The sequence below is a fragment of the Methylophilus sp. 13 genome (assembly GCF_015354335.1).
GTDB lineage: Bacteria > Pseudomonadota > Gammaproteobacteria > Burkholderiales > Methylophilaceae > Methylophilus > Methylophilus glucosoxydans.
This window is the reverse complement of record NZ_JADKYR010000004.1, coordinates 57,672-173,014: the sequence shown is the minus strand read 5'-3', so window position 1 is coordinate 173,014 and position 115,343 is coordinate 57,672. Positions and strand designations below refer to the sequence as shown.

Annotated in this window: 110 protein-coding genes and 1 other RNA gene (2 of these 111 cut by a window edge); 45 read left to right on the top strand and 66 right to left on the bottom strand. The window is 51.7% G+C overall.

Annotation, left to right across the window (positions count from 1 at the left end; genetic code table 11):
• Together INP77_RS11905 and INP77_RS11900 are read left to right on the top strand one after the other, a co-directional pair.
• Positions 1–1,411 carry the 3' portion of a U32 family peptidase gene (locus tag INP77_RS11905; RefSeq protein ID WP_194749272.1) on the top strand. It extends 524 nt beyond the left edge of the window, so the window shows 1,411 of its 1,935 coding nt (coding positions 525–1,935); its start codon lies beyond the left edge, outside the window; it ends in the stop codon at positions 1,409–1,411.
• Between the two features lie 45 nt (positions 1,412–1,456).
• Positions 1,457–2,092, top strand: coding sequence for a YchE family NAAT transporter (locus INP77_RS11900; RefSeq protein ID WP_194749271.1), 636 nt, complete (start codon positions 1,457–1,459; stop codon positions 2,090–2,092).
• Positions 2,093–2,125: 33 nt separating this feature from the next.
• On the opposite strand, the gene INP77_RS11895 is transcribed toward INP77_RS11900, so the two are convergent.
• From INP77_RS11895 to INP77_RS11885, 3 genes are all read right to left on the bottom strand, one after another.
• Positions 2,126–2,710: a hypothetical protein gene (locus INP77_RS11895; RefSeq protein WP_194749270.1), complete on the bottom strand. Its 585-nt coding sequence runs from the start codon at positions 2,708–2,710 to the stop codon at positions 2,126–2,128.
• Between the two features lie 140 nt (positions 2,711–2,850).
• Positions 2,851–3,150, bottom strand: a complete 300-nt coding sequence (locus INP77_RS11890) for a type II toxin-antitoxin system RelE/ParE family toxin (RefSeq protein ID WP_194749269.1) — start codon at positions 3,148–3,150, stop codon at positions 2,851–2,853.
• 2 nt (positions 3,151–3,152) lie between these two features.
• Positions 3,153–3,437, bottom strand: a complete 285-nt coding sequence (locus tag INP77_RS11885; protein WP_194749268.1) for a ribbon-helix-helix protein, CopG family — start codon at positions 3,435–3,437, stop codon at positions 3,153–3,155.
• 234 nt (positions 3,438–3,671) lie between these two features.
• Between INP77_RS11885 and INP77_RS11880 the strand changes: the two genes are divergently transcribed.
• The 4 genes from INP77_RS11880 (at position 3,672) to INP77_RS11865 (ending at position 6,347) form a co-directional block, all read left to right on the top strand.
• On the top strand, positions 3,672–4,193 hold the full coding sequence (locus INP77_RS11880) for a hypothetical protein (protein ID WP_194749267.1): 522 nt from the start codon (positions 3,672–3,674) through the stop codon (positions 4,191–4,193).
• 147 nt (positions 4,194–4,340) lie between these two features.
• A complete protein-coding gene (locus tag INP77_RS11875; protein WP_228518908.1) occupies positions 4,341–4,832 on the top strand; it encodes an NUDIX hydrolase in 492 nt (163 codons plus the stop codon).
• Positions 4,829–5,923, top strand: a complete 1,095-nt coding sequence (gene mnmA / locus INP77_RS11870; protein ID WP_194749266.1) for a tRNA 2-thiouridine(34) synthase MnmA — start codon at positions 4,829–4,831, stop codon at positions 5,921–5,923. The genes INP77_RS11875 and mnmA overlap by 4 nt, the downstream gene beginning before the upstream one ends.
• Positions 5,924–6,017: 94 nt before the next feature.
• Positions 6,018–6,347 carry a hypothetical protein gene (locus tag INP77_RS11865; protein WP_194749265.1) on the top strand — a complete coding sequence of 110 codons (330 nt, stop codon included), beginning with the start codon at positions 6,018–6,020 and terminating at the stop codon, positions 6,345–6,347.
• Between the two features lie 33 nt (positions 6,348–6,380).
• On the opposite strand, the gene INP77_RS11860 is transcribed toward INP77_RS11865, so the two are convergent.
• The 4 genes from INP77_RS11860 to INP77_RS11845 all read right to left on the bottom strand — a co-directional run bounded on the left by INP77_RS11860 (position 6,381) and on the right by INP77_RS11845 (position 10,728).
• Positions 6,381–8,579 (bottom strand): TonB-dependent receptor, encoded by a 2,199-nt coding sequence (locus tag INP77_RS11860; protein ID WP_368667941.1) that lies wholly within the window; start codon positions 8,577–8,579, stop codon positions 6,381–6,383.
• A 250-nt stretch (positions 8,580–8,829) separates the two neighbouring features.
• Entirely contained in the window at positions 8,830–9,486 is a 657-nt protein-coding gene (locus INP77_RS11855) for a PEP-CTERM sorting domain-containing protein (protein ID WP_194749263.1), read from the bottom strand.
• 176 nt (positions 9,487–9,662) lie between these two features.
• Entirely contained in the window at positions 9,663–9,860 is a 198-nt protein-coding gene (locus tag INP77_RS11850) for a hypothetical protein (RefSeq protein ID WP_194749262.1), read from the bottom strand.
• A gap of 244 nt (positions 9,861–10,104) precedes the next feature.
• Complete coding sequence (locus tag INP77_RS11845; RefSeq protein WP_194749261.1) at positions 10,105–10,728, bottom strand: glutathione S-transferase family protein; 624 nt, start codon at positions 10,726–10,728, stop codon at positions 10,105–10,107.
• Between the two features lie 164 nt (positions 10,729–10,892).
• Here INP77_RS11845 and nadC point away from each other — a divergent pair, with 164 nt between their 5' ends.
• Both nadC and INP77_RS11835 read left to right on the top strand, forming a co-directional pair.
• Positions 10,893–11,783, top strand: a complete 891-nt coding sequence (gene nadC, locus INP77_RS11840) for a carboxylating nicotinate-nucleotide diphosphorylase (protein ID WP_194749260.1) — start codon at positions 10,893–10,895, stop codon at positions 11,781–11,783.
• A 400-nt stretch (positions 11,784–12,183) separates the two neighbouring features.
• Positions 12,184–13,113: a helix-turn-helix domain-containing protein gene (locus INP77_RS11835; protein ID WP_194749259.1), complete on the top strand. Its 930-nt coding sequence runs from the start codon at positions 12,184–12,186 to the stop codon at positions 13,111–13,113.
• A 108-nt stretch (positions 13,114–13,221) separates the two neighbouring features.
• Here the strand turns inward: INP77_RS11835 and INP77_RS11830 are convergent, their stop codons facing one another.
• Genes INP77_RS11830 through INP77_RS11820 form a run of 3 tightly spaced genes read right to left on the bottom strand, consistent with a single transcriptional unit; the run spans position 13,222 to position 17,390 of the window.
• Positions 13,222–14,541: an ammonium transporter gene (locus INP77_RS11830; RefSeq protein ID WP_194749258.1), complete on the bottom strand. Its 1,320-nt coding sequence runs from the start codon at positions 14,539–14,541 to the stop codon at positions 13,222–13,224.
• A gap of 22 nt (positions 14,542–14,563) precedes the next feature.
• Entirely contained in the window at positions 14,564–15,331 is a 768-nt protein-coding gene (locus INP77_RS11825) for a cytochrome c oxidase assembly protein (protein WP_194749257.1), read from the bottom strand.
• A gap of 52 nt (positions 15,332–15,383) precedes the next feature.
• Positions 15,384–17,390, bottom strand: coding sequence for a primary-amine oxidase (locus tag INP77_RS11820; RefSeq protein WP_228518906.1), 2,007 nt, complete (start codon positions 17,388–17,390; stop codon positions 15,384–15,386).
• Between the two features lie 1,094 nt (positions 17,391–18,484).
• Here INP77_RS11820 and INP77_RS11815 point away from each other — a divergent pair.
• Positions 18,485–20,275 carry a GspE/PulE family protein gene (locus INP77_RS11815; protein WP_194749256.1) on the top strand — a complete coding sequence of 597 codons (1,791 nt, stop codon included), beginning with the start codon at positions 18,485–18,487 and terminating at the stop codon, positions 20,273–20,275.
• 15 nt (positions 20,276–20,290) lie between these two features.
• Here INP77_RS11815 and INP77_RS11810 read toward each other — a convergent pair whose 3' ends face one another.
• From INP77_RS11810 to INP77_RS11705, 22 genes are all read right to left on the bottom strand, one after another.
• A complete protein-coding gene (locus INP77_RS11810) occupies positions 20,291–20,824 on the bottom strand; it encodes a cytochrome b/b6 domain-containing protein (protein ID WP_194749255.1) in 534 nt (177 codons plus the stop codon).
• A gap of 8 nt (positions 20,825–20,832) precedes the next feature.
• Complete coding sequence (locus INP77_RS11805; protein ID WP_194749254.1) at positions 20,833–21,111, bottom strand: PepSY domain-containing protein; 279 nt, start codon at positions 21,109–21,111, stop codon at positions 20,833–20,835.
• Between the two features lie 13 nt (positions 21,112–21,124).
• On the bottom strand, positions 21,125–22,171 hold the full coding sequence (locus INP77_RS11800; protein ID WP_194749253.1) for an alpha-hydroxy acid oxidase: 1,047 nt from the start codon (positions 22,169–22,171) through the stop codon (positions 21,125–21,127).
• Positions 22,172–22,175: 4 nt separating this feature from the next.
• A complete protein-coding gene (locus INP77_RS11795; protein WP_194749252.1) occupies positions 22,176–22,856 on the bottom strand; it encodes a Fe2+-dependent dioxygenase in 681 nt (226 codons plus the stop codon).
• An 8-nt stretch (positions 22,857–22,864) separates the two neighbouring features.
• Positions 22,865–25,087: a TonB-dependent siderophore receptor gene (locus INP77_RS11790; RefSeq protein WP_194749251.1), complete on the bottom strand. Its 2,223-nt coding sequence runs from the start codon at positions 25,085–25,087 to the stop codon at positions 22,865–22,867.
• A 302-nt stretch (positions 25,088–25,389) separates the two neighbouring features.
• Entirely contained in the window at positions 25,390–27,546 is a 2,157-nt protein-coding gene (locus tag INP77_RS11785; protein WP_368667940.1) for a TonB-dependent siderophore receptor, read from the bottom strand.
• Positions 27,547–27,730: 184 nt separating this feature from the next.
• A complete protein-coding gene (locus INP77_RS11780) occupies positions 27,731–28,993 on the bottom strand; it encodes a PepSY domain-containing protein (protein WP_228518922.1) in 1,263 nt (420 codons plus the stop codon).
• Between the two features lie 35 nt (positions 28,994–29,028).
• Entirely contained in the window at positions 29,029–31,209 is a 2,181-nt protein-coding gene (locus tag INP77_RS11775; protein ID WP_194749249.1) for a TonB-dependent siderophore receptor, read from the bottom strand.
• 70 nt (positions 31,210–31,279) lie between these two features.
• Entirely contained in the window at positions 31,280–33,373 is a 2,094-nt protein-coding gene (locus tag INP77_RS11770) for a TonB-dependent siderophore receptor (RefSeq protein WP_194749248.1), read from the bottom strand.
• Positions 33,374–33,431: 58 nt separating this feature from the next.
• Complete coding sequence (locus tag INP77_RS11765; RefSeq protein ID WP_194749247.1) at positions 33,432–34,265, bottom strand: ATP-binding cassette domain-containing protein; 834 nt, start codon at positions 34,263–34,265, stop codon at positions 33,432–33,434.
• Positions 34,262–35,335: an iron ABC transporter permease gene (locus tag INP77_RS11760; protein ID WP_194749246.1), complete on the bottom strand. Its 1,074-nt coding sequence runs from the start codon at positions 35,333–35,335 to the stop codon at positions 34,262–34,264. Before INP77_RS11760 ends, INP77_RS11765 begins: the two co-directional genes overlap by 4 nt.
• A complete protein-coding gene (locus tag INP77_RS11755) occupies positions 35,332–36,276 on the bottom strand; it encodes a hemin ABC transporter substrate-binding protein (RefSeq protein WP_228518905.1) in 945 nt (314 codons plus the stop codon). Before INP77_RS11755 ends, INP77_RS11760 begins: the two co-directional genes overlap by 4 nt.
• Positions 36,263–36,811, bottom strand: a complete 549-nt coding sequence (locus tag INP77_RS11750; protein ID WP_194749245.1) for a HugZ family protein — start codon at positions 36,809–36,811, stop codon at positions 36,263–36,265. Before INP77_RS11750 ends, INP77_RS11755 begins: the two co-directional genes overlap by 14 nt.
• Positions 36,812–36,950: 139 nt before the next feature.
• Positions 36,951–37,466 (bottom strand): azurin, encoded by a 516-nt coding sequence (gene azu, locus INP77_RS11745; protein WP_194749244.1) that lies wholly within the window; start codon positions 37,464–37,466, stop codon positions 36,951–36,953.
• A 110-nt stretch (positions 37,467–37,576) separates the two neighbouring features.
• Complete coding sequence (locus INP77_RS11740; RefSeq protein WP_194749243.1) at positions 37,577–37,816, bottom strand: hypothetical protein; 240 nt, start codon at positions 37,814–37,816, stop codon at positions 37,577–37,579.
• 103 nt (positions 37,817–37,919) lie between these two features.
• The gene (locus tag INP77_RS11735) at positions 37,920–39,056 is read right to left on the bottom strand and encodes a PepSY domain-containing protein (protein ID WP_194749242.1); all 1,137 of its coding nucleotides are present in this window, start codon (positions 39,054–39,056) and stop codon (positions 37,920–37,922) included.
• A 29-nt stretch (positions 39,057–39,085) separates the two neighbouring features.
• A complete protein-coding gene (locus INP77_RS11730; protein ID WP_194749408.1) occupies positions 39,086–39,502 on the bottom strand; it encodes a biopolymer transporter ExbD in 417 nt (138 codons plus the stop codon).
• Positions 39,502–40,245 (bottom strand): MotA/TolQ/ExbB proton channel family protein, encoded by a 744-nt coding sequence (locus INP77_RS11725; RefSeq protein WP_194749241.1) that lies wholly within the window; start codon positions 40,243–40,245, stop codon positions 39,502–39,504. The genes INP77_RS11730 and INP77_RS11725 overlap by 1 nt, the downstream gene beginning before the upstream one ends.
• Positions 40,246–40,272: 27 nt before the next feature.
• Positions 40,273–41,139 carry an energy transducer TonB gene (locus INP77_RS11720; RefSeq protein ID WP_194749240.1) on the bottom strand — a complete coding sequence of 289 codons (867 nt, stop codon included), beginning with the start codon at positions 41,137–41,139 and terminating at the stop codon, positions 40,273–40,275.
• 103 nt (positions 41,140–41,242) lie between these two features.
• Positions 41,243–41,461, bottom strand: coding sequence for a hemin uptake protein HemP (hemP, locus tag INP77_RS11715; RefSeq protein ID WP_194749239.1), 219 nt, complete (start codon positions 41,459–41,461; stop codon positions 41,243–41,245).
• Between the two features lie 183 nt (positions 41,462–41,644).
• Positions 41,645–42,262, bottom strand: coding sequence for a 30S ribosomal protein S4 (gene rpsD / locus INP77_RS11710; protein ID WP_194749238.1), 618 nt, complete (start codon positions 42,260–42,262; stop codon positions 41,645–41,647).
• 84 nt (positions 42,263–42,346) lie between these two features.
• On the bottom strand, positions 42,347–42,655 hold the full coding sequence (locus tag INP77_RS11705) for a hypothetical protein (protein WP_194749237.1): 309 nt from the start codon (positions 42,653–42,655) through the stop codon (positions 42,347–42,349).
• A gap of 198 nt (positions 42,656–42,853) precedes the next feature.
• Between INP77_RS11705 and ilvB the strand changes: the two genes are divergently transcribed.
• The 4 genes from ilvB (at position 42,854) to asd (ending at position 47,199) form a co-directional block, all read left to right on the top strand.
• Positions 42,854–44,617 carry a biosynthetic-type acetolactate synthase large subunit gene (gene ilvB, locus INP77_RS11700; RefSeq protein ID WP_194749236.1) on the top strand — a complete coding sequence of 588 codons (1,764 nt, stop codon included), beginning with the start codon at positions 42,854–42,856 and terminating at the stop codon, positions 44,615–44,617.
• Positions 44,617–45,108, top strand: a complete 492-nt coding sequence (gene ilvN / locus INP77_RS11695; RefSeq protein ID WP_018987330.1) for an acetolactate synthase small subunit — start codon at positions 44,617–44,619, stop codon at positions 45,106–45,108. Before ilvB ends, ilvN begins: the two co-directional genes overlap by 1 nt.
• A 52-nt stretch (positions 45,109–45,160) precedes the next feature.
• Positions 45,161–46,177, top strand: a complete 1,017-nt coding sequence (gene ilvC / locus INP77_RS11690) for a ketol-acid reductoisomerase (protein ID WP_194749235.1) — start codon at positions 45,161–45,163, stop codon at positions 46,175–46,177.
• 173 nt (positions 46,178–46,350) lie between these two features.
• Positions 46,351–47,199, top strand: a complete 849-nt coding sequence (asd, locus tag INP77_RS11685) for an archaetidylserine decarboxylase (protein ID WP_194749234.1) — start codon at positions 46,351–46,353, stop codon at positions 47,197–47,199.
• Positions 47,200–47,246: 47 nt separating this feature from the next.
• On the opposite strand, the gene pepN is transcribed toward asd, so the two are convergent.
• Entirely contained in the window at positions 47,247–49,853 is a 2,607-nt protein-coding gene (gene pepN, locus INP77_RS11680) for an aminopeptidase N (RefSeq protein ID WP_194749233.1), read from the bottom strand.
• Positions 49,854–50,065: 212 nt separating this feature from the next.
• On the opposite strand from pepN, the gene INP77_RS11675 reads away from it, so the two are divergent.
• The 3 genes from INP77_RS11675 to INP77_RS11665 all read left to right on the top strand — a co-directional run bounded on the left by INP77_RS11675 (position 50,066) and on the right by INP77_RS11665 (position 52,929).
• Positions 50,066–50,551, top strand: a complete 486-nt coding sequence (locus INP77_RS11675) for a DUF6036 family nucleotidyltransferase (protein WP_194749232.1) — start codon at positions 50,066–50,068, stop codon at positions 50,549–50,551.
• A 296-nt stretch (positions 50,552–50,847) separates the two neighbouring features.
• On the top strand, positions 50,848–50,925 hold the full coding sequence (locus INP77_RS15085; RefSeq protein ID WP_368667943.1) for a BrnA antitoxin family protein: 78 nt from the start codon (positions 50,848–50,850) through the stop codon (positions 50,923–50,925).
• Between the two features lie 189 nt (positions 50,926–51,114).
• Positions 51,115–52,929 (top strand): ATP-dependent endonuclease, encoded by a 1,815-nt coding sequence (locus tag INP77_RS11665; protein WP_194749231.1) that lies wholly within the window; start codon positions 51,115–51,117, stop codon positions 52,927–52,929.
• Positions 52,930–53,020: 91 nt separating this feature from the next.
• Here INP77_RS11665 and INP77_RS11660 read toward each other — a convergent pair whose 3' ends face one another.
• Positions 53,021–53,896, bottom strand: coding sequence for a PA4780 family RIO1-like protein kinase (locus tag INP77_RS11660; RefSeq protein ID WP_194749230.1), 876 nt, complete (start codon positions 53,894–53,896; stop codon positions 53,021–53,023).
• A gap of 187 nt (positions 53,897–54,083) precedes the next feature.
• Complete coding sequence (locus INP77_RS11655) at positions 54,084–54,932, bottom strand: SDR family oxidoreductase (protein WP_194749229.1); 849 nt, start codon at positions 54,930–54,932, stop codon at positions 54,084–54,086.
• An 89-nt stretch (positions 54,933–55,021) separates the two neighbouring features.
• Here INP77_RS11655 and INP77_RS11650 point away from each other — a divergent pair, with 89 nt between their 5' ends.
• A complete protein-coding gene (locus INP77_RS11650; protein WP_194749228.1) occupies positions 55,022–55,420 on the top strand; it encodes a helix-turn-helix domain-containing protein in 399 nt (132 codons plus the stop codon).
• 69 nt (positions 55,421–55,489) lie between these two features.
• Here INP77_RS11650 and INP77_RS11645 read toward each other — a convergent pair whose 3' ends face one another.
• On the bottom strand, positions 55,490–55,825 hold the full coding sequence (locus tag INP77_RS11645; protein ID WP_194749227.1) for a zinc ribbon domain-containing protein YjdM: 336 nt from the start codon (positions 55,823–55,825) through the stop codon (positions 55,490–55,492).
• 140 nt (positions 55,826–55,965) lie between these two features.
• On the opposite strand from INP77_RS11645, the gene INP77_RS11640 reads away from it, so the two are divergent.
• Both INP77_RS11640 and INP77_RS11635 read left to right on the top strand, forming a co-directional pair.
• Entirely contained in the window at positions 55,966–56,763 is a 798-nt protein-coding gene (locus tag INP77_RS11640) for a transglutaminase family protein (protein WP_194749226.1), read from the top strand.
• Positions 56,764–56,782: 19 nt separating this feature from the next.
• Positions 56,783–57,643: a transglutaminase family protein gene (locus INP77_RS11635; RefSeq protein ID WP_194749225.1), complete on the top strand. Its 861-nt coding sequence runs from the start codon at positions 56,783–56,785 to the stop codon at positions 57,641–57,643.
• A gap of 100 nt (positions 57,644–57,743) precedes the next feature.
• Here INP77_RS11635 and tkt read toward each other — a convergent pair whose 3' ends face one another.
• Positions 57,744–59,729 carry a transketolase gene (gene tkt / locus INP77_RS11630; protein WP_194749224.1) on the bottom strand — a complete coding sequence of 662 codons (1,986 nt, stop codon included), beginning with the start codon at positions 59,727–59,729 and terminating at the stop codon, positions 57,744–57,746.
• Positions 59,730–60,002: 273 nt separating this feature from the next.
• Here tkt and fae point away from each other — a divergent pair, with 273 nt between their 5' ends.
• On the top strand, positions 60,003–60,554 hold the full coding sequence (gene fae / locus INP77_RS11625; RefSeq protein ID WP_049639931.1) for a formaldehyde-activating enzyme: 552 nt from the start codon (positions 60,003–60,005) through the stop codon (positions 60,552–60,554).
• 94 nt (positions 60,555–60,648) lie between these two features.
• On the opposite strand, the gene INP77_RS11620 is transcribed toward fae, so the two are convergent.
• Together INP77_RS11620 and INP77_RS11615 are read right to left on the bottom strand one after the other, a co-directional pair.
• Positions 60,649–61,662, bottom strand: a complete 1,014-nt coding sequence (locus INP77_RS11620) for a Gfo/Idh/MocA family protein (protein ID WP_194749223.1) — start codon at positions 61,660–61,662, stop codon at positions 60,649–60,651.
• Between the two features lie 112 nt (positions 61,663–61,774).
• Positions 61,775–62,413 carry a response regulator transcription factor gene (locus tag INP77_RS11615; protein ID WP_228518904.1) on the bottom strand — a complete coding sequence of 213 codons (639 nt, stop codon included), beginning with the start codon at positions 62,411–62,413 and terminating at the stop codon, positions 61,775–61,777.
• A 157-nt stretch (positions 62,414–62,570) separates the two neighbouring features.
• On the opposite strand from INP77_RS11615, the gene INP77_RS11610 reads away from it, so the two are divergent.
• The 6 genes from INP77_RS11610 (at position 62,571) to INP77_RS11585 (ending at position 70,334) form a co-directional block, all read left to right on the top strand.
• On the top strand, positions 62,571–63,827 hold the full coding sequence (locus tag INP77_RS11610; RefSeq protein WP_228518903.1) for a hypothetical protein: 1,257 nt from the start codon (positions 62,571–62,573) through the stop codon (positions 63,825–63,827).
• Positions 63,824–65,707 carry an ATP-binding protein gene (locus INP77_RS11605; RefSeq protein ID WP_194749221.1) on the top strand — a complete coding sequence of 628 codons (1,884 nt, stop codon included), beginning with the start codon at positions 63,824–63,826 and terminating at the stop codon, positions 65,705–65,707. The genes INP77_RS11610 and INP77_RS11605 overlap by 4 nt, the downstream gene beginning before the upstream one ends.
• Before the next feature lie 77 nt (positions 65,708–65,784).
• The gene (locus INP77_RS11600; RefSeq protein WP_194749220.1) at positions 65,785–66,468 is read left to right on the top strand and encodes a PEP-CTERM sorting domain-containing protein; all 684 of its coding nucleotides are present in this window, start codon (positions 65,785–65,787) and stop codon (positions 66,466–66,468) included.
• 162 nt (positions 66,469–66,630) lie between these two features.
• Positions 66,631–68,199 carry a hypothetical protein gene (locus INP77_RS11595; RefSeq protein ID WP_194749219.1) on the top strand — a complete coding sequence of 523 codons (1,569 nt, stop codon included), beginning with the start codon at positions 66,631–66,633 and terminating at the stop codon, positions 68,197–68,199.
• 83 nt (positions 68,200–68,282) lie between these two features.
• Complete coding sequence (locus INP77_RS11590; protein ID WP_194749218.1) at positions 68,283–68,966, top strand: PEP-CTERM sorting domain-containing protein; 684 nt, start codon at positions 68,283–68,285, stop codon at positions 68,964–68,966.
• Between the two features lie 156 nt (positions 68,967–69,122).
• Complete coding sequence (locus INP77_RS11585; RefSeq protein ID WP_194749217.1) at positions 69,123–70,334, top strand: NnrS family protein; 1,212 nt, start codon at positions 69,123–69,125, stop codon at positions 70,332–70,334.
• 3 nt (positions 70,335–70,337) lie between these two features.
• On the opposite strand, the gene INP77_RS11580 is transcribed toward INP77_RS11585, so the two are convergent.
• Positions 70,338–70,889 carry a thioredoxin family protein gene (locus INP77_RS11580; protein ID WP_194749216.1) on the bottom strand — a complete coding sequence of 184 codons (552 nt, stop codon included), beginning with the start codon at positions 70,887–70,889 and terminating at the stop codon, positions 70,338–70,340.
• A gap of 111 nt (positions 70,890–71,000) precedes the next feature.
• On the opposite strand from INP77_RS11580, the gene INP77_RS11575 reads away from it, so the two are divergent.
• The 13 genes from INP77_RS11575 (at position 71,001) to INP77_RS11515 (ending at position 82,385) form a co-directional block, all read left to right on the top strand.
• Positions 71,001–71,735 (top strand): 16S rRNA (uracil(1498)-N(3))-methyltransferase, encoded by a 735-nt coding sequence (locus tag INP77_RS11575; RefSeq protein ID WP_194749215.1) that lies wholly within the window; start codon positions 71,001–71,003, stop codon positions 71,733–71,735.
• 41 nt (positions 71,736–71,776) lie between these two features.
• Entirely contained in the window at positions 71,777–72,244 is a 468-nt protein-coding gene (locus INP77_RS11570) for a nuclear transport factor 2 family protein (protein WP_194749214.1), read from the top strand.
• Positions 72,245–72,252: 8 nt separating this feature from the next.
• Positions 72,253–73,182 carry an AEC family transporter gene (locus tag INP77_RS11565; protein ID WP_194749213.1) on the top strand — a complete coding sequence of 310 codons (930 nt, stop codon included), beginning with the start codon at positions 72,253–72,255 and terminating at the stop codon, positions 73,180–73,182.
• 162 nt (positions 73,183–73,344) lie between these two features.
• Entirely contained in the window at positions 73,345–74,517 is a 1,173-nt protein-coding gene (gene cfa, locus INP77_RS11560; RefSeq protein WP_194749212.1) for a cyclopropane fatty acyl phospholipid synthase, read from the top strand.
• Between the two features lie 316 nt (positions 74,518–74,833).
• Positions 74,834–76,402, top strand: a complete 1,569-nt coding sequence (argA, locus tag INP77_RS11555; protein WP_194749211.1) for an amino-acid N-acetyltransferase — start codon at positions 74,834–74,836, stop codon at positions 76,400–76,402.
• A 172-nt stretch (positions 76,403–76,574) separates the two neighbouring features.
• Entirely contained in the window at positions 76,575–77,411 is an 837-nt protein-coding gene (locus INP77_RS11550; protein ID WP_194749210.1) for a Tim44 domain-containing protein, read from the top strand.
• Positions 77,412–77,541: 130 nt separating this feature from the next.
• Positions 77,542–78,426 (top strand): acetylglutamate kinase, encoded by an 885-nt coding sequence (argB, locus tag INP77_RS11545; RefSeq protein ID WP_194749209.1) that lies wholly within the window; start codon positions 77,542–77,544, stop codon positions 78,424–78,426.
• A 33-nt stretch (positions 78,427–78,459) separates the two neighbouring features.
• A complete protein-coding gene (locus tag INP77_RS11540) occupies positions 78,460–79,077 on the top strand; it encodes a glutathione S-transferase family protein (RefSeq protein ID WP_194749208.1) in 618 nt (205 codons plus the stop codon).
• A gap of 15 nt (positions 79,078–79,092) precedes the next feature.
• A complete protein-coding gene (locus INP77_RS11535; RefSeq protein WP_194749207.1) occupies positions 79,093–79,758 on the top strand; it encodes a pyrimidine 5'-nucleotidase in 666 nt (221 codons plus the stop codon).
• Positions 79,759–79,816: 58 nt separating this feature from the next.
• On the top strand, positions 79,817–80,410 hold the full coding sequence (gene slmA / locus INP77_RS11530) for a nucleoid occlusion factor SlmA (RefSeq protein WP_194749206.1): 594 nt from the start codon (positions 79,817–79,819) through the stop codon (positions 80,408–80,410).
• 22 nt (positions 80,411–80,432) lie between these two features.
• On the top strand, positions 80,433–80,657 hold the full coding sequence (locus tag INP77_RS11525; RefSeq protein WP_194749205.1) for a DUF2788 domain-containing protein: 225 nt from the start codon (positions 80,433–80,435) through the stop codon (positions 80,655–80,657).
• 71 nt (positions 80,658–80,728) lie between these two features.
• A complete protein-coding gene (locus INP77_RS11520) occupies positions 80,729–81,376 on the top strand; it encodes an SGNH/GDSL hydrolase family protein (RefSeq protein WP_194749204.1) in 648 nt (215 codons plus the stop codon).
• A gap of 67 nt (positions 81,377–81,443) precedes the next feature.
• Positions 81,444–82,385: a sensor domain-containing diguanylate cyclase gene (locus INP77_RS11515; protein ID WP_194749203.1), complete on the top strand. Its 942-nt coding sequence runs from the start codon at positions 81,444–81,446 to the stop codon at positions 82,383–82,385.
• A gap of 22 nt (positions 82,386–82,407) precedes the next feature.
• On the opposite strand, the gene INP77_RS11510 is transcribed toward INP77_RS11515, so the two are convergent.
• The 21 genes from INP77_RS11510 to mraZ all read right to left on the bottom strand — a co-directional run bounded on the left by INP77_RS11510 (position 82,408) and on the right by mraZ (position 105,440).
• Complete coding sequence (locus tag INP77_RS11510) at positions 82,408–83,625, bottom strand: multifunctional CCA addition/repair protein (protein ID WP_194749202.1); 1,218 nt, start codon at positions 83,623–83,625, stop codon at positions 82,408–82,410.
• A gap of 21 nt (positions 83,626–83,646) precedes the next feature.
• Entirely contained in the window at positions 83,647–84,606 is a 960-nt protein-coding gene (locus INP77_RS11505) for a complex I NDUFA9 subunit family protein (protein WP_194749201.1), read from the bottom strand.
• A 68-nt stretch (positions 84,607–84,674) separates the two neighbouring features.
• Positions 84,675–86,654 (bottom strand): transglycosylase SLT domain-containing protein, encoded by a 1,980-nt coding sequence (locus tag INP77_RS11500; RefSeq protein WP_194749200.1) that lies wholly within the window; start codon positions 86,652–86,654, stop codon positions 84,675–84,677.
• A gap of 32 nt (positions 86,655–86,686) precedes the next feature.
• Positions 86,687–86,869, bottom strand: coding sequence for a hypothetical protein (locus tag INP77_RS11495; RefSeq protein ID WP_194749199.1), 183 nt, complete (start codon positions 86,867–86,869; stop codon positions 86,687–86,689).
• A gap of 21 nt (positions 86,870–86,890) precedes the next feature.
• The gene (lpxC, locus tag INP77_RS11490) at positions 86,891–87,826 is read right to left on the bottom strand and encodes a UDP-3-O-acyl-N-acetylglucosamine deacetylase (RefSeq protein ID WP_194749198.1); all 936 of its coding nucleotides are present in this window, start codon (positions 87,824–87,826) and stop codon (positions 86,891–86,893) included.
• Positions 87,827–87,933: 107 nt separating this feature from the next.
• Entirely contained in the window at positions 87,934–89,094 is a 1,161-nt protein-coding gene (gene ftsZ, locus INP77_RS11485; protein WP_194749197.1) for a cell division protein FtsZ, read from the bottom strand.
• Between the two features lie 83 nt (positions 89,095–89,177).
• A complete protein-coding gene (gene ftsA / locus INP77_RS11480; RefSeq protein WP_194749196.1) occupies positions 89,178–90,416 on the bottom strand; it encodes a cell division protein FtsA in 1,239 nt (412 codons plus the stop codon).
• A gap of 36 nt (positions 90,417–90,452) precedes the next feature.
• Complete coding sequence (locus INP77_RS11475) at positions 90,453–91,157, bottom strand: cell division protein FtsQ/DivIB (protein WP_194749195.1); 705 nt, start codon at positions 91,155–91,157, stop codon at positions 90,453–90,455.
• A 17-nt stretch (positions 91,158–91,174) separates the two neighbouring features.
• Positions 91,175–92,095, bottom strand: coding sequence for a D-alanine--D-alanine ligase (locus tag INP77_RS11470; protein ID WP_194749194.1), 921 nt, complete (start codon positions 92,093–92,095; stop codon positions 91,175–91,177).
• A complete protein-coding gene (murB, locus tag INP77_RS11465) occupies positions 92,092–92,997 on the bottom strand; it encodes a UDP-N-acetylmuramate dehydrogenase (RefSeq protein ID WP_194749193.1) in 906 nt (301 codons plus the stop codon). Before murB ends, INP77_RS11470 begins: the two co-directional genes overlap by 4 nt.
• Complete coding sequence (gene murC / locus INP77_RS11460; protein ID WP_194749192.1) at positions 92,994–94,403, bottom strand: UDP-N-acetylmuramate--L-alanine ligase; 1,410 nt, start codon at positions 94,401–94,403, stop codon at positions 92,994–92,996. Before murC ends, murB begins: the two co-directional genes overlap by 4 nt.
• Complete coding sequence (murG, locus tag INP77_RS11455) at positions 94,400–95,494, bottom strand: undecaprenyldiphospho-muramoylpentapeptide beta-N-acetylglucosaminyltransferase (protein WP_194749191.1); 1,095 nt, start codon at positions 95,492–95,494, stop codon at positions 94,400–94,402. Before murG ends, murC begins: the two co-directional genes overlap by 4 nt.
• Positions 95,491–96,657: a putative lipid II flippase FtsW gene (ftsW, locus tag INP77_RS11450; RefSeq protein WP_228518902.1), complete on the bottom strand. Its 1,167-nt coding sequence runs from the start codon at positions 96,655–96,657 to the stop codon at positions 95,491–95,493. Before ftsW ends, murG begins: the two co-directional genes overlap by 4 nt.
• Positions 96,642–98,012: a UDP-N-acetylmuramoyl-L-alanine--D-glutamate ligase gene (gene murD / locus INP77_RS11445; protein WP_194749190.1), complete on the bottom strand. Its 1,371-nt coding sequence runs from the start codon at positions 98,010–98,012 to the stop codon at positions 96,642–96,644. Before murD ends, ftsW begins: the two co-directional genes overlap by 16 nt.
• A gap of 28 nt (positions 98,013–98,040) precedes the next feature.
• Positions 98,041–99,144 (bottom strand): phospho-N-acetylmuramoyl-pentapeptide-transferase, encoded by a 1,104-nt coding sequence (mraY, locus tag INP77_RS11440; protein WP_194749189.1) that lies wholly within the window; start codon positions 99,142–99,144, stop codon positions 98,041–98,043.
• 7 nt (positions 99,145–99,151) lie between these two features.
• Positions 99,152–100,516 carry a UDP-N-acetylmuramoyl-tripeptide--D-alanyl-D-alanine ligase gene (gene murF / locus INP77_RS11435; RefSeq protein ID WP_194749188.1) on the bottom strand — a complete coding sequence of 455 codons (1,365 nt, stop codon included), beginning with the start codon at positions 100,514–100,516 and terminating at the stop codon, positions 99,152–99,154.
• Positions 100,513–101,943, bottom strand: coding sequence for a UDP-N-acetylmuramoyl-L-alanyl-D-glutamate--2,6-diaminopimelate ligase (locus INP77_RS11430; protein WP_194749187.1), 1,431 nt, complete (start codon positions 101,941–101,943; stop codon positions 100,513–100,515). Before INP77_RS11430 ends, murF begins: the two co-directional genes overlap by 4 nt.
• Positions 101,940–103,667: a penicillin-binding protein 2 gene (locus INP77_RS11425; RefSeq protein ID WP_194749186.1), complete on the bottom strand. Its 1,728-nt coding sequence runs from the start codon at positions 103,665–103,667 to the stop codon at positions 101,940–101,942. Before INP77_RS11425 ends, INP77_RS11430 begins: the two co-directional genes overlap by 4 nt.
• Before the next feature lie 25 nt (positions 103,668–103,692).
• Positions 103,693–103,971, bottom strand: a complete 279-nt coding sequence (gene ftsL, locus INP77_RS11420; protein WP_194749185.1) for a cell division protein FtsL — start codon at positions 103,969–103,971, stop codon at positions 103,693–103,695.
• Positions 103,972–104,007: 36 nt separating this feature from the next.
• Complete coding sequence (rsmH, locus tag INP77_RS11415) at positions 104,008–104,997, bottom strand: 16S rRNA (cytosine(1402)-N(4))-methyltransferase RsmH (RefSeq protein WP_194749184.1); 990 nt, start codon at positions 104,995–104,997, stop codon at positions 104,008–104,010.
• Positions 104,994–105,440, bottom strand: coding sequence for a division/cell wall cluster transcriptional repressor MraZ (mraZ, locus tag INP77_RS11410; RefSeq protein ID WP_194749183.1), 447 nt, complete (start codon positions 105,438–105,440; stop codon positions 104,994–104,996). The genes rsmH and mraZ overlap by 4 nt, the downstream gene beginning before the upstream one ends.
• Positions 105,441–105,771: 331 nt before the next feature.
• Here mraZ and INP77_RS11405 point away from each other — a divergent pair, with 331 nt between their 5' ends.
• Positions 105,772–106,146, top strand: coding sequence for a glutaredoxin family protein (locus INP77_RS11405; protein WP_228518901.1), 375 nt, complete (start codon positions 105,772–105,774; stop codon positions 106,144–106,146).
• A gap of 332 nt (positions 106,147–106,478) precedes the next feature.
• Positions 106,479–107,675 carry an OmpP1/FadL family transporter gene (locus INP77_RS11400; RefSeq protein ID WP_368667939.1) on the top strand — a complete coding sequence of 399 codons (1,197 nt, stop codon included), beginning with the start codon at positions 106,479–106,481 and terminating at the stop codon, positions 107,673–107,675.
• 69 nt (positions 107,676–107,744) lie between these two features.
• Here the strand turns inward: INP77_RS11400 and INP77_RS11395 are convergent, their stop codons facing one another.
• The 3 genes from INP77_RS11395 to rnpB form a co-directional block, all read right to left on the bottom strand.
• Positions 107,745–108,911, bottom strand: coding sequence for a mechanosensitive ion channel protein MscS (locus tag INP77_RS11395; protein WP_194749182.1), 1,167 nt, complete (start codon positions 108,909–108,911; stop codon positions 107,745–107,747).
• A 105-nt stretch (positions 108,912–109,016) separates the two neighbouring features.
• Positions 109,017–110,627, bottom strand: a complete 1,611-nt coding sequence (locus INP77_RS11390) for a diguanylate cyclase (RefSeq protein ID WP_194749181.1) — start codon at positions 110,625–110,627, stop codon at positions 109,017–109,019.
• 376 nt (positions 110,628–111,003) lie between these two features.
• An RNA gene (gene rnpB, locus INP77_RS11385) (RNase P RNA component class A) lies at positions 111,004–111,346 on the bottom strand.
• Positions 111,347–111,407: 61 nt separating this feature from the next.
• Between rnpB and ung the strand changes: the two genes are divergently transcribed.
• Entirely contained in the window at positions 111,408–112,100 is a 693-nt protein-coding gene (gene ung, locus INP77_RS11380; protein ID WP_194749180.1) for a uracil-DNA glycosylase, read from the top strand.
• Here the strand turns inward: ung and pyrC are convergent.
• Together pyrC and rsmI are read right to left on the bottom strand one after the other, a co-directional pair.
• Positions 112,097–113,131, bottom strand: a complete 1,035-nt coding sequence (gene pyrC / locus INP77_RS11375; protein WP_194749179.1) for a dihydroorotase — start codon at positions 113,129–113,131, stop codon at positions 112,097–112,099. The genes ung and pyrC overlap by 4 nt on opposite strands.
• A 12-nt stretch (positions 113,132–113,143) precedes the next feature.
• Complete coding sequence (gene rsmI, locus INP77_RS11370) at positions 113,144–114,001, bottom strand: 16S rRNA (cytidine(1402)-2'-O)-methyltransferase (RefSeq protein WP_194749178.1); 858 nt, start codon at positions 113,999–114,001, stop codon at positions 113,144–113,146.
• A gap of 92 nt (positions 114,002–114,093) precedes the next feature.
• Between rsmI and INP77_RS11365 the strand changes: the two genes are divergently transcribed.
• The 3 genes from INP77_RS11365 to INP77_RS11355 form a co-directional block, all read left to right on the top strand.
• Positions 114,094–114,450, top strand: coding sequence for a YraN family protein (locus tag INP77_RS11365; RefSeq protein ID WP_194749177.1), 357 nt, complete (start codon positions 114,094–114,096; stop codon positions 114,448–114,450).
• 79 nt (positions 114,451–114,529) lie between these two features.
• Positions 114,530–115,099 (top strand): BON domain-containing protein, encoded by a 570-nt coding sequence (locus INP77_RS11360; protein WP_194749176.1) that lies wholly within the window; start codon positions 114,530–114,532, stop codon positions 115,097–115,099.
• Positions 115,100–115,224: 125 nt separating this feature from the next.
• On the top strand, positions 115,225–115,343 hold the 5' portion of the coding sequence (locus INP77_RS11355; protein WP_194749175.1) for a DUF3579 domain-containing protein. Its footprint extends 169 nt past the window's final position; 119 of the gene's 288 nt are visible here — the first part of the coding sequence; its start codon is at positions 115,225–115,227; its stop codon lies off the right edge, out of view.

The following is a 115,343-nucleotide window of genomic DNA, read 5'->3' as shown; positions in this document are numbered from 1 at the left end:
GTGTTTTATCAGCCATGCGCATACTGGCCGCAGCGCCAACCGGGGTGAGTGCTCGCAAGAGTGCCGCCTGCCCTACACGCTGGAGGACCAGAAAGGCCGCATTATCGGCAAAGATAAACATTATTTGTCGATGAAAGACAACGACCAGAGCGCTAACCTGCGCGCCTTGATTGCAGCAGGCGTCAGCAGCTTTAAAATCGAGGGCCGCTACAAAGACCTGCCTTATGTGAAAAACGCCACCGCGCATTATCGGCAATTGCTGGACGAGATTCTGGAAGAGATGCCGGAATACAGCAAATCTTCGGCCGGACATGCGACGTACACCTTCACCCCGCAACCGGAAAAAACCTTTAACCGCAGCGCCACCGATTATTTTGCCAATGGCAGACAGGCCGATATTGGCGCGTTTGATACGCCCAAATTTGCCGGGGAAGAACTGGGCAAAGTGCGTAAAGTGGGCAAAGACTTTATTGATGTGGCGACCGACATCGCGCTACACAACGGTGACGGCGTGTGCTTTTTTGACGTGCATAAAGAGCTCGTCGGCCTGCGCGTTAATACTGTGCAAAGCCTGGACAAATACACACAACGGTTATTCCCCAATGAAATGCCAGCGGATATCCGCAACAACACGCAGCTATACCGCAACCGCGACCATGCGTTTATGCGACTGCTGGAAAAAGAATCGGCAACACGCAAAATCGCCCTCGATGCTGTGCTGTATGAAACCCGTGACGGTTTTGCACTGACCCTCACCGATGAACAAGGCTTTAGCGCCACTGCGCAATGTGCCGCCGAAAAACAGCCTGCCAACGATGCAGAAAAAGCCGCCGCCTCCCTGCGTGAAAACCTTTCCAAACTGGGCAATACCGACTTCGTCGCCAATGACATTGGCCTGGAATTGACCCAACTCTGGTTTCTGCCCGCCTCAGTCGTCAACCAATTACGCCGTGAAGCCATCGACCAATTACAAGCCGTCCGCACCTTGGGCTATGAGCGCCCGGCATTAAGAGCAGCCGCGGAACCGCCTGCACTTTATCCGCAAGACAGTCTGAGTTATCTGGCTAACGTCTATAACCAGAAAGCACGCGAGTTTTACCACAAGCACGGCGTCAAACTCATCGCCAGTGCGTATGAAGCGAATGAAACGCTAGACGAAGTGCCGGTGATGATCACCAAGCACTGCCTGCGCTTTAGCCATGGCCTGTGCCCCAAAGAAGCCAAAGGTGTCATCGGTGTACAAGGCACGGTGACGGCTGAGCCAATGACACTGATTAGCGGTAACGACAGGTATACACTCAAATTCGACTGCAAACCGTGCGAAATGCATGTGATGGGCAAAGTGCGAAAACATATTTTGCAAATCCCGCCGCCGCAGCCGATCACATTTTTCGATAAACGTCCGGCATAAGCCCCTGCTCAACGCCACCAGCCGCACTTGGGAGTCTGAAAAAGCATGACCGATTACGCATACCTGATTAAAGTGGCCATCGCCCTCATCGCCATCGTCAACCCCATCGGTTGCCTGCCGATTTTCATCAGCGCCACCAGTGGCTGGAGCAAAGCGGAGCGCTCACGCACCGCCCGCACTGTCGCCATCACCGTCATGATTGTGCTGGGTGTCTCAGCCTTTTTTGGTGACCTGATTCTGGACTTTTTTGGCATTACCATCCCCTCCTTTCAGGTCGGTGGCGGTATTTTGCTGTTACTGATCTCCATCTCCATGATGCACGGCAAACAAAGCGCCACACGCCAAACCCCTGAAGAAGCGCAAGACTTAAGCGAACGTGAAGTCATCGCCATCGTCCCACTCAGCATCCCGCTATTGGCTGGCCCCGGCGCCATTTCCAGCATGATTCTCACCGCACAGCAACATCCCGGCTTTTGGGGGCACCTGAGCCTGATGTTACCAATTGCCTTGATCTCATTATTTATCTGGGGATTGTTACAACTGGCTGATGGCATTACCCACTACCTGGGCAAGATCGGGATTAATATCGTCACCCGCTTAATGGGCTTGATTTTGGCGGCGATGTCGGTGGAGTTTATTGCGCATGGGCTGGAGGGGTTGTTTCCTAAATTATTCGGATAAAACGGCAGTGCATAGCCGACTATCCACCCCAACCTAACTTCTATTAAGTTGCACTATTTCAAACGCTTGATTTTCCCATTTGCCTATTGCATCTTTTAAAACAACCAGCGCATCAAACTCTTTTCCTTGGTTAGTCCGGACGGTGGCTAGGATTTGTATTAATTTATTCTCCTCCACATGAAGAACCACTTCTGGACCAGCACAAGAAATTCGAGCGATTGACTCCTTTGGAATATTGAAACCAAAACCTACTAGCTCCGCGAACTCTCCCGAACGACTTTCGCGCAAAGTACCATGCTTTGCACGATTCGCGATATCAGCCACGTATTGCAACGATTTAGATTTATTCGCAACATCCTCGATCTTTTGCATCGATAGCCCTTTTACTTTGCAGTACTCCTTTATGTAGTCCTTTAAACTCCAAGTCCAAACAAAGAGATTAAGAAAGTCATCCTGAAGTTGCTCAGGTGCTTTCACACCAATCACACGGAAGTGAGTCAAGAAGTCAGCTCCTGTGGCCTTATATGAAGTTTCGTAGCTATCGCCTGCCGCATGTTGCACAGCTTGTAATAAGCGGCCGATTCGGTTGCGAACTTCATCTAGGTCAGCTGGGCTCATTGTTTAAACAACCTTAAGCAAATTGTCATTGTCAGGAGCCCTCGCAGATGCTTACTCGTTTATAGCTTATAAGGCGCACCGTAAAGAGATGCCCTACACTCGCTAACCTCCACAAAACCGTTACGGACTCAGGCATAGCTTCAATCGCGCTCAGCATAGCCAGCCTCATTTTGGCTCCTGATGGCTAAAATAAAAACGGTATCAATCTCTGAAATATAGCGATAAAGTGCGACGTATCCATGTGAACGCCGTCCTATGATCAGCTCACGAAGTCCAGAATCGGCAGGACGACCGATCAGTGGGCTGTGGGTGAGGATGTCGATCGCATGGATGATTTGCTGAATGCGTTGCTGTGGTTTTTCAACCTGAAACGCACTCAAGTGTTCCAGTATCCGCTGAAAGTCCTCGCCCACTTCGGGCGCGAGTTCTATCGTTGCCATGACTAGCGCACAAGCTTGCGGCTTTTGGGTAAAGGAGTTTCCTGGTTGGCAATGTTGGCTTTGAGATAGTTTTTCATGTCATCCCAAGCGATGGACTCCCCTGATGCAATCACTTTCGCATAACGCGCTTCAGCTTCTGCTCTAAAGTCTGCACGTCTTTCATCAAGGGCGGTCTTTTCAGCAATCGCTTCTAGAATAAACCCGTGTGTCGTTGTCCCCGCGCGTTTCGCTGCTTCTGACACGCGTGCTTTCAGCTCATCAGGTAATCGAATAGTGGTGGTTGTCATGATGCACCCCAAATATAAAACCAAACCCAAATGTAGCACATTTGTGCTACAAAATAAAACAATCCATTAGTTTGGTGAATGAGGGCTACGCGGGCTGGCGGCCATGGCAGTGGAATTTATTGCACATGGCTTAGAAGGCTTATTCCCACAATTAGCAGGATAAGTAGTATAGAATTTCAAAACTTAGAGCATTAATCACACCAACCAATCAAGTTTGAGAAGACTTAAAAATTTATGATTCATTTAGCACTTTGGATTGTTAGCTTCTTAATTGTTTGCGCGGTGATTAGTGCAATATTCAGTGGATTATCTGAGGCTATATCGCTACCCTTTGTATACATATACAATTCAATCCCTCAGAAATATCGAAAATTTCTTGAAGCATATAGGTATATAATCGCTCTAGCTTTATTGACTACTCTTCTTTTATTTTTTGTCTTGAAGGACCTCCTTACAGAAAAAAAAGAAGTAAAAACATCGTCCAAAACTCAGATTGAATCTGAATATGGAAATCCATGGATAGTTTCAACCATCAAAACCTCTGATACAAAATTACTACTGATTGTAAATTTGGAATCTGATCAGCAGAATACCAACTTATTAGCGAATTCAGATAGTTTGAGTGCCATCAAACCATTCCTTTGTAACGGAGCACTTAAAAATATAGATTTAGAAAAAGTCGAAGTGTCTATTTCACTATATACATCCACAAAGAAAAATAAAAAAATCACTCTTACTCAAGATTTTTGCAGCTAACTACTGCAAAGCAGAACTCATGCTAAAGATAATTAGTCATCACTGCACAAGTCAGATTAATCTTATGATAGCTTCCAAGTCTGAATTAACCCTCCCCCAATCAATCACTTAGCGGTAAAATAGCGTTTTTAACGAAACCCGCCAATCTTGAATTCTTCTGTTCTGCAACCCTCCAAATCGTCGCATCAGTGGAAGCCTAACGTCACCGTTGCGGCCATCATCGAGCAAAATGGCAAGTTTCTGTTAGTGGAAGAAACCACGGACAGAGGCAATCGCTTTAACCAGCCCGCCGGGCATCTGGAAGAAAACGAGACCATTATTGCTGCGGCGGTTCGGGAGACGCTGGAAGAGACGGCTTACGATTTCACGCCAGAAGCGATTGTGGGCATTTATCACTGGCAGCATCCGCTTAATGGCATAACCTATTTGCGTTTTGCCTTTACTGGCAAATTGGGTGCGCATTATCCAGAGCAGGCTTTGGATGATGGTATTCTCCGCACAGTGTGGAAAACCGAAGCCGAGATTGCGGCCGAAGGCGAGTTGATGCGCAGTCCGCAAGTATTGCTGTGTGTGCAAGACTACCTCGCAGGTAAACGTTATTCTTTAGACATTTTGAAGCATTTGGGCCAAGCATTATGAGTAAGCCACATGTGATCGTCGGGTTGTCCGGCGGTGTTGATTCTTCCGTGACCGCTTTGTTGTTAAAACAGCAAGGTTATCAGGTCACCGGTTTATTCATGAAGAACTGGGAAGACGATGATACGGATGAGTATTGCTCTTCTCGCCAGGACCTGATTGATGCGGTTTCTGCGGCCGATAGAATTGGCATTGACATTGAAACCGTGAATTTTAGCGCCGAGTATAAAGAGCGAGTGTTCGCTAACTTTTTACAGGAATACCAAGCTGGCCGTACCCCGAACCCGGATATTCTGTGTAACGCCGAGATCAAGTTCAAGGCGTTTTTGGACCATGCTATGGGTATGGGCGCAGACTTAATCGCCACGGGGCATTATGCTCAAGTGCGTGAAAACCCGATTCAGCCGGGCAATTTTCAACTGCTTAAAGCCGATGATGGCAGCAAAGACCAGAGTTACTTTTTGTCACGCCTGAATCAGGCGCAGTTGTCAAAAACGCTGTTTCCGTTAGGCAAATATCTCAAGCGCGAAGTACGCGAAATCGCGCGTGAATATGGCTTGGCCAATGCCGAGAAAAAGGATTCAACTGGTATCTGCTTTATTGGCGAGCGGCCGTTTCAGGAGTTTTTACAGCGCTACCTGCCGCGTCATCCTGGCGTGATGCGTACGCCCGAAGGCAAAGTGGTGGGCGAGCATGAAGGCTTGATGTATTACACCATTGGTCAGCGCCAGGGGCTCAAGATAGGCGGTAGCCGTGAAAGCAATGGCGAGCCGTGGTTTGTCGCCGCCAAGCATATGGCCGATAACGAGCTGATTGTGGTACAAGGCCATGATCACCCGCTTCTGAAATCCGACGGGCTGAAAGCGGGACAACTGCACTGGATTAGTGGCGAAGAGCCGCGTACCAACTGGGTATATGCGGCCAAAACCCGTTATCGTCAGCCGGATGCGCCTTGCGAGGTCGATGCGGTGAATGCAGAAGAAGCGACAATTCGCTTTGGTCAGCATCAATGGGCCATCACACCGGGGCAAAGTGTGGTCGTTTACGAAAGCAACGTCTGTCTGGGCGGCGGCATCATCACGGGTGCGCTTTAACCCGGGTTGAGATCGCAAGCGCGAGGCATGGTTATTGCTTTTGTTTACACCATTTAATCAAAATACACTGCCAAGTGACAAGGAATGACACCTGATGGCCTACGTCTTAAAAAATAACCAAGGTGCGATTATTGCGGCCAGCCCAGATACGCAAGTGGCTGCGGACTGGGTGGAAATAGATAATACCGACACAGAGTATTTGTGTTTTCTGGATGACGAACTCAAAAGGCACCACACCTTCCGTGAGAGTGACATTCAGCTCGCGCGCGTGCTTGAAGACCTGATTGGCATTTTGATTGAGCGTAACCTGATCAGCTTTACCGACTTCCCGAGCCCCGCACAAAAACGCTTGAACGAGCGTCAAACCTTGCGTCACAAAAACAAGCTGCATTTGCTGGGCGATGACGATTTGGGCCCACTCTAGCAGCAGTCGTCAACCGCCAATGCCCCATCTTGGCTAGTAGGTCAGTTCAACCTGAAATTTCACATTCCGGCCCGGGCCGTACATACCCAGGCCGCCCATGGTGCCATCCAGGCGATACAGCGTATTTTTGAGATTTTCACCGATCAGTCGTAACGTCACATGTTTACTCGCCTGCCAACGGGCACCTGCATTCCAAAGCGCATAGCCGTCCTGTGTCCCAAACCGGTAAGGGCTGGCGGTGGTGCCATCCCCACTTAACAGGATATCCCGGTCAGAAACCTTGCGGTAACTGAGGTTCAGATCGACTGCCTCTGAGAGCACGGCGCCCAGCTGCACATTGAAGGCATTGCCTGGCGCGGTATACAACGGCGCACTGACCAGCCCGGTATTAATCCCACCATTGATTCTGGAATACGCACTACGCAGATACCACCCACGATATTGCAAAAAGCTTTCAACCTCAACCCCGTTTCTGCGCTCCCAACCATCTTGCGCAAGATTGCCATTGGCATCTTCACGCAATGAGGTCAGCAAATGCGAGGTATAGGTGTGATAAAAATTCAGCTTGCCTGAAAACCAGATAGTGCTATTGAACAAGTGCGGTGTTTGATAACTCACCCCGGCCTCGGTGGTTTCAGAGCGCTGCGGCACATACAAATCCCCACAAATCTGCGACTTCGGCCCCTTGGTTGTCATGACTTGCGCACGACAACGGCTGAACGGCCCCTGCGTAAAATATTCATCAATCAGGGGCGGCCTGAAGCCTTGCCCGTAATTGCTGTAAAAGGTTAGTTTGTCGGGGTTTTGTTTGGCGAAGGCATCATAGGCAAGGCCCAGACTCCAGGTCTCTTGTTTGAATTTGATGGTGCTTGCCTGGCCATACGGGGCGAGCAAGGCCAAAGTCCCTCCATCAGTCTCTACTTGATAACGGTCCTGGCGATAGCCCGGGATCACTGAAAATGCGCCGAACTCAAACTTTGGTTGCACATAAACGGCATGAAATGACTTGCGCCCTGGCGGCGCTGAGGCATTAAAGCCATCGGGATAAAGCGCTTGTAACGCGGTCTTCCGATTGTCGAAGAAGCGGGTAATTTCACGTTCGCTGGCGTTGTATTGGTAGCCCGTCAGTAACGAAACAGACCATAGATCTTTCTCAGCAAAGATTGCCCGGTTGCTCAGGTCTACGGTGTTTGTTTTATATTCGTACGTATCCGTCAAATTGCCGCGGCAAGTCGTGGTATCCGCGGGATTTGTCGTATTGATGACACCCTGACACTGCCTTTGCAAGGCATTAAACGTGGAATTGAACGGCGCACCCTGACCAATCACATCTTGCAAATGCGTATGCCCGGCGCCGATAGTGCCCTTAAAGTTGATCCACGGGTGTTGAGGATCGTAGTTCACTGTCTCTGACCAGGTGAGATCATCCACCGAACGCACCACATTGCCAAAGAAACCGGGTTGTCCGCCTGTCGCATCATAGGGTTGTAGCCCGGTATCCTCAAACTTCACCACCGAGGTCACCAACTGCAAGTCTTCGGTTGGAAACACACTGACCTTGAGCAACTGTGAAATAGATTCAATCGCAGAACTTTGTAGCTTGGAGCCATCGCCCAAGGTCAAATTATTGGCCTGCCGATTGGAATAGTTATACAAAATATCCACGCGTTCATCGGGGCGCGCATACAGCAGATAGGAGCGTGAATATTCATCGCTGTTATTGCCATAGCCAAACTTGGCCTTGCCACCATACTTCTGACCGGGCTTTAAAAAGTCTTCGGCATTTTTTGTCGTCGCATTGACAGTGCCTCCCAATGAACCTGAGCCACTCGCAATCTGCGGCCCACGTTGTACTTCTATGCTTTTCAATAACTCAGGCTCGATAAACGTGCCGCCCATGCGGTATTTCTCAAATCCTTTGGGCACGCCATCCACTTTCACCAGCACGTCTTCATTGTCCACGTAGCCGCGAATCCCAAACGTCATGCCACTCGGCCGTGGTCCGCCAGAGATAGACACCCCTGGCACGGCTCTGACCGCATCAAAAATATTGCTGGGCTGGGCACGTTGCAATTGTTCGCTGGTAATGGTGGTAACCGGCAAGGTTGGATTGATCCCAGTCTCGGGCGCTTTTTGTTTTTTTTCCTGGATGGTGACCTCAGGCAGCGTATCCACCTCCTCGGCCCCTGGCTGTTTTATCGTGGGTGCTGGAGACGCAGGGGGCGTTTGCACGTCAGTTGCCTCCACGTCTGGTATGGTCTGCTCAGCCCAGGCGGCGTGAGGCCAAAAAAAACAGGCGAGCCAACACAGCCCCACAAACAAGGTTAACCTTGTGCGAATGAAGCTTTTTTCAGGCAGGCAACTGGAGAGGATCGCAAGAGAGCGAGCCCGCTTTAAACCGGTGATGTTCATTTAAAGAAAATAAGTAGGCGCGCAAGAAAGGGGCTAAACAGCCCCTTTGCCATGGTCAGCCGAATGGGAATCAGGCTTGTTTTTTTGCGTTGCGGCGCGCGACAAATGCCATCAAACCCAGTCCCAAGCCCATCAGACTAAAGGCCTCAGGTTCAGGCACCGGTGTCACAGTAGGCACGGACACGGCGGCCAATGCCAATTGATCCAAACTCATACTGGATGAATTGGCATTGAATTTAAAGGTATACAGGCTGGAAGCGGCGACATTGCTCCATTTCCAATACAACTCTTGTTCAGCAGTTGCCCCTCCCATCACGGTGCCTTGATCTTCGTTAAACTGCAACACGGAAGTCGCTGTAACGCCATTCAAGGTTGCTGAACTGTTGGCCAGGGTGCCCAAGGTTGCAATACGCAGATAGACATCAAACAGGCCTGTGCTGGCACCGCTCAAGGTCGCGGTGAAGGCCGTAGCACCAGAGAAACTATAAATATTGCCCCCGCCAGTGATAAAAGCACCGCCTGTAGTTTCTTGCACAGAAGCGGTGATCCCGGCAGTCACAGCGACATCTGGTGTATTGTCATTGGTGCTGTTAAAGACGTTCCACTCAGCATAACTCGCTGGTGTCAGACTCCCCCAGGGATTGGCGGTGTCCCATACTGCCTGGGTCGCAAACGCGGAACTATTGAACAGCATGCCTAAGGTGAATGCCAAAGCTGAAAATTTCATGATTTATTTCTCCTCAACGAGCGCTTGTGCCCCTTCCTCTCGAAGGCCATCGCGCCATTTTTTTAAAATGAAGTCTCACGGACCCACACCGTTGAGTATTTCAATCGCCACGCTTTGCGCATGGCAATAAAATTGAAATTAAAAAATAAAAGTGATGTTGTTTTAATCACGCATGGTCAGGCGCCTTGCTTCTCCTGCCTGGACTCAAAATCAACCACATAGCGGTACTGCTTGCCGCAATCAATAATAACTTCTTTCTGTCCCCGCTTGAGCAGGCGTATATCCACTTTGATGCTACCAAAGCCATCATGAGCGATGAGCTCATCCAGCAGTTCTAGCAATCTTTTTTTGACGGGTGCATTCATTGCCTGCATAGCATGTATTGATCATGTTTTTGAGTATTCTTAAATGATAACAATTATCATTTAGTTTTGCAACGTAAAAATATGATCTCTGATTAAGCGTAAGTAGATAGATGCAGTGAGGCCAAAAGGCAGAATGAAAGAGAAGGTAGACAAGGGGAAAGCGCCGCATCACAAGGTGAACGGCTGAAGATCAACTGGAGAAAATCAAGACAGCATCCCGACAGCTTAGGACGGAATGCTGAGATAAGGTGCCTTAAGGCTGTGGTATGGTTTGCTTGAAGCTGGGACGCTTTACCAGCACCCCGTAATGTTTGGCCAGATTAGGAAACTTCTCTTGCCAGTATTTGCCTTCCCATTGCACATTTTTAAAACGCAAGTCTATGTAGCCCAGCGCGGTGCCCAGGGCAATGTCTGCCAGACTGAACGTTTCGTTGACACACCACTTTTTCTTTAGCAAGTCATTATCAAGCACGGTCAGGCCAGCCGTCACCTTGGCAAATTGCTTTTCTATCCATGGCGCAGACTGCTGCACCTCTGGCTTGCGTTGTTCCAAGATCACCGCCACGGCAGCATCGCACACACCATCGGCAAGTGACTCCCAGCGACGGACCTTGATTTTGGCTGAGTGGTCTTGCGGAATCAGGTGGGCCACCGGCGTACGATGATCCAGATACTCGACAATCACGCGTGAATCATACAAGGCGTCGCCATCATCCAGCACCAGCACCGGAACCTTACCCAACGGGTTGTGCTGGCTCACGGGACAATCCGGCGCAGACAGCACGACCTCCGTCAAAGTCAGGTCAATATGTTTCTCAATGGCGACGATACGCACTTTACGTGCATAGGGACTGTTAACCGTATATAAAAGCTGCATAGTGTGATGTGAGCCGGATTGAAGAGTACTTTTACCGAAAAAATACCCCATGACGCAATACGATGGTACAAAACTCGCTGGTCTTGGGGTGCTTTTATTATAATAGCTTTTGCCATGGGCTTAGAACGCTCATCTGCATAAATTTTAAATTGACTGAGCTGCTCATGACTACTGCATCACTTTACCAACACTTGCCCGACTACTTAAATGCCGATCTGATAGCGGCGCAAGTGCAATCGGCCCTGGCAGAAGACCTGGGCAAAGGCGACCTGACCGCTGCACTGATCCCTGCCGGCACCCAGGCCAGCGCGACCATCATCAGCCGTGAGGCTGCCATTCTCTGCGGCTGTGCCTGGGCGCAACAGTGCTTTGCGCAGTTGGATCGCAGCATCCAGCTCGAATGGCTGGTAAAAGACGGTGACCGCGTCGTCCCCAATCAAGCGCTGGTCCATATTCATGGCGACGCTCGCGCCATGCTCAGTGCCGAACGCCCGGCCCTCAACTTTTTGCAAACGCTTTCTGCAGTAGCCACTCACACCCGCCGCTATGTGGACGCCATTGTCGGTTTGCCAGCGCAAATTCTCGATACGCGCAAGACCCTGCCTGGCCTGCGCCTGGCACAAAAATATGCCGTGCTCGCTGGCGGTGGCGCCAACCAACGGCTGGCCTTGTACGACGGTATCCTGATCAAGGAAAACCATATCGCCGCCGCAGGCTCGATTGCCGCCGTGCTTGAAGCCGCCTTTGCCATGCGCAGCACGGATAATATTCAGATCGAAGTGGAAACACTGGATGAATTGCAGCAAGCGCTAGATGCCGGCGCCACCAGTATCTTGCTCGATAATTTCACGCTGGAAGACCTGCGTAAAGCTGTCGCAATCAATCAAAAGCAAGCATTACTGGAAGCATCGGGCAATGTGGATTTAACGACGGTGCGGGCGATTGCGGAAACAGGCGTAGACCGGATTTCGATTGGCGCGCTGACTAAAAATATACAGGCGTTGGATTTGAGTATGCGAATTGAAATGCCATTTCAAAAACTTAATAAGACTTAATACTTCACTAAGCAAGCCCTTTTCACCTCCCACAAAATTCGGACAAATCCATCCAGCATTTAAGGCGGCGGGTACATTTTCCGCACGCATGACCCCGAGTGCAACAAAGGATGCATGCGCCCCCTTACGGTGCAATGCATCTGCTTTATGGCATGCGCCATTACTCCTAAGAACCTTCGGAATAATAAAGGAATTCAATAGCGCAATTAACAGGAAACTATTTATGAAACTGCTTAGGCTTTACAACGCAGGTGTTATTCAGCAAGCTCGCTTGAACGTCTCTCTAAAAATAACGATAACGGCTATATTAGCGATGTAAAAAAAATGGTAAAAATGGAATGTTTTTTGCTTGCTCACAAAAGTAAGACTTTAATTCATTTTAAATATAGTCATTAATCACATGCTGTCAGAAACGCAAAAGTTTGATGATATCGTTTTTCACGCAGCAGCCTTAAATGGCTGGTCCCAGCACTACGACCAATTAACGCCAGGTGAATTTAGAGGCTTTTTGCAAGACGTACAATTACCGAGTATGCGAATTTTTCGTGAGTATATGAACTGCAGCGTTGTTCAACATACCATGGCCCCCAAAAATACATTCAATCTTATTATTCCTATTCGTGGCACGCAAGATACTAAGCTTAGCAATCATACATTACGACCCGACTGCTTTACATTAATCCCCTCAAGTGCAGAGTTCTTTCTCTGTACACAAGGAGAAACTGACTATGTAGTTATTTCTCTAGATGAGTCTTTTTTAGAGAAAATGCTTGTCCCAGAAGACTTTGATACCTTTTTGAAATATCCAAAAGGATACTCCCTAAGATGCGATGAATCCGCTTTATGTGCCCTGCAATCATTGTGCAAACATGTTTTAGACGATAGAACGCCTGATCTAGCCGGCAATTTAAAAGGGCGTGTGCAAGCGCTTTTTAGAGATGAAGTGATTAATTACCTTTTACAAGGAATGGATGTAGCAGGTCAACGATCAAGGATCAGAAATTTGGAATCCAACCATCACTATCTTGTCCGATACTGCCATGACAGAATTTTAAATGAGAAAGGTCAAATCAGCATACTGACACTTTGTAATGAATTGCGGATACCAAGACGCACTCTGGCTTATGCATTTGAGAGGGTGACCGGTGTATCACCGAACAACTACCTAAGAGCAGTCAGGCTGAATGCTGCAGATAGAGGCCTTAGAGACTCCCCCGATTGGGCATTAACCGACATCGCACACCATTATGGTTTTACTCATTCCAGCCACTTCGGGCGAGAGTATAGAAAACTATTTGGAAAAAGGCCTTCCGACCATCGTAAATGGTGACGGTTGAGTTAATTTGCAATTCGTCACCTCCTTCAATCCACAAATACCTTGCAATAAAAAACGGGCACCAGAAGACCTGGCACCCGAAAAAATAAACACCTTTAAATTTTAGGGATTGTAAGCACGCTCATTGTGTTGAGAAATATCCAAACCTTGCTCTTCAACTTCATCAGAATCCCTTAGACCTACAGTTAAATCAATCAATTTAAGAATGATCCAGGTAATGATGACGCTATAAAAAATAGTAAACAACACACTTGCAGACTGCGCTAAAAACTGATGGGTAATGTTCATATTCACAATATGCCCTCCCAACTTGTCCGAGGCTAGAATCCCAGTCATCAACGCCCCAACAATCCCCCCCAAACCATGAATTCCAAACACATCCAGCGTATCATCATATCCAAATTTTTGTTTAATCGAAGTCACCCCAATAAAACATACCACCCCTGCAGACATTCCAATCAGTATTGCTCCAAATGTACCAACAAATGCACAGCCAGGAGTAATCCCGACCAAGCCTGCAATTGCCCCTGATATCACCCCTAAAGCACTCACATGTCCAAGTTTGACTCGTTCAATTATTGCCCATGCAATCACCCCTCCGCATGCACCTAATTGCGTATTTAGTAAGGTCGTGCCTACTTTTGCATCCACAGCCATACCTGACCCGACATTGAAAGCAAACCAGCCCACCCAGAGCAGACCACCTCCCACCAATGTCATCACGAGGTTATGGGGCGGCATGGCAGCCTTAAGATAGTATTTACGTTTGCCGACCATGATTGCAGCCACCAATGCAGCCACACCTGTATTGATATGGACGGCAGTACCTCCAGCAAAATCCAACGCGCCCCAATCGGCCAACAATGCACCAGGTCCGGCCCAAACCATGTGAGCCATTGGCAAATAGGCAAATGTGAACCATAAAATGAGGAATAATATTGCTGAAGAAAATTTGATGCGCTCAGCAAAACCCCCAACTACCACAGCGGGAGAAATAATAGCGAACATCATTAAAAACATAATCATTACGCCTTCAGGAATGGCTCCAGCACCAGTATCAATGCCAGCAAGAAATGCTTTATCCAGCCCGCCGATAAAGCTCCTAATCGTAATGTGCCCAGGGCTTGCTCCAGTCATATCAAGCATCAGGCTATATCCATACACGACAAACAATACGCCAATAATGCCAGCAGACAGAATTAACTGCGTGAAGATAGAAAGTACGTTTTTTGAGCGTACCATCCCGCCATAAAACATTGCTAACCCGGGTAAATACATCATAGCAAGTAGCGTGGATGCAGTAAGCATCCACGCAGTTGCTCCAGTATCAATTACCGTAGAGGTATCCGCCAACACCGTTAAAGGGAATTCAAGGGCTATTATCAAAAATGCCCAGAGAAGAGTATGTATTTTTAAATTCATAATAGTAAACTTTCATGATCAATCATCTATGGACAGGATTCGCTGATACACGTAAAAAGTCACAGAATCTGTTTGATAGTACAAAAAAAAGTGTTGCGGAAATTAACAATAAAGCTCCTCCCAATGCTTGGTCAGCCCTAGGGTCCAGAGATTGACCTAACTTAATTAATACGCCAACCAATCCATTCGTCTTTGATAAACACTGCGGCATTGGGTATAGAGGAGCGGCCATCATTAACAATATGCCGACCAAGACCTGAGGCACCGTAATTGCCAAATGAAATACCCAAAATCTAAGCGAGGATATGAAACCCTGCTGATAAAGAATCGCTGCTGCATAACACAACAAAACACCGCTGATCGCCATTGCCCATTTCATTGCTCTGTACAAACTTCCATCATGCATTAACTGGATATGTAGTTCTGGCCAGACCCACATCACACTCATGGCTAAAAAGGAAAGCATGATCAGGGAGCTTGCTAATGGAGACGCTAAAATCTGAGCAAAGGGCTTGTTAAGTTTTGATGGTAACTTTAACTCTGCCATGAGTAGTAGCATCGGCGCTACATGATGAATGAGCGCACTCTGCAAGCAATGAAGCCATACGGAATGTCTAGCCAGAATATCTAATTGAGGCATTAATCCTATAACCATCGTTGTAATGGCCGTAATCATTAAGCCTGGAGAGGCTCTACACGCTTTTCGATTATTAATTAACAATAACGCAAAAACTGCAATTGCCATTAACTCCCAGCTAATCTGATGATTCATCATGATTTGATCACGCATATACGATCCCTGCCCGCTCATGCACTACATGAGCGGATCACAAAACGAGTGGTTAGAGAGGATTATGTTGACAGCATGGCGCCGAATGACCCTCCCCATCAGCAACACTTGCTGTGTCTGCCCCTGCTGGTAAATCCATTGCCGGATTTAGCTCAAAGAAGTTATTTGGCTGTAGTTTGAATCCCACATACATCGTTGGCATAACTGGAAAATCTTCTGGCTTGCAAACATGCGTGTGCCCAAACGTATGCCAGACAACAATGTCGCTGTTGGAAATCGGGCGATTCTGTTTAACCCATACAGGTAAGCCATCGCCATAGTGCTGATTGGGATACTCGCCTGACCCATATCGCTCATCTGGGGAATATGGAGTCACCCATAGATGATTACGCGCAAATCCAGCGCGACGTCCGGTTTGGCTCTCTGGCTGGGCAAGAATGACTGGATTATGCTCTGCGACAAGCTTGTAGCCAGGATGATTGCCGACTGAGTTTTTAATATTTGGATTGATTACCTTCCAAAATCTACCACTTTGCCCATTGGCTTCACGGCAGGCATCTAATTCATTGGCGAAGGTAATCGTCTCGGTATTAAATACATTGCCATATTGATTTCCCTCTCCAATCGGGCGCGGATAAAAATTGGTTTCGGTGACTGAGTTACGCTCCCCATCAACCATCATATGCAACCTCGCACTAAAGAAGTGCTGATGCGTTGGCCCATACAACTCAGGAGTCACCATGCCTCCTGACGGCTTTTCTCCAGGCTTAACAGCACCAGTTTGAATGATGCCAGTTAACTTGGCTTCTAGCTGAATAGTGCCATCCTGATACAAATACCAATAGAATCCATAGTCATAATTCGCCACAGTACAGAAGAAGCTAATAACCAACCTTCTCGAACGACGGATTTCATAAACACCTGAGCGGAATTCATAGTGTTTCCAAAGTGTTCCGTAGTCCTCCTCATGCATACAAATTGCATTCTTCATGACGATGGGTTCGCCCAAGTCATTCACTGTGGGTATATCAAAATAGCGAATGGCGCCTAAGCAGTCACACCCTAGTTCAAGTTGATTTGCCAGACGACCCAAGCCATACTCTCCACCATCAAATGCACATTTCCAATAATGATTTAACGCTTCATCAGAGTAAGGAACCCCCATGTCTGTAATACTGGCTCTGTAGATGATAGGGCGCACTTTACCTTTATCGGCGTATCCTAATTGGTGAAGCACCAACCCCTCACGCGGTGTAAAGCCGACTCTAAACTCCCAGTTTTGCCAAGAGACTTTCCAATCATCATCAACAGTAAAACTAACCCCTTCAGGCTGAATAATATGCAGCGGCTTTAACCCTTCTCTCGGTTTGCCAAGGGATGGCGTGTCGTAGTTGATTACTCTTTGAGGTACCGGAATATCCACACCATCATCAAGCAACTCAATCACTCGACCTTCGTTGAGGTCAATAATTGCAACCAGGCCCTCTATCGGACGCGCATAGCCATTGTCAGTTAACTTGTCTCTCACAAAAGCAACGCCACGCATTAGCCGGCGATGCTTATAGTCTGGTTTATTCTCAAAGAAGTGGCCATAAGACCAAGGATCAATCTGAATATTTTCGATATCCGCATCATTCAGTCCGCGTGCTTTTAGTGCCGCTCGCCAGTCAGGATCATTCTGTACAATTTCTACACAGGTATCGAACTCCTCAAGAATAATAGGTGCATGCCCGCGTGTTTCAATGTCCAATTTTTCCCATGAAATAATCTCTTGAGAACGTAAATCCACCACGGCTTCAAAAGTGTCTCCCGTTGCCTTATCCAAGATTAAAGAAAAGGCTCGACGAGTCATTGGTTGCCCTGGAATGTAATCAATCACTTCGTCTTTACTTGGCTCTTGCAAGTACAAATAGGGAAAGCGACATTGACTCCCTAGACCTTTACTCTGACGAAGGATTTGGCTAGCTAGCGCTATCTCCTTAGTTGATAAAGGATCCAAAGGATGTAACGCTTGGACAGTGTCATTTGATTTCATGATAGTACCTTTGTGAATAATCAATAATGAATCACCTGCCACTCGACAATTCGAAATCGAGAAATTTCTAGAGCAACAGAGTTACACGTAGTTTCTCGCTATCACCCACAAACAACTATCACATTTTTGCAAGTTCTATTTTATGCAGTATTAAGCCTCTCTTTGGCAACCATCCTCTTTATCGATTTTCCTTAAAATATGCAGTAAAAATATCTTGCGGAAAATCAGCGGAAGATCGCTCTATCAATGAGTGGGGAAAATTATTAGGGACAAGTGCTAACAGAATGACTCGTAAATTTAAGTCAGAGGTTGGCTTAAACAACAGGCAACGGAAAAGAAAATTTAAGGCATTTTTCACATTGGGCAAGTTATCAACGAATTACTGTACTACAGAGATATCAATGACTTAGGCTACGCATCTGTTTCAGCTTTTACATGTATGTTCATGGAGGAAATCGGATGTAGCCCATCAGAATGGAGCAATAAAACTTCAAATCAATTTTGCCTGAAAACTTGAGACATATACCTGATCGTCTTGCACTGCAACTTTGGAACCGCGCAGCAAGAAATCTGTTCTTGGATAAAGTTAACACGCTCGTAAAACACTACTGTGTTCGAAATAAATGGCTTTCAGGGAAAGAATGATATTGAGCTAACTCATAATGAAAAAAGGTTATAGGCGTTACCACTGATCATCTTCACCTTTTGCCAATTTGTGATAGCTGACCCTGATGCAAGACCGCAAAATAAATCTACGTTTTTTATAGAAACGATCATCTTTTATGCTCACATCCACTATGCTTGCTTTAGCTGCAAGCAACGCAAGGAAGCCGTAAGGGCGTGATGGCTGAGTATCCTCCTCTTAGATTGCTTTCTGGTAGAAAAGCACCAGAAAGCAACTCGCCTAGAGGCAAAAAATATCTCTTTAAGAAACATCCATCAAGATTTTCCCCAAATCAAAACTTAATAACGCTCAACAATAAGTGACAGATTCAAATTAAAAACCTTTAGACACCCCGGGCTAAACACATTTCAAATCTAACCAATATGACCATTTCTGCCACCTCCTGATGGCATGACTCTTGCATCATTTGCAGCTAGTCTAGCCAGCATGTGACATGAATAGTCCAATCCCTGTTTCCTTACCCAAAACCATAGAGAGCCTGCGGCTCTCGGATTTGTTACGCATGCTGGTTGCTCATGGGCATGCAGATAAAGTCCAGGCTGAAAAGCTTTATAAAGATCGCAAGCGGGACAGCTCCAAAATTCACCCGGTTGTGATTGTGGCCGAGCAAAAATGGCCGGATTTACAAAACCCCAATCAATTATTGACTGTAGAGGCCCTGAGCCGCTTTGTGGCAGAGCAGGCTGCAGTGCCTTATTATCAAATCGACCCCCTAAAACTGGACTTTAGTGCCGCGGCGCAAATTGTGTCGCAAGCCTATGCCGAGCGCCTGCGCATCATGCCGATTACGGTCAAGAATGGGGTGGCCACAATTGCGACGGCCGATCCGTTCCACCAGACCTGGCTGCATGATCTGGAGCGTATGCTGAAGTTGCGCATTGAAGTGGTCATGGTGAATCCGCTGGACTTGCAGCGTTATTTGCCCGAGGTGTATCAGCTTTCTGCAGCGATTCAATCTGCCAATGCCGCCAAGGCCGGGCAAATTGTCGGCGTACAAAACTTTGAACAGTTGATTGAGCTGGGCAAAGACCGCCAACTGGATGCGAATGAACAGCACGTGGTGAGCATTGTCGACTGGTTGTTTAAATATGCGTTTGAACAGCGCGCCAGTGATATCCACCTGGAACCGCGCCGCAATCTGGGCTTGATGCGTTTTCGTATCGACGGCGTCTTGCATCAGGTGTATCAGCTGCCGAGCAATATCATGAATGCGATTACCAGCCGCATCAAGCTACTGGGGCGGATGGACATGGTGGAGAAACGCCGCCCGCAGGATGGTCGTGTCAAAACCGTAGACACTGATGGCAAGGAGGTTGAATTACGCTTATCGACCATGCCGACCGCGTTTGGCGAAAAACTGGTGATGCGGATTTTCAAGCCAGACGTGCTGGTACAGGATTTTCAGTTACTCGGTTTTTCCAAGCGTCAGGGCGAGCAATGGGCGCAGTGGACTCACCAGCCCAACGGCATCATTCTGGTCACCGGGCCAACCGGCTCGGGCAAAACCACCACGCTGTATACCACACTCAAGCAATTGGCGACCGATGAAGTCAATGTATGTACGGTAGAAGACCCGATTGAGATGATAGAGCCGGCCTTTAACCAGATGCAGGTGACACAGAATATCGGCTTGGGTTTTGCCGAAGGCATACGCACGCTGATGCGCCAGGACCCGGACATTATCATGGTCGGCGAGATCCGCGATCAGGAAACTGCCGATATGGCGATTCAGGCCGCACTGACCGGCCACCTGGTACTATCCACGCTGCACACCAACGATGCGCCATCGGCTGTCACACGCTTGCTGGATTTAGGCGTGCCAGCCTACCTGATACATTCCAGCCTGCTGGGGATTATGGCGCAGCGGCTGGTGCGCACCTTGTGCCCGCATTGCAAAACAGAAGCCACCATTTCTGAGGCAGAATGGGCCAGCGTTACGCGCCCGTTCAAGGCCGCCATACCGGCAAAAATCATGAAAGCCGTGGGCTGCAAGGAGTGCCGCAACACGGGTTACCGTGGTCGCACCGGCATTTATGAGATGCTGACACTCACACCGACCTTACGCAAACTGATCACGCCTGAAACCGATTTGATCCAGCTCAGACAAGCCGCCACGCAAGCGGGGATGCAACCTTTGATGTTAAACGGTGCTGAGAAAATTGCGGCAGGCCTGACAACCGTAGACGAAGTGCTCAAGGTTGCCCCACCGATTGAAGTAGATTAAAGGCGCAAGGCCCGCTTATTTGCGTAAGTGAATGCGGCCATGCCACATTTGCCGCACTAAATGCTGCTTGGACAAGCGTCCAATCCAGATCACCGCAACAATATGCAATGCAATCTCGGCCATCAGTAACCAACTCAACAGCGCATGAATCACAACCGGCCCCTCTTCGCCCCAAAAGGCATCGGTGCGGCTTAACCAGCCAGTCAGCGCCAGCAAGGCAATCAGCATCCAGATGACATACACGGCCCATTGGCCTAGCGGATTGTGCCCGGCATGCACAGGCAGGGTTGCTTGACGCACATCTGCAATGTGCAAGCGGATGTCACGCAGGCCGGGCAGATGAAAGCGCGCACTTGGGTATGCGCTAAAACACCCGGCCATGATGCGGATCATAATGATTGCCAGCACAGTGTAGCCAACCATGCGATGCAGCGCATCCGTTTCATACCAGACATGGCTCATCAGCCACAATGCCATCACCCCGGCTGCCACCAGCCAGTGACTCAGACGCACCCACCAGGGCCAAAGCATTGCGGATGGCTGCAACATCTCGCCACTTAGTCTTTCAAGCCGATGGCTTTGACGATCGCCAGGGTTTTCATGTCGAAGTAAATCTCAACCTTCTTACCCTCTTTGTTACGGCCATAAATTTCGTAGCAATTACCGTCTAGTTTAAATTTTTTGATGGTATAGCCTTCTGCTTCCAGTGCTTCTTTAAGGGTATCTTCTGAAGCCCACTCCTCTTTTGGATAGGATTTGCAATCCGCCGCGGCCAACGCAGCTTGTGCATGCAACAGGCCAATTGCCAACAAGAGTGAAAAACCAATTTTTTTCATCAAAACGTCCTTTTCATGATTCAAACAATTCTACCTGGCGCAGCTCTGCCAAATTCGAAACGCCAGTCAACGCCATGGTCATTTCCAGCTCATCGCGCAAAGTGCGGATCACTTTTGCCACGCCCATGGCGCCTTCTGCAGCCAGGCCCCAGATGTAAGGGCGACCAATACAAACGGCATCGGCGCCCATCGCCAGCGCTTTAAACACATCTTGCCCGGAGCGGACACCACTATCCACCAGGATTTTACATTGACTACCCACGGCAGCCACGATCGTTGGCAGCACTGCCGCCACAGACGGAGTGCTATCAAGCACGCGGCCACCGTGATTGGAAATGACCACGCCGTCACAGCCGCATTCCACCGCCCGTTGGGCATCCTCTACATGCATCAGGCCTTTCAGTAACAGGGGGAGTTTCACTTGCTGCCTGAGCCAGGCCACATCGTCCCAGGTCGGCGCCTGCGTCATCCAGCCATCGAACACCGCGCTTTGGCCTGTTTGCAAGGGTCGCATCGCCAATGGCTGCGCCAGGTTGACCGCGGAAATGCCCTCGGGTAAATCGATCAAAGCTTGCTTGACTGGCGCATCGACAGTGAACACGGCTGCGCTAATGCCAGCTGCCACGGCTTTATGCAATAACGCTTGGGTACGTTCACGATCACCTTGCCAATAGAGCTGAAACCAGAGCGGTTGTTGCGCCTGCATCACAATCTCGCTCACGGGTTGACTGGCCAGACTGCTCACCATCATCTGCCCCTGCTGGGCATTGCAAGCGACAGCGGTGCCAATCTCGCCATCGGCATGAAACAAGCGCTGATAAGCCACTGGCGCCAGCAGGATGGGATGCGCCCATTGCTCGCCAAAAATGCTACAACTTGTGTTGGGCTGATGGAGGGGCTGGAGTGGACGTGGGCAAACTTTCTTGCTTTGCCAACCAGCTTCGTTGACCTGCAATTGCAACCCGTTCCCGGCATCTGACTGCAAATAATGCCAGACATCAGCTGGCAATTTGGCTTGCGCTTGCTGTGCAAAATAGGAGAGCAAAGGTAAGGACTGCATTCGCTTAGAGCGCCCACTGGCGCAACAGATTATGGTAAATGCCGGTTAACTGCACCACTTCTGGCGTTTCACCTTGTTGCTGGCGCAAGCGAACCAAGGCCATATCCATATCAAACAGCATGCGCCGTTGCGCGGCGTCGCGCACCATGCTCTGAATAAACATAAAGCTGGCCAAGCGCTCACCACGCGTGACCGGCGTCACCGCATGCACCGAGCTGGAAGGATAAATGACGATAGCACCCGCTTTGAGCTTGATGCGCTGGTCACCAAACACATCCTGCACCACCAGCTCACCGCCTTCATATTCATCCGGGTCGTTAAAAAACAAGGTAGCCGAAACATCTGCCCGTACCCGCGCACTGCCATCCGGCATATGACGCATGGCACTATCGACGTGAAATCCATAGGCATTGGTCTCACCCGCATAACGATTCACAAAAGGCGGCAAGATTTTGTCTGGCAAAGCGGCCGAAAAAAATAAAGGATCGCGCTGCAATGCCTGCAAAACGATCCTGCGGATTTGTGCCAGCAACGGGTCGTCTTCGGCCAGTTGCTGGTTGTTTTTAACGCTGGCTGCCTGAATACCGGCGGTTGTGCGGCCATCCACCCATTGCGCCTGCTTCAGCAAGGAACGGATAGTATGCAGCTCTTCTTCAAGCAAAACCCCCGGTAAACTTAACAGCAAATTAACTCCTAAAACTTGTACTCAGTAGTGACGATAGCCTGACGACGGTTGCCTGGAACCACTAAACCACCGTTATCATAGACTGCATCGTAATATACCTTATCAAGCAGGTTTTTGACATTTAGCCTGACCGCCCATTTTGGTTGTTCATACGTTGCCATAAAATCCACTCTTGCATAGCCAGGGGCAGCGTTTGGTTTAAACACACCATTGACAAAGTTTGTACCCGCATCAGTAGCAGAAGGAACATATGCATAACGCTCACCCTTGGCTTCAACTCCACCACCAATCTTCCAGGCATCGGTCAGCGCATAGGTAGTCCACAAATTAAATGTGCCTATAGGAGTGTTTCTTGCACGTTCTCCAGCAAAGCGCGGATCAGCAACATTAACCTGCCCAACTGTCGAACACCCATTAGCAATTTGCGCACAAATATTAACTGCCGGGTTAATGATCTTGGCATCCAGCAGGGCAATCCCGGCGAAAACATCCCAACGATCGGTCACTTTGCCTGTCACTTCAAACTCAAAACCATTGGTACGGCGACGCTTGGTCAGAATTGGATTATTCACTGCTGTTAACAAATCCGTATTACGTTCCCAATCTTTGGTTGTCGTAAACAACGCAGTTCTAACGGCCAGATCCCCATCCATAAACAACCATTTAGAGCCAAGCTCTAGAGTCCTGGCCCGCTCAGCAGGCTGCCTTACCGTCGTAAACTGATATAGGTCCGCTGTTGGACTAAATGAATCACTAAAAGTGAGGTAGTAATGCCTATCGGTATTTGGCTGCCACGACAAGCCCGTCCGGTAACTGTTCTCGCCAAAATCTAGTTTGGGTGATGTCGCAGCAGAGTAGTTGGCCTTCATTTCATCGCGACGAATACCAGCCAATGCTGTCCAGTTTGGAATAAACTCAACACTATCTTGAAGATAGACAGCATAGTTGTCAGCGTCAAATTTCGTTGGGTTGCTTTTATCATAAGCATGACGGCGATAATAAAACCCTGAAGAGCTATCCAGATCCACCAAGTTCGCACGATAAGAGTTTTCATGCAAATACTCAACGCCAGACAAGAGACTGTGTTTCATGCCCCCTAGCTCAAATTTAGTACTGAAATCCGATTGCAAATTAACTGTTTCATAATTTAAATAGCGCGCTTGATTAGACCCTACGCTACTATTTTCAGTTGGAAAGGCTGGAGTTGCTGTGTTATTAGGAGGTAATTTAGCCCAGTATGCACGCTGGTAACTTGCATGGCGAAGTTGTGTTCTTAGTTGCGTATCATCATCAAACTTGTGAGTAAAAATACCCGTCGTAATGCGTGTATCACTATCATCAAAGTTGTTTTTGGCACCCCAGAATGTTTTATCACTCGCACCATTTGAGGCATCACTTTGAGGACGCTTATTAAAAAAGCGGATACCGAAGTCTGGAACATCTCTTGTTTGTGTGTAGACGTGATTTAAGAAAAACTCATTTTCCGTGCCTATGCCCGCTCCAAAGCTAATTGCAATCCCCTGACGGTCAAATGATGGGCGGTCACCTGTCGTTGGATTCTTACGATACGTTTCTTCGTAACGATCCATCACATTCACGCGAATCGCGGCAGTGTCTGTCAGCTTCTTGTTGAAGTCGCCTGTCGCCTGATGGTAATCATAATTGCCCAAGCTACCTGTCACGGTATTTTTGTCATTTAACTCAGCCATCTTGGTGACCTGGTTAATCACACCACCCGCCTGACCACGCCCAAACAACATCGCCGCAGAACCACGCAGTACATCCACCTGCTCCAGGTTAAATGTCTCGCGGTTGTACTGTGCGGTGTCACGCATGTTATCCAGGTAAATATCGCCAAAGGTATAAAAACCGCGCAGGTTAAAGTTATCGCCAGCACGGCCCCCTTCAGCCGCATTGACTGATAAGCCAACCACATTCCGCAAGGCTTCACGTAGTGAGCCCACTTGCTGATCATGCAGCAATTCTCTGGTTAGCGTAGTGACTGCCTGCGGCACATCTTGCGGATCCTGATAGGTTTTACCGACGCGGGTCTTGGTCGCTTGATAGCCTTTATTAGGCGCATCTTGAATTCGTTGCGTTTTGACCTTCACCTCGGTCATGGTCTGAGTCGCGTCTGCAGTTTTTTTCTCTTCATCTGCCGCGATCGCAATTGCTGGAAGCGCCATCATCAGCGCTATCGTCATTGTTTTTTTATTAAAGCCGGATGGCATAAATAGTTCCCGTCATTGATTGAATGAGTTAATTGCTGGCTACTGGAAACAATGCTCGTTGGCTTGCAAATTGAATAAGCACGAATGATAACAATTCTCATTTTTACAAGCAATGAAAGGTTGTGCGAACATTTATTTGTGCAAATGTAAATACGGGTGGCAACCCAAGCGTCATATTTGCAAACATAATTGAGCGGTGACGTTTAAATGTAATTAGGTGCGGCCTGTGCTCTGGGTACAGACCACATCAGGGCAACCAGCCTGATTCAAATATCAAAGTAGCTGCGTGTGACAGGGGCCAGTTAAAAATCCAGGCGCAGATTGGCCTGCAAGGTTCTTGGTCGGCCGACGCCTAACAGGCTGTTCCCTGCGGTACTCCAGTAGTCTTTATCCGTGACATTGTCGACCACGACCTGAAAAGTGGCTTTTTGCTTGCCCAGCAGGGTCTTGTATCTGGCCCCTACCGACCCAATCGTGTAGCCATCTATGCTAGCTTGATTAAATGCATTCACCTGTTGCTTGCCGCTATAAAACAAGCCCGCGCTCAAAAACAGGCCTGGGACCTGCGCAATCTGGTATTCGCCAAACAGACTGGCAGTTTTCTCTGGCGTATTCTCTGGCATATTGCCATTGCTGGCCGCGTCAGGTGTTTTCAAGGTCGCATCCATCAGCAGGAAAGAGGCGGCAACAGACAGCCTCTCCGTCAACTCGCCAGTAGCAGCAAATTCCAAGCCTTGATAATTTGCGTCACCGTTAATCTTATAGATATTAGTACTCGGATAACCAAATGCGGCGGCACGCTCAATATCAAAATAGGCCAATTGCAGCAAAAAACGATCAAACACTTGCGCCTTTGCACCAATTTCTTTTTGTCTTGATTTCGCAGGATTGAGTAACTCGCCAGCATTTGACCATCTAGTCGGAACTTGCCCACTGTCCTCAAAACCTTCAATGTAGCTGGCGTAGAGAGAAATATTTGGCTGAACTTTGTACATCAGCGCCACGGAGGGAATGACTTTTTTGGCGTTGAAGCGCGTAGTCGTTGCCGTGCCTGCATTGGTGGCAATGGTCTCAGTGTCATAACGACTTTGCCGCGCACCTGCCATGAGGGTCCATTGGTCTGTCAACGCCATTTGATCAAATACATACAGGCCTCGATCCAGAATTGTCTGGTCAGATAAACGGTTATTGGAAACCGCCGCAAGCACAGGAACGACTCTGGGATTAAAATAGTTTTGAGTCAATGTACGAGTTGCAAACATAGGTGTCACGCCCTCACGCTGATTGCTGGTGTATCCCAAGGTGAGCTGATGCTTGATCGGGCCTGTCTCCAGCAAACCAAGCAACTCGGTTCTAAAGTTGGTGTTGGTAAACACTTGATTCCGTGTAAATGAAATTTGCAACTCTCCTTCACCCGTAAGCGGGTTAAAGTTCTGAAACTGTGAAAAGTTACGGTCGCGCTCCGTCTTAGCTCGTCCAGCTTCAAACAACCAACTCCAGTCATCACTCAAGGCATAATCGGTCCTGAACAGAATATTGGTTGCCTCAGCATCATAGTGCTGCCATTTGCCCGCCAGGTTTTGTGTCGCTGCTGGCACAGGCGGCAGCGTGATCTTACCGTTGACAGCATTAGGCACTACAATCGCAGCCTGCTCTGAAACATCTTTGCGGTAATGCTCAAGGTCAAGCTTGAAAGACAATTTATCGTTTGCACGCCAATCCAATGCGGCTGAGACCAGACCACGGCTGCCGTCATAATGGTCAATGCCAATATCTTCACTGCCAGTGACCACGTTAAAGCGTGCACCAAACTGCTGATCAGCGCCAAAGCGCTTGCCATAGTCCACATGGGCGCTACGCGTGCCAAATTCATTGGTAGACAGCGTCAGGCTTTTGTTTTCAACCTGACCAGCCCGCTTGGTCACCAGGTTGATAATGCCAGAGGGCGGCACCAAGCCGTAATACAGAGACGAAGCCCCTTTGAGCACTTCTACCCGCTCTTTGTTTTCTAGCGGCGTATCAATCAGGTTAATAATCGGCAACGAACCATTGAGCCGGTAGTTTCCGCGGTTCTCGACCAGAATGCCGCGGATCGCAATATTGTCATAGGTCGAGCCACTCAATTGCGAGCGCGAAACCCCCGCGGTGTTCCGCAATGCGCCAAACAATGAGTTGGTCGCTTGCGCATCCAACACCTCACGCGTCACCGTGTTCACGGTCAAGGGCACGTCCAGCGGATTCATGTCTCTGAAAGTCCCGACCTGTACCGTGTTTGAGTGAAAACTCTGGCGACGGCTGGTCGATACCTCAACTTCCCCCAGAGTTTGCTGATCGTCATCAGTGTTTGTTGCAGCTGGCGCAGAAGCAGTCTTCTCAGCCTCCCCCTGCGCCCAAACAGCCGACATCGGCAAGGCTAACAACAACGACAAATAAACTGTTTTTAATCGAATCACGGTCACACAACACTCCCATTAAATAAAGCTGGCTACTGGAGTGCGTAACTCGATGGCTGGCAAACAACAAGATCAATCTGATTTTTATTTTCAACACCCTCAGCACCCCTCCCTGCCAGGGGCCAGTAAACATACCGGATTGCTAAGAGGTTGGCGTTTTAATAACGCCACGTAAGTGTGGCTAAAGCGCTCATGAACGATGCGTACGCAACGAATTCATGCGCAGCATTCCCTCAGAAATGCTTCGTGCCTTGCGCTTTTTCCACCATAAATACACGCCCGTTGCAGAAAGCGTGGCCACCACCATTCCCATGACAGAAATCATAATCCTGCCGGGCAGGCCCAAGATACGGCCAGAATGCAGGGGGAATTGGGCTTGCACAATCACATCACCTGCTGTGCCTTCCCAAGGAATACGTTTGCCAACATAATGTGCATCCAAGCTATCGTAATACAAACGTTTATGGCCGGCACCTGCCACACCATGATCGGCATCAGGATAATAAAAATCCACATTAAACAACTGGTATGCCGCGCTATAAGATATGCGTCCTGCTGGCTCATGCCAGCCTTGCCTACGCGCCTCCTTGATCGCCATCGCCAGCACTTTTCCATAATCTACCTGCGGTGGTAATTGTTGTGAGACCGGTAAGCGCGGACGTATATCTGAAGGAGTGGGCGTCAGTGTGAACGCAGACTTCATGACTGGCATAAAGACTTCACGGCGTAAATTAAGGGCAAAGGCAGAAAATGCCAGAATCATCAGCAATATCCATGTCCATAAGCCAAAAGCACGATGCATATCAAAGTAACGTTTGTGCGTACTGCTGTTCCAGCGCATTTTCCATGCAGGCCACCAGCGCTTCCAGAACGAGGCTTGGGTGTTCTGTTGTACTTTGTGCAATTTGGTTTTTGGGGTGTTGGCAAACTTGGGCAAGGTAAGATAAAAACCAACAAAACTATCAATCAGCCAAATCAGCGCAACGCCGCCTAACAACCATAGTCCCCAGCGGTCGATTCCCCACATTTCGGGCAGGTGCAAACTGTAATGCAACTTATACAAAAAAGAGACGACATTGGTCCGATCTACCGGCCACACGGCGCCCCACTCCCGCTTGCCTAGCTCCTGGCCGGTGACGGGGTCAATAAACACCTGGTTAAATTTAACAGGCACCATGCCATCCGGTGGATTAGATAATGGCCTGACGCCAATGGTCAGCGTATGCCCCTCTTCAACACTCAGCGGAATCGAACTGACCTGAACTTGTGGATAGCGCTCTGACACCTGTTTTGCAAGCACTAATGTCGACTGATGCGCACCTTGTGACTTGCTATGCATCCACGCTGGATTCAGTAACGTATCAATCTCGTGATCCCATGAAATAATGGCACCAGTGAGCCCGGTGATCATTAGAAACAAAGCACTAGCCATGCCTAACCACCGATGTACCAATAATAAAGACGAACGCAAAACAAATTACCTCGTATTTAAAAATCAAGCTGGGCGCTGACGGTGATAGTCCGTGGCGCACCCAACACCAGATAGCCGGAATTAGAGGTTAGCCCTGCATAACCACCTGCAGAGGCCCAATAATCACGATCTGTGATGTTATCAATACGGCCACGAACGGTTAATAAATGCCCTTCAATCTCAGTCGCATATCTTGCGCCGATATCTAAACGGGTCCAACCTGGCAGTCTTTGAGTGTTTGTGCCATTACCATACACATGGCCAGTAGTAATCACACGCGCATCAAATGTTAAACCAGGCACCATAAATGCATCCCACTCTAGACCCAGGTTAGCTTGTTGATCTGGAATACCAATCGTTTGCTTATCTTCCGTCGAGGCATTGCCCGTATTCTTCTGTTTGGCATCCAACCAGGTAATCCCCCCCAACACCCGCAAACTGGGCGAAATCTGACCATAAGTCATCAGTTCAACCCCTTGGTGTTCTTCTTTCCCTTGCGAAGTAAATACATTCGCCGCATTGATAAAACCGCGTGGTTTCTCAGTGGTAAAGTAAGCAGTAGTCACCCGAACCTTACCAAAATCAAACTTGGCTCCCACTTCTTTCTGTTTTGAGACATAGGGGGCAAGCGTCTCACCTCGATTAGCGGTGGTTCCTGGAGCTGTTGCCCCTTGTGACAAGCCTTCAATGTAATTAGCATAGAGAGAGATGCCGTCCCAGGGTTTTACTACCGCACCCAACACAGGGCTCAGCTTCGTCTTGTCGTACGCACTACTAAACACGCCATTGTAATCATAGGTTGTCGCAGCTATTTGCTGACTTCTCACCCCTAGCGTCAACAACAACTGATTATCTAACATGGCCAGTGTGTCACCTATGGCAAGGCTACGTAAAATCGTTCTACCTGTCGTATTCGGATTATCCAACACACCACCTGAACCTGCGCCTGCAGTAAATGCAGGCAGGGCATAATAAGTTGGGGCATATAAGTTGGTATTGAGCTGATTACCAGAATCAAACGTATACGCTGCTTTTTTCTCAAAATGATATAAGTTTGCATTTAATACAACGTCATGGCTGATAGAACCCGTTTCAAACTTACCTTTTAGGCCAACTTCACCGGTTCTTACCGAGTCTTCTCTGGTATTGTCAAAACGATAGAAAGTACCCGTGCCAGTCGCAGAGTTGTTGACTGTCAAATTTGCTAACGAGTTAGCTTCATGTGACTCACGGAAGCCTCCGGCAAAGTAAGCTGTCACTTTGTCAGTTAAATCGTATTCACCACGCAAAGTCCCGAAGGTGTCCCGCTCATTAGAGTAAGACCATGGCTGCGCCCAGTTTGAATCACTACTAGGCGCTCGCGGTACACCTGTCGACGCAGCAAGCGTGACGTTTGTGCGCGTTTGCTTCAGATGATTATCCTGATACCCGATATCCCCAGACAACCGCAAATTCTCGCCGCGCCAATCTAATGCCAGCGAAATCAGATCAACTTCAGCATGTTCTTTATCAACTGCAGTACCGCCATCACGCCTAGACACATTCAACCGAATACCGGCACTGTCATCCGGGCCAAAACGTCTTGCCACATCTGCAGAAATAAGTTGTTGGTTACCAGAACTCCAGCCAGCATTTACTACGCTCAATGGCTCATTTGGTGCTCGCTTTGGCAGTAAAGAAATCGAGCCTCCAATGGCATCCCCATTCGGGCTTGTCCCATTTAAGAATGCGGAGGCACCACGCAGAACCTCAACACGCTCAAAGAGCTCGGCCGCAATATACTGTCTTGGAAGTATTCCATACAACCCGTTATATGCAACACTATCGGAATACAGTTGAAAACCACGAATAAAATATGACTCCTGAAAGTTGCCAAAGCCACGGGCAACGCGTACGGAAGGATCATTTAGTAACACATCCCCTACACTTTTTGCCTGTTGGTTCTGGATCAACTCATTGGTATATGCGTTGATTGAAAATGGGGTATCCATGGCATCTTTATTGCCAAGCACGCCAACCCGCCCGCCTTTCGCAACCTGTCCGCCAGCATAAGGCTTCATCAGGCCTTTAGCATTCGCATCAGCAGAAGCTTTCACTTTCACCTCGCCCAAAGTGTCTAATTCAGACTCTTCAGCGGAAGCATCCATAAAAACCGTTGCATACATGACTGCAATCAGGACTTTTTTATAAGCGTTCATGTTTGATAACCTCAAAAAGTTAAAAACCAAGCACGTAAGCGGTGCTTGGTTGTATATATAAAAGTTGGTGTTAAAAGGTATAGTTTGCAGAGAGGACAGCATTCTGGCGTTCGCCATATCCACAATCTTGACCATTGCCGCGACACCAGGAAATAAACTCCTTATCAGCGATATTTCTAATCGTGGCGCGCAAGTCCCATTTCCCATAGTTAAATCCAACCATGGCATCGAACAAGGTAACTGATGGCACTGTGGGCAAACCACCAAACCCGACGTTGTCACCTAAATAACGCACCCCCACCCCAGCGCGCCAATTTGAGTTGATTTTGTATTGTGCCCAGGCTGAACCCAATTTTTCTGCGACATATGGCAACCTAATTTTGGTGGTGTCGTTAAACGCATTCATGCGACTGTAGTTGCCAAGCAGCTCCCAATCACCCATTCGATGCTTGGCCTCGACCTCCCAACCTCTGGTTAATGCACCGGTTTGTTGCAAACCACCCGGGGTGTTCCCTTGAATAACTCTATTGAGTTGCTCAATCTCAAACCAAGCAAACGCTGCTGATGTGTTGCCATCTGGAGAGTAATATTTCATCCCAGCTTCGCGTTGTTCTCCTTCAGTAGGTTTTAGCACACCATTATTCCCATCAGTACCCAAATTCGGCACAAATGCTTCAGAGTAGTTAACATAAGGTGAGACTCCACTCTCGAACCGATACATCAGACCCAAGCGTCCCGTGGTTACTGAATTACGCGCATCAACATCTGGCGTAGCACCAACCTTGAGCAAGGTATTTGTCGCATGATCTCGACGCAGAGCTCCAGAAACAACCCAGGGGCCCCATTCCATATGTTCGGTCAAGTAAAAGCCCGTCTGCACGATTTTGTTATTGTCCCGTTCAGCGCCGACTAATGCACCATAATCGACATTGCCATATACCGGGTTATAAACATTGATGCCAAATGCAGAGGTTGTAGAGGTGTAATTACGCTCTGTCCATAATGCATCTTGGTAATCCATTCCTAAAGACACCAAATGCTTGGTCGGTCCTAACGCAAAATTGCCCTGCAAGCGTGTATCGCTTGAAAATACATTGGTACTGCGGTCAGCAGCGTGAATGGTACGCTGTATATTGCCTGTGCTATCAGGGTTAGCTCCAACTCGAGTCCAGTGTTCCCGTGTGATCGTATCTGAGTTAACTTTTCTCAAATTTGCCACAAGTTTAATTTGGTCAGTAATCGCCTGATCTACGAACAATGACACTTCGTCTTTTTTGGTGTCGTAGCGATCCCAGCCAGGCTCCCCGACAAAGGTCCGGCTGGATATTCGACCTAATGGTCCTGGAAGGATCGTTCCTCGAGAAGGCAAAAACTGTGCTGAAACCGTACTATCAGTTTCCTGATGCACATACTGCATAGTGATACTGGTTTTATCACTTGGCTGCCAAGTCACCGAGGGCATAAACACCACGGCATCATCTTTCACATAATCAACCTGTGTACCACTGTCTCGCTTTAAAGCCACCAGTCGATAAAGCCATTCGCCATCCTCACTCAGAGGACCTGTAAAGTCGATACCCAGTTGCTTACGGTCATACATACCATATTGCAGATTCACTTCACGTGCGGCTACTTTTTTGGGGCGTTTGGAAACGCTATTCACAATCCCACCCAAATCTGACTGCCCGAACACAGATGAAGAAGGCCCCTTCAAGACTTCTATGCGTTCAAGCATATAGATATCCGTTCTGGTGTTATTGTAGGAGCCATACAAATTACGCAAACCATCTTGGAACATAGATGGGGTTAAGCCGCGAACTGAGGCAGAGTCTATTCTGGTATCAAATCCAAAGTTACCAGCATAGACGCCAGCACTGTAAGTCAGAGCATCCTGAATATTCAAAGCCCCCATTTCTCGTGCCTGCTCGACATCCACAACAGTGACGGACTGAGGCATATCTTGCACTGAAACGGGGCTTTTACCCACTGAAGTCGCACGGTCTTGGGTAATGAATTTATCTCTTTTACTACTTTTTTTCGCGCTCACAGACACCTCAGATAAGGTATCGGTTTCAACTTTGGGTGCTACTTCCTCACTGGAAGCTATTGCTGGGAGAGCAATCACAAATACGAGCGGGATTGCAGGGATACGAAACGAGTACATACAAAAACTCCAGTAAACAATCGCTGGCTACAGGAGATAAAGGACTCGTTGGCTTGCATTAATACATTGAATGATAACAATTATCATTCATAAAATCAACAGAAGTGACTAGGGCCGCCTCGGGAGCAACCAGCATTTGCCCTTGCTCAGTGACCGCACTGACCAAATGGACATCGTACAAAGCAGCCAACGTCGACAGGGCAATTTGCCTGCGCGGATAATCACCCATGAGACGCCCATCTTTAATCAGCACGAGCCGGTCGAATCCCTGCAAGGCCTGATTGATATCATGCAAGATGGCGAAAATCGCATGCCCACGCTGGCGGGCAAACTGATCCATGGCGGCCATCAGTTGCCACTGCAAGCCCGGGTCGAGCGCCGCCATCGGCTCATCCACCAGCAACAGGCCTTGCTCGATATCCCACAATTGCGCAAAGACTCTGGCGAGATGGACGCGCGCCTTTTCGCCACCGGACAGGGTATCGAACCGGCGCGGCAGCAAGTGCCGGGCACACGCCAGTTCTGCCGCCTGACGCACTATCACATTTAAATCAGGATCGACCATTCTGGCGACCCGGCCAAGACCAATCACCAGTTCAACGGGCAACCCAAAGGCGACCTCATGCGACTGTGGCAAGATGGCGCGTTGGCGGCTTAAGTCGACCAGTGACCACGTTGTCAAACAGCGCTCACGCAGCGTGACTTGGCCACTGCTGGGCAAATACTCGCGCGCGAGCAACTTGAGCAAGGTGGATTTACCGGCGCCACTGGGTCCGAGCACCGCAATCCGTTCACCTGGCTGCACGGTCATCGAAAACGGACCAAAAACATGGCCGCCTAATTTGAGCGTCACGGCTTGCAGCTCGAGCAAATGTGCAGTGCGATAGCTCATAGATGACCGCCTTTTCTGAAGCTCCCGAGCAATAGCAAGAAGAACGGCGCACCCAGCAATGCCGTAAAAATCCCAACTGGAATTTCTGCGGGAATCGCCAGCGTACGGGCCGCGGTATCAGCCAATAGCAACAGGATGGCGCCAACCAGCATGGCAAGGGGAGATAGACGACGCTGATCAGGCCCGATCAATAAACGCACAATATGTGGGGCGACCAAGCCGATAAAACCGATCATGCCGCACCAGGCGACGGCAAATCCGCTTAATAGCGCCACCAGCACAATGACACGGCGGCGTAATTGACGCACGTGAATGCCGACATGCGCGGCGGCCGCCTCGCCGAGCGCCAGTGCATTCATGGCATTCACCAGCCGTTGCATATAGGCCAACGCGGCGATCAACAACAGTGACAACACCACCACCAGCCGCCAACTGGCACTCGCCAGCGACCCTAACGTCCAGAATGTGAGGCTACGCAGCTGTTCATCCGTCGCCAGATAGGTGCATAAGCCTATGACGGCGGTAGCCAGCGCATTGAGTGCAATCCCAGTCAATAGCAATCCGGCAATCGAATCAGCCGTGAGCCAGCGCGCCACGCCATCCAGCAAAAAGCAGACACTTACCGCACCGACAAAAGCCATCAGTGGTAACAGCCAATAGCGTAAAGTGATGGGAATCTCTATTCCCGAGCCAGCCAGCAGCACAATCGTTAACGCCGCCGCGCAGGCGGCACCACTACTCACCCCCAGCAACCCCGGGTCGGCCAGCGGGTTACGAAACAGGCCTTGCGTGAGCGCGCCCGACAATCCCAAGGCAGCCCCAACCAGTGCCGCAAACAGAATGCGCGGCAATCGCAGATTCCACAGCACATAAGCACCGCCTGTGAGCGGATGAGCGGAGTCATTCAACCAGCCGATGCGCCAGTCAGCCAACGTCACGGGGACGGCCCCCGCCCAGGCCGACAATGCGAGCAGGATGAGCAAGACAAGACCCAAACCCCAGGAAGGATATGTTGCAAAACGGGTGGTTAGGCGCTCGCAGAAGACCGGCCAGCCGGTTGCGCTAATCATAGGGTCATGGCCTTGCCGAGCAATTGATCAAGTGCGGCGACGGCCTGCGGCAATCGTGGACCAAAACCTAGCATGAACATGGCTTCCAGCGCCACAATCCGGCGATGCTCCCCGGCAGGCGTCTGCGCCAGGCCAGGCAGCCGCAGTGCGCCTTCGACTCCACCCACCACCGCCAGCCCTTGCTCTGTGAACAAAACGATCTCTGGCTGTGCCGCAATCACGGCCTCGGGGGTCAACGGTTTAAAGCCCTGAAACCCCTGTACCGCATTGCGTGCGCCCACATAATGCAACATGGCCTCGGCACTGCTCCCCTGCCCTCCCACCATGACCTGGCCGGGGGCGTGTGACAACACAAACAGCACACGTGAGCCCTGCCCTTTACGTGCCAGAATCGGCGCACGCACACGTTGCCAGTCGGCTTTGAGTTTGTCTACGTACTGCGTCGCCGCTGGCGTACGATCAAGCAAACGCCCAAGCTGTTGCATGCGATCTACCACGCCTTCAAAGCGGTCATGCGCCGCCAGAATACTTAGCGGCACACCTGCAGCCTGAACTTGCCTTAGTACGGCCGGGGGCCCGGCATCCTCAGTGGCGACCACCAGCGTCGGCGCCAATGCCAGAATCCCTTCGCTGGACAAGGTGCGTGCATAGCCAACACTGGGTAACCTGGTGGCAGCCGCCGGAAAAAGCGAAGTGGTATCTACACCGACCAAGGTCTGGCTGGCACCGAGTGCATATATCATTTCTGTCAGAGCACCGCCGATACTGACGATGCGCTGGCTCGCGGGCCCGGTGTCTGCGGCCCACACCAAAGACTGGGGCAATAGGGCTGTGATTCCCAATGCACCCGCTTGCTGTAAAAATTGCCGTCTGGCCGCCACTGAAGCGTTCATGGCATGAATACGTGTTTTCTGCTTATCCATGCCATCAAACCAACGCATCCAGATCCGCCTGACTGGCGCTATCTGGCGCACGATGGCCTTGTTCGTTACGGTGCGCCACCTCAGATAAATCCTGGCCGGTCAGGCGATAGGCTTTGGCAAAACCAGCCACATAGCTGCCCTCTAACGGTGTTAAGGCATACAGGTGAAAGTCCGTCAGTTTGGCGATCACTTCCATAAATTTGCCAAATTTGGCATGAAACTGATCCATCACCAATACAAACGTAGCTTCATCCCTAGGCACTTCTTGCGCCTGGCATTGCAGCACAAGACGCTTTCTGGCAAATGGATGGCTGGCCGCCTGCTCGCTTTCGATAAACATCACCGAGCAACGACCGTGATGTTGCAAATTGGCGCAATGGGCGGCCAACTCACTCACATAAATATAAAACCGCTGCTCGTGCTCGACAAAAGTGGCATAGCTGGCTTCAGGCCATCCCTGATCACTGGTGGTCGCTAACTGCAGGGATTGAAACTGCCGGTGGAACGCATTGGCTTCAGTGCCAACGGCCTGTAATTTTTGTGTGTCTTGCATCGTGTTCTCCTCAAACGCACTCATCATGTTTTAGCCGCGGTAACGCTTTGCTTTTACTGCCAGTAAGAAACGAAGTGATCACCCGCAACTGGGCCCTGTGCCCATTTGAACCCACCGGTGCAGGCAGGTTCTGCAAGGACTAGATCAGCTTGAGCGTGCCTTTCATCATCGAGGCATGGCCGGGGAATGAGCAAAAGAAGACATAACTGGCGGAGGCATCCAGCTGCTTGGGCGTCAGGCTGATCTCCGCACTCTCACCACCGCCAATCACCTGGGTGGCGGCGAGCACGCGACTGTCCTGCGGTTTGACAAAAGACTTGGCGATGCCTGCCTTCATGCCATCCTGCAATACGCCCTGTTCATCTGCCTGTTTGCTGATTATCAGGTTATGGCCCATGATGTTTTTAGCCATGGTGCCGGTATGCTTCAAGCGAATGGCAAAAGAGGCGCAGGCTTTGGGCACAGCAATTTCCTTGACGTTATAGGTCATGGCATCCGTGGCTTCTACCGTGACTTCACAATGATCTGCGGCCTGCGCAGAGGCTTGTAGCAATAAAGTGCTGGCAACCACGGCCAGCGGCGCGGCTTTTAACAATAAGCGCGCTGAAAAAGAAGGCAGGCTCGCGGAAAGGCGGGGGTTAAAAGTGAGTTTCATCTATGCTCCAATCATCCAATTTAAAAACTGGCTGGCTACTGGAGTGACGACTCGGTGGCTGGCTAAACTAAAGACGGCCCGGCAGCTTGCCGGGGCAATCAAAAAAAGACTTACTTGCGGGCGCGCCCAGGCTGGCCGGGCAAAAAACGGGCAGACAAGCGCGGCTTGCAAAGATAGTAATAAAGGCTGATCACAATCGGCAGCGCCACCGCTGCATCCGACAACAATTCGCGGGCATCATCTACCAGCAAGGCGGTGACCAGGCCCAGCACTGTGATGAGGCCAATGACCAGCGGCCATAAAAAGATTTGTGACAGTGATTTATTTTGCATAAACAGATGTGTAACCATGATTCATATTCGCCTATTGAGACATCGCCGTTGAAACCCCAGAGATTTAAATTCACAAACAGTGTCGATATTCACAAAAAACGCTATTCATCAAACCGGATGCTCAGCTCGCCTCACTCAGTATGATGCGCGTTTGAATATCCGGCACATATTGGTGGCGCTTTTTCCACCAGAGCTTGAGCCCGGTCCACAACACCACAATACTCAATACATCCAGCACCGCCCAAATCCACTTCAAAGTCATGCCACCATAATCGCCAAAATGCAACGGCTGCGACACCAGCAAGCCCACCAGATACCAGGGCAGCGGTCGACTATCGGTCAGCTGTGCGGTCTGTGCATCGACCAGCACGGGCTTGAACAGGCGCTTGGTCAGCGGGCTATCGCCACGCATGAAAATGCCATAATGATGCCGGCTGGTATAAGGCGTGCCTGGAAAGGCGATAAAGCCTAATTGCATCTCGGGTTCGGCACGCTGCGCCACTTGCAAAGACTGCTGCAGTGAGGCAAACGCTGTCGGTGGAGGCAGGTTTTTATAGGGCGCGACCATTTGCGCCATTTGGTCAAATTGCCAGTATTTAATCAGCAAATCCGACCAGGCATTGATCACGCCGGTCGCCCCCACCACCAGCAACCAGCAGAGCGTGACGATGCCCAGAAAGTTATGGATATCAAGGCGCTTGAGCTTGTCGCCACGCTGGTGACGGATCTCGCCAAACGGCAGTTTGCGCATGAAAGGCGCGTACAGCACCACGCCGGAAATAAGGGCAATCAACAGCAAAAAGCCCATCAAACCCAGGAACAACATGCCAGGCAAGCCCGCGAATAAATCAACATGCAGCTTGAACATCACATATAAAAAGCCTTCGTCATCCTTGGGCTCACCCAGCACCTGTGCCGTACGCGCATCGAGTACCACGTTGTGGGTATTCGTGATGTCAGTCGGCGTCGTACCCAAGCGGACCACCCACTGCAATGGCTCGTCGTCTTCGCGGTACATATATTGCGGCACCAGCTTGGGGTAACGGGCTTTGGCCGCCGCCATCAGGCTATCCATGCTGGCATTGGGCCCGGCATGGCTGATCACAGGCGTTTCAATCTGGTCACCCAGCAGATGATGCAGCTCATGCATAAAAATCAGGGGCAGGCCGGTCAGGCATAACAGCAACATGAATGCTGTACAGACCAGACTGCTCCATTTATGGATCCATGCCCAGCGGCGGATGGTTTGCTGTTTCATATGCGATGGTTAACTCAGATGAATTTGAATCAAGGTTGCGGCTGGCTGACAAAGCCAATTTTTTTCATGCCCGCTGTTTGCGCCTTGGCCAACACCTCGGCCAGCACCTGATAGCGGGTGTTTTTATCGGCGCGAATCTGCAACTCGGACTGTTGCTGCCTGCCTGCTTCTTCCTGCAACTTGGCAGCCAACTCTGGCGCCTGGATTTCGCTATCGTTCCAGAACAGCTTACCGTCTGCATCCACCGCCAGGTCAATCACTTCCGGCTTTTCCTCCAGTGGCTGCGAGGTGGCCTGAGGCAAATCAATCTTGACCGCATGCGTCAGCAAGGGCGCAGTAATGATAAAAATCACCAGCAAGACCAGCATCACATCCACCAGTGGCGTGGTGTTGATTTCACTCATGGGCTGGGTGTGTTCACCCGCGCTAAAAGGATTTTGCCCCATCATAGGTTGCCACCTTTGCTTGCGACTTTAGCGTGCAGCTCAGTCACATTGGCAGGTTTCTGACCTTGCTTGATCATCAATGGCGCACCCGTGGTCAGCAAGGTATGCAAGTCTTGCGCAAAATTCTCGAGCTCGGCCATGACACTGCGATTCGCCTTGATAAAGGCGTTATAGGCCAACACAGCCGGGATCGCCACCGCCAGACCAATCGCCGTCATAATCAAAGCCTCACCAACCGGGCCGGCCACCTTGTCGATGGTCGCCACGCCGGATTGGCCAATCGCGGTCAGCGCGTGGTAAATCCCCCACACCGTGCCGAACAAACCAACAAATGGAGCCACGCTGCCCACAGAAGCAAGGACAGACAACCCGCTCTCCATGCCTGCCTGCTCTTGCGACAAGGTACGGCGCAACTGGCGTGCAACAAACTCATCCTGGCTGCAAGCCGCGCCCAGAGACTGGCTGGCATGTTGCTGATGGTGCTGGGTAGATTCCACAGCAGTCAGCGCCAGGCGGAACGCTGGTGATTGCATCTGCGTATCCTGCAAGGCCTCTTGCAAAGTCGCTTTGCGCCAGAACTGCTTTACATAAGCCGTGACTTCGCGCTTGTGCTTGAAGACTTGCCAAGCCTTGACCACAATAAAATACCAGCTCATGACCGACATGGTCAGCAGCACCAGCGCCACGATGACCGAGACAACCCCACCCTCGGTAATAAATGCCAAACCACTAGTTGATTGCATCAAACGTTCCTTTCAATAAAAACTGATTTAATTTTGTGTGAGTGAGAAAGACAATGGCACATTGACGAAAGCACTGAGCGCCTTGCCGCCTTTGCGGGCTGGCTCAAACCGCCATTGCTTGACGGCATTGAGTGCCGCCTTGTCCAGCCGCTCATAGCCACTGCTTTTAAAAATCTCTACCGACTCCGGGTGACCTTCTGCCGACACCAGCACCCTGAGCAACACGCGCCCCTCTTCACCGGCGCGCTGTGACAACCGCGGGTATTCCGGCGCCGGGTTGTTCAGGTAAGCCACACCAAACTTTGGCGGCTCCTCTTTTTCTTCCACCTCGTGCTTGGGTGGCGCAGCAGGTGCAGGTGCGGGCTTGCTAGGGGCAGCCGCTTGCGGCGCTTCCAGCGGCGGCGCGGCGGGCTGGGTGCTGGCTTCAAACTTGGGCTGATCTGGCGTGGTTTCCGTGATCCGTTCCACCACTGGTGCCGGGCGCTCTATGGGCTTGACTGGCGTTTCCTTTGGTTTGATCACCGGTTTCACCACCGGCTGCTGCTTGATGATGGGCACCACCTCTGGCGCAGGCGCCTCCTCTTTTTTTGCAGGCAAGGTAATCAACGATACCGTTATCGGCTCTGGCTTGGGCAACTCAATGAGTTCCTCTTCAAACAGCAGAAAACTGGCGATCACCAGCGCATGCAGCGCGACCACCAGCAGCATGCCCACTGCGTGCCAACCCTGGCGGCGGTCACGCATGAGCAACTGCTCAGTCGCCAGTACTGACCAGCGGAACACCCCCGCCAGCTCGCCCAACTGCCGCTTATGCAAACTCAACTCAGGCAGGCTGGTAGCCGACATCCGGGTGGGCTTCAACGACAACCCACGCAAAGACTCACGTTGCGCCATTAGCGTCCATCTCCTACAAAAAGACTGTTTATTAAAGTGCTGAAGGCAACCTGCTGGTTGCCTGCTTCACATTGATATTTCACCACACCCAACGCGCTCTTAATCATGAAGAGACGCCATGCCCTATATTGTCCTGACACTTGGTCAGCAGCAATTTATTTTGCCTGGTCCGGGTGAGTCGGTACTCATCACGACCATGCATAATGGCTACCACGCCGCGCTTCCCCAGCAATTCATTGGCATCCACCACAGGCACGCCGGTCTGAGTCGCGTTGGCGGCATTTTGCCCTTGATTCAACTCAGGCTGCAAGCGATTCGTCATCTACAATCCAGTCCAAAAAAAAGCCGACTTACATGCTTGCGCACTGCGGCATCAGATTTCAAGGAACACCCTTACCAGGGGTAATTTGGCGCATTAAAAACACGCCTATTTGAGCAGTGACATGTTGGGGTTAGGAGCACCACTCAAATTCATTGGCCTGCAGGCTTGCACCTGCACGCGAAATTAAACGCGGTTAGCGTAGTATTCAACCACTTGCTGCACTTCAATCGGGAACGGCACATCCTCAATGGATGGCAAGTGACCAATTTTTGCCGAGGCGGTCGTCGTATCCACAGATAACCACTCGGGGATGGTCAGACTGGGCGTCGCCATCGACTCGGCCACCATCGGAATTTTGCGACTTTTCTCTTTGAGCGTGACCACATCGCCCACTTTCAAACGCACGGAAGCAATATTGACAGGCTTGCCGTTTAACAACACATGCCCGTGATTGACCAACTGGCGCGCAGCAATGCCCGTCGGCGCAAAACCGGCCCTGAACACCACGTTATCCAGACGGCGCTCAAGCAAAGACATCAATTTGTCACCGGTAGGCTCCGAACCTTTACGCGCTTCCAGCATCAGCTTGCGCATTTGCTTCTCGCTCACACCATAGTTAAAACGAATCTTCTGCTTCTCCACCAACTTCACGGCAAAATCCGAGCGACGACGACGCGAAGCCTGCTGACCATGCTGGCCAGGCGGATTGGGTCTATCTTCAATCGACTTGCGTGACAACCCTGGCAACTCCACGCCCAGGGCGCGCATAATCTTGAGTCGAGGTCCGGTGGTTCTTGCCATTTCAATACTGCCTTTCTTAATCTTTTGTTTTTTGTATGCGATGTACTCTACTTAATGCAACGAGCGCCTGCGCCCTTGCGCCTATCACTGCATGGTGGCCGACGGCGTCACAAATTCAGACACTGCCTGCTGCATGGCAAAGGTTTGATGCGCTTGCAACAACTCCTGCCATTCACGCAACAATTGCCTGGCCGCCGAGGTAATCAAACCACTCTCTGCATACTCAGGCGCATTTAAGGTCTGGGCCAGACTGCAACCCAACAAGGCCAGATCCTCAGAAGGATTCATGGCATAGCGCGTTGCCACACAACTCAGCGAAACCAGCACCGCACTTGCGGTCGGCAAGTCAGGATCGAACAACTGACTGGGTGATGCGCCTTGTAAACTTTGCATGGCGTGTATGCCTCTCGTTAACTGTTATGCAAATGATAATGTTTCTCATTTATAAAGTCAACTATTGATTGCAGGGATTGCAATATTGAACCCGGCATCACTGAAAGTCGGGTACGGTCAGCGCGAAATCTTGACCAAATTAGTAAAGCAAGTTAATGTATAGGGTTCAACATTTATTAGCCGAAAAATCAAGGTTTTATGGACGCCTCAGCCCACTCTGCGACAGACACCCACGCCAAATCCATGACAGGTGCGGACATTGTTGTCTCCTGCCTGAATGAAGAAAAAGTCAAATTCGTCTTTGGCTATCCAGGTGGTGCGGTCTTGCATATCTATGATGCTTTATATAAACAGAATGGCTTCAAGCACATTCTGGTGCGTCACGAGCAAGCGGCTGTGCATGCGGCAGATGCCTATTCACGTGCAACGGGTGATGTCGGTGTTGCCTTGGTCACCAGCGGTCCAGGTGCGACCAATGCGGTAACCGGCATTGCCACGGCCTATATGGATTCAATCCCACTGGTGGTGATCAGTGGTCAGGTCCCGGTGCCAGCGATTGGCATGGACGCCTTCCAGGAAGTCGACATGGTCGGCGTGACCCGCCCCTGTGTAAAGCACAACTTCCTGGTCAAGCACGTGAAGGATATTGCGCCTACGATAAAGAAAGCTTTCTTTATCGCCAAAACCGGCCGTCCAGGTCCAGTGGTCGTGGATATCCCTAAAGATATCACGGCGCACGTTGCTGACTTTATCTACCCAAAAACGGTAGAGATGCGTTCTTACAACCCGATTTTGAAAGGCCATAGCGGCCAGATCAAAAAAGCGGTCAAGCTGCTGCTGGGTGCAAAACGTCCGATGATTTACACCGGCGGCGGCCTGGTATTGGGTAATGGTGCGGCTGAGCTGGTCAAGTTGGCCAAAGCGTTGAATTTCCCGGTCACCAACACCCTGATGGGGTTGGGCGGCTACCCTGCCACTGACAAACAGTTTGTCGGCATGCTGGGCATGCACGGGTCTTATGAGGCCAATATGGCCATGCAGCACTGTGACGTGTTACTGGCGGTTGGCGCGCGCTTTGACGACCGCGTGATTGGCAATCCCAAGCACTTTAGCAGCCACAAACGCACCATCATTCATATTGATGTCGACCCGTCCAGCATCTCCAAACGCGTCAAGGTTGACGTGCCGATTGTTGGCGACGTGCAATCCGTGCTGTCTGACATGAACGAGATTCTGGCGCAAGAAGAAAACCAGAGCACAGACACCGCCGACTGGTGGTCACAAATCAATGAATGGCGCGGCATCCAGTCGATGGATTACGCCTATTCAGACACCGTGATCAAGCCACAGTACGTGATCCAGAAATTATGGGAGGTCACCAAAGGCGAAGCCTATGTGACTTCTGACGTGGGCCAGCACCAGATGTGGGCGGCGCAATACTACAAGTTCGACAAGCCACGTCGCTGGATCAACTCCGGCGGCTTGGGCACCATGGGCGTGGGCTTGCCATACGCCATGGGCTGTCAGTTTGCCGACAAAAATGCACAAGTCGCCTGCGTGACCGGCGAAGGCAGTATCCAGATGAACATCCAGGAGCTGTCCACCTGTGCGCAATACGGCCTGCCGATCAAGGTCATTCTGTTGAATAACCGTTATTTGGGCATGGTGCGTCAGTGGCAGGAGTTCTTCTACGAGAACCGCTACTCAGAATCCTACATGGATAGCCTGCCTGACTTCGTCAAACTGGCAGAGTCTTATGGCCACGTTGGCATGCGCATCACCGATCCGGCGGATGTAGAAGGCGCCCTCAAAGAAGCGTTTGATAGAAAAGACAAATTTGTATTTATGGACTTTTTAACCGACCAAACAGAAAACGTCTTCCCGATGGTTGAAAACGGCAAGGGCTTGTCAGAAATGGTATTGAGCCCACGCACGGCCAGCCGCCTGAAAGGGGAAGAATAATGCGTCACATTATTTCACTGCTGATGGAAAACGAAGCAGGCGCCCTGTCACGCGTGGCCGGCCTGTTTTCTGCACGCGGTTACAACATTGAATCACTCACGGTGGCGGTCACCGAAGACCCTACCCTGTCTCGCATGACGATTGTGACCACAGGCTCCGATGATGTGATTGAACAAATTATCAAGCAACTCAACAAGTTGATTGACGTGGTCAAAGTGCTGGATCTCAACGATGGCAAGCACATTGAGCGCGAACTGATGCTGGTCAAGGTCAAAGCCACCGGCGTCCATAAAGACGAAATGAAGCGCATGTGCGACATTTTCCGCGGCCGTATTATCGATGTGGCCGACAATAGCTACACCATTGAGCTTACCGGCTCTTGCAGCAAACTGGATGCGTTTATTGAAGCCATAGACCGCAGCGCGATTCTTGAAACCGTGCGTACGGGTGCTTCCGGCATTGGTCGTGGCGACCGCATCCTCAAGGTTTAACCGGAATTATTTTTTACAGACAAAGCATTTGTATTGAAAGGCAAAAGCAGAGATGAACGTTTATTACGACAAGGACGCCGACTTAAGCATTATCAAAGGCAAAAAAGTGACGATTGTGGGCTACGGCTCTCAAGGTCATGCACACGCAGCCAACCTGCGCGACAGCGGCGTGAATGTCACCATTGGTTTGCGTAAAGGCGGCGGCTCCTGGGCCAAAGCCGAAGGCGCTGGTCACACCACTTTAGAGATCGCAGCAGCAGTTAAAGACGCTGACGTGGTCATGGTATTGCTGCCAGACGAAACCATGGCAGAAATCTTCAATGCCGAAATCGCGCCTAACCTGAAAAAAGGCGCAGCACTGGCATTCGCACACGGCTTCAACATTCACTACAACCAGATCGTGCCACGCGCAGACCTGGACGTGATCATGATCGCCCCTAAAGGCCCAGGCCACACCGTGCGTTCCGAATACCTCAAAGGTGGCGGCGTACCTTCATTGATCGCGGTTTACCAAAACACCTCAGGCAAAGCCAAAGAAATCGCTTTATCTTACGCAGCAGCCAACGGCGGCACCAAAGGTGGCGTGATTGAAACTGACTTCCGCGAAGAAACAGAAACTGACCTGTTCGGCGAACAAGCCGTACTGTGTGGTGGCGCGGTTGAACTGGTGAAAGCCGGTTTTGAAACGCTTGTTGAAGCTGGCTATGCGCCAGAAATGGCCTACTTCGAGTGCTTGCACGAGTTGAAACTGATCGTTGACCTGATGTACGAAGGCGGTATCGCCAACATGAACTACTCCATCTCCAACAACGCGGAGTATGGTGAGTACGTGACAGGCCCACAAGTGATCAACAGCCAGTCCAAAGAAGCTATGCGTCAATGCCTGAAAAACATCCAGAATGGTAACTACGCTAAACAGTTCATCCTGGAAGGCCGCACTAACTACCCAGAAATGACTGCCCGCCGTCGTTTGAACGCTGCTCACCCAATCGAGCAAGTGGGTAACAAACTGCGCGCCATGATGCCTTGGATTGCGAAAAACAAACTGGTTGATCAGTCTAAGAACTAATTCTAGACCTTGAATCAGTACCTAAGGTTGGGTTGATGACAAATTAATCCGGCCATAGGTAAAAAGCACAGGCCGATGTATCGCCTGTGCTTTTTTATTTGTAAAATCATGAATATAGACATGATAAAAACAAGTGCTTGCAACAACCAAGCGCTACTCAATAAGGGAAAGAAGTGAAACTCGCCATTCTGCTGCAATACATTGCCCCCAAACAACTCCTCACCGCCGCCGCCGGCAAACTGGCGCACTGGCAGGCGGGTGGCCTGACCACGGCGTTTATCGGCTGGTTTGTGCGCAAATACCATGTGAATATGGAAGAAGCACTCAACGGCGATATCAGCAGCTACAAAACGTTTAACCTGTTCTTCACGCGCCCACTCAAACCGGATGCCCGGCCCTTGGCAAATAATGCCTTTGTATGCCCGGTGGATGGCGCCATCAGCCAGTTTGGCAAAGTTGAAAACGGCCAGATTTTTCAGGCTAAAGGCCATCATTACACAGCGCAGGCATTGGTCGGTGGCGACGCTGCTTTAGCTGCAAACTTTGACAGTGGTCGTTTTGCCTGCCTGTATCTAAGCCCCAAAGATTATCACCGCATCCATATGCCATGCGCTGGAAAACTGCTGAGCATGACCTATGTGCCTGGCGATTTATTCTCAGTGAATCCACTCACAGCCGCCAATGTGCCCGGCCTGTTTGCGCGTAACGAGCGCGTAGTCTGTACGTTTGAATCCGCCCAGCATGGCAAGTTTGTGCTGGTTTTGGTCGGTGCGACGATTGTCGGCAGCATGGCGACCGTTTGGCACGATGCCAAAGACCACATTATCAACCCGCCACGTCCGGGCAAAGTCATCCATTGGGATTACAGCAACCAACACATCATCTTGAAACAAGGCGAAGAAATGGGTCGTTTTCTGTTGGGTTCTACCGTGGTGATGTTATTTGAAAAAGACGTACTGGAGTTTAATGCCAGCTGGCACCCAGGCAAACCGATACGCCTGGGCGAGGCCATGGGGAAATAGTGCGAACAGACCATTAAAAAAAGCGGAGTTTAAGCTCCGCTTTTTTATTAGCCATCCAAGCTCTTACTCACCACTTCAAACACATCACCCGACAAATTAGGCGTATCCAGCACCGCTTGTAGCGCCGCTTTCATCTGCGCCTGCAAGGCAGGTGTGTAGCGCTTCCACTCACGCAACGGCGTCACAAGGCGCGCGGCAATTTGCGGGTTGATGCTATTGAGCTCGATAATTGCATCACGTAAAAAGGCATACCCTTTGCCGCTAGGATCATGGAACTTGACCGGATTGTTAATGGCAAACGCGCTATACAGTGAACGCACGCGGTTAGGATTTTTGATGTTGAAATCGGGGTGCGCGCGCAATAAGGCGAGGTCATCAAAAATTTGCTCGCGGTTGGCAATCGCTTGCAATGAGAACCACTTGTCGACCACCAGCGGATACTTTTCAAAGCGGGTATAAAAGTCTGCAAACACCTCGGCCCGTTGCGGCTGTGTACTGTCAGACAGGCACGACAATGCAGTCACCCGATCCGTCATATTATCTGCTGCGTCATAATGCGCTTTGGCGCGTGCGGCACAACCAGTGCCATTGGTGGTGGTCAGAATCTCTAACACGGCGGCCTGTAAAGCACGGCGGCCCATGGCTTGCGGGGTAATGATGAACTCGCCCGGATTGGCGTTGGCCTCATACAGCGCAGCCAAAGCGTCTTTATGCGCACGCTTGATCTGGGTAAGTATGCTGCTACGCGCCGCATCAATGGCTGCCGGGTCTATCACCGGCAGATATTGGCCAATCACACCTATCATGGGCAAACTCAAGGCGCGCGCCAGCAAGGCTTTGTCACCCTGTCCGCTCAAGCCTTGCGCAATCAAGGTGCCCACATCGACAATAAACTGGCTGATATCCGCCTGCGGATCTGCCATCACACGCTGTATGGTGCGCAGCGCCAGCGTCTGCCCGGCCTCCCATTTGTTAAAGCCATCGGTGTCATGCACCTGCAACAGGCGCAAGTCATCGTCACTTAAATCGGTTTCCAGTTTGACCGGTGCTGAGAAGCCACGCAGGATCGAAGGCACTGGTTTGGCGGCAATGCCATCGAAAGTGAATGATTGCTCACGGGCAGTCATTTCCAGCACTTGCGTAGGCACAATCTCACTGCCGTCCGCGGCCAGTAAACCCACCGCAATCGGGATATGCAAGGGCTGCTTGTCGGTCTGACCCGGCGTCTCCGGCTGCGATTGTTTAAAGCTTAGCGTATAACGCTGCTGGGCCGCATCGTAATGGCTGCTGGCGACCAAGGTCGGCGTGCCTGCCTGTTTATACCACCTGAAAAACTGCGTCATGTCACGGCCAGAAGCGTCAGCCATGCACTGCACAAAATCATCACAGGTCACCGCCTGACCGTCAAAACGGTCAAAATACAAATCGGTGGCCTTGCGGAAAGTCTGTGGCCCAAGCAAGGTATGCTGCATGCGAATCAGCTCAGCGCCTTTGTCGTAGATAGTTTTGGTGTAAAAGTTGCTGATCTCGATAAACTGGTCCGGCTGCACCGAATGCGCCAGCGGGCTGCCATCTTCAGGAAACTGCAAACGGCGCAAGCCATTCACATCGTCAATCCGCTGCACGGCGCGCGAGTTCAAGTCTGCACTAAACTCCTGGTCGCGGAACACAGTAAACCCTTCTTTCAAGGACAATTGAAACCAGTCGCGGCAAGTCACGCGGTTACCCGTCCAGTTGTGGAAGTATTCGTGACCAATCACGCCTTCCACGCTCATAAAATCGCTATCGGTCGCGGTCTCTTGATGTGCCAGCACCAACGCGGTGTTAAACACATTGAGCGAGGTGTTTTCCATCGCGCCCATATTAAAGTCGCTCACCGCCACAATATTAAACAGGTCGAGCTGATACTCGCGGCCATACACCTCTTCGTCCCACTTCATGGATTTTTTCAGTGACTCCATGGCATGACTGCACTGCCCTTCGTCGCCCGCACGCACGTAAATATGCAAATCTACGGTGCGGCCCGTCATAGTGGTAAACGTATCCGCCACCCGCACCAAGTCGCCCGCCACCAGCGCAAACAAATAACAAGGCTTGGGGAATGGGTCATGCCAGACACGGTAATGCCTGCCATCCGGCAAGCCGCCCTCTTCCTGCAAATTACCATTCGACAACATCACCGGATACGCCTTGGCATCCGCCTCAATACGCACCGTAAACACACTCAACACATCCGGCCTGTCCTGATAATACGTAATGCGTCTAAAGCCTTCTGCCTCACACTGTGTGCAATAAGTGCCTTGTGATTGATACAACCCCTCCAGCGCCGTATTGGCCTCGGGGTTAATCTCGCTCACGATGGTGAGCGTGAATTCATCCCCCGGACTCGCAATCGTCATCTGCCCATCGGCCACCGTATAGTCGCTCAATGGCACACCATTTTTTGCCACTGAAACAATCGTCTGCTCTTCACCGTCCAGCACCAAGTCGCTCGATAACCCGGCCGGGTTTTTCACATACTTCACTTCAGACGTGACGATGGTTTTGCCCGGCAACAGGTTAAAACTCAAATTCACCTGCTTCGCCAGATATGGCGCGGGCGTGTAGTCTTTAAGATAGATGGTTTTTGGTGCAACAGCGTTTTCGGTTCGCATGGATTTACCTGAGAGTTTTTAGAGTTAAGTAAGGATTATATTTGAGAGTAGCCATCTTTGAATTGGTTTAATCCAATTGGCTACGGTTTTCCATGAAATCTTCGCCAAATAGACTGCGTGTTCTTGATTAAACAATCCCAAGCCATAACGAGGTAAAGCGCGTGGAATTAAAAGCAATTCTTTTTTTCAGTCACCTGCTTTAAACTGCAGCTATGTTTTATTTAGACCTGTTTGCAGCGCTGAAAAAATTTGATGTCGATTACCTGTTAATCGGCGGATTGGCTGTTTCTTTACATGGCGTTGAGCGAGCAACCATGGATGTGGATATCACAGTCGCCATGCAGCCAGAAAACCTTGAAGGCATGTTGCAATGTGCAAAAGCGTTGCAGTTGACGCCCGTTGCGCCTGTGCCGCTGGAAAGCCTGACCAATCTCGCGTTATTGCGTCAATGGCACACTGAAAAAAACATGCTGGCATTTGCATTACGCACACAAGCCCTGGCTGGCGTGACGATTGATATTCTGTTGTTCCCACCTTTAGATTTTAACGAGATGCATACACGCGCTGTGCAATTTAACTTGGGTGACGTCTCAGTAGCAGTGGCTTGCGTGGATGATTTGATCGCGATGAAACGTGCTGCTGGTCGCCCGATAGACCTGAGCGACATTGAGCATTTAGAGAAAATAAAATCACTATGAACAGGCCTTTTAATCCAGCCGACCGAACTTACCATGTGAGTGAAGAACGCTTACGGGCCTTTATGGCTTTAACCCCATTGCAACGGTTGCAGTGGGTCGAGCAGGTAGCTTATTTTTTGCGCTTGGCTAAGTCCTCAAAAGAAAGTCAGTAGCAGCTTATACATTGACAGCTAGGGCTGGCCCACTTGCTATCCATGATTAGAATGGATGAGTCATTATGACCTCAATTGTTTGAAAAATTTTGTTGTTTTGCAAGACCTGACTCCGGCGACCTCTGACCCCGATGACTCTGTTTGGTGAAAAAATTTAAGGCGACTGGTTCAGGCTGGCAGACTCGGATTAATGAAGCCTTAAAGAAAGTGAATCAAGTTTAATTTTACTCTGACCCCAATTTTCGAAATCCCCACTATAGCTCCGATAGAAGCCTATTTGAATTTTTTGAAATTTGCTTTACTTTACGACTATGGCTAGTAAAAGAATTAAAACTTAAATCAATCGCTCTATAGACAAAAACTAGGTCAAACTAAGAATAGGAATCTCAATTTCCGAACGAAGGGGATGGAATGAAACTAGAAAAAATCATTCTTAAAAATTTTCGTGGCTATCGTGATGAAACGGAAATTTCATTTGAAAGATTAACTGCCTTTATTGGTCGCAACGATGCAGGGAAATCCACAGTTCTAGAGGCTTTAGAAATATTTTTCAACAATGAGCAAGTTGTTTGCGAAAAAGATGATTTATCAATTAATTCAACTAATAATTTAATTGAGATCGGTTGTATATTTTCAGGGGCACCAAATGAGGTTGTAATTGATACAGCCAATCCAACCAGCCTTGCTGCAGAATATCTTTTAAATGATCAGCAATTGCTACACATTAAGAAAGTATTTCCGGCAACGGCAGCAAAACCAAAAGAGAAAGTATATTTTGTTTGCCAACACCCCGCGGCACAAAATGCAAATGACTTACTAGATCTTAAAAGAGCTGAGCTTCGGCAAAGAGCAATAAATATGGGCATTCCAGCGGCGAACTACAATGCAAATGTAAATGCCTCAATACGAGCCGCAATTCGCAATCATATTGCAGACTTACAAATCAGTGGTACCGAACTCTTGGTAGACAAAGAAGATACAAAAAAAGTCTACGAAGCTATTAGTAATTACTTACCCATATTTGCCCTTTTTCAATCCGACAGACAAAGCCGTGATGATGATAAAGAGGTTGTAGACCCGATGAAAATAGCCATTCAACAGGCGCTACAAGAACTTGAAGCTCAATTAGAAGAGATAAAAGTTCAAGTCAGAGAAAAAGCCATTGAAACAGCAAACAGAACTTTAGCGAAACTTCAAGAAATGGCCCCTGAGCTTGCACGTGAGTTAACTCCAGAGTTCAGGTCAGAACCTAATTTCGCATCGCAATTTAAACTATCCATCAAAGCAGAAGATAACATTCCTATTAATAAGCGAGGCAGCGGAGTAAGGCGGTTAGTTTTATTAAGTTTCTTCCGTGCCGAAGCCGAAAGAAGAAGAGCGGGGAATATTGGCAATAATGTAATTTATGCATTTGAGGAACCGGAAACTTCTCAGCATCCAGATCATCAAGAAATTCTCATACAAGCGTTTTTGCAATTATCTGAGTCGCCTTCTAGTCAAATCGTCCTCACAACACATACTCCAGCATTGGCTGGGCTTCTTCCACTGAACAGCTTGAGATTTATCGAAAGAGGGCAGCATTCTCGTATTGTCAGCTCAGGAACAGAAGAGGTATTCCAAAAGGTCGTCGAGACATTGGGGGTACTTCCTCACCCTATACCAAACAATGCAAATGCGGTAATTCTTGTTGAAGGTAAAGGAGATTTGACTTTCATTTCACACGCTGCAGAGAAACTAAGAGAAGGAGGATATATCCCAGCCACTTTCCAAGAATGCCGTATTGCTCTTGTTCCAATTGGAGGTTGTGGAAATATCAAACATTGGCAAACAAAGAAAATCATAACTCAATTTGGCATTCCTTACGGCGTGCTACTGGACTCTGACTTAGGTACTCCAGAAGCATCAAAAAATGCAGATGCGATCGCAGAGCTGAGAGCAGATAACATCAAGGCCTATGTCACTAGAAAACGTGAGCCTGAAAACTATATTGACGTGTCTTGCTTAAACTTACCAGCAGGTACAGTATTTTCAATTACAGACACTGATGATGCAAAGGTTAAAATTGGGGATATAAAAGGAACTCGTCGTACAACAGTCATAGAGGATTATTGGGTTCGCATGTCATGTGAGCAAATTCGTCTAGCGGAAAAGTATGTCGAAAATGGAACTGATCGATTCGAGTTTACGGAAATGTTTACAGATTTTTTATCCCTTGCAAACTTATAAACATAACTCAAATATCGCATACCTCGGGGTCAGGTCTAGAAAAGTAGCTTGCTCAAGCTCGTACTACTTAAACATTCAATAGTTACCGTTCTTAAAATCGTTTAGGCTTAGGCAGCGCGGCTTTGGCTTCTGCCAGCCGCATTTGCTTTTTGGCTTCATCCTCACGCACGGCGTCTATCACACGCACCACGCTTTTTAAATCTACCGGTTTACTGTCTTGTTTGAATTGTCCAGTCAGCACCGTTTCTGGCGTGAGTGCGCCTTTTGCGTAGAGCGCCCAGATTTCTTTGCCATATTGCGTGATTAGCAGTTCAGGCGCAAATTGGCCGAAAAAATCAGCCAAATTACCGACATCGCGTTCTAACATGCTCATGGCGTGGTTGTTGCCTGCGGCATCGACGGCTTGGGGTAAGTCGATGATGATGGGGCCATCGCTACTCAGCAGGATATTAAATTCGGAAAGGTCGCCGTGGACGATTCCAGCGCATAGCATGCGCACGACTTCTTTGAGCAGCGATTGGTGATGCTGGCGGGCTTGTTCGGCGGTGAATACCACGTCGTTGAGCCTTGGCGCGGCATTGCCTTGGGCGTCGGTGACTAAATCCATGATCAACACCCCTTCGTAAAATTGATAGGGGGTGGGCACGCTGACACCTGCGGCAGCAAGCCGGTACAGCGCATCGACTTCTGCACTTTGCCAGGCTTCTTCTTGTGCCTGTTTGCCGTATTTTGAGCCTTTGGCCATGGCCCGCGCCTGACGGCTGCTTTTAACTTTGCGGCCTTCGGTGTAAACGACACTTTGGCGGAAACTGCGTTTGTTGGCTTCTTTATACACCTTGGCACAGCGTGTTTCTTCACCGCAGCGCACCACGTACACCGTGGCTTCTTTACCGCTCATCAACTGGCGCATCACTTCATCTATCACGCCATCTTCAAGCAGCGGCTCTAATCTTTTTGGGGTTTTCATCTTACGGGCTAATAATAATTTTGGTCAGACTACCATTAAACCGGAGGATAGAGGCGTGATTGCAGTGTGCGTGACGTGTTTATCTGCCAATTACCATAAAAAACACCGCCCTGTGGGAGGCGGTGTTTATCGGTCAAGCTGTTTTAAATGACAGAACAAGAGTCATTGGGCTCAGCGTCATCTTCATTTATAGACCAGCTTTGATGACCTCCTCTAATGCCGTAGTTGGGCGACCAATGAGCTGGCTTAATTGCTTGCCATCATCAAACAACTGACCGTTTGATACGCCAGTATCCGAGTCAGACAACAACTCGGCAATGGGCTCAGGCAAGCCGGCATTGAGTAATGCTTTTTTATACTCGGCTTGGGGTAGATTGACGTAGGGGATCGCTTTACCGGTTTGACGTGAGAGTTCGGCGGCAAACTCTTCCAGCGTAAATGCCGTGTCCCCTGCCAGCTCATACACTTTGCCTGTGTGGTGATCCGTGGTCAGTACCACAGTGGCCGCTTCTGCATAGTCAGCGCGTGCTGCAGCTGAGATCTTGCCTTTTCCAGCCGCACCATACACTGCGCCCAATGCTAATGCCGCTGGAATCCCCGCGGCATAGTTTTCTGTGTACCAACCATTTCGCAATATGACAAACGGCAAGCCCGCTTTTTGTATCGCAGCTTCGGTCGCCTTATGTTCGACAGCTAGGCCCAGTAACGAAGTATCCGCGCGTAACAGGCTGGTGTAAGCCAATAAGCGCACATTTGCTCGCTTGGCGGCATCAATCACGGCTTGATGCTGCTTCACGCGCAAGCCGATTTCGCTCGATGAGATCAGTAAGACTTTTTCTGCGCCAGACAATGCAGCATCCCAGCTTTCAGGTTGGTTGTAATCGGCAAAGCGTACCTGCACGCCCAACGCCGCAATGTCTTGCGCTTTTTCAGCATTACGCACAGCAGCCACAATACTGCTTGCAGGCACTTTTTTGAGTAAATGTTCAATGACTAAACGACCCAACTGGCCCGTAGCGCCGGTAACAACAATCATAATATTCCCTTTCAACACATGAAATAAATTGAGAACGCGCAGGTTATCACCTATACTTACTAAAAGTAAGTACGCACAAAAAGGTAAGTATGAAAATAGATCAGAAGACAGGTGTATTGGCCAATGCCATGCGACGCGGAGAAGTGCTCTCGCCTGATTGCCCGTCACGAGAAATATTGAAGCACGTGACCAGCCAATGGGGGGTATTGGTATTGGTGGCGTTGTTGGGCGGGACGCTCCGCTTCAGTGAGCTGCGGCGAAGAGTGGGGGTGATCAGTGAAAAAATGCTCACACAAACGCTGCAACAATTAGAGCAGGATGGCTTTGTACAACGCGTGTCTTACCCGGTTGTACCGCCGCATGTGGAATACTCGCTGACACCGCTAGGCGAAGGCATCAGCCTGAAAGTGGAGGCGCTGACAGATTGGATAGAAGTCAATCTGTCAGACATCCTTGAGAACCAACAATTGGGACTAAAAAAGAAATAAGTATCGTATTGAAATATGCTCGCTATACAGCTAGATCGAGCGGCTTTAAGAGCCGGCCAATAAAACCAACTAAGCCTTTTTCACAAACTCCGACTTCAGCTTCATCGCGCCAAAGCCATCAATCTTGCAGTCGATATCATGGTCGCCATCGACTAGGCGGATGTTTTTCACTTTAGTGCCGACCTTAACGACGGATGAAGAACCTTTGACTTTCAGGTCTTTGATCACGGTGATGGTATCGCCATCTTGCAGCACGTTGCCGTTGGCATCGCGCACGACTTTGAGTTCTTCTGATTCGGCAGTGGCCACTTTGCTCCACTCATGCGCGCACTCTGGGCAGACGTAGTTATCACCGTCTTCGTAGGTGTATTCGGATTGGCATTTTGGGCAGGCTGGTAATGACATAAAAAACTTTCTGGCTAAAACTGTAAAACCATAAATTTTACAGGGTTATTATTGATATGTCTTAGTTATTCATTCACTTTTGCACATATGTCTTGAAAGCAGGCTAGAATGGGTTGGCTTGCATCACTTAAGGATTGCACATGTGGTTACGTACTGAATGTGATATCAGCTTTGTTGTCAGTATTCCCACACCGTTTATTTTGATGCTGAGGCCGCGCAGTGGGGTGCATCAGTGGGTGGCTCGGCAGTCTTATACGCTTAAGCCCAGTGTGCCGGTGGAAGAATATACCGACACTTATGGCAATCTTTGCCAGCGCCTGATTGCGCCTGTGGATGAGTTTTATATCAGCACATCGGCGGATATTTTGACCGCTGACAAGCTTGAGACTGCGCCCGGCGGGCGGTTTGAAGAGGTTCAGCATTTGCCTAACCATGTGCTGACTTATTTACTGCCGTCACGCTATTGTGAGTCAGATAAATTCATTGATCTGGGCCAGCAAATTGTCGCCAACGTGTTGCCTGGATACGACCAGGTAAAGGCCATCGAGCAATGGATACGCCAGAATATTCGTTTCAATCCGGATTCTCCACATTTTCAGCTGTCTGCGGTTGAGGTGAATCAGCAGCGCGAAGGCGTTTGCCGTGAGCTGGCGCATTTGGGCATCGCCTTGTGCCGAGGGTTGTGCATCCCGGCACGCATGGTGGTGGGGTATTTGCACGGGCTACAACCGATGGACTTTCATGCCTGGTTTGAAGCGTATGTGAATGGGGGATGGTACACGTTTGACCCGAGCCAGTCAGAATCAATGGGCGGACGCATTACTGTGGCCTATGGGCGCGATGCGGCCGATGTTGCCATTTTTAACCAGTTTGGCCCGGCCTTGTACCCGGCGCTGATGCAGGTGCGTGTCACGCAATTGGCCGCCGCACCGATTTAAGCGGTGCGAGAAACACACCATGAAACGATTAAGAATCAAACATCTGACTGAATATCTCTTCTCGGGCACAGTCACACTGCAGCAGCATTATTTATTGCTGCGGCCGCGTGAGGGGCACGATTTGCGTATCGAGTCTTCCATCCTTAACATTACGCCTGCCTATCAGATCAAATGGTATCGCGATGTGTTTGATAACTCGCTGGCGGCTGTCACGTTTTTGCAAGCGAGCGACAGACTCACCATTGCAAGTGAAGTGGTGATTCAACACTATGAAGAGGCCCCACTGGATTTTTGGATTGAACCCTATGCAGTGAATTATCCGTTTGCCTATGCGCAGGCTGACTGGGAAGACCTGGCGGCTTTTCAGCGCCCCACATTTGTGGATGATCAAGATGCGGTGAGCCAGTGGCTGCTACAACTGGGGCTGAGAAACGGCAGTATCAATACATTTGAACTGCTGACCCGCCTGAATCAGGCGATTTATACCCAGTTTCGCTACCAGATTCGCGAAGAACCTGGCGTGCAGACCCCGGCCACCACCTTGAATAAGCTGAGTGGCTCTTGCCGTGACTATGCCACCTTGTTTATTGAAGCTTGCCGCCTCTTGGGACTGGCCAGCCGGTTTGTCAGTGGCTATTTGCATGCCCCGGCGACTGAGGCCGGTAACGCCACCACGCATGCCTGGGCTGAGGTATATTTGCCAGGCACCGGCTGGAAAGGCTTTGACCCCACCGCAGGCAAGGTGACCGGCACACAACATATTGCCGTGGCGGTTTCCCGTAACCCGGAAACGATCCCGCCAGTGGCTGGCAGCTTTATCGGCCCCAATATTCAGCCTAAGTTGATTGTGAATGTACAAGTGAATTTGCTCACAAGCTAAGCAAGAGTAACCTTGCCGTGGATGGGTTGTTTCACGGCATATAGGCGAAAAAAAACCGCTTCACGAGGAAGCGGTTTTTTATGCAGCAATCTGGTCTAAATTACAAAACAGATTTCACTGTGTTCACAACATTCTCTACGGTGAAACCGAAGTGTTTGAACAGTGCGCCGCCTGGTGCGGATTCGCCGAAGGTATCGATACCAACAACGGCACCTTCAATACCTACATACTTACGCCAGAAGTCTGGGTGAGCAGCTTCAACAGCCACGCGTTTAACGCCTGGAGTCAATACGCTGTCTTTGTAAGCTTGGTCTTGACGGTCGAATACGTTGGTGGATGGCATGGAAACCACACGCACTTTAGTACCCGCAGCGTTCAATTCAGCAGCCGCTTGAATCGCCAGATCCAACTCGGAACCGTTAGCAATGATGATCACATCCGCTTTACCTGCAGCGTCAGAGAACACATAGCCACCCTTGCGGATCAGTTCAAAGTCTTTAGCATCGTGCTTGATGCCTGGCACAGCTTGACGGCTCAATACCAAGCTGGTTGGGCCTTCAGTACGCTCAACAGCAGCAACCCATGCAACGGTTGTTTCTGTAGAGTCAGCTGGACGCCATACATCCATACGAGGAATCATACGCAGACCAGAAGTGTTTTCTACTGGTTGGTGGGTAGGACCGTCTTCACCTTGACCGATAGAGTCATGGGTCAGCACGTAGATCACACGTTGATGCATCAACGCAGACATACGCATGCCGTTTTTCATGTAGTCAGAGAACATGTGGAAAGTACCGCCGTATGGCAACAAGCCACCGTGCAATGCCATACCGTTCATGATCGCAGCCATACCGAACTCACGTACACCGTAAGAGATGTAGTTGCCTGGCTCTTTGCCGCTTACGTGTTTGAAGTCTTTAGAAGCTGTCAGGTTAGAACCTGTCAAGTCGGCGGAACCGCCCAGGAATTCTGGCAAGATTGGCGCCAACGCAGTAATGGCTTTTTGTGAAGCTTGACGAGTGGCCAATTTCTCAGCTTTTTCGTTTGTTTCAGCGATGATTGCGTCAGTCAGTGCTTTCCAGTTCGCTGGCAATTCACCGGCCATACGGCGTTTGAATTCTGCAGCTTCTGCTGGGTAAGCTTTAGCGTAAGCGTCGAACTTAGCGTTCCAGTCAGCTTCACGTTTTGCGCCTTTGTCTTTTTGGTTCCAGCCTTCGTATACGTCAGCAGGAATTTCGAATGGTGCGTGTGGCCAGCCGATAGCTTCACGGGTAGCAGCAACTTCAGCTTCGCCTAATGCAGAACCGTGGCAGTCGTGTGAACCGCACTTGTTAGGAGAACCTTTACCGATGATGGTTTTGCAGCAGATCAGTGATGGTTTGTCAGTCACTGATTTAGCTTCGTCGATGGCTTTTTGAATCGCAGCCTGGTCGTGACCATCTACTGAAACAACGTGCCAGCCGTAAGCTTTGAAGCGGCCTGCAGTGTCGTCTGTGTACCAGCCTTCGATGTGGCCGTCGATAGAAATACCGTTGTCATCCCAGAAAGCGATCAGTTTGCCCAGGCCCCATGTACCAGCCAGTGCACAAGCTTCGTGAGAAACGCCTTCCATCATACAGCCGTCGCCCAGGAACACGTATGTGTAGTGGTCAACGATGTCGTGGCCTGGCTTGTTGAACTGGCTAGCCAGCAGTTTTTCTGCCATGGCAAAACCAACACCGTTCGCAATACCCTGGCCCAATGGACCGGTGGTTGTTTCAACGCCTGGTGCGTAGCCGTACTCTGGGTGACCAGCGCAACGGGAGTGCAGTTGACGGAATGACTTGATGTCGTCCATGGTCACATCGTAACCAGTCAGGTGCAACAAGGAGTAGATCAACATAGAGCCATGGCCGTTGGACAATACGAAACGGTCACGGTTAGCCCATTGTGGGTTGTTTGGGTTGTGGCTCAGATTGTGGTTCCACAATACTTCAGCAATTTCAGCCATGCCCATAGGTGCGCCTGGGTGGCCGGAGTTTGCTTTTTGTACAGCGTCCATGCTCAGAGCACGGATGGCGTTGCACAAGTCGACACGAGTTGCCATTGTTTTCTCCCTAGAGTGAAAGTGAACGGTCTTACACAAAAAGCTGCAAAACCTTGATTGAATTCTTTAAAAAAGCCAGAAAACCAGCCTTTTACGGAAAGGCTAGATTATTCCCTAGAACCTGCTTTTCTTCAAGCGTTAATGGTTATTAAATTCATGCATGCGCTTGGTGCCTCAAGCGGTAAAACCGCGATACCGAGCGCATGCAACTAGCCATGGTGGGAGAATTCCCCTACCATGTTGCAATACATTGATAGCAAAGGAGCTCCAAAGATGTCTGATGATCGAATTATTATGCGTGTGGGTGAAGCACTGGTGGCAGGCGGCCCACCCGGCACGGCCGCTGAACCCGAGGTGGCGATTGGTGAAATGAATGGCCCGATGGGCACGGCATTTGCCAACCTGCTGGGCGACCAGGTCAAAGGCCATACCCGCGTACTGGCGATTATGAACACCGACATTATGGTGCGCCCAGCGACGCTGATGGTGAGCAAAGTGACCGTGAAAGACCCGCGTTATACCAATATTTTAATGGGCACAGTGCAAGGCGCCATTGCCAACGGCGTACTCGATGCCGTACGTAGTGGCGATATCCCCAAAGAAAAAGCCAATGATTTGGGGATTATCGTTTCCGTATGGTTAAGCCCGGCCATTCTGGAACAAGAGAAAATCGACCACAAGGCGCTGTTTGATATTCACCGTGAGGCAACCTTCAAGGCGATTCAAAAAGCCTTGCGCAATGAGCCTAGCATAGACTGGTTGTTAGAAAACCAGGAGAAGATTGTGCATAAGTATTACCAGATGGGCCTAGATAATAAGATTTAGAGCCTAATAAGATTTAGAGCATGGCAAGTTTTAAAACACCAACTCAGCAATAAAAAAAGGATGCCAAGGCATCCTTTTTTTATTGTGCAAAGCCTTAACGTTTCAACGCCGCAATCACCGCTTCAATTGCTTTGCAATTACCACGCGCATCATCAAAAGTGAGCAAAGGCGCTTTGCCATTGAGCACACAATCACCAAAGTGCTCGATCTCAAGGTTAAAGTGGTTAGCCTTGGGCAGCACAATCGTTTCTGACTTGCCGCCCGCTTCCCAGCTAATGACCGGGTCATCGCCGGGATAAGACCACATATTGTGGCATTTGATCCAGCCCTTATCGCCAATCAGCTCATACTCGGCTTTGCGGCCACGCTCAAAACTCACATCAAAGTGGCCGAAACGCGCACGTCCCTGTGCATCATGGCCAAAATCGAGCACACCACTGGCAACCACATCGGCGCCATGCTCGTTGAGTTTGCCATAGGCCAATACATCTTTAGGTTCGGCAGGGACGCCGTTTTGCGCAAAACACCAGCGCAAGGCATGGATGGCGTAAGGCCCAATATCCCACATGGCACCACCACCGTTGGCCATATCACGGGTAATGCGGTACATACGTGCAGGCGCCATCAGGAAAGAAAAACTGGCACGGCATGACAGCACATCGCCGATCAGCCCGCTGTCGATTAATTCTTTAACCTTGGCATGCTGCGGATGAAAGCGGTACATAAAGCCTTCCATCACTGTCACCCCTCTGGCTTTGGCGGCAGATTCAATCGCATCAATATCTGCCAACTTGGTCGTCATCGGCTTTTCAATCAGCACGTGCTTGCCCGCCGCAATCGCCTTGAGCGCCCATTCGGCATGCTCTTCGTTGGCCATGGGGCAATAGACAGCTTCAACATTGCTGTCTGTGAGCAGGCTCTCCATATCGTCATAACAACTAACACCACCCGCATTGGGTGCGTATTTATCCAGCGTGGCCTTGGCGGCGCCCGGGCGGCGGCTGGCGATGGCGACCAGTTGTGAGTTGCTGGCCTCTACAATCGCAGGTAGCAGGCGCTCATTCACACGCGCAGCACCGAGAATGCCCCATTTTAGTTTTGTCGTCATGATGCTCTTCCCATGTTTTAATTTGGCTGATTATACCTTGCAGAAAATGGCGGGGTCATGCGCCTTTGCATTAAGAAAGACAGGGCAAGGGCTTTGTAAGTGCCCTGAAAGATTAAATCAGCCCCATGCGTTGTGCCGTGATGGCGGCTTCAGCCCGCGAAGAAACATTTAATTTGCGGTAGATTTCCTTGACGTACCCCGCCACCGTATTGCGCTTGAGACCCAGGATATTGGCGGTTTCTGCCATGGTCATGCCTTTGGCAATAATCGACAACACTTCTTTTTCACGCTCGGTGAGAACGCCTTGCGCAGTCGCCTCGACATAGGGCTCGTGAAAATGCCGCAATAACTTGCGCGCAATCGCGGGTGACAGTGGCGGCTGCCCCGTCACAATGCCATTCAGCGCCTGCACGATAGCGGTTTGCGGCTGGTCTTTCAGTAAATAACCATGCGCCCCTGCGCGCAATGCCGGGAAAATGTGGCTATCATCATCAAATATGCTGGCTACCACACAAATTGTTTGCGGTGAATGACGATTTAACCATTCAATCACCGCAACCCCGCTACCATCTGGTAGACTCAAATCAATGAGCGCGATATCGATTGCTGATAGATGGTTCAACGCAGTGAGTGCCTGCGCGATGTGATTGGCTGCGTGTATCTGGATATCTGGAAAACTCTGTTGCAGGACCTCAGACAGCCACAATTGTGACTCGGGAGTATCCTCAAGAATAAAAGCAGTTTTCATCATAGGGCAGTGGCTAGGACAGCAATAGCGTTGGGATAAAAACTATATACCAAATTCAACGTATAACACCCCCGCAAACAGGGGGCTCCGATCAAAAAATAATTCGAATACACTCATGACCAAGACTCTTTTGTGTTTGCCTGTTTTGTTGCCGAATCGAATGCGCCCCCTATTACGCCTGAACTTGATCAGTTTATTGATGGGCGGGCTATTGCTGGGTAACTTTCTAACCCAACAGGCATTCGCCATGGATGAATTACCCATACCCACGGCATTTGGCCTCAACACCATGGCGCCTGAAAGTAGCTGGGGCATCCGCTTTGAGCAACGCAACAACGACTACCACCAGACCTATGATCAACATGGCAACTTGCAGGGACTAGGCGCCAGCTTTGACGGCATTCAATTAAATAGCAGCATTTTCCCTTCACTCGCACTATTAGGTCCCGGTGCCTCGCTGGGAACGACGCGCTTCAAGAGTGAGGTGCGTAACCAGATCAGCACATTGACCATCGGCTATGGCATCACGCCGGATATCACCATAGGCGCGATTATCCCTTATGTAAAATCACACACCCGTGTCAGTTTTGACGTCAGCGGGGCGACCGTTGGTGCCAATCCGGGATTCGATGCGAGCCAACCGATTAGCGCAGGCAACTTTCCGTTTGCGCCTGCGGGTGGCGCGGTGGCTCCCATGGATACGGCTGGCGTGCAAAATATCCTGACGAACCCGGCGTATGGTTATCAATACAAGCGGATTGCTTCTCAACAGTCAGAGGGATTTAGCGACCCGACCATAGGCGTGCTCTGGCGGGCTTATAAGGCGGCAGACCAGAGCCTGATTGTGGGCATCGGCTGGCGAGTGGGTCTGGCCAGAAAAGACGACCCGGATAACTTGCTGGATACGCCGCCCGGCGACGGTAGCGACGACCTGCGCACCCGCATAGAATATTTCAAGAATATAGGCAGCCACCTCGACTTGCGCTTGCTGGCCGATTACAACTGGCAAACCCGCGACAAAGCCAGCATGCGCATCCCCTCATCAGGCCAGTTACTGGCCCTCGCCAGTAGCAAACAAAGATTACAGCGCGACCTGGGGGACTTTTATGAAACCGATATTGAGTTGGGATATCGCTGGTCCAACTGGCGCTGGGCGGCTACCTGGCACCGTTATGAAAAGCAGTCTGACACTTACCGCTCTAACCTTGGCACCGATACCAGCAGCCTGGAAACGAACACCTACACCCGCGCAGACCAATACCGGCTCAGTGCGACCTGGAGTGGCATCCAGGCCTGGCAACAAGGCAAATTACCGCTGCCGCTCATCGTCAGGCTCGAAATGCAGGATACGTTTTCCGGGCGCAACTTTGTCGATGTGCGCGATATTTACCTGCAAGTGACGGCCTTGTTTAAATGAGCTTTTCCGTGCATGCCCTGTTAAAACCATTGCGCGATAGCTGCATTTTTTTGTGGCTGTTGTTCGCCTCCCTAAGCACATTTGCAACCCCTGAGGTGACCAGCAACGCTCTAGTCAGCATGAAACAAGGAGAGTTTGTCCAGAGTGCCGCTCCCCAGCCCCCAGGTGACCATGCAGACTGGCAAACTGCCAGCCTGCCGGACATCTGGAAGATCACTCATCCGACGGCAGAGGGCATAGGCTGGTATCGCTTTCAGTTTGATTACCCGACACTCAGCCAGAAGGCTTTGTATGGACTCTACCTTTCCAGGCTCAGCCTGAATGCGGAAGCGTTTCTCAATGGTGAGAAGATAGGCTCTGGCGGTGCGTTTGAAGAGCCCGTCGCCAGGCACTGGAACCGCCCCTTGTTATTTGCCATCCCGCCCCACCTGCTCAAGCCCCGCGACAATCTGTTACTCGTAAGAGTCATTGCCCCCGCACACTCTCAAGGCATGCTCGCTCCGCCGCAAATAGATACATTAGAGCATCTGCAACCGCGCTTTGAAGAAGCCAGATTTATCCGTATCACACTGAACCAGACGTCAAGCTTGCTGATCGTGGGGATTGGGCTGCTGATGCTGAGCCTGTGGTGGCGCAGAAAGCAGGATACCGCCTACGGCCTGTTTGGACTGGCAGCCTTTGTCTGGGCACTGCAATCCCTCAATTTTTACATCATCACAGCGCCGTTGCCGACCCCGCAATGGGAGTTGTTTGTGAATGCGAGTTTTCAGGCGATTGCCACCTTGTGGCTCATCTCACTGCTTGATTTTGTCGGCATCCGACTCAAGCGTTTCAATCAGTTACTGTGGGCGATCCTCATCATGTCGCCGCTGACTTTGCTGTGCACTCCCGACGCCTACTTTACTGACGTCACCGATGTATGGCACCTGGTGACCATGGGTGTGGTGGTGTTCGGCCTCTGCTTGCTGGCAAAAGAAGGCATTTTGCACCGCAATAAGGACGCCAACTTACTGTTGCTAACCTTGAGTTTGATCCTGCTATTTGCATTTCATGACTGGCTGATCCACACCAATATTGCTGCACTCAACCACTGGGTGAGCAATGAGGAATATCTGATGCAATTCTCGGCCCCCGTGCTGTTTTTGATTGTCGGGCTCATGATGACTTCAAGGTATGTGGGGGCCCTCAATGATTACGAGCAACTGAATCAGCAACTCGAACAACGCGTGGTTTCCAAGCATGAAGAGCTGAATCAAAACTTTCAGCAATTGCAGTCCATTCTCAAAGAGCAGGCCTCACTGGAGGAGCGCGAGCGGATTTACCAGGACCTGCATGACGACTTGGGAGCCAAACTGCTGACTCTGGTATACCGCGCCCAAGACAGCAACAATGCCGAACTTGCCAGGTCTGCCCTGCAAGACCTGCGCGATGTGGTTTCACGGGCCGGGACAGAACATATCCCATTGACGGATGCCATGGCCGACTACCGTATCGAGTGCGAAAAACGCTTGAGTGATGTCCATATCCAGCTGGTTTGGCAGATTGAGATGAAGGAAGACCACCTGCTCCTGACGCAACCGCAAGTCCTCAACCTGGGCCGCATTATCCGCGAGGCGGTTTCAAATGTGATCCGCCACGCCCAGGCAAGCCAGGTCACAGTCAACCTGCGTTGTAGCGACAGGCAGCTGTTACTGACGGTGAGTGACAATGGCATCGGGCTGCCCGCCGAGTCGGCCAGAAACAAAGGCCGCGGTTTGAACAATATTCAGAAACGCGCGACGCTGCTGGGCGGTGAAGTGCACTTTGAAGCCTTGTCCGCAGGCGGGCTCAAGCTCTGTCTGCAACTGCCGTTGCAAGCATTCGCGCAAGCTCCCCATTAACACCCCCTATCCAGGGGGTGCAAGCAAAATGGCAAAGTCTCTAAGATGAGCACTCCAATCATCAGGAGGAGAGAGACATGCACAGATTAACAATAGTGACCGCACTCACTGGCTGTTTATTTGCCAGTGCCAATATGGCACATGCCATGAGTAGTACCGCGATCTTCTGGGGACCCACGCCCTACCTATCCTCGAGTGACATCCCGGCTGGCTTTTACCTGGGAGACAATCCTGTCTTACTAGATAATCTGGAAGATGGATCGCTGGATGCGTCTATCAGTGCCAGTAACGGTTCAGTGTATGGACCCACTGGCATTGCCGACTCGGTGGATGCCGATGATGGCAACATTGATGGCTTTGGCACCGCAGGACGTAGCTGGTTTTCAGGCAATGTGACCTTCACTTACACGGGTAGCGGACCTCTGCCAACAGCCTTTGGTGTGGTCTGGACGGATGGCTCTGGCACCATTACGTTCAGCGCAACAGATGCACTGGGGCAATCACTGGGTTCACAGTCGTATACGGGCATTCCTGATGGCACGTTTGGCGGCACCACCGGCGATGACCGTTTCTTTGGTGTGCAGTTTGCCGGTGGCATAAAATCAATCACCATAGGCACCGGGGGCGGCATTGAAGTCGATCATATCCAGTATGGGCAAATGGTGAGCAGTGTGCCAGAGCCCACCTCGGCGCTCATGCTCAGTCTGGGCTTGCTGGGCGTGGTTGGATACAGGCGCACGCGCAAATCGACTACAGAATAAAGGCGCTGTCACGCGCCAAAATCCTAGTAAAAATAAAATGACTGTTTCACCCTTTGAGTAACTGTGATGGCACCCCCTGAACTGGGGGTGCCTTTTTTCGGATGATTGCACTAGTCTAGGGACATTCTTAATATCGTGCCCAACCAGGGCAAAGGGTTTGTCATGTTGACCTTGCAGCGCTACGCTAAACCATCTGCCGCCATCATTGTGTTGGCTGCTTGCCTGCCTTTCCAGGCCCTCGCCACAGAAATCGCAACTAACATGCGGCTAAACTTTAACGAGATTGCCATCATGAACAGAACCACCTCGGTGTCTGTCGATGGCGTGGATATCACCACTTACAGCAACCAGATTGACAAGCTGTTGACCTTGGACCCAAGTATTGCCAATGCGCGGTTTTTGAGCACCCGACTTGGAACGTTCAGTAGCGGCAGCATGACGATTGAACTAAGAGGAAATCAATTTATTTCACTAAATGACCCTGGGGTTTCAGTATTGCCAGATAGCCAACGCACACTGACGCGGATAGAAGCCGGCGCCACATTAAGCGGCGGCCTACTGACCACCACCGAGTCACTCAACCTCGATGCCACCTGGTTTTGCCGTGCAACCGCGCTTTCCTGTACCCGCGACGAAGTCTATAGCACGTTAAAATTTCTCTCTCCGCTCTCAAACTCAACCACCAGTGCAGCGGCACTGGTGCAACCCATACGCTTGCAAGCCAGTGGCGCACCCACGTTTACCGCGGATGGGGTGAGCATCAATTATGCCGGGCTCTCTTTATCCGGCACAGTCAATGTGAATGCCACCTTTACCGCCAAAACACGTAGCCAATATGTGGCAGATGCCCTCGCCGCCACCCCAGGGGCAGGTGGCGGAGTCGCAGCCGCTCGCTGGGATGCTGCCGCAACCGATATTCAATCCCTGCGCAATAGCGTACTGACGGATGTCGCAGTCGAAAATACCCTGAAAATCGCCCGCACGCCCGAGCTAAAAGATGCACAAACACTGCTCGCAGCCGCCAGAGACAGTGCAACCTTGCTTAATGCAGGCGCGACAGCCCCTACCACGTTCAACTCACCCTTCGATCTCATGCGCCAGCTATGGAACGTCACCGCAACCGTGAACCCCTCTCTGGGACGCTCAACGGCTGGCTTTAGCAGCGAAGACCTGACCAGTGATAATGCAGCCCTGTCGCTGGCGGCATTATCACTGATTGCCAGCGGCAGCAATGAGCATGATTTTGCTTCGCAACTGGATCAAGCGCTGGGCATGCCGCTCACGACAAGTGCCGCCCCTCAATTGACGCTGGATGGGGCATTACTTGGGTTGACTGACGCCATGCTCTCCATCTATTACTTAGGCAATAGCAGCAGCGGCTTGGTAGAACTCAACCTGCCAGATGCTGCTCGCTATGCTCTGTTACGGAATGGATTATATGATCGCATCAGTTTGCTGGAGGGAAATGGCCTGACGGTGATTGGTAACAGCGATTATGCCGGTTCGGCAGTGTTGCAAGGTGAAGGTGAAGTCTATATCGGCGAAATCTCAAGTGGTTTGCTAGAACTCAGCGGACAGAGCACGGCCTCGCGCTTGCAACTCAACAATATATACAGCAACCAGTTTTTGGTCGTCGCCAGCTGGGCAGTGACCCCAGTGCCAGAGCCAAGCCAGGCCTGGCTGCTCATGATGGGCTTGCCGCTGTTGTTATGGCGTCGTCAAAGCGCTTGAGAAAATACAGGCATATTTTGCCAGGTCGCTTTAACACACATACAAGCATTCTCATCCCATCATTTATTTAAAAGGAGCATGTGATGTCATCCCCAGTGATTAATCCAGCTTGGTTTATCAAACTCGTTACGCTTTTTACTATTGGCCTGACTAGCATGCCCACGATGGCAGCCTTCACGGTATACACGGATAAAGCCAGCTTTTTGACTGCAGCGGGTACGGTGTCTAGCGAAACCTTTGACGCAGTGACGGCAGACCTCGATCCCAGCAGCACCGGCATCCACCTAAATGACTTCACATTGAGCGGCAGTGTCAGTGTCGATGCACCTTCTTCAGCGATAGATATTAATGGCACAACCAACCTCTATTTCAACAGCTCATACGGCGGCTGGGCGGATCTGATATTTAGTCAGCCAATCACTGCCTTTGGGCTCACCATGAACAATAGTCGGCTACAATTGCTCTCCATCAGCTTGGCCCGTATCGGCCCAGCCTATGGTGAATACCATCATATTGCCACCTATGCCGCGCCAGACCCTTACGTCAGCAATCAAACTCTAAATGGCTTTATTGGGTTCACCTCCGATGTGGCGTTTAATCGCATCGTCTTTGCTGGCACCGGTTGCTGCTCCAGTACGTTTGCCGTAGACGATGTCACCTATGCGACGACGCTGGCGACGCCAGTGCCCGAGCCGTTATCCGCCAGCCTGCTTGGCCTGGGGGTCGCAGGCTTGTGCCTGTTTAGAAAACAACCGCTGCGTGTATAACTCACCGACACCTTGGCCATCAGGCCTGATGTTGATTTAACCCCGTTCAGCGCGGGGTTTTTAATTGGCATTTTTGCATGCATCATGTTTGCGTCAGCGCAATATGCGGGCACCTCAGCGCCTTATTATTCGCTATACGCTTTTGAGGAGGCCTGCATGCAACCACTCACCATTTCACCTCCCAGCCGCAAGGTACCGGCTAAGCAGTTTGCCCTGTTCAACCTGGGCTTCAGGCCTTTTTTCTTGTTAGCTGCCGGTTTTGCGGTGCTCTCGATTGGCCTCTGGGTGTGGAAATATGCAACGCTTTCGGCGCCAGTGTTGAACACCGTGACCGCATCACAGTGGCATGCACACGAAATGCTATATGGTTTTGCCTTTGCCGTGATTGCCGGATTTTTACTGACCGCGGTCAAAAACTGGACCGGTCTGCAGACCTTGCATGGTCGCCCGCTCATGGGCTTGGTCACCTGCTGGGCATTGGCCCGCACCGTCATGCTGATGGCACCCTCCCTGATCGCATTGGCAGCTGCGTTTGACGGCCTATTCAACCTGTGGCTGCTCATCGCGATTGCCAGACCGATTATTCAGGTGAAGCAATGGCGCCAGCTGGGCGTACTGTCAAAAGTACTGTTGCTGTCGGTTGGCAACCTGGCCTTTTATTCGCAAGCGCTGGGCTGGACAAACCAAGGCGCATCTGCCGCGCTATGGATGGGTTTACTGCTCAATGTCAGCCTGATCATGGTGATGAGCCGCCGCATTTTGCCCATGTTTATTGAGCGCGGCGTGAAAGAACAGGTGACGCTCAAAAATTCAGTTTGGATAGACCGTCTGTTGATGGTCTGCCTGGCCGCACTGTTGATCAATATATTAACCGCCAATGCTGAAATACTGAATATAGTGTTAGGACTTACTATCAGCATCAGCGCAAGCTTTAGGTTATGGCGCTGGCATACCCCCGGCATTTGGCAGCTGCCGCTACTGTGGAGTTTTTATCTGGGGCTGTGGCTCATCAACCTGGGCTTTTTGCTATATGCCTTGAGTTTTTTGCTACCAAGCATTTCGGTGATTCTGGCCATCCATTGCTGGGCGATTGGTGGTATCGGCGTGATTACGCTGGCGATGATGGCTAGGGTCTCTTTAGGGCACACAGGCCGCAATATTCACAACCCACCGCGTAGCTTGGTATGGATATTTAGCCTGGTCATTTTTGCTACCCTGAGTCGGGTGTTATTGCCTATCGTGCTACCAGACTTTTACCGTTTGTCAGTGATGCTGGCGGCCAGCACCTGGATCGCCGCATTCACATTATTTACGCTTGTCTATTGGCCGATCCTCAGTCAACCACGCATTGACGGCACGCCCGGTTAACGCTCATTCTTTCCACTTGATAGAACAACCAATACTGGCGATTTGCTCTTTTGGCCCCTGCCCAGTTTCGGCCACCTGCTTCATGGCTTTGAACAATTCACGGTTACTCTCAGGAGCGGTTTCCTTGCGGCTCTCGTCAAACCGACCCCGGTATTGCAATTCAAAGTCTTTGTTAAATCCAAAAAAATCCGGCGTACACACGGCATCATAAAGTTTGGCAATTTGCTGAGTTTCGTCCAACAGATAAGGAAACGGAAACGCCATCTCGGTGGCAATTTTGCGCATGTTTTCAGGGCTGTCTTCCGGATAATCGGAAGGGTCATTCGACATAATCGCCACCGTATTCACGCCCAGCGTCTGTAGTTCTTTTACGTCAGCGATCAGGCGAGGCAAGATGGCTTTCACGTAAGGGCAATGGTTACAGATAAACATCACCAGCAGACCATTTGGACCCATGCTGGTTTCAAGATTGACGAGCTTGCCATCTACATTAGGCAAATTGAATGCCGGTGCTTTCCAGCCAAAATCACATACGGGGGGGCTAATACTTGCCATCAGCGTTGCTCCTGCCATTAGATCAAACCATTATGGTACGTGATTAAGACGTCAAGGTGAATCTTGTCACCACCGTGCCCGCACAGAGGCATTTTGGTTACAATGCCAGTCATGAGTAATTTACGCTTTCATAGCCCGGCTGCATTGACTGTGGGCCAATCAGTCCCACTCAGTGATAACGCCATGGCGCATGCAGTCAGAGTCATGCGGCTCAAAGTAGGCGACACGTTGATGTTGTTTTGTGGGGATGGTTTTGACTATCTCTGCGCGCTGACGCAGGTCGAGAAAAAATCCGCTACCGTTGAAGTCCTCAGCCGCACACAGGTCAGCAATGAATCGCCACTGAATATCCGCCTGCTACAAGGTATTTCCAGCGGCGACCGCATGGATTACACCATCCAGAAAGCGGTGGAACTGGGTGTGCGCGAAATTTTCCCGTTAAGCACCGAGCGCTGCGTGACCAAGCTCAGTGGCGACCGCGCCGAAAAACGCGTCGAACACTGGCAAGGCGTGGTGATTGCCGCCTGCGAGCAAAGTGGCCGTGCCATAATTCCGTTAGTACACGCGCCTCTCACGCTTGCACAATGGCTGAGCCAGCACGCGACCGCTGACAGCCTTAACCTGTTATTGAATCCTGTCGGTGCACAAAGGCTGGCATCACTAAACCCGCAAAAAAACGCCATTCATTTATTAATTGGCCCGGAAGGCGGCTTGAGCGCGGCAGAAATTGCGCTCGCCTCGCAACATCACTTCCAGTCTATCGTGCTTGGCCCACGGATTTTACGCACCGAAACTGCTGCATTGACTGCCATGAGCGTGATGCAGTCACTGTGGGGAGACTTTTAAGCAGGTCTGACACTGCACACTTAGCAACCCAAGGAGCCTCTATGGAACCCCGCCCACCCTTACCGCCCTTTACCCTGGAAACTGCCATGCAAAAAGTACGCATGGCCGAAGATGCCTGGAACAGCCGCGACCCGGATCGCGTGATTCAGGTTTACACGGAAGATACAGTTTGGCGTAACCGTGCCGAGTTTCCGGTGGGGCGTACAGAGGTACATCAGTTTTTAACGCGCAAATGGGCGCGCGAACTGGATTACCGTTTGATCAAGGAAATCTGGGCGTTTCTGGATAACAAGATTGCTGTGCGCTTTGCCTACGAGTGGCACGACGACGCGGGCAATTGGTATCGCAGCTACGGTAATGAAAACTGGATGTTTAACGACGCCGGGCTGATGATGCAGCGCCACGCCAGTATTAACGACCTGCCGATTAAAGAAGCAGACCGCAAATTCTTCTGGCCCTTGGGCAGACGCCCGGATGAGCACCCCGGACTGACCGCGCTCGGTTTATAAGGCGGCACATGTTTCAAGTCATGCTGCAAATGGCCTTGCTGATTATGGCAGGCATGCTCTGGCAACGGTGGGCGCCCTCACATATCACCGCCCTGTCGCACCGACGTGCGCTGACAGATCTGGTGTTTTATGTGCTATTGCCAGCCTTGGTGCTCAATATTTTATGGCAGGCGCCGTTTGATTTGAGTGCAGTCAAGATTGCGCTGACCGCCGTGTGCCGGCTGACGGTCGCGGCCTCGTGCATGTGGCTGGTACTGCAATTATTGCAGCGCCTGACGACCGTGAACCGTGCCCAGCAAGGCGCACTGATGCTGGCGGCCACTTTCCCGAACGCAACCTACCTTGGACTACCGGTGACCAGCGAGGTTTTGGGTGACTGGACGCATGAGATCGTGCTCAAGTTTGACCTGTTTGCCTGCACGCCGATCTTGCTCAGCCTGGGCATGCTCATGGCGCAACATTTTGGCCATGCAGAACAACGCTCGCACCCGCTCAAGGAACTCATGCGCGTGCCACCGTTATGGGCCTTGCTCTTGGCGGCCATCCTCAATCTGTGTCACATTCCGCAACCGGTCATGGTTGCACATGCCTTGCATACCCTGGCGGGGGGCGTGGTGCCCTTAATGTTGATTGCACTGGGCATGAGCATCCGCTGGGATACTTTTAAACTGAAATTCATGCCCTTGTTATTGCCCGTGTGTGCCATTGGCCTGTGCGTCGCACCGCTGGTGACCTGGTGCTTTGCACAATGGCTGGGCATCTCGGGTGACACCCTGACCGCCTGCATTTTGCTGGCTGCCATGCCGACCATGGTATTTGGCATTATCATCTGCGAGCGCTATCACCTGGATGGCGCACTGTATGCCGCGGCCGTGTTTTTGAGTACCCTGCTCAGCATCGCCAGCCTGTCAGTATGGTTTGCAGCATTGCAGCCCTGACAGCAACCGCTTTAGCTCGTTAAAACCATCCTGCCCGACGGAATCTTTGCCATCAAATCTGTCATACGTCATATGACGAGTTGTCTGCAAGCGCAACTGTTTTTATGATGCAATCCATCAGTCATGCCTACGTGAAGTGTTATTAGGGATTATCAAACGATCATGCCGAAAACCACGACCAACCATTACCTCAGTGCGCATCCCGCGCCACCGGATACGCTGGCCAGTTTGCTGGCGGGCGCTGGGATCACGATTAACGGCAACGCGCCCTGGGATATCCAGGTGTATGAAGAAAGCGTCTACCGCGATGTGTTGACCAAAGGCTCGCTCGGACTGGGACAGGCGTTTATCGAGGGCCGCTGGGGCTGCAACCGACTGGACGAGTTTTTCCATCGCGTCATGCGGGCGGACCTGGATGAAAAAATGGGCGGGACGGCCAGACTCAAATTATTGGCTGAGATCATTCGTCATACCCTGTTTAACCTGCAAGCGCCGCACCGGGCTTATCAGGTGGCGCAGCAACATTACGATATTGGCAATGATGTGTTTGAAGCCATGCTGGATTCGAGCATGAGTTACTCTTGCGGCTACTGGCAACATGCGCAAACGCTGGAAGAAGCCCAGCGTCACAAGCTGGATATGATTTGCCAAAAGCTGGATTTACAACCCGGCGACCGCGTGCTGGAAATCGGCTGTGGCTGGGGTGGGCTGGCCAAGCATATGACACAACATTATGGGGTGCAGGTGCTCGGCATCACGGTGTCAGTTGAGCAACAGGCCTTAGCCAGAGAACGTTGTGCAGGATTGCCGGTGGATATCCAGCTCAAGGACTACCGCGAGTTGCATGGTCAATTCGACAAAATTGTCTCGGTCGGCATGTTTGAGCATGTGGGCCAAAAGAACTACGAAACGTATTTTGCCACCGCACAGCGTTTGCTTAAGGATAACGGGCTGTTTTTGTTGCATACCATAGGCAATCATAAAACCGCCCTGCATACCGACGCCTGGATAGACCGCTATATTTTTCCGAATGGCAAATTGCCCTCGGCCAGCGAAATCACTGGGGCGATTGAAGAAAAGTTTTTAATTGAAGACTGGCATAACTTCGGACCGGATTATGACCGCACCCTGATGGCCTGGTGGGACAAATTCAACCGTGCCTGGCCTGAATTGCAGTTTAAGTATGATGAAAGTTTTTACCGGATGTGGAAATACTACCTGATGTGTTGTGCAGGCTATTTCCGCGCCCGGCAAGGGCAACTCTGGCAGCTGGTATTGAGCAAACGGCAGAGCAACCGTGTCTATCGCTCAATCCGCCCGCAGCCAGTCAGTTGATGTTGACGTAGTCTCTCTGTGTTCTTGACCTTAATATGACGGCCTTGGCCGTCATTTTTTTATGTGCCGTTACCCTTGAAAATCTACAACCACAAAAATTTTTAAGCGCCGATACACGCCGATGAGCGCGGACTGCCCTGCTAACATTCTGCTGCGCTTGAAACTGCGCGCGCTTTGCTTACGCTAAAAACTCACACCGGGTCTCGCCTGATCGACGTTTATCTGCTTTCATCGGTGAAAAATCAACACCCCAATATTTGCAATAAAAACCATTTTTATTTATTATTTTGCAAATTAACCTTAAATTAAACGCAAAATGCTCGGCTCAAACATCAGGGAATTGCGTAAATCGCAAAATTTAACCTTGCAGCAACTGGCTGCCCGCATGGGCACAGATGCCAGCAATTTATCGCGCATTGAACGCGGTGAGATTGGCATCTCTGAAGCCCTGCTACGCGCCGCCGCACAGGCGCTGCATACCACGCCTGGCCGGCTCTATGATGCCAACCTAACCCCCGTCTCACTGACCAACACGCCACCCGCCATCCTCTCTAGCACGAATAGCAAAGAGTTTGTGCATTGGTTTCGCTCTGCGGCGCCTTATATCCACGCCTTTGGCGGCAGCACCTTTGTCATTGCATTTGGCGGAGAAGTCGTCAGTGAACAACAGTTTGTGGCGCTTTCGCACGACCTCAACCTGCTAGCCAGCCTCGAAGTCAGACTGGTATTAGTCCATGGTGCCCGGCCGCAAATTGAGCAACGCCTGAAACGTGATCACCTCACCCCCAAACTGCATAACGGCTTGCGGATTACCGATGATGCCGCCATGGAGGCGGTAAAAGAGGCCAATGGCGCCATCCGGGTAGAGATTGAATCGCTGTTATCCATGGGCATTGCCAACTCGCCGATGGCAGGCAGCGACATCCGTGTTGCCAGTGGTAATTTTGTCACTGCCAAACCCTTGGGCGTACGCGACGGTGTGGATCTGCAACATACCGGCGAAGTGCGCAAGATTGATGCGGTCGGCATCCAGAAACGGCTGGACGATGGCGAGATGGTGTTGTTGTCGCCCATGGGTTACTCGCCCACCGGCGAGACCTTTAACCTGACCCTGGAAGATGTCGCCGTGAGTGCCGCGATTGCGCTGGATGCAGAAAAACTGATTTTCCTGATGGACTCAGAAGGCATCCAGAATCTGCGCGGCGAATTGTTGCGCGAAATGACCTCGGCCAAGGCGCGCAACCTGCTACGTAACGTGCAGGAAAGTGATGAGCCGATTTTCTATTCCGAGGACGTCAATTATTACCTGCCCGCCGCCGTGCGAGCCTGCGAGCATGGCGTGGCCAGAACCCACCTGATCTCGCGCCACATTGATGGCGCCATTATTCAGGAGCTGTTTACGCGCCAGGGCATAGGCACCATGATCACTGAACTGTCACTGGAAACCATGCGTCAGGCCAATATCGAAGATGTAGGCGGTATTTTGCGGTTGATTGAACCCCTGGAGAATGAGGGCATTCTGGTGCGGCGCGGCCGCGAACGCATCGAGATGGAGATCAACTATTTTTATGTGATGGAACACGATAACCGCGTCATCGGTTGCGCGGCTTTATATCCGTTTCACGAGGAAAAAATGGTAGAGTTCGCCTGCCTGGCGATAGATCCCGCTTACCGTGGCGGTGGCCGCGGTGACAAGCTGTTTAACTTTTGCCAGCAACAAGCCAGTCAAAAAGGCTTTAAACAGCTGTTTTGCCTGACCACCCGCACCGAGCACTGGTTTCTGGAGCGCGGCTTTAGCGAACAAAGTGTGGAGCAACTGCCGCAAGAGAAACTCAAGTTCTATAATTTCCAGCGCAAGTCCAAGGTGTTTGTGAAACCTTTGTAAGGACGCAGCCAAAAGGCTGACCCTTTTATTGCCCCTACAAAAACAAACAATGGCCTTAGCTTCTTGAAATGCAACCATTTCATGCCCACTTACGTTACATTGGATATCCGATTGCCGTGCAAGCGCTCTGCCAATCAAGCATTTATTTAAAACACAGAAACAAAAGGAAAACATGAAACAGTTTTGGAAGCTATTGATGGTGTTGATGGTCTGCATGAGTTTGTTCTCTGGTGTGGCAGAAGCCAAGCGATTGGGCGGTGGCGGCAGTTTTGGTAAAAATCGGCCTGCGCCTGCCAAACAAATGCAACGTGCGCCTGAAGCGACGCCACAACCAGCCCCTGCGGCTGCACCACGCAACGGGATGAGCAAATGGATGGGGCCATTGGCCGGTCTTGCCATTGGTGCCGGCTTGGCAACCCTGTTTTCACACGGCGGATTAGGCGATTTTGCCAATAATTTCAGCACATTATTGATGGTGGTTGCAGGCTTTGCCTTGCTGATGTTTTTAGTGCGTCGCTACAAAAATGTGCAAGCCTCGCCGCCGCAATACGCCGGCGCAGGCGCACCGTACGCCCCCGCCGGATTTCAATCTGAATCCGCATACAACGCCAGCGCTGCATCCACAATAAAAGCTGATATTCCTGCCGATTTTCCGGTGGATAGTTTTTTACGTGGTGCCAAAGCTTCATTTATTCGTCTGCAAGCCGCCAACGACCGCAAAGACATCCAAGACATTCGTGAATACACCACCCCTGAGGTCTATGCTGAAATCAGCCTGCAATTGCAAGAACGCGGCGATGCCCCACAAATAACCGAGGTATTGAATATTGATGCCGAGCTGATTGAGGTGGTCAATGAAGGCGCTTACACCATTGCCAGTGTGCGTTACTCGGGTCAGTTGCGCGAAAACAATGGTGCGATTGAACACATCAATGAAATCTGGCACTTGCAAAAAGCGCTACAGCCAAGCAATGCGCCATGGTTATTGGCAGGGATTCAGCAAGCCTAATCTGGATGATGCATCCAGATTAAGCCACTGGCTACCCTAAATTCGCATGATGTGAAGCGCTGTTTTTTAATCAGCGCTTCACATTTCTGCGGTAAAATTCACGCTGTTTTGAACTCAATACGGACCTCCGATGATGCAACATGCCACTGCCTCGCAAAAGGCAAAAACCCTGTCCGAAGCGCTGCCCTACATCAAACGCTTTTTTGATAAAACCATCGTGATCAAATATGGCGGCAACGCCATGACGGACGACCGCCTCAAAGAATGTTTTGCGCAGGATGTGGTGCTGTTAAAACTGGTGGGCATGAACCCGGTGGTGGTGCATGGCGGCGGCCCGCAAATCAATGAAATGCTGGACAAGCTGGGCAAAAAAGGCGAATTCATTCAGGGCATGCGTGTCACCGACGAAGAAACCATGGACGTGGTGGAAATGGTGTTGGGGGGGCAGGTGAACAAGGAAATCGTGAACCTGATTAACCGTCACGGCGGTAAAGCGGTGGGGTTAACTGGGCAGGATGGTAACTTTATCCATGCGCACAAACTGCTGATGGAAGACCTCAAAGACCCGAGCAAAATGATTGATGTCGGCCAGGTGGGCGAGATTTCCGGCATAGACCCCAGCATCATTACGTTTCTCGATAGCGGTGACTTTATCCCGGTCGTCGCGCCGATTGGCGTAGGCAAGGATGGCGAAACTTATAACATCAATGCCGATGTGGTGGCGGGCAAACTGGCTGAAATCCTTAATGCAGAAAAACTCATTTTGCTGACCAATACGCCAGGCGTGCTGGATAAAAATGGCCAGCTGCTGACCGGCCTGACACCCAAGCAAATCGATGACCTGGTAGAAGATGGCACCCTGAGTGGCGGCATGTTGCCAAAAATCGGTTCTGCGCTAGATGCGGCGCGCAGTGGCGTCAAGTCTGTGCACATCATTGATGGCCGCGTGGAGCATGCCTTGCTGCTGGAAGTGTTGACCGACGAAGGCGTGGGCACGCTGATCAAGGCGAAATAGCCATTCAGCCACGCTCATCAGCAGTGCCCAACCATGGCTGAGATTATTTTATACAGCAACAAACTGTCGCGTGGCCGTGCCGTGCACTGGCTGCTCGAAGAGTTGGGCATTGCGTATCAGGCGGTGTGGCTGGACTTTGGTCCGGCCATGAAAAAAGCAGACTACCTGGCCATCAACCCCATGGGCAAAGTACCTGCCCTCCAGCATGGCGGGGCCGTGGTCACCGAGACGGCTGCGATCCTGACCTATCTGGCAGACACGTTTGCCGACAAGGGCTTGATTCCAGCCGCAGGCACCCCGGAAAGGGCCGCTTTTTACCGCTGGATGTTTTTTATCGCCGGTCCGTTGGAAGCGGCAACCACGGCTGAGTTTCTGGGCTGGCAAGCGCCGGAAAAAACACCTTTGGGTACGCCTTGTCAGGCTTTTCTGGGCTTTGGCTCACTGACACTGACGCTAGATACCCTGGAATCGCATTTACGCCAGCATGCCTATGTGTGTGGCGACGAGTTCACCGCCGCCGATGTCTATCTGGCGACCCATCTTGCGTTTGGCATGCGTTACACCAAAGCCTATCCGCCGCGTGCCGTCTTTGACGACTACTTAAACCGCCTGCTGCACCGCCCGGCCAAATTGCGGGCAGATGCTCTTTAATCTGGCACGGCAGTGATGACGCGCAGGGTGTGGATTTTTGACCTGGACGACACCCTGCACAACGCCTCGTCGCATATCTTCCCGGTGATGAACCGGGCCATGACCCAATATATCCAGGATCACTTGCAACTGGATGAACCAGCCGCCTGCGCCTTGCGCCAGCATTACTGGCAGGTCTATGGCGCCACCCTCAAAGGGCTGATGCGCCACCACGGGGTCAACCCGCATCATTTTCTTGCAGAAACCCATGCCTTTCTGACGGACGAGATGGTGCATACCACCAAACAGCTCAGGCAATTATTGCAGCAACTGCCGGGACGTAAATGCGTCTTCACCAACGCACCGCGTCACTATGCGTTGCGCGTGCTGCAAGTGCTGGGCATTGAGGATTGCTTTTCACTGGTCTTCAGTGTGGAATCCAGTGGCTTTCACGCCAAGCCCAGCGTGCGCGGGTTTCAATTGCTACTACGCCAGCTTAAATGCCGTGCGGCAGATTGCACCTTGTTTGAAGACAGCCTGCCCGCACTGATGACGGCCAAACGGCTGGGGATGCGCACGGTGTGGATCAGCAGCAAGTTACGCAAACCAAACTTTGTGCAATATAGGTTAGCGCATATGTTGGCGCTCACTCACAGTGGCCTGAAAAAAGGGCCGCTTTACATTCCCGCCGCCGGTGAATAAGGTTAAAATACGGGTCAAAATAACCACCTAACGATCAGGCTCAGGCTCCCACATCATTATGGCTACCATCAATAAAGAAGCACGCGCAAACCGTAAACAGCAAATTCTGGAAACCCTGGCAGGCATGCTGCAAACACCACGTGGCGAAAAAGTCACCACGGCAGCCCTGGCTGCCAAACTCGATGTTTCCGAGGCGGCACTTTACCGCCACTTTGCCAACAAGGCCAAAATGTTTGAGGGCCTGATCGAGTTTATTGAAAGCGCGTTGTTTGGTGTCATGAACAAAATCACCACCGACGAAACCGATGGCCTCAAGCAAGTACAGCTGATGCTGCAAACCATGCTCAAGTTTGCCGAGCGCAATCCCGGCATGTCACGGGTGTTGATTGGCGATGCCCTGGTCAATGAAGATGACGCCTTGCAATTACGTATCAACCAATTGCTGGACAGGTTAGAAGCCAGCCTCAAGCAATCGTTGCGCATTGCCGAAGCTCAGGGTCACAAAATCAATGATGCCGGCACGGCGGCCAATACCATGATCAGTTTTGTGCTGGGCCGCTGGCATACTTTTGCCAAAAGCGGATTCAAACGCAAACCGAGCGACAATCTTGAGCAACACTTGGCCCAGCTGATTACGGGCTGCCTGCAATAAGTTTCAACAGAAAGTATCACGGATGGAAACCACTATTTTTGGCATGAATGAAGCCCAACTCACCGAGTTTGGCATGTCCTGGGGCCTCGCGTTCCTCATGCTGTTTATTGTCTTTATTGTGGGCAACCTGGCCTGGAAATCCAAAGCGGGCAAAACCGGCACTTTTGCCTTATTTCTGGCCCTGACGCTGGGGCTGGTCGGATTCCTGGCCAAATTTGCCATTCAGCACTATCTGAATATTCACTAGCTGAATATTCACCTGTTTTATCAAAACCAGCGTCTGCTTTATACTGCATGCTCCCTTGGTGAGGTGAAGCAATGCAGCACATCCTGGTTTACTCAGACTCGTTAAGCTGGGGCATCATCCCCAATACCCGTCAGCGCCTGCCGTTTGAGCAGCGCTGGCCTGGGGTCCTCGAAATCAGCCTGAGTCAAATGCAGCAACGCGTGCGCGTGATTGAAGATTGCCTGAATGGCAGGCGCACGGTGTTCGAAGACCCGTTCAAACCCGGACGCAACGGCCAGCAAGGGTTGGCGCAGCGTATCGAAATCCATTCGCCGCTGGCGCTGGTCATCCTCATGCTGGGCACCAATGACTTTCAGTCCATGCATCCGCACACCGCCTGGCACGCCGCGCAAGGCATGGCCAGCCTGGTCACCACCATACGGCAAGCCCCGATAGAATCAGGCATGCCTGTCCCACAAGTCATGATCGTGGCACCACCACTCATCACTCAACCACAAGGACCGATTGCAGAAAAGTTTGCTGGCGCCGCACAAAAATGCCAGGGACTGGCCACGGCTTACCGCGCAGTCAGCCAGGCGATGGATTGCCTGTTTGTCGATGCAGGGCGCATCGTCACCGCCAGTGAAATAGATGGCGTGCATCTGGATGTAACACAACATCTGCAATTAGGGCAAGCCCTGGCCCATGAAGTGAACGCGTTTCTTGGGCAGCAAGCCTGAATTGGCTATTGCGATCCTGCTGTCCGTCCGCTACCCTTAATCAATTTATCACACCACCGTTTTCGCCATGGATCACGTACTGCCCCCTCAAGATAACGATACTTATAAAACATTGCTGGAATCCACCAAAGCCATTCCATGGAAATTAGACTGGGCCTCCAAACGGTTCACTTATATTGGCCCACAAATTGAGTCCTTACTCGGCTGGACACAGGACAGCTGGCAATCCGCAGGGGACTGGGCCGCACGCATGCACGAGGAAGACCGCGATCGGGTATTCAATTTTTGTATCTCGCAATCACTGCAAGGCCTGGATCATGAAGCCGACTACCGCGCACTGACGGCTGACGGTGGCTTTGTCTGGATACGCGATGTGGTACATGTGATCCGTGCTGCGAACGGCGAGCCCGAGGCACTGATTGGCTTTATGTTTGATATCAGCGAACGCAAACAAACAGAACAACAATTACTGGATTTGCAAAAACAACTTGAAGTGCTGTCCTATCAGGATAGCCTGACTGGCGTCGCCAACCGCCGCATGTTTGACAGCGTGCTGGAAAAAGAATGGCTGGAAGCCAGCCGACATCAGCAGCCCTTGGCACTGATCATGATAGATATCGACTATTTCAAGCAATTCAATGATGCTTACGGGCATCTGAAAGGTGATGAGATACTCAAGCAAGTCTCCAGCCTCTTGTCTCATGCCGGCGTGCGTGCAAATGATTTTTTTGCCAGATTTGGCGGCGAAGAGTTTGCCTGGATCTTACCGGAGACCGATCTTGTTTCCGCAGGCAAGATTGCTGAGCGTTGCCGCCATCTGATTTTCAAGGCACAGATTCCGCATGCCCACTCAGCCGTCAGTCAGCTGCTCACCATCAGTGTGGGGGTGGGCAGTATCATCCCCTCAGCAACAGACCAGATGAATGATTTTTTGGCGGATGTAGACAGACTGATGTATCACGCCAAGCATCAAGGCAGAAACCGGATAGTCTTGCAGGAAGAGGTTTAGACCCTAAACGGTCGCGGACTGGTTAATGCAGATGCATGGCCTGCTGGATGGCCTGTGTTCTGGCTTCCGCCACCGCTTGTTTGATCTGCACAGGTGACTGGCATTGTTTGGCAATCGCACCTGCGTCTACGGTCAAGGCCGCCTGCAATGCGCGGCTCAGGTGCTCGGCATCCTCCAGTGGGCATCGCTCTAATCCCAGCCGGCCTCGGCTGTCACATTCACAGGCCTTGAGAAAATCCTCAAAACGGCTGCGCTGTCTGAATGCGTCCAGCTCCTCTAGAAAATGCAGCAGCGTACTTGCCTTCATTTGCCGCGCCGCATGCAATTTGCCGTGATATTTCGCCACCACCAATGACAGATCCTTGCAATCATTGGGCACTTTCAGGCGGGCCACGACATCCCTAATCAGATCAACGCTGCGCAACTCATGGCCAAGATGGCGCGGCAGCACTTCAGCAGGCGTAGTGCCCTTGCCCAGATCATGGGTCAGTGCCGCAAAGCGTACAGGCAGGCTAAAGGCTTGCGTCGCAGCGTAATCAATCACCATCATGATATGGATGCCGGTATCCACTTCAGGATGATAAGTGGCGGTTTGCGGTACACCCCACAATCGGTCCAGCTCTGGGAAGATGATTTTCAACGCGCCGCAAGCACGCAGCATCTCAAACATGCGGCTCGGTTGGGACTCCATGAGGCCTTTGGCGATCTCTTGCCAGACGCGCTCGGGCACCAGGGCATCCACCTCGCCTGCAGCGACCATCTCGCGCATCAGCACCATGGTTTCAGGTGCCACAGTAAAATCGGTAAATCTGGCTAAAAAACGGGCAGCACGCAGGATTCTGACCGGATCTTCACTAAACGCGGCTGTCACATGCCGCAAGATTCTTTTTTCAATATCTGCCTGGCCACCGAACGGATCAATCAGTTGACCCTCCGCGGTCTGGGCAATGGCATTCATGGTGAAGTCACGGCGAGCGAGATCTTCCTCCAAGGTCACGTCTGGATCGGCGTGAACACTAAAGCCCTTGTAGCCTTTGGCGGTTTTGCGCTCGGTACGCGCCAGCGCGTACTCTTGCTGGGTCTGGGGATGTAAAAAAACCGGGAAATCCTTGCCGACTGCGCGGTAGCCTGCGGCCAGCATTTGTTCGGGGCTGGCACCCACCACCACATAGTCACGGTCTTTGACGGGCAGGCCGAGCAGGCTGTCCCGCACGGCGCCCCCTACCTGGTAAATCTGCATGACAGGCAGCCCTGTACGCAATCAACGTCTGGCGTTGATGACACGCCCAGCGGCCGCGCGGAACTGATCATAAGCCCCCCGCGGATTGTTTTTGACCAGATACCCGGAAATCACGGCGAACATATCCGTCGGGACCACACACAGTTCGTTGGCCATCGGTTGCTGGCACACATTATCGACCTGCATGGATTTGACGTTATCGCGTGAGATCAGCTTGATGGGCAACAGCTGCATAAAGCTGCCTTGCAGCAGGGACATGCGCAGGCTCAAGCCCAGGATGGGGCGCTGCACATGGATGGTTTTCATGACCGCCTCAATGATTTGCTGCAAGGTCATGATGGCGGGGCCACCCAGCTCATAAGTCTTGCCATAGGTCGCAGGCTCATCGACAGCATTCACCATGGCGGCAGCGACGTCTTCCACCCAAATCGGCTGGAACTTGGCATTGGGCATGGCCAGTGCCAGCACGGGAATCCATTGGATCAGCTTGGCAAACAGGTTGATAAAACGGTCACGCGTGCCAAAAATGACTGAAGGCCGGAAGATGGTCACATGCAGTTTTTTGCTGAACGCCATGACGGCACTGTCCCCCGCGGCCTTGCTGCGCAAATATTCACTGGGGGCACTGGCAGAAGCCTGCAGGGCGCTCATATGCAGCAAACGCGGAATCCCCAACGCTTCGCACAATTGCGCGACCTGGCGTGGAAACTGGTGATGCATTTTTTCAAAGGCGTTATCACGGGTTTGATGCAAGATGCCAATCAGGTTGATCACCACATCACTGCCCTGCAATTGCGCCTTGAGGGCGGCGTGATCATGAATATCACACTCAACCACCTGCACATTAGGCAGCAAAATCAAGTGCTTGGCCTGCTCGCGACGCCGCGTCAGCACTTTGACTTGGTAACCGGCCTGATCTAGCCTGGCGACCACACTGCTACCAACAAAACCGCTACCACCCAACACTGTGACTGTCTTCATTTGCTTGTTCCTGATGCGTCTTGCGTTAACTGAGTTCGTATTTGCTTATTGTACCGAAAAACCGCCGCTTACTCTTGCTCTGAAATCGTGATCGTGGTGGTGACCGTGTCAGCCTCTGCCACACTGCGTGCGGGGATCGTCCCCAGACGTTTTTTGAGTGTCACCACCGGCAAGCCCAGACGCGCAGCGTACATATGCGCATTGGCCAGTACTTTTTTCACGTAATTGCGCGTCTCGCTAAACGGGATAGTTTCAGCATAAATTGCGCCTTCGAGCGGCGTAGTGGCCGCCCAGCGCCGTGCACGGCTCGGGCCGGCATTGTAGGCGGCGGTGGCCATCACCTCCTGGCCATTAAACGTATCCAGCGTGTAGCGCATGTAATAAGTGCCCAGATTCACATTGGTTTCGATGTCATGCAGCATGCCATCATGGTAGCTATTCAAGCCGAGTTTTTTGGCGATCCATTTGGCGGTAGCAGGCATCACCTGCATTAAACCACCTGCGCCCACCGATGACTTGGCGTAGTGCATAAACCGACTCTCCTGCCGGATAATGCCATAGACCCAGGCTTCATCAATCTCCCGGCTGCGAGAGGCTTTTTGCAGATAATCGCGGTAGGGCGTGGGGTAACGCAACTCAAAATTATGGGTACGGCTGGTTTTGTCTGCCGCCAGCACCGCCAGGTCAAACCAGCCTTTCAGCATGGCATATTGTGCGGCGACAATGCGTCCGGGATCATCCAGCGCTTCCAGCAGGTACATCCACTCCAGCCTGGCCTCGTAGCGTGCCTCGACGTCAAACAAGGCTTCCATGCGTTTGACTGCCGGCTGCCGTGCAAACTGCCGGACTTCGTCGTCAGCGGGTTGATAAGTGGCCGTCGGTTCACCCAGCATTGGCCCCAACTCTTCAGCGGCCAGCCAGCCATAAAAATGCCGCTCCTGCGAGAGTTTAGCCAACAAGGCATTGGCTTCTGCGGGCGTTCCCTTCATCAGCAGCGCACGTGCTTTCCAGTACCGCCAGGCGGCCTCTTCGGCCAAGACCGGCGGCATGTCAGAGATCACTTTCAGCAGCTGGTTCCAGTCCTGCTGACGCAAAGCGGCCCGTGCATACCATTCCCACTGCTCGTTATTGAGCACAGAGGCAGTCACTTTGTTAAAACTTTGCAAGGCTTCCGGCGCGTGTTTACGTGCCGCCTCCAGTGCGATATAAGCCTGAACCAGTTGCTTTTCTTCAGCATCCAGCAAGCCGTTATATTTTTGATAACTGGCCCGCGCGACCTCGATCTCAGCCTTGGCCTGTCTATGGATGATATACATGTATAACGCCCGGCCATAAGCGCTGCGGTCCTGAATCGTGCCTTTTTTCAGCGCCAACGCCGGGTTTTGCGTGACTTCGTCCAGTTGTTTAAACAGCGCAGCATCTGTTTTGCTGCTGCGTTTGGCCATTGTTTTGGCCAAGCCGGGCTTGTTGGCAAACAGCGCGTCCCGATACAGTGTCAGTAACAACTTCTCGTCGAGTACGCCCACTTGCTGCAAGGCTTCCAGCATGCCCTGACAATCGGGCGGCAGGTCTTTGCCCGCCAGCAACAGTTTCTTGCCGTCCTCGTAGGCATTCGGATCATCCATGGCGATCCCGGCCTGAATCTGGTAACACTGGTTACCCACATCGTTGAGGCTGTAATACATGGGCATTTGCGCACGCATTTCAATAAACTGGTCCCAGAACTGCAAGCGGCCCAGTCGTTTCAACCACAGCTCACGCACACGCTGCGACAGCAAGGATTCATTGTTTTCCTGCAAAAACGCCTGGACCTGGTTGTAAGAGAGTTGATCCAGTGTGAGGATCATCTGCCAGTATTGCAGATAAGGCAGCAACGGCGAGCGCTTTTGCCTGAGCGTATCAGTAGCTTCGGATAATTGGGCGAGGTTTCTGGTTTGATAGGCCTGTTTGGCCTGTGCATAGACCTCGGCGTCGCCAGCGAATGCAGCAGTCGCGAAAATGAACAGCGCGGCAGCCAGTGCCACGAAAATGGGGAATCTAGTCTTCATGCATTAACGATCACGTGATGGCGTGATCAATTTCAAATTCTGGCCAATCGACTGAGGAAAAAGAACAGCAACAACAACAGGATGACCACAAACCCACCGCGCCAGACTGCCTTGAGCCAGCGCCAGTAGCGTGGCTGCCCGGTCTGCCAGCTCAGCAAGCCCAGGATCAGGGTGCTCAACACCAGCACGGCAAACAAGATTCGTATCCACCACATTGTGATCTGCCTGGACGCGGTTTACGCCGGTAACAGCGGCGCCGGACTAAAATAGTCGCGTTGTTTGACAAAGCCAACCGGGGCATGGGCGTCGTTATCAAACGTACAGTATTCCCAGGCGCTTTCATCGGCCAGCAGGGCGCGCAGTAACTGGTTATTCAAGGCGTGGCCCGATTTGAACGCAGTAAACTGTCCGACAATCGGATAGCCCAGAATATACAAGTCGCCAATCGCATCGAGGACTTTGTGTTTGGCGAATTCGTCTTCATAACGCAAGCCACCGCCGTTGAGGACTTTGTATTCATCGAGCACAATCGCGTTGTCAAGGCTGCCGCCTTTGGCGAGCCCATTGGCCCGCAGGTATTCGACCTCATGCATAAACCCGAATGTGCGTGCACGGCTGATCTCGTCCACATAGCTCTGGCTGTCGTAATCAATGGTGACTGTTTTACCAGAAAACTCGAACACGGGATGTGCAAAATCAATGGTAAATTCGGCTTTAAAGCCATGGTGCGGCGTAAATTTTGCCCATTTATCGCCTTCGCTTACTTCTACCGGCTTGAGGATACGCACGAATTTTTTCGGTGCCTCCAACTCAGCCAGTCCGGCCGTTTGCAACAGATAGATAAACGGTCCCGAGCTGCCATCCATGATGGGCACCTCGGCAGCCGTCAGTTCTATCAATACATTGTCTACCCCCAAACCGGCGAGGGCAGACATTAAATGCTCCACGGTAGCCACGCGCGCACCTGAAAACTCTAGGGCGGAGCTCAGGCGAGTGTCATTCACTGCCGTCGGGGCAACCCGCATGGCAGGCGCATCGGGCAAATCGATGCGCTGGAACACCACTCCGTGATCAGCGGGCGCAGGCTTGAGCGTCAGCGTGACTTTTTCACCGCTGTGCAGCCCAACGCCAGTGGCGCTGATCGATTGTTTAAGCGTGCGTTGCTTTAACATGGTTTTCTCTACTGTTAATGATTGGCGACATTATAAGCCAATCGCTGTACTCACTCATGATTCATCTGGCCTTCCCTGTGTTGCACCCGGTTCCGCCAGGGGCATCATTAGTCAGCCTGCTTGCGCAAAAATGCCGGAATATCGTATTCCTCAATCCCGGAGTTCTTCATGGCTTCGACCTGCGCACGACGGCTGTTGCTGGTGAATACGGCTGGCTCGTCTTCTTCAACCGTGTTGAAGATCGGCTGGTTAGTCGTACCATCACGCAGGGTCGTCATCACCTTGAGCTCAGGTTTGGCCTGGCGTTTGCCCACGGAACCATTCAAGCCGGTGGCCACCATGGTCACACGCAGGTTATCGCCCATGCTTTCATCCATCACGTTACCGACGATCACGGTCGCATCTTCTGCGGTGAACTCCTTGATCGTGTTCATCACGTCATAGTATTCACGCATCTTGAAGCTGCCGCTGGCACTGATGTTCACCAGTACGCCACGCGCATTGGCCAGATTCACGTCTTCCAGCAATGGGCTGGCAACCGCTTGTTCTGCGGCAATCCGTGCACGGTTCGGACCGCTGGCTTCTGCAGAGCCCATCATTGCCATGCCCATTTCGGACATCACGGTGCGTACGTCAGCAAAGTCCACGTTCACCAGGCCTGGGCAGTTGATGATTTCAGCGATGCCAGACACGGCATTGTGCAAAACGTCATTGGCTGCACGGTAAGCTTCTACCACGGTCACGTCTTCACCCAGCACGTCCATCAGCTTTTCGTTAGGGATAACGATAAGAGAGTCTACATATTGGGAAAGTTCTTCCAGACCTTCCTGTGCAACTTTGGCACGTTTGCCTTCAAACGCAAAAGGCTTGGTCACCACGGCCACGGTCAGGATGCCCATTTCACGCGCCACTTCTGCAATGATAGGTGCAGCCCCAGTACCAGTCCCGCCACCCATGCCTGCGGTAATAAACAGCATGTCTGCACCATCAATGGTTTCAGCGATACTGTCGCGGTCTTCCAGCGCGGCTTCGCGACCGATTTCCGGTTTGGCACCAGCGCCCAGACCTTTGGTAATGTCAGAACCAATTTGCAGCACGACTTTGGCATGGCTCTTTTTCAAGGCCTGCATATCCGTGTTGGCGCAAATAAACTCAACGCCAGTCACGCTCTTGGTCATCATGTGCTCTACGGCGTTTCCACCGCAACCACCGACCCCAATCACCTTGATCACGGCGCCATCATTCTCTTTGTCAAAAATCTCAATCATACTCACCCTCCATTGCCTATTATTTGAGTGCTTGGTTTGCCCCGCACACTCGCCCTAAAACACATTAAAAAAACAATAAAAACCTAAAAATTGCCGGTAAACCAGCGCTTCATTCGTTCAAACAATCTGCCAAATGACCCGGATTGCAGATCGCCTACCATTTGTTTCTCCACCTGCTGTTTGGCCATCAGCAACAAGCCGATGCCGGTGGCATAGCGTGGATTGCCCACCACTTCTGACAAGCCCTCCACATAGCGCGGCACACCCAGACGCACCGGGGTATGGAAAATCTCTTCGCCCAGCTCGACCATGCCGCGCATTTGTGCCGCGCCGCCAGTAATGACGATGCCGGAAGCAATCATGGATTCCATGCCACTGCGGCGCAGCTCTTGCTGCACAAACTCGTAAATCTCTTCGACGCGGTCCTCAATCACCTCGGTCAATGCCTGACAGGACAACTGGCGTGGCTCACGGCCATCCACCGCAGGTACTTCCACCACTTCGCGTGGGTCGGCCAACTGACGCAAGGCACAGCCATGCTTGACCTTGATCTCTTCTGCCGACTGCGTCGGCGTGCGCAAGGCCACCGCGATATCATTGGTAATCTGGTCACCGGCAATCGGGATCACTGCGGTATGGCGGATCGCGCCATTCTTGAACACCGCCAGGTCTGTGGTACCGCCACCGATATCCACCAGACATACGCCTAGCTCTTTTTCATCATCAGTGAGCACTGACTCACTGGAAGCCAGTGGCTGCAAAATCAGGTCGCTGACTTCCAGGCCGCAGCGCTTGATGCATTTGACGATGTTTTGTGCCGCGGCAATGGCGCCGGTCACAATATGTACCCGCACTTCGAGGCGGATGCCGCTCATGCCCAGCGGTTCGCGCACATCTTCCTGACCGTCGATAATGAATTCCTGGGTCAGGATATGCAGAATCTGCTGGTCTGCCGGCAAGGCAATCGCACGGGCGGTTTCTACTACGCGGTCGATGTCCATCTGCGAGACTTCGCTCTCTTTGATTTTCACCATGCCGTGCGAATTGAGGCTTTTCACGTGGCTGCCCGCAATGCCGGAGTACACGGTATTGATCTTGCAATCCGCCATCAACTCCACTTCTTCAATCGCGCGCTGAATCGCCTGCATGGTGGAGTCAATATTCACCACCACGCCTTTTTTCAAGCCACGGGAAGCATGCTGCCCGACCCCGATCACTTTCAGGGTGCCTTCCGGCAAAATCTCTGCCGCAATCGCAACAATCTTCGAGGTGCCGATATCCAGCCCCACGATCAAATTTTTATCTTCTCTGACTCTACTCATGTGTTTTCCTTGACCTTCTTTCTGGCAATGTGCCGCCTACGCCCCAGGCCGTGGCATGCGCAAGGCAAAGCCATTCGGGTAGCGTAAATCGGCATAACGCCAGTCGCTCTCTGCAATACTTGCTTGCTGACGGTAAGCCGTCACAAACTGTTGCAATCTTTGTTTCGCGGCTTCACGCCCCAGCATCATCTGGCGGCCATCCGCTGTTTTAATTTCCCAGGCACGGCGCGAGGACAGGCTCAGTTGCTGTATCTGTAGCGGTGTGCCTGACAGCATCTGTGCAAAACTGGCATAGCCTTGCGCCACTTCTTTCACGGCATCGCCCGGCCCATAAAAGGTGGGCAATTGCTCATCTGAGGCGGCCTGAAACAGTTCGCCATGCTTGTTAACCAATGCCACACCACCCCAACGACCCAGGGCCTGATGCTCTTCAATCTGTACCACAATAGTGTCTGGCCACTGGCGACGGACGGCCACCTTGCGCGCCCAGGGCAGTTTTTCAAAAGCGGTACGCGTGCGTTGCAAATCCAGCGTATAAAAATTGCCCTTCAGGTATTTGCGCACGATGAGCTGGATCTGCTCATGGTTCACATGATCGAGGTTGCCCTCCACCTGTACCTGCTTGACCGGGAAGATGGGCAAATGCAACACCACAAACAACAAGGCGTACAACAACATCACCACTGCCAGTGAAAACAGCAGGTTGGCGATCCAGTTCAGCAATGTTGGTCTATCCCACATCGTCTCAGTCGTCCTCGTTACGCGTCACGCAAGGTTTGTTGCAAAATACGGATCACCAAGGCATCAAAGTCCATGCCGGCCGCTTTTGCTGCCATCGGCACCAGGCTGTGATCGGTCATGCCCGGGCTGGTATTCACCTCCAGAAAATAGTGTTTACCGGCCTCATCCATCAAAAAGTCCACCCGTCCCCAGCCTTTGCAGCCCAGCACCTTGAACGCCTGCACGGCTTCGGCCTGGATCTGTTGCTCCTGCTCGGCAGACAAGCCACAAGGGCAGCGGTACTCGGTGTCGTCGCGCAAATACTTGGCCTCGTAATCGTAATATTCGTTTTTGGGCACAATGCGCACGACAGGCAGTGCGGTCTCGCCCAGAATACCGACGGTATATTCACCGCCACCGACAAACTGCTCGGCAATCACCAGCGGGTCTGACTGTTTGGCCAATGCATAGGCTGCCTGCAAATCCCCCGCCTGCTTGACCTTGCTGACACCGATGCTGGAACCTTCATTGGCCGGTTTCACAAACAGCGGCAAACCCAGTGCCGTGACGACATTTTCAACATGGGTACTGTCATCCATGAGCACATAGTTAGGCGTGGTCACACCCGCAGCCGTCCACAACAACTTGGTGCGCCACTTATCCATGCCCAGTGCCGACGCCATGACGCCGCTGCCGGTATAAGGGATGCCCATTAACTCAAGCGCCCCCTGTATGGTGCCGTCTTCACCAAAGCGGCCATGCAAGGCAATAAAGGCACGGTCAAACTGCTTGAGCGCCGACAAGTCCTGGCTGGCCGGATCAAAGGCATGCGCATCCACGCCCTGGCGCTGCAAGGCCGCCAGCACAGCCGAGCCACTTTTGAGCGACACTTCACGCTCGCCGGAACGACCGCCGAACAACACGGCCACTTTGCCAAATTGAGACTGACTTGTACTCATGCTTGTAAAACACCTTCCCCAATTACTTTTACTTCTTGCATCAATGCCACGCCCTGTTTGGCGCGCACGGTGGTTTTCACGTGCTCAATCAGGGCTTCAATATCCGCCGCGCTGGCCTGCCCCAGATTCACAATAAAGTTGGCATGCTTTTCAGAGACCTGCGCGCCACCGATGGTGGCCCCCTTCAACCCTGAAGCTTCAATCAGCCGCGCAGCAAAATCGCCTTCAGGATTTCTAAAGGTAGACCCTGCACTCGGCATATTCAGTGGCTGGCTGGCCAAGCGCTTGGCCAGCAACTGCTTAATCTGCTCGGCTGAGGCCTTGCCATCCCCCGCAGGCACTGCAAACCAGCCGCCCAAAAACCACTCATCTGCCGCCGGATGCGCCACATGACGATAGCTGGGCTGGTATTCAACTTTTGCACGGGTTTGCACGATGCCGGCACGGTTAATCGTTTTTACCTGATCCACCCATTGCCAGGTTTCTCCTCCGTAACAACCGGCATTCATCGCCAGTGCACCGCCGACGGTGCCCGGAATGCCAGCCATAAACTCGGCCCCAACGCGGTCCTGGCTGGCAGCAAAGCGCGCCAGTTTGGCGCAGGTCACGCCAGCATCCGCATAAATACGCTCACCGTGCATCTCCAGCGCTTGCAGCGCCTGATGCATGACCACCACTGTGCCGCGCACTCCGCCATCCCTTACCAGCAGATTGCTACCCAGGCCAATAAAAGTCAGCGGCTCGCTGGCCGATAATTGCTGCAAAAACTGCTGCAAGGCTTCTACGCTGTCAGCCAGCACCAGGCGATCCGCCGGGCCGCCGACACGCCAGCTGGTATAGCGGGCCAAAGGCTCGTTCTTGAGCACTTGCAAGCCTGAGGTTTTCACACGGGTGGCACTCATACGCTAGCCATTTCCCGTGTTTTGGCCGCCACGCTACCGATATTGCCAGCGCCCATCACTACCACCACATCGCCAGGCAACACACTCTCAAGAATGGCTGCAGGCAGCTCTTCGGTGGTTTCCACAAAGCGAGGCTCCACCTTGCCGTTGACGCGGATGGCGCGGATCAGGCTGCGCGTATCCGCCGCCACAATCGGTGATTCGCCCGCCGAATACACTTCGGTCAACAGCAAGGCATCCACGGTCGACAGTACTTTTACAAAATCTTCAAAACAGTCGCGGGTGCGGGTATAACGGTGCGGCTGGAAGGCCAGCACCAGACGGCGACCCGGGAAGGCGCCGCGCGCGGCTGCAATCACCGCCTGCATTTCAATCGGGTGATGCCCGTAGTCATCCACCAGCGTGAAGTGTCCACCGGCAGGCCCGCCTTGACTGATCGGGATTTCACCATAACGCTCAAAGCGACGGCCCACCCCGCGGAACTCAGCCAGCGCCTTGAGGATGGCGGCATCCGGTACATTCAACTCAGTAGCAATCGCAATTGCCGCCAGCGCATTCAGCACATAGTGGTGGCCGGGCAGGTTCAAAGTCACTTCATTACGCACGGTCACGCCGTTTTTGCGCACCAGGGTGAAATGCATCTTGCCGTTGTCGGCAACAATATTTTCCGCGCGAATCACGGCCTCTTCGTGCGTGCCATAGGTGGTCACCGGCCGGGTGACGCGCGGCAGGATTTCACGCACATTGGCGTCATCGATGCACAACACAGCCATGCCCCAGAAAGGAATCTGCTGCAAGAACTCGACAAACGCGGTTTTGAGTTTGTCAAAACTGTGCTCGTAAGTGTCCATGTGGTCCTGGTCGATATTGGTCACCACTGCCATGATCGGGGTCAGGTGCAAGAACGACGCATCAGACTCATCCGCCTCTACCACGATCAATTCACCGGTACCCAAGCGCGCATTGGCGCTGGCCGCTTCAAGCTTGCCGCCAATCACAAAGGTCGGGTCCATGTCGGCCTCTGCCAGAATGCTGGCAATCAGGCTGGTAGTGGTGGTTTTGCCATGCGTGCCTGCCACGGCGATGCCTTGCTTGAAGCGCATGAGTTCGGCCAGCATGACCGCACGCGGAATCACGGGCACTTTGCGCGCACGCGCGGCGATGATTTCCGGGTTTTCTTCATTGATCGCACTGGATACCACCACCACATCTGCATTGCCAAGATGCTCGGTGGCATGGCCCTGAAACACGGTGGCGCCAAACCCTTGCAAGCGTCTGGTGGTGGCATTGCTGGCCAGGTCTGACCCGCTGACTTCAAAGCCCAGGTTCAGCAGCACTTCGGCAATGCCGCTCATGCCCGAGCCGCCGATGCCGATAAAATGAATTTTTTTGACTTTATGTTTCATAGTGCTTTAAGTTTTCCGTTGTTCTCGGCCAGTTGCTGGCAAATCGCTGCCACCTGGCGCGTGGCCTGTGGCCTGGCCAATGCGCGCGCTTTTTGCGCCATCGCCAGGCAAGTGGCTCTATCCAGTGTTTGCAACAAGGCGGCCAATGAGCCAATGTCCAGGTCACGCTGTTGAATCAGCTGCGCCGCGCCTGCTTGTGCCAAATACGCGGCATTGGTGGTCTGGTGATCATCCACCGCAAACGGGAAGGGCACCAGAATGCTGGCAGCGCCCACATTGGCCAACTCCGCCACGGTCAGGGCTCCAGCCCGGCAAATCACCAGATCTGCCCAGGCATACACTTCTGCCATGTCATGAATAAAGGCGCGGCAATCAGCCGCCACACCTGCCTCGGCATAGGCTTTTTTCAAAGCCTCAATCTGTTTTTCACCAGACTGATGAATGATCTGTGGCCGCGCATTGGTCGGCAACTGCGCAAAAGCCTGTGGCAACAAGGTGTTCAATGCCACCGCGCCCAAACTGCCGCCAACCACCAGGACCCGCAACACGCCGTGATGCTCGGCAAAACGCTGTTCGGGTGTAGGCAAGGTGGTAATGCCTTCACGTACCGGATTACCGACCATTTCCCCTTTAGGTCCCAACGCATTGGGGAAGCCGGTCAATACCCGATTTGCCAGCTTGGCCAGCACTTTATTGGTCAACCCCGCCACCGAGTTTTGCTCATGAATCACCAGCGGTACGCCAGCCAGCTTGGCCATGACGCCGCCTGGAAACGCGGCAAAGCCGCCCATGCCCAACACAACATCGGGCTGATGTTGCGCAATCGCTTGCCTGGCTTGGGCAAATGCACGCAGCAGCTTGACTGGCAAGGTCAACCAGCCCATCACTCCTTTACCGCGCACGCCTTGCATGGTCATCATGGCTTTTTCATAGGGTTTGTCTGCAATCAGGCGGTTTTCCATGCCCCCCTCGGTGGCCAGCCAGACAATCTGCCAGCCTTGTGCATGCAAGGCATCGGCCACGGCCATCGCAGGATAGACATGGCCGCCAGTGCCGCCCGCCATCACCAGTAATGTGTATGCTCGGGTCATGACTGCAAGCCTTTCTGCAGACGACGGTTTTCAAAATCGATTCGCAGCAGCACGGATAAAGCGATGCAGTTAGCCAATATGCCGCTACCACCGTAAGACAACAGTGGCAAAGTCAGGCCTTTGGTGGGCAACAGGCCCATATTCACGCCCATATTGATAAAACCCTGCACACCCATCCAGACGCCGATGCCTTGTGCCAGCAAGGCCGAGTAATAACGTTCATTGGCAACGGCTTCTTTGGCAATGCTAAAGGCGCGGATCACCAGCCAGGCAAACAGCAAGACCACGACCAGCACACCCACATAGCCCAGCTCTTCCGCCACCACGGCCAGTAAAAAGTCGGTATGTGCCTCTGGCAGGTAGAGCAGTTTTTCCACACTGCCGCCCAGACCCACACCCCAAAACTCACCACGACCAAACGCGATCAGGGCATGCGATAACTGATAACCGGTATCAAATGGATCATCAAACGGATTCAAAAAGCCTTTCATGCGCTCCAGACGATAGGGTTCCATCACCACCAGACCAATCACCGCCAATGGCAAGGCGCCCAGCATGGCCAGAAACACCTTGAGATTGACGCCGCCCAGCCACATGATGGAAAACGCAATCGAGGCCGTGACAGCAAACGCGCCAAAATCGGGCTCTTTCAACAGCAGCACGCCGACAAACACCATCACACCCAGCATGGGTAAAAAGCCTTTTTTAAAGCTGTGCATGCTGCTGGCCTTACGCACGGCATAGTCCGAGGCGTACATGGCAATAAACAGCTTCATAAGTTCTGAAGGCTGCAGATTCATGATCAACAGGGAAATCCAGCGGCGGCTGCCATTGACCACTTTGCCGATGCCGGGGATCAACACCAGAATCAGCAGCACAATGCCGGCAATAAACAGGTAGGGCGACATCTTTTGCCACCAGGCCATGGGCACTTGAAACACCACGATGGCCGCCCCCAAGCCGACAGAAATATACAAAGCCTGACGCACCAGGAAGTAGGTGCTGTTATGGCCAAACATCTTGCTTGAGTCTGCGTAGGCGATGGAGGCCGAATACACCATGACCATGCCAAACGCCAGCAGTGACAGCACCACCCACACCAGCGACTGATCATAGCTGGGCGAGTTATAGCGCTCACGCGACATCATCAACGGCCCAAGCATGCGGCCTCCATGGCTTTCACAGCCTCGACAAATACCTGTGCGCGGTGTTCGTAGTTGCGGAACATATCAAAACTGGCGCAGGCAGGGGACAGCAAGACCGCATCGCCCGCCTCAGCCAGTGTTTTGGCAATATGCACTGCCGCGGTTAGATCAACGGCATCGACCACAGGCAATTGCAAGTGCTGCAAGACCTGTTGAATTTTGGGACCATCACGGCCGATCAACACCACAGCGCGTGCATGGTGCAACACGGCATCACGCAAGGGATTAAAGTCCTGGCCCTTGCCGTCGCCGCCCGCAATCAGCACCACTTTTTGTGGTTTGCCCTGTTTGAGCATGCCGCTGATGGCAGCGCAGGTCGCGCCAACATTGGTGCCTTTGGAGTCATCGTAAAAGTCGACATCCTCAATGTTGGCCACCCACTCCACGCGGTGTGGCAAGCCGGCAAACGACTGCACGGTATGCAGGATGGAAACTTTGTCTATGCCGATGGCCTGCGCCAGCGCAATGGCAGCCAGCGCATTGGCAATATTGTGTTTGCCGCGGATCTGCAGGGTATCGGCTTCAATATAGTGGCGATTACCCGCGCACAGCCAGCCTGCGTCATTGAGGCCGTAATCATTGATGCTAGGGGCCGGGTTAACGCCGAATGAAATCTGCGGCATGGCACCAGCCAAGGCCATGCTGGCAGGATCATCACGATTTACCACGGCAATGCGGGCATGCTGGTAGATACGGGCCTTGGCCTGCGCATAATCGGTCATGCTGTCGTATCTATCCATATGGTCCTCGGACAGATTGAGCACCGTGGCAACATCAATCTCCAGGCTGTGCGTGGTTTCCAGCTGAAAACTGGACAGCTCCAGCACATAAACGTCTGGCGCGGGCATGTGCAGCGTATCCAGCACGGGCAAACCGATATTGCCAGCCACAATAGTATTGAGACCGGCCTGTTTGCAGATTTCGCCCACCAGCGAGGTCACGGTGGTTTTGCCGTTGGAGCCGGTGATGGCAATCACCTTGGCATAAGGCGCACGGAAGCGCGCAAACAGCTCGACATCACCGACCACGGCTTTGCCTTGTGCCATCAGATCGGCCAATACAGGCTCTTTCAGTGCCACACCCGGGCTGGCCACAATCAAATCCATCGCCGCCAGCAAGCTGCTATTAAAAGGTCCAAGATGGTATTCGACCTCAGGAAATTCTTCTTGCAGGCGATCCAGGCCTGACGGATGCGGGCGTGAGTCAAACATCACCACTTCTGCGCCCATACCACGCAGCCAGCGCAACGCCGAGAAGCCGGTATCACCCAGTCCCAGGACAGCAATGCGTTGGTGTTCGAAGTGTTTTTTCATGTGTTTGCCTGACAATGACGTTTTCGTCTTATCTCAATTTCAGGGTGGATAATCCCACCAGCACCAGCATCATGGTAATGATCCAGAAACGCACGACGACCTGTGTCTCTTTCCAGCCCTTTTGTTCGTAGTGGTGATGCAAAGGCGCCATCAAAAAGATGCGTTTGCCGGTACCAGTCATTTTTTTGGTGTATTTGAAATACAGCACTTGCGCGGCCACCGAGAAAGTCTCAATCACGAACACGCCGCCCATGATGAACAGCACGATTTCCTGACGTACAATCACGGCGACCACGCCCAGGGCCGCGCCCAGCGCCAATGCGCCGACATCGCCCATGAACACTTCAGCCGGATAAGCGTTAAACCACAAAAAGCCCAAGCCCGCACCAGCCATTGCCGCGCAGAACACCATCAACTCGCTGGCGCCAGCCACATAGGGAATCCCCAGGTATTTTGAAAACACGGCATGCCCGGCAACATACGAGAAAATCGCCAGCGCACTACCCACCATCACAGTAGGCAAGGTCGCCAGACCATCGAGACCGTCGGTCAGGTTGACGGCATTGCTGCTACCGACAATCACCAGGTAGGTCAGCACAATAAAACCGGTGGCACTCAGCGGAAACACCAGGTGCTTGAAGAAAGGCACAATCAGTGTGGTTTCTACAGGGGTGCTGGAGGTCGCGTACAGAAAGCCTGCCACGCCAAAACCGATCAGGCTTTGCCAGAAATATTTTTCTTTGGCAGACAAGCCCTTGGGATTTTTAAAGACCACTTTACGGTAGTCATCGACCCAGCCAACCGCACCAAAACCCAAGGTAGTGATCAACACCACCCAGATAAAGCGGTTATGCAAATTGCCCCAGAGCAAGGTAGACACGGCGATGGCGACCAGAATCAATGCGCCGCCCATGGTCGGGGTGCCGGCTTTGACCAGATGAGTTTGTGGACCATCATCACGCACCGCCTGACCGACTTTGTATTCGGTCAGCTTGCGTATCATGGCCGGGCCGACCAGGAATGAAATCGCCAAGGCCGTCAGTGTCGCCAGCACGGCCCTGAAGGTGATGTAGTTGAATACATGAAACCCATGCACATCCGAAGCCAGCCATTTTGTTAGTTCTAGTAACATACTCTTCCTATTTCCCCACCTGTTCAGTGGCTTGCGCCTCAACCAACGCCTGTACCACGCGCTCCATTTGCATGAAGCGTGACCCTTTGACCAATACGATGTCTTGCGCAGTCACCGCCTGATTTAAGGCCTCGACCAGGCTAGGCAATGACTCAAAATGTTGTGCCTGCGGCCCAAACGCCTGCGCAGCGGCTTTAGTCAGGGTGCCCAGTGCATAAAACTGACGTATGCCCCGGTCTTTGGCATAGCGGCCAATCTGTGCGTGCATGGCCTCAGCATCCGCGCCGAGTTCGCCCATGTCGCCCATCACAAACACGCTATTCGCGCCCAGGCTGCTGAGCACATCGAGCGCCGCCTTCATCGAATCCGGATTCGCGTTATAAGTGTCATCAATCAGGCGCGCACCACAGGCCGCGGTTTTTTGTTGCAAACGGCCCTTGACGCCTGCAAACCGGGCCAAGCCTTGCGCCACTTCGGTCAGACTGACACCCGCGGCCAGACAGCTCGCAGCAGCGGCAAGTGCGTTCATCACGTTGTGAGCACCTGGCACGGCCAGCGTGACCTCGACAGACTCATCTTGAAAGCTAAGCTTGAACTGACTGTCACCAGCCAGCATTTCACCCTGCACATCGGCCGCCTGCTGCATGCCAAAGCTCAACACCCGGCGCGCAGGATTCAAGCCGCGCCAGTAATCGGCAAAGTCGCTATCGGCATTGATCACGGCGACCCCGTCCGCAGCCAATCCGGCAAAGATTTCGCCCTTGGCCTTGGCAATGTTTTCCCGTGACCCCAGTTCACCAATGTGCGCAGTGCCCGCATTATTGATGACCGCCACATTTGGCCGCGCCAGACGCGTCAGGTAATCAATCTCACCGAGATGATTCATGCCCATCTCGATCACGGCGCACCGGTGCGTTGCGCGCAAACGCAACAGGGTCAGCGGCATGCCGATATCGTTATTAAAGTTACCGGCGGTGGCCAACACCAGATCGGTGCCGCCGACATGCACTTGCATAATCGCGGCAATCATTTCTTTGGTGGTGGTTTTGCCGTTACTGCCAGTGACCGCAATCAGTGGCAATGCCAATTGCTGGCGCCACCAGCTGGCCAGCTGGCCTAACGCCAGGCGGGTGTCTTTCACCAGCACGGCAGGCAAATCGGTCTCTACGGGCTTGCTGATCAGCGCTGCCACCGCGCCTTGCGCAGCCACTTGCGGCAAAAAGTCATGGCCGTCAAATTTCTCACCCGGCAAGGCCACAAACAATTGCCCGGGCAGTACGCGGCGACTGTCGGTATCTACCGAAGTCACTGTGACGTCGTTGCCCAGCAAAGTGCCTTGCAATACCTCGGCGATGGTTTTCAGCGCAATCATGCGTTCACCTTTTTCTTCAATGCGCTTTGTACCCACTCCGCATCACTGAACGGATAGCGGATGCCCTGGATTTCCTGATAATCCTCATGCCCCTTGCCAGCCACCAACACCACGTCGCCTTTGCTCGCCTGGCTAACCGCCAATGCAATCGCCTTGGCACGGTCAGTCTCGACCGCGGCTTCACGGCGCATACCCTCGGCAATCGCCGCAATAATGGCGTAGGGATTCTCACTGCGCGGATTGTCATTGGTCATCAACACCAGATCGGCCAATTCATCTGCAATGCGCCCCATTTCACTGCGCTTGCCACTGTCACGGTCACCGCCACAGCCAAATACACAAGTCAGCTTGCCGCGGGTTTGCATGCGCAAGGTATGCAGGGCTTTCTCCAGCGCGTCTGGCGTGTGGGCATAATCCACCACCACCAGAGGCAGGTCGCCACCACCAAACATCTGCATGCGACCAGCCACCGGCACCAGCCCCGAGACCGCCTGCAAGGCCGCAGGCAAGGCTACCTGGTTGGCCAGCAGGCTGCCCAGTACCGCCAATGCGTTATACACATTGAATTGGCCCAGCGCGTGCAATTGCACTTCGCCAATGCCATGCGGTGTACGCACCTTGATTTCAAAACCGGTGGCATGCATGGTCACGGCCGTGGCACAAATATCTGCCTCTGGTTGCAAACCATAACTGATCACGGTTTTGCCCTGCTTGCGCAGTTCGGCAATCAAGCTGGTACCAAAGGCATCATCCAGATTGATGACCGCAGCTGACAGGGTCTGCCAGTCAAACAATTTGCGTTTTGCAGCCTGATAAGCCTCCATGGTCAGGTGGTAATCCAGATGATCACGCGTCAGGTTGGTGAACACAGCCACATCAAAGGCCACCCCATTCACACGCCCCTGATCCAGGCCATGCGAAGACACTTCCATCGCCACCATCTGCACCTGGTCCAGCACAAAGTTGGCCAGCATGTTTTGCAACTCTACCGGGCCCGGGGTAGTGTTTTGCGTGGGCTGCAAGTCTTCGAGCAGGCCATTGCCCAGTGTGCCAATCACAGCAGACTGCCGCTGCAAAAAGCGGTAAGCCTGCGCCAGCCAATGCGTGACCGTGGTTTTGCCGTTGGTGCCGGTAACACCCACACACCACAACTGCTCGGATGGATTTTTGTAAAACTGGCTGGCGATATGGCCCACCTGATATTTCAGCTCGGGAATGGCAATATTGTGGACTTGCCAGTCAGGGTTCCAGTCAAAGCCCTCACTATCCCAGATCACAGTATTCACACCTTTGGCAATGGCATCGGCAATGTAATCGCGACCATCGCTGTGCTGACCAGGATAAGCGAGGAACAAGCCATGCTTTTCCACCTTGCGGCTATCTGCCGTGATGCCATGGACGGGCGCGGGAATAATGTATTTACTCACATCGCCTCCTTGACTTCAGCCGCATCCGCAGGCGGCGTCACAGGCAGCGCATTGCCGTCTTGCGGGATCACCAGCATACGCAACACATCATTCATCACCGCGCTAAACACCGGCGCCGCCACACTACCACCGTAGTATTCGCCATTGCTCGGTTCGTCTATCATCACCGCCATAATCAGGCGCGGATTAGAGGCGGGCACCATGCCAACAAACGAACCCACATATTTGTCGTGCTCATAGCCATGGTCACCGAGTTTGTGCGCCGTGCCGGTTTTACCCGCCACGCGGTAACCGGTGACTTGCGCCTTGATCGCGGTGCCGCCAGGCTGCACGACCAGCTCCAGCATATCCTTGACCGAATTGGCCACTTTGGCTGAAAACACCTGACGCCCGACAGGTGGCTCGGAGAGTTTATTCAGTGTCACCGGCAGCAATTCGCCCTCGTTGGCAAACACGGTATAAGCACGCGCCAACTGCAACAAGGTCACGCTGATACCGTGCCCGTAAGACATGGTGGCCTGCTCAATCGGACGCCAGGTCTTGTAATCACGCACCTTGCCAGAGGCCTCACCCGGGAACCCGATTTTGGTAGGTGAGCCAAAGCCGAGTTGCACATAGGTGTTCCACAATTGCTCGCGGTTTAAATCGAGCGCCATTTTGGCCGAACCGACGTTAGAGGACTTCTGGATCACCTGTGACACCGTCAATACCTGATTCGGGTGTGCATCGTGAATGGTGGCGGTCCCAATACGCAAAAAGCCGGGGGCAGTCTGGATTTTGGTATCGGGCTGGTAAGGGCCAAATTCCATGGCTGCTGCCGCTGTGACCGGCTTCATGGTCGAGCCTGGCTCAAAAATATTGACGATGGCCGAGTTACGCAATTTGCTGGCAACATTGACCGGATTGTTCGGGTTGTAAGTCGGGATGTTAACCAAGGCCAGCACTTCACCGGTTTTGGCATCCAGCACCACCGCTGCCGCCGCTTTGGCTTTGTGTTTTTCTACCGCACGCGACAACTCGCGGTGCACCACATATTGCACGGTGCGGTCTATGCTGAGTACCAGATCCTGACCATCATGCGGCAGTTTGACCGCGACCAGATCCTCGACAACATGCCCCTTGCGGTCACGCACAAAGTCACGCTTGCCCGGCGTGCCAGACAGAACATTGTTGCGATAGAGCTCCATGCCCTCTACGCCGGTGTCATCCACGCCCGTGAAACCGACGATATGCGCCGCCACTTCTGCCGCTGGGTAGAAGCGTTTGTATTCTTTTTGACTGAATACGCCGGGCACTTTCATCGCCATCACCTGTTTTGCCACATCGGGCGCCACTCTCCGTTTGATATACACAAATTCTTTTTTCTTTTTCTGCAACTTCTGTTGCAGCTCTTTGGGTGGCATCTCGAGCAATTTCGCCATTTGCTTGAGCTGCGCCGCCGTAAACTGTACGTCGGTCGGGTTAGCCCATACCGACTCCACTGGCAAGCTGATCGCCAATGGTTTGAAGTTACGGTCATAAATCTTGCCGCGATGTGGCATCAACACCACTTTGCGCCGCGAAAACGCCTCACCCTTTTTAATCAGGTAATCCTTGTGCAAGGTTTGCAGGTAAAACCCGCGCCCCAGCAACAGGACAAAACTCAGTAGCAGCAAGACCAGCAGCGTTCTTCTGCGCCAGGCCGGCAGCTTGACCAGCTTGTGTTGGCTTTCCTTAAGCAACATGACTGTTGATCCTCGTCACGCCTGCTCAGGGCGCCGCTGGCGCATCCAGCAAAATGACCTGCGTTTGCTGCATGCTCGGGCTGTGCATATGCAACCGGGTGGTCGCAAACTCTTCCAGGCGCGAATGCATGGCCCAGGTGCTCTGCTCAATTTGCAACTGGTCATACTCGGTCATGTACTGTTTGGTCAGCATTTCTTGCCGGTCCAGCTCAAAATACAGTTTGCGCGCCTTGTATTGGGCCGTGACCACACCCAGCGCCATCGCAATCGTCAATGCAAACAAAATCAAATTGAGCCGGATCACTGGTCTAAGCCTTGTTCGAACGATGGCATCATTTAACTACTGCACCGTGGTGCGTTCAGCCACGCGCAAAACCGCGCTGCGTGAACGTACATTTGCTGCCACTTCAGCCTTGCTTGGCTTGATCGCCTTGCCCACGGGCATCATGCGTGGTTGTGGCAAGTCCTTGGCGCGTACAGGCAAGCCTGCGGGCAGGTTGTCACGATCGGCTTCCGACTGAATAAAGCGTTTGACGATGCGATCTTCCAGCGAATGGAAGCTGATCACCGCCAGACGGCCTTGCGGGCGCAACAAACGTAAGCAATCCGGCAACACTAGCGAGAGTTCCTCAAGCTCTTGATTGACGAAAATCCGTAAAGCCTGAAATGTGCGCGTTGCAGGGTTCTGGCCCGGCTCATTCTTGGGGATGGCGCCTGCCACGATCTTGGCAAGTTGTCCTGTAGTGGTGATGGCATGCCCATCTTCGCGCTCTTTAACAAGCGCCCTTGCAACCTGCTTAGCAAACCGTTCTTCACCATAATCTTTAATCACCTCCACCAATTGTTTTTCTGGCATTTCAGCCAGCCACTGTGCCGCAGTCTTGCCGCGGCTTTGATCCATACGCATGTCCAGCGGCCCGTCAAAACGGAAACTAAAACCACGCTCACCCTCATCAATCTGTGGCGACGAAATCCCCAGATCGAGCAAAATGCCATCCACCGCCTGCACACCCAACGACTCAAGCACCCCCGCCATGGAGGAAAAATGCGCATGCACCATGCTAAAACGCGCATCAGCAATCGCCTGCCCATGCGCAACAGCCGCCAGATCACGGTCCAGCGCGATCAAACGGCCTTCACTACCCAGTTGGGAAAGAATGCGGCGACTATGTCCGCCACGGCCAAACGTCCCGTCCACATACACGCCATCCGCCCGCACATTCAAGGCATCCACCGCCTCATGCAACAACACGGTGATATGACTGGCGGCAGCTGGTGACACTGACGTTTCCGTCAAGGACGCGGGCGCTGACTTCGCGCCCCGCGTCATAGCGAGAATCCTTCGAGTTCTTGTGGAATCTGTAATTGATCTGCCGCCATCAGGCTTTCCAGCTGCTGATCCCATGCGGCCAGATCCCACAATTCAAAATGACTACCCTGCCCGACCATCATCACCTCCTTGTCGAGCTTGGCAAATTTGCGCAGTACAGCATTCACCAGCAAGCGGCCCGCAGAATCCAGATGCATCACATCTGCCTGACCGACGATCATGCGCTGAATACCACTGGTTTGAGGATTAAAACTGGACAAACTGGTCAACTTGGTCTCAATCGGCTCCCAAGCTGCTTTTGGATACAAAATTAGGCAACGGTGAGGATGCGCAGTCAGCACAACCTCCCCCTGCCCACCGGCCGTCAGGACGTCACGATGCTTGGCCGGCACACTTAGCCGCCCCTTCGCATCCAAACTCAACTGTACCGCCCCGCGAAACATCAATTTTGATCCTTAACCCTATTTCTTGTTGAAAAAAGGAATAATTTCCCACAATTCAACACAAAATCACCCTTTTGCACACTATAGATAAAAAAAAAGTGCTTGGCAAGCACTTTGGGTGAAAAAATCTCTTTTAAAGACAATGACTTAGAGCATTTTAACAAAGCAATTCAAATCAACGCATTGGCGCAATTAATACATAAAGTTGTTTAATAAGGATAGCTATCCCATTGAAATTATTGAATAATTAAAAAACAGTATTTTCTGGCGATTTTTTAGGCAAAAAATAGGTCTAGGCAAGCATGCCCGCCATCCCACATACACTCTTTTGATGAAACTTTCCCCACGCTTAAACTTCCTGATTTTAGGGACAGCGATTTTGCTGGCCATGCAATGGCATACCTGGTGGTTTTACCTGAACCCGCCACCAGATTTTAGCCATGGGCAAGTGGTGCTCTACGCCACCGACTGGTGCCCCTATTGCGAAAAAACGCGCGCACTGCTGGCAACGAAAGGCATTCCCTATAAGGAAATGAATATCGAAACCTCAGAAGAAGCGCGCAGCCAATACCAGCGACTGGCGGCAAACGGCGTTCCCGTCTTATTAGTGGCAGGAGAGGTGGTGCGCGGCTACCACCAGCAGAGAATGGAAGCCCTATTAGATGCCTGGCAACGGGAACACAAACCAACTGCTCTAACCAAATAATACGACTGACGCTAAACCATTAAAAATGCCTGACATGCGCTTATTTAGCCTAAGGCCCTCTCAAACAGACCACTCAACAATGATTACCGCTATAAACATATAGGAAAACTTCCTTAAAAAAGATATGCTTTTGCAAAATTGGCCCATGCATCCCTGTTTAATCGCCCAATCAAATACGTTGTAAAAGCGGTATAACTGGCGGGTCCGAATACATAGTTAAAAAGTTAACTTATCAATTAGACCCTAGCCAAAATTAGACCTCAGTCATGCCACCGATGATATTCCGCACAATCCGTTTACTCCCACTCCTTTTAATGGCACTGAGCCTGCCAGTGCGGGCAACCAATGGCATTCTGCTCATTGGTTACGGCGCTGAATCCACCCTGATGGGCGGAGCGGATACCGCTGTGGCACGGGATACCAGCGCACTGAATACCAACCCGGCCGGGCTGGTGCAAATCAAAAGCAAGCAGTTCGATGCTTACGGCTCACTGCTGCGCACCACCCATCTCGAACAGGTTGACGCGCGCAATGACCAACACGCAGATAATCGTTATACCTTATTGGCTGGTGGCGGATATGCACAAGCACTGGAGGATCTACCCTGTACTGCGGGCATCGGCTTTTTTACCCAAGGCGGGGCCGGGGCGGTGTTTAAGCATATCAACACGCCGTTTGGCACCAATGACGAAATGTACTCTTTGTTTGGTATCGCCAAAATCACGCCGGGCATGGCTTGCCAGGTGAATGACCGTTTATCCGTAGGCGCCGTACTGAGCATCAATTACGCCAGCATCAAGCAAGGTTTTTTTTACAACACTTCTGTCCCGAACAACGTATTTTCAGGGTTTAAAAACAAAGGTGCAGATACGATACGCCCAGGGTTTAAGGTAGGCGTGCAATATCGACTGGATGAGCAATGGACACTGGGCTTTAGCTACACCGAAAAAACAGAATTGCCACTGACTGGCGGGACATCATTGGTGAATAATGGCGCATCTGGGGTGGTCCGTTATCGTGACTTGAGCATTAAGGGGTTTGCACTGCCGCGCGAGGTAGCGATTGGTGCTGCATTCAAACCGGATGACCGTTGGCTGCTCTCCGCCAAAATCAACTGGATACAATGGAGCGATGCCATTAAGGATGTCACCACCACTTGGCAAGATCCTGACAATCCATCAGCAGCGAGTCAACTGAGAACGGTCAACCCGCAGAACTGGCATGATCAACTGGTCTACGCCCTGGGCGCGGCCTATCGCTACGACGACAAAACGACGCTATATGCAGGTTACAACTATGGTAAGAATCCGGTACCCAGGCAAAATTCCAGCGCGCTGTTGGCGGCGACCCTAGAACAACACATCACGCTGGGCATGGCTCGCAAGCTTGATGCCAACTGGAAAATCACTAGTGGTATCGAATGGCTGCTGCCCAAAGACGTGACTTACAATAGCAATGTGTTCGGACAAAATACCGAAGCGAATAACGGCGGTTTTTTCCTGCACATGATGCTGAGCAAACAGTGGTAAACAGACACAGGTTAAGCTGAGTTCAGCTTAACCTGCCAGATGACTTTCACTGGACAATGGCGCCAGCCCTTAATGTCCCTGACCGCTCTTGAGAATGTCAGTATTAAATCCAAATACCTTGCCCGCCCAGAGAAATATGACCCAGGCGAGCACCCCAAACGGCAAATACCCGGCAAAGCCCAGCAGCGGCATTTCGACATAAATATGTATTACATTCACGTAAGGGATATCGTATACCCAATAATTAGGGTTGGTGACCGGCAATACGGGATGCGCGCTACCATAGTTCCACACCTCCCAGAACAAGCCGTTAATGATGGCACTCAGCGCCATTAATAGCACTGGACTCCAATTGCCTTTTGCGACATCGGTAAATGGCGTCCAGATGCCCAGCAGCATCAATATGGCGCTAATGCCGATTAAAGGCGCAATCCACATGGCCCAAAATAATGGATATGGCCAGAACGGTACGGCAGCCAACAAGACAAAGCTCAGATATAACATCGGCTTGGCTGGCAGTGAGAGCGCAGGACCTTGTGCATAGCGTGCGACAAATTTTGGAAACGCATTGAGCAAGGTATACCACTCAAAAATCGCCGGCCACACAGTGGTATACGCAAACAGAAAAATCCATACGATCTTGGCATGGCTTAATGCAGGAATATCATCTGTATTGGGGTAATACCAGTTACCCAAGGCAAAATAATCAAAATACTCAAAGAAATACCAGCCACCTAGCGAGACAGCCGCACTGATCAGAAATGTCTTGGGGCGGCTGGCAAACAGCGAGTAGCCGCCCGCATAGCGGAATGTCAGGCCATCGAGCACAAAGATAAATCCCCACCACATGGGGGTGAACGCGTAATACACCAGATCACCAAACGGGGTCGTACGCGCCCACATCAACCACCAGAAAAACAGCGTGACCACCATCCCGGCCCAAAACCACCAAGGCAGGGCGCGCGGGACAGGCTGCGGAGAAGGTGCGACAGGCTTAAAGCCAAACCATTGCGGGAAGAGTAAAAAAATCGCGACCGCGGCTTCGAGCAGAGCAATGACAACAAACACGATCAAATTAAAGCCAGGCGGGTCTTCAACAAACTGCGGCGGAAAAATACCGAAGCCAGGCGGAAGATGCGTAGATGGATAAGCAAACCAGGATGAGATCAATGGGATGAGTATCATCGCCAAAATGGTCATCACCAGCGCAGAACGTGTTGTTGCAGCTGCAAACATAAATTCCCCCTTGATTGACTAACAATATGTTGCCCCAATGCTGCGCACTGATGAACATGGCATCCTTAGCGCAACTGATCTTGCCGTGTTACGGCTCTTGTTTTGTTATTGTATTTTGCGCACGCGCTTATTTTCGTACATGCGCATATCCGCCAAACGCATAAACTCAGAGATATTATCAACCTCATAATAATAGGCGGACCCTGCGCTGGCCCCGGAAAACTCAAACCCCTCACGGCGCATATTTTCAACCGCCTCTTGCAACGCCTGCTCTACAACGACCACCTCACCTTTGTGACTTAATACGGCAAACTCATCCCCACCCAATCGATACAAGATGAGCGTACTGCCTAAATAATGCTGATATTTTTTTGCAAAGCAGATCAGCAACTCATCTCCACGTGCATGCCCGTAATGATCGTTATAAAACTTAAGTCCATCCAGATCAATAAAGGTCAGGCTACTCTGCATGGGTAGCCGATCCAGCGCTTTTACAAACGCATAGCGATTAGGCAGGCTGGTTAAAGCATCCGAATTGGCTACTTTCTCCGTCATGCCCAGCGCCTCTAATGCCTCTTCTTTTTCTTTATGCAATTGGGCAAATTGAAAAGAAAGCACCAATGCAAGCAATACCACCTCAATGGCCACACTCACCAAGCCCAGATGTTCGATATACAAATCAAACTGTTGATGCATTTTGCTTAGGCTGATCGTAATAATCCCCGACACAAAAAACAGGCTAATCGCGATTAAATAGCGTTTGGCAGTGGCATTTTTACGCTGGCTTTGCCTGATGGCCGTAGCCAGCCCATAACATAAAAACAGCCCAACTTCATAGCGGCAAAATTCCAATGCCCAATTGGGGAAAGCAATGGCCAACAACAAAAACAATATCATCACCACTAAAATCACCCGCCCCGCCGCATAGAGTCGCTTGTGTTGATACGGGTTGATTTCCAGCAAATGCATCACAAACAGGATGTACGCAATACTGGAAAACAGGATAGGCATCGAAGCCCAATAGATGGAGTGAAGATTAAACAGGTCGGAAAGAACAAGCAGGGCGGCACTGTTAAAAAGAAAATTACCCGCAATAAAAATGGCATACATGGCCTCCACTTTACGATTACGGCTGGTCGCCAGTACCGTATAGTAGATGCCCAACCCCCAAAAGACCCCCAAGCCAAACAGCGTCAGCGCATTTCCACGCTTGATGGCATGCATGTAGCTGGCCTCATCATCTAAATAAGGCTCGGGAATCGCCAAATAATTGGTAGAAATCAGTTGCGTAGCCAAGACATATTTACCTGGTGCCAGATTGACACTGCGGCCATGCCTCAAGAAAAAGGGATTCTCAATTCGACGGCCAATCCCCCCTTCCAGCTTCGCCACCTCATGCCCTTGCTCGTCATACACCTGATGCTGGAAATACTCTATGGTACTGGTATTTTTGAAATCAACCACATACGCGTTGTTTGTCTTGATTTCAAACGAAGCAATATAAAGATAATGCCCGCCTCTCGGACTCACCGTCGCAACAGGCGCGTACTTTTGACGCAGTGGATCAGAGAGAAACTGCTGGGGACTTTGCCCGCCTTTATAGGCATGGACTAGCGACCAGACACCCTCTATCGATTGAGGAGAGGCCTGCACCAAGCCAATGGACAGCACAGCGATGATGATCGCTATGATCCCCCTGCCCAAGCTACTCAACATCCCCATCATCCATCACCGTTTTTATTGATTAATACGCAAACTATACAAGAAAGTCTCGCGAACGCACAGCTTCAAAGGCTACCTGCCAGACTGCCCTTAACACGTCTTTTCAAAACGCCAGACTGATCGAAAATCAATCACCGCAACTGTGACAGCCCGCAAATACCTTCCCGTAGAACTAAAAGGAATATCAAGCCGTTGTAGAGACTCTACTATATTGTTGATTTAAGCGTCTTCATCTGCGTCAGGAAGAGCCCCGTCGAGGCCCAGCATGCTTTAACAGCCCACAGCACATGACTCATTGAGGAATAGATGGGTGAGGCGGCCTGATCTACGGCCAAGGAAGCGACCACTTGGAAAGTGATCGCGAAATAAAAAGTAAAGCCAACCGGTAAGCCGGGTTCTGTAACTACTTGCGTAGCTGACAGTCATTCCTCTAGGCGTGCAATTACTCACACGCTCAAGCTATCTACCCGCTGGCAGCGCGAGCCACGCCTTATTACTTGCGTAAAATGCCAGCCTATTTGATATTGCTGCAGATGGAGGTTACCGCGTTTCACATCCACCTCACTAAAGAGGCTTACTCGTCTCTGTGGCCCTATTCCTCGCCTTATACTGTTGCCAGCTTTCAGCGTACGGCCGTTAGCCGTCATCCCGCTCTGTGCAGCCCGGACTTTCCTCCCCCTGTTTGCACAGGCGGCGACTGTCTGGTTGGCTTCATTGCTATTTTACCATGCCTGAACGAACACCCTATAATGTGCGGAATTATCCTGGACTTGAATGCTCATGACCTCAACAGAAAAACCCGGCCAACTGGACCCGACCTGGCAAGCCGTGCTTGGCGCAGAATTCGATCAGCCTTATATGCACTCGCTCAAGGCTTTTTTGCAACAGGAAAAAGCGGCCGGTAAAACCATTTTCCCGCCAGGCCCTCTGATTTTTAATGCCTTTAATCACACGCCCTTCGATAAAGTCCGCGTGGTGATTATCGGCCAGGACCCTTACCATGGGCCGGGGCAAGCCCATGGCCTAAGCTTCTCCGTGCCTGCAGGCATCGCACACCCTCCTTCACTCATGAATATTTTTAAAGAGATTGAAGCCGATCTTGGGGTGCGCATGAGTGGGAGTGGCGACCTGACACCTTGGGCGGATCAAGGGGTGCTGTTACTGAATGCCACCCTGACAGTACAAATGGCCAATGCCGGTTCGCACCAGAACCGTGGCTGGGAGCAGTTTACTGATGCGGCGATTGCTGCATTGAATGCACAGCGGACAGGCCTGGTGTTTGTGCTGTGGGGCAGCTACGCACAAAAGAAAGGGGCCATAATAGCCCCCAATAAACATCTGGTTTTAAAATCGGTGCACCCTTCACCACTCTCGGCGCACCGTGGTTTTTTTGGCAATCACCAGTTTTCCAAAATCAATGACTATCTGGCTGCACAGGGCCAAGCGCCGATCAACTGGCAACTTTAAACCAGCTTCCATGCCACAGTCTGCCCGGCGCGCAACGGCACCAGCGCATCATCCGCAAAAGGAATGCTCTCAGGCACCAGCCAGCTTTGTTTGTGCAAGGTCACCTGAGTAGTATTGCGTGACAGATGGTAAAAATCCGGGCCATAAAAGCTGGCAAAACCTTCGAGCTTATCCAGCGCGCCCGCCTCTTCAAAGGCTTCGGCGTATAGCTCAATCGCCGCATGCGCGGTATACATGCCTGCGCAGCCACAGCTAGCTTCTTTGGCAGATTTTGGATGTGGTGCGCTGTCTGTCCCCAAAAAGAATTTGGGCGAACCGGAGGTCGCGGCTTTGACCAGTGCGGCGCGATGCGTTTCGCGCTTGAGCACCGGCAGGCAGTAATGATGCGGACGGATACCACCAGTAAACATGGCGTTGCGGTTCATCAGCAAATGATGGGCGGTGATGGTGGCGGCCAGATTGGCTGGCCCGGCCGCCACAAACTCGGCGGCGTCTTGCGTGGTGATATGCTCAAACACCACTTTAAGGCCAGGAAAATCCTTGAGCAGCGGTTGCAAATGGCGCTCGATAAATACTTTTTCACGGTCAAACACATCGACATCGCCATCGGTGACTTCACCGTGTATCAGCAAGGGCATGCCCTGCTTTTCCATCTCGGCCAATGCGGCTGCACATTTTTGCAGGCTGGTCACGCCTGAGTCGCTGTTGGTCGTAGCGCCCGCCGGATAGAGTTTGACCGCATGCACCACCCCAGATTGACGTGCCGCAGCAATTTCACTGGCAGGCGTATTATCTGTAAGATACAGCGTCATCAGGGGCTCGAACACCATGCCGGCTGGCAAGGCTTGTTTAATGCGCTGATAGTAAGCCAGCGCGGCCTCGGCGGTGGTCACAGGTGGCCGCAAGTTGGGCATCACGATGGCGCGTGCAAACTGTTTAGCCGTATCCGGCAATACGGCTTTCAAGCCTTCGCCATCTCTGAGATGCAAATGCCAGTCATCGGGACGGGTGAGGGTAATTTTGGTTGTCATGCATTCATACCTTTATTCATGAGTATTGGCGGCCTTGAACGCCAGCGCCGCTTCATAGAGTTCATTTTTTTTCTGGCCGGTGATATCGGTGGCCAGTGCCACCGCCTGCTTGAGGGGCAACTCCTGTAACAGGCGTTGCAGTATCCTTAATGTTTCCTCATCCAGACCCTCGGCTTTTTCCTGCACATCAGCATGTAGCAGCAAGACAAACTCGCCACGTTGCTGGTTGGGGTCTGCCTGCAACCAGGCGACCGCTTCGGCCAAGCCACAGGTGTGTATGGTCTCGAAGGTCTTGGTCAGCTCGCGCGCCAGCGTCAGCTGACGGTGACCACCCAGCACAGCGGTCAGGTCAGTGACACATTCCACAATGCGATGGGGAGCCTCGTAAAACACCAGCGTGGTTGGCAGCGTTTTCAATATCTCTAACCGCTTGCGCCGCTGCGAGCCACTGGCGGGCAAAAAACCCTCAAAGTAAAAACCGGGCTGTGCGATGCCTGCGGCCGACAATGCCGTAATCACGGCGCTCACGCCTGGAATCGGCACCACCGCCAATCCTGCCTGCCTCACCCCTTGCACCACCAGCGCACCAGGATCACTGACAGCAGGTGTACCGGCATCGGTCACCAGGGCAATCGACTCCCCAGCCTGCAGACGCTTGATCAAGCCTTGTGCCGATTGCTGCTCGTTGTGTTCATGCACCGCCAGTAAAGGCTTGCTGATGCCCAAATGCCTTAACAACCCCACCGTATGCCGGGTATCTTCTGCGGCAATCGCATCCACCAGCTGCAATGTGCTGATTGCGCGCTGCGTGATATCGCCCAGATTGCCGATAGGCGTCGCAACTACATATAATGTGCCTGACTCTGTCATCGCGCTATTTTATGCCATCGCAGGCATTTCGCTAAGTTGTTTCATTGCGTATTCAACAACGCAAATGCAGGCATTATTCTGGTGAGAACCCTATGAAGCTGAATCAAAACAATCAGGGATTGGCTGCGGAGCAAGCCGCTGCGCGCTTTCTGCAACAGCAGGGCCTCACTCTGGTGACACAAAATTACAGCTGCCGCTATGGCGAAATTGACCTCATCATGCACGAAAAGAACACGCTGGTGTTTGTAGAAGTGCGCTTGCGCAGCAACCGGGCATTCACCAGTGCGGCCGACAGTATTCATTATCACAAGCAGCAAAAACTGCTGCGCGCCGCGCAGTATTACCTGCAAAGCCTGAATCGCCAGCCGCCCTGCCGGTTTGATGCCATTCTGTTTGACAACAGCAGCTACCAATCGCCAGAATGGATTCGTAATGCAATCGACACATAAAAAGCGTAGAATTTTATGCTTGAATGCCTGTCACATTAGCTCATCCGTTTGTTTCACCTAGTCATCACAAGGAATTCTCATGATCAAAAAACTCTCACTGATCGCATTGGTATTATTGACCGTGCAATTGACAGGCTGCTTCCCGGCTGTCGTTGGCGGTGCCGCAGTCGGTGGCTCAATGGCGGCAGACCGTCGCACCTCAGGCATTTATGTTGAAGACGAGAATATTGAACTCAAAACAATGAAGCGCATGTCGCAATATATGGATAAAGCTTCACATATCAATGTGACCAGCTATAACCGCATCGTGTTGCTGACTGGGGAAGTGCCTAACGCCGGACAACAAGCCCAGGCTGAAACGCTGACCCGCGAAATCTCAAACGTACGCAGCATACACAATGCCTTAACCATAGGCTTTGCCTCTTCTATCAGTGACCGCACCAATGATGCTTACATCACCACCAAGGTCAAAGCCCGTTTTGTCAGCGAAAATATGTTTCCGGCCAATGTCGTTAAAGTCGTGACCGAAGCCGGTGTGGTTTACCTGATGGGCATCGTTTCTGAAAAAGAGGCCAATGATGCCGTCGAAATCGCCAGAAGCACCGAAGGCGTGAGCAAGGTGGTCAAGGTTTTCGAATACACCAACTAAGGATAGGCGGCATCAGTCGCGATGCGGACACATTGCAGTCTTGCTGTGCGCCTTGCACGCGACCCAGTGCACATACTGATAACGCTTACCCCTGACTATTAATTTGTTTTTTTTAAGGAATCCGCATGGAAACTCAGGAAATTATTATTCAAGGCATCACACTGGCAGGGAAACCTTTCCGCCCGAGCGACTGGGTAGACCGGATGTGTAGCACCTATGCCAGCTTTGGCGTTGACAAGAAGCT

Excerpts from the sequence above, each read along its gene's own strand:
- INP77_RS11900 (WP_194749271.1), top strand. The coding sequence starts at position 1,457 with ATGACCGATTACGCATACCTGATTAAAGTGGCCATCGCCCTCATCGCC.
- INP77_RS11895 (WP_194749270.1), bottom strand. The coding sequence starts at position 2,710 with ATGAGCCCAGCTGACCTAGATGAAGTTCGCAACCGAATCGGCCGCTTA.
- INP77_RS11890 (WP_194749269.1), bottom strand. The coding sequence starts at position 3,150 with ATGGCAACGATAGAACTCGCGCCCGAAGTGGGCGAGGACTTTCAGCGG.
- INP77_RS11885 (WP_194749268.1), bottom strand. The coding sequence starts at position 3,437 with ATGACAACCACCACTATTCGATTACCTGATGAGCTGAAAGCACGCGTG.
- INP77_RS11880 (WP_194749267.1), top strand. The coding sequence starts at position 3,672 with ATGATTCATTTAGCACTTTGGATTGTTAGCTTCTTAATTGTTTGCGCG.
- mnmA (WP_194749266.1), top strand. The coding sequence starts at position 4,829 with ATGAGTAAGCCACATGTGATCGTCGGGTTGTCCGGCGGTGTTGATTCT.
- INP77_RS11865 (WP_194749265.1), top strand. The coding sequence starts at position 6,018 with ATGGCCTACGTCTTAAAAAATAACCAAGGTGCGATTATTGCGGCCAGC.
- INP77_RS11855 (WP_194749263.1), bottom strand. The coding sequence starts at position 9,486 with ATGAAATTTTCAGCTTTGGCATTCACCTTAGGCATGCTGTTCAATAGT.
- INP77_RS11850 (WP_194749262.1), bottom strand. The coding sequence starts at position 9,860 with ATGCAGGCAATGAATGCACCCGTCAAAAAAAGATTGCTAGAACTGCTG.
- INP77_RS11845 (WP_194749261.1), bottom strand. The coding sequence starts at position 10,728 with ATGCAGCTTTTATATACGGTTAACAGTCCCTATGCACGTAAAGTGCGT.
- nadC (WP_194749260.1), top strand. The coding sequence starts at position 10,893 with ATGACTACTGCATCACTTTACCAACACTTGCCCGACTACTTAAATGCC.
- INP77_RS11835 (WP_194749259.1), top strand. The coding sequence starts at position 12,184 with ATGCTGTCAGAAACGCAAAAGTTTGATGATATCGTTTTTCACGCAGCA.
- INP77_RS11830 (WP_194749258.1), bottom strand. The coding sequence starts at position 14,541 with ATGAATTTAAAAATACATACTCTTCTCTGGGCATTTTTGATAATAGCC.
- INP77_RS11825 (WP_194749257.1), bottom strand. The coding sequence starts at position 15,331 with ATGCGTGATCAAATCATGATGAATCATCAGATTAGCTGGGAGTTAATG.
- INP77_RS11815 (WP_194749256.1), top strand. The coding sequence starts at position 18,485 with ATGAATAGTCCAATCCCTGTTTCCTTACCCAAAACCATAGAGAGCCTG.
- INP77_RS11810 (WP_194749255.1), bottom strand. The coding sequence starts at position 20,824 with ATGTTGCAGCCATCCGCAATGCTTTGGCCCTGGTGGGTGCGTCTGAGT.
- INP77_RS11805 (WP_194749254.1), bottom strand. The coding sequence starts at position 21,111 with ATGAAAAAAATTGGTTTTTCACTCTTGTTGGCAATTGGCCTGTTGCAT.
- INP77_RS11800 (WP_194749253.1), bottom strand. The coding sequence starts at position 22,171 with ATGCAGTCCTTACCTTTGCTCTCCTATTTTGCACAGCAAGCGCAAGCC.
- INP77_RS11790 (WP_194749251.1), bottom strand. The coding sequence starts at position 25,087 with ATGCCATCCGGCTTTAATAAAAAAACAATGACGATAGCGCTGATGATG.
- INP77_RS11775 (WP_194749249.1), bottom strand. The coding sequence starts at position 31,209 with ATGAACGCTTATAAAAAAGTCCTGATTGCAGTCATGTATGCAACGGTT.
- INP77_RS11770 (WP_194749248.1), bottom strand. The coding sequence starts at position 33,373 with ATGTACTCGTTTCGTATCCCTGCAATCCCGCTCGTATTTGTGATTGCT.
- INP77_RS11765 (WP_194749247.1), bottom strand. The coding sequence starts at position 34,265 with ATGAGCTATCGCACTGCACATTTGCTCGAGCTGCAAGCCGTGACGCTC.
- INP77_RS11760 (WP_194749246.1), bottom strand. The coding sequence starts at position 35,335 with ATGATTAGCGCAACCGGCTGGCCGGTCTTCTGCGAGCGCCTAACCACC.
- INP77_RS11755 (WP_228518905.1), bottom strand. The coding sequence starts at position 36,276 with ATGCGTTGGTTTGATGGCATGGATAAGCAGAAAACACGTATTCATGCC.
- INP77_RS11750 (WP_194749245.1), bottom strand. The coding sequence starts at position 36,811 with ATGCAAGACACACAAAAATTACAGGCCGTTGGCACTGAAGCCAATGCG.
- azu (WP_194749244.1), bottom strand. The coding sequence starts at position 37,466 with ATGAAACTCACTTTTAACCCCCGCCTTTCCGCGAGCCTGCCTTCTTTT.
- INP77_RS11740 (WP_194749243.1), bottom strand. The coding sequence starts at position 37,816 with ATGGTTACACATCTGTTTATGCAAAATAAATCACTGTCACAAATCTTT.
- INP77_RS11735 (WP_194749242.1), bottom strand. The coding sequence starts at position 39,056 with ATGAAACAGCAAACCATCCGCCGCTGGGCATGGATCCATAAATGGAGC.
- INP77_RS11730 (WP_194749408.1), bottom strand. The coding sequence starts at position 39,502 with ATGGGGCAAAATCCTTTTAGCGCGGGTGAACACACCCAGCCCATGAGT.
- INP77_RS11725 (WP_194749241.1), bottom strand. The coding sequence starts at position 40,245 with ATGCAATCAACTAGTGGTTTGGCATTTATTACCGAGGGTGGGGTTGTC.
- INP77_RS11720 (WP_194749240.1), bottom strand. The coding sequence starts at position 41,139 with ATGGCGCAACGTGAGTCTTTGCGTGGGTTGTCGTTGAAGCCCACCCGG.
- hemP (WP_194749239.1), bottom strand. The coding sequence starts at position 41,461 with ATGACGAATCGCTTGCAGCCTGAGTTGAATCAAGGGCAAAATGCCGCC.
- rpsD (WP_194749238.1), bottom strand. The coding sequence starts at position 42,262 with ATGGCAAGAACCACCGGACCTCGACTCAAGATTATGCGCGCCCTGGGC.
- INP77_RS11705 (WP_194749237.1), bottom strand. The coding sequence starts at position 42,655 with ATGCAAAGTTTACAAGGCGCATCACCCAGTCAGTTGTTCGATCCTGAC.
- ilvB (WP_194749236.1), top strand. The coding sequence starts at position 42,854 with ATGGACGCCTCAGCCCACTCTGCGACAGACACCCACGCCAAATCCATG.
- ilvN (WP_018987330.1), top strand. The coding sequence starts at position 44,617 with ATGCGTCACATTATTTCACTGCTGATGGAAAACGAAGCAGGCGCCCTG.
- ilvC (WP_194749235.1), top strand. The coding sequence starts at position 45,161 with ATGAACGTTTATTACGACAAGGACGCCGACTTAAGCATTATCAAAGGC.
- pepN (WP_194749233.1), bottom strand. The coding sequence starts at position 49,853 with ATGCGAACCGAAAACGCTGTTGCACCAAAAACCATCTATCTTAAAGAC.
- INP77_RS11675 (WP_194749232.1), top strand. The coding sequence starts at position 50,066 with ATGTTTTATTTAGACCTGTTTGCAGCGCTGAAAAAATTTGATGTCGAT.
- INP77_RS11665 (WP_194749231.1), top strand. The coding sequence starts at position 51,115 with ATGAAACTAGAAAAAATCATTCTTAAAAATTTTCGTGGCTATCGTGAT.
- INP77_RS11660 (WP_194749230.1), bottom strand. The coding sequence starts at position 53,896 with ATGAAAACCCCAAAAAGATTAGAGCCGCTGCTTGAAGATGGCGTGATA.
- INP77_RS11655 (WP_194749229.1), bottom strand. The coding sequence starts at position 54,932 with ATGATTGTTGTTACCGGCGCTACGGGCCAGTTGGGTCGTTTAGTCATT.
- INP77_RS11650 (WP_194749228.1), top strand. The coding sequence starts at position 55,022 with ATGAAAATAGATCAGAAGACAGGTGTATTGGCCAATGCCATGCGACGC.
- INP77_RS11645 (WP_194749227.1), bottom strand. The coding sequence starts at position 55,825 with ATGTCATTACCAGCCTGCCCAAAATGCCAATCCGAATACACCTACGAA.
- INP77_RS11640 (WP_194749226.1), top strand. The coding sequence starts at position 55,966 with ATGTGGTTACGTACTGAATGTGATATCAGCTTTGTTGTCAGTATTCCC.
- INP77_RS11635 (WP_194749225.1), top strand. The coding sequence starts at position 56,783 with ATGAAACGATTAAGAATCAAACATCTGACTGAATATCTCTTCTCGGGC.
- tkt (WP_194749224.1), bottom strand. The coding sequence starts at position 59,729 with ATGGCAACTCGTGTCGACTTGTGCAACGCCATCCGTGCTCTGAGCATG.
- fae (WP_049639931.1), top strand. The coding sequence starts at position 60,003 with ATGTCTGATGATCGAATTATTATGCGTGTGGGTGAAGCACTGGTGGCA.
- INP77_RS11620 (WP_194749223.1), bottom strand. The coding sequence starts at position 61,662 with ATGACGACAAAACTAAAATGGGGCATTCTCGGTGCTGCGCGTGTGAAT.
- INP77_RS11615 (WP_228518904.1), bottom strand. The coding sequence starts at position 62,413 with ATGATGAAAACTGCTTTTATTCTTGAGGATACTCCCGAGTCACAATTG.
- INP77_RS11610 (WP_228518903.1), top strand. The coding sequence starts at position 62,571 with ATGCGCCCCCTATTACGCCTGAACTTGATCAGTTTATTGATGGGCGGG.
- INP77_RS11605 (WP_194749221.1), top strand. The coding sequence starts at position 63,824 with ATGAGCTTTTCCGTGCATGCCCTGTTAAAACCATTGCGCGATAGCTGC.
- INP77_RS11600 (WP_194749220.1), top strand. The coding sequence starts at position 65,785 with ATGCACAGATTAACAATAGTGACCGCACTCACTGGCTGTTTATTTGCC.
- INP77_RS11595 (WP_194749219.1), top strand. The coding sequence starts at position 66,631 with ATGTTGACCTTGCAGCGCTACGCTAAACCATCTGCCGCCATCATTGTG.
- INP77_RS11590 (WP_194749218.1), top strand. The coding sequence starts at position 68,283 with ATGTCATCCCCAGTGATTAATCCAGCTTGGTTTATCAAACTCGTTACG.
- INP77_RS11585 (WP_194749217.1), top strand. The coding sequence starts at position 69,123 with ATGCAACCACTCACCATTTCACCTCCCAGCCGCAAGGTACCGGCTAAG.
- INP77_RS11580 (WP_194749216.1), bottom strand. The coding sequence starts at position 70,889 with ATGGCAAGTATTAGCCCCCCCGTATGTGATTTTGGCTGGAAAGCACCG.
- INP77_RS11575 (WP_194749215.1), top strand. The coding sequence starts at position 71,001 with ATGAGTAATTTACGCTTTCATAGCCCGGCTGCATTGACTGTGGGCCAA.
- INP77_RS11570 (WP_194749214.1), top strand. The coding sequence starts at position 71,777 with ATGGAACCCCGCCCACCCTTACCGCCCTTTACCCTGGAAACTGCCATG.
- INP77_RS11565 (WP_194749213.1), top strand. The coding sequence starts at position 72,253 with ATGTTTCAAGTCATGCTGCAAATGGCCTTGCTGATTATGGCAGGCATG.
- cfa (WP_194749212.1), top strand. The coding sequence starts at position 73,345 with ATGCCGAAAACCACGACCAACCATTACCTCAGTGCGCATCCCGCGCCA.
- argA (WP_194749211.1), top strand. The coding sequence starts at position 74,834 with ATGCTCGGCTCAAACATCAGGGAATTGCGTAAATCGCAAAATTTAACC.
- INP77_RS11550 (WP_194749210.1), top strand. The coding sequence starts at position 76,575 with ATGAAACAGTTTTGGAAGCTATTGATGGTGTTGATGGTCTGCATGAGT.
- argB (WP_194749209.1), top strand. The coding sequence starts at position 77,542 with ATGATGCAACATGCCACTGCCTCGCAAAAGGCAAAAACCCTGTCCGAA.
- INP77_RS11540 (WP_194749208.1), top strand. The coding sequence starts at position 78,460 with ATGGCTGAGATTATTTTATACAGCAACAAACTGTCGCGTGGCCGTGCC.
- INP77_RS11535 (WP_194749207.1), top strand. The coding sequence starts at position 79,093 with ATGACGCGCAGGGTGTGGATTTTTGACCTGGACGACACCCTGCACAAC.
- slmA (WP_194749206.1), top strand. The coding sequence starts at position 79,817 with ATGGCTACCATCAATAAAGAAGCACGCGCAAACCGTAAACAGCAAATT.
- INP77_RS11525 (WP_194749205.1), top strand. The coding sequence starts at position 80,433 with ATGGAAACCACTATTTTTGGCATGAATGAAGCCCAACTCACCGAGTTT.
- INP77_RS11520 (WP_194749204.1), top strand. The coding sequence starts at position 80,729 with ATGCAGCACATCCTGGTTTACTCAGACTCGTTAAGCTGGGGCATCATC.
- INP77_RS11515 (WP_194749203.1), top strand. The coding sequence starts at position 81,444 with ATGGATCACGTACTGCCCCCTCAAGATAACGATACTTATAAAACATTG.
- INP77_RS11510 (WP_194749202.1), bottom strand. The coding sequence starts at position 83,625 with ATGCAGATTTACCAGGTAGGGGGCGCCGTGCGGGACAGCCTGCTCGGC.
- INP77_RS11505 (WP_194749201.1), bottom strand. The coding sequence starts at position 84,606 with ATGAAGACAGTCACAGTGTTGGGTGGTAGCGGTTTTGTTGGTAGCAGT.
- INP77_RS11500 (WP_194749200.1), bottom strand. The coding sequence starts at position 86,654 with ATGAAGACTAGATTCCCCATTTTCGTGGCACTGGCTGCCGCGCTGTTC.
- INP77_RS11495 (WP_194749199.1), bottom strand. The coding sequence starts at position 86,869 with ATGTGGTGGATACGAATCTTGTTTGCCGTGCTGGTGTTGAGCACCCTG.
- lpxC (WP_194749198.1), bottom strand. The coding sequence starts at position 87,826 with ATGTTAAAGCAACGCACGCTTAAACAATCGATCAGCGCCACTGGCGTT.
- ftsZ (WP_194749197.1), bottom strand. The coding sequence starts at position 89,094 with ATGATTGAGATTTTTGACAAAGAGAATGATGGCGCCGTGATCAAGGTG.
- ftsA (WP_194749196.1), bottom strand. The coding sequence starts at position 90,416 with ATGAGTAGAGTCAGAGAAGATAAAAATTTGATCGTGGGGCTGGATATC.
- INP77_RS11475 (WP_194749195.1), bottom strand. The coding sequence starts at position 91,157 with ATGTGGGATAGACCAACATTGCTGAACTGGATCGCCAACCTGCTGTTT.
- INP77_RS11470 (WP_194749194.1), bottom strand. The coding sequence starts at position 92,095 with ATGAGTACAAGTCAGTCTCAATTTGGCAAAGTGGCCGTGTTGTTCGGC.
- murB (WP_194749193.1), bottom strand. The coding sequence starts at position 92,997 with ATGAGTGCCACCCGTGTGAAAACCTCAGGCTTGCAAGTGCTCAAGAAC.
- murC (WP_194749192.1), bottom strand. The coding sequence starts at position 94,403 with ATGAAACATAAAGTCAAAAAAATTCATTTTATCGGCATCGGCGGCTCG.
- murG (WP_194749191.1), bottom strand. The coding sequence starts at position 95,494 with ATGACCCGAGCATACACATTACTGGTGATGGCGGGCGGCACTGGCGGC.
- ftsW (WP_228518902.1), bottom strand. The coding sequence starts at position 96,657 with ATGCTTGGGCCGTTGATGATGTCGCGTGAGCGCTATAACTCGCCCAGC.
- murD (WP_194749190.1), bottom strand. The coding sequence starts at position 98,012 with ATGAAAAAACACTTCGAACACCAACGCATTGCTGTCCTGGGACTGGGT.
- mraY (WP_194749189.1), bottom strand. The coding sequence starts at position 99,144 with ATGTTACTAGAACTAACAAAATGGCTGGCTTCGGATGTGCATGGGTTT.
- murF (WP_194749188.1), bottom strand. The coding sequence starts at position 100,516 with ATGATTGCGCTGAAAACCATCGCCGAGGTATTGCAAGGCACTTTGCTG.
- INP77_RS11425 (WP_194749186.1), bottom strand. The coding sequence starts at position 103,667 with ATGTTGCTTAAGGAAAGCCAACACAAGCTGGTCAAGCTGCCGGCCTGG.
- rsmH (WP_194749184.1), bottom strand. The coding sequence starts at position 104,997 with ATGACGCGGGGCGCGAAGTCAGCGCCCGCGTCCTTGACGGAAACGTCA.
- mraZ (WP_194749183.1), bottom strand. The coding sequence starts at position 105,440 with ATGTTTCGCGGGGCGGTACAGTTGAGTTTGGATGCGAAGGGGCGGCTA.
- INP77_RS11405 (WP_228518901.1), top strand. The coding sequence starts at position 105,772 with ATGAAACTTTCCCCACGCTTAAACTTCCTGATTTTAGGGACAGCGATT.
- INP77_RS11395 (WP_194749182.1), bottom strand. The coding sequence starts at position 108,911 with ATGTTTGCAGCTGCAACAACACGTTCTGCGCTGGTGATGACCATTTTG.
- INP77_RS11390 (WP_194749181.1), bottom strand. The coding sequence starts at position 110,627 with ATGTTGAGTAGCTTGGGCAGGGGGATCATAGCGATCATCATCGCTGTG.
- ung (WP_194749180.1), top strand. The coding sequence starts at position 111,408 with ATGCTCATGACCTCAACAGAAAAACCCGGCCAACTGGACCCGACCTGG.
- pyrC (WP_194749179.1), bottom strand. The coding sequence starts at position 113,131 with ATGACAACCAAAATTACCCTCACCCGTCCCGATGACTGGCATTTGCAT.
- rsmI (WP_194749178.1), bottom strand. The coding sequence starts at position 114,001 with ATGACAGAGTCAGGCACATTATATGTAGTTGCGACGCCTATCGGCAAT.
- INP77_RS11365 (WP_194749177.1), top strand. The coding sequence starts at position 114,094 with ATGAAGCTGAATCAAAACAATCAGGGATTGGCTGCGGAGCAAGCCGCT.
- INP77_RS11360 (WP_194749176.1), top strand. The coding sequence starts at position 114,530 with ATGATCAAAAAACTCTCACTGATCGCATTGGTATTATTGACCGTGCAA.